Below are 115,343 nucleotides of genomic sequence, written 5' to 3'. Positions count from 1 at the left end.
TTGAATGGTAAGATGTTGGCATTCCCTCGAATGGTTTATGCTATGTCACATGATGGTGTGTTGCCTAAGTTCTTGGGAACGTTGAACAAGGCGCAAGCACCAGTTGGCGCACTTTGGACGACGGCTGTCTTGGCCGGTGCGTTGATGTTCACGTCAAAGGCTGACTGGTTGTCAGACATGGCTGTGTTTGTTATCTGGTTGTTCTACACGGCAACGTTCTTTGGTATTTTCATCTTGCGTGCCCGTAATAAGAAGGCTGGCTTGGAAAAGGATCCGGAAGTGTTTAGCGTACCGCTATTCCCATTCATCCCATTGGTTGCCATCTTGGGAGCGTTGTTCATTTTGGTAAACACGTTGATTTCAAGCTTTACGATGGTGTTGATTTCATTCATCTTCGTGGGTATTGGTGTGCCGGTTTACCTGTACTACAAGAATAAGAAATAATGTGTAAAAAAATAGCGTCGCTACGAAATTTCGTAGCGACGCTATTTTAGTTATTCAGCAATTTGCTTGTGCTTGTTCGTAGCAAAGAAGAAAATTGATAGCAAAATCAAGAATCCAGCACCAATCATAACTGAGATACGCGTCTCAGGATTGATGAACATGAAGACAACGATTAGCAACAAGGCGAAGATGGCAAAGTAATTTGATAGTGGATAAAGCGGCATTTTGAATGGGTGATCCTTCAAAAGTTCTTTATTTGAACGGCGGAATGACAATTCTGACCACAAAATAACGAACCAAGGCACCATACCAGGCAACACACTTGAGCTATAAACCAGCACGAAGATGTTAGCCGTAGACTTGCTGTAGATTGAAAGAACCGTGTTCAAAATCAAACCAAGCAAGATACCACCTGAAATTCCCAAGATTGAAACGTAAGGAACTTGGTGTGAAGACAACTTTTGGAAGATGCCTGACGTTTCCTTGTCACGAGACAACTTGTACAACATACGACTTGAACTGTAGATACCAGAGTTGGCACCTGACATAGCGGCCGTCAAAACAACAAAGTTAATGATTCCAGCGGCACCGGCGATACCAACCTTTGAGAACGTCTCAACGAATGGTGAACCAACGGCAGCTAATTGGTTCCAAGGGTAAATCGTCACGATAACGAAGATAGCCCCGATGTAGAAAATCAAGATACGCCAAACAACTGACTTAACTGACTTAACGATGGCGTTACGTGGATCAGCTGCTTCACCAGCAGTGATACCAAGTACTTCGATTCCTTGATATGAACCAACGATAATTGAAAGTGAGAAGATGAATCCCTTTACACCGCCGGTAAAGAAACCGCCGTGTGACCAAAGGTTTGAAAGGCCGATTGCGTGCCAGTGATTACCTAGACCGAGGAAGATAACCATCACTCCGATGACAATCATCAAAATAATCGTCACAACCTTAATCATCGCGAAGTAGAACTCCATCGTACCGTAAGCTTTAGCGGAAGCAAGATTGGCTAGCGTCAAAGTTGCGATAACCACCACGCCGGAAATCCAACCGGGTAGGTTAGGCCACCAGTAATTCAAATACGTACTAACGGCAATAACTTCACTAATACCAACCACGATATATTGGAAGACGTTACTCCACTTTGTTAGGTAACCGGCCAAGGGGTGAATGTAATTCGTTGCATAATCGGCAAATGAACCGGTCGTTGGGTTGATGAAAATCATCTCACCCAAGGCACGCATCACAAGGTAAAGAAGCAACCCCACGAAAGCGTATGCTAGCAAAACTGAAGGCCCGGTCCACTTAATGGTAGAAGTTGATCCCATAAAGAGTCCAACTCCGATCGTGCCACCGAGGGCAATCATCTGCATTTGATTTGACGTCAGGGAGCGCTTAAGCTGCACTTCCTCTGGTTTTTTATCTGCCATATTCCTATTCTCCTCTATGTATACAAAAAGACCGTCCAACCGAACGCGCACCGCAATGGGGTGTCGAACTGGTTGGACGGTCTGTTAATATCGTTTGTTAACAGCACATTAAATATCCCAACCAGCAAAAATGGTGGTTGAGGTGGTGGTTGTCATACCAACAAGTTGATTTGCATTAATGAAATCGTTCATCATGATGACGACCGCCCTTTCTGTACTTAATGATTAGAATTTTATCATTATTACTTTTAGTGCGCAAGTTAAAAAGGTACATAAAATTCCTCAGACGGTTAAACGTTTTTATGAAAAATATTTAATAAAAAGTCGGAAATATCCGAGAATTAGGCGTTTCTGGTGCCTAATTATGTTGACAGTAAACGGTTTTAAATGTAGAATAATCACATCATTTTTTAATTATTTAGAGTGCAATAATAGTGTTTTAGGTTATTAGTTTTAGTAGTGAAACGAGGAGTTTTTATGGAACAAAAGAGTTTGTTCTCGCGCATGGCGCGAAAGGAAGACCCGCAAAATTACGCTGACAAGGATGGTCATTTGAAGCCAGTCCTTGGCATGCGTGAGATGATTGCCATGGGTGTTGGAACTGTTGTTGGAGCTGGTATCTTTACGATGCCTGGAATCGTGGCCGCTGATTATGCGGGTCCTGCGGTTGTCTTGTCATTCGTAATTGCCGCCATTATCGCTGGTTTGTCAGCGTTGGCATATTCAGAATTTGCTTCTGCAATGCCATTTGCCGGATCAATCTACTCATGGGCAAATGTTATTTACGGTGAGTTCATTGGTTGGTTGTCAGGATGGGCTGTTTTGGCTGAGTACTTGATTGCCTTGGCGCTGATTTCAGCATCATGGTCATCATACTTCCAAGGATTCTTATCAGGATTCGGAATTGCGCTTCCTAAGGCACTAACGGCATCATTTAACGCAGGTAACGGTACTTGGTTCGACTTGTTCGGTGCTTTGTCATTGTTGGTTGTCGGTCACTTGGTATCACGTGGTGTTAAGGGTGCAGCCAAGATTGAAAACTGGTTGGTTATCGGTAAGATTGCGGTTATCGTCTTGTTCATCGTTGTTGGTGCCACGGCAATTCAATTGCAAAACTGGTTGCCATTCGTACCTAAGCACGTGCCTGGTACGAACTTCGGTGGTGTCCACGGTATCTTCATGGGTGCAGCACAAGTCTTCTTCGCTTACATCGGATTTGACACAATCGCTGCTAACTCAGCTGAAGTTAAGGATGCACAACGCACGATGCCACGTGCCATCATCGGTACGTTGTTGATTGCGACGGTTTTGTTCGTTGGTGTTGCTGGTGTCTTGACTGGTATGTACAAGTACACGAAGTACGCAAACAACGCTGAGCCTGCTGCTTGGGCATTGCGTGAGTCAGGTCACTTGTTCACGGCTAACTTGCTTTCAGTTGTGGCTTTGGTTGGAATGTTCTCAGGTTTGATTGCCTTGATGATCGGTGGATCACGTTTGGTTTACTCATTCGGTCGAGATGGTTTGATGCCACAAGCATTCGCAAAGTTGGATTCACGTGGTTTGCCATTTAACGCGACGGTTGTTTTGACGGTCTTGGGTGTTATCTTGGGCGCTGTCTTCCCGGTTGGTATGTTGGCTAACTTGGTTTCAGCTGGTACGTTGATTGCCTTTATCGTTGCTTCAGTTGGTATTTTGAAGTTGCGTAAGCGTGAAGATATTGATCACTCAGGCTACAAGATGCCTTGGTATCCAGTATTGCCAATCATCTCAGCACTTGCTTCATTGGGATTGTTCTTCTCATTGAACAAGGATGCGTTGATTTTGGCGCTTGGATGGGTTGTCATCGGAGCGATTGTTTACGTCTTGTACGGTGCTAAGCACAGTAACAAGGGTTAATATAAGTTAAATAAAAGGGCGAGTTGCATTGGTTGCGACTCGCCCTTTTTGCATGGCGCTGATGTGAAAATAAATTGGGCGGACAGGATAACCTGTGCGATAATGAGTGAATGAATAAGTGAAGTAGGGGAGGGTAGGTCAATGAAAGACGTCCTTGTATTAACAACTGGTGGCACAATTGCGTCGACCAAAACAGAAAACGGTTTGGCACCTGGTCTTGATGCTGAAACGTTGATTGGCTATTTTGAACGACGCCCAGGTGTTAATCTATCGGTTGAAAGTGTCATGAGTAAGGACTCAACCAACATGCAACCAGAAGATTGGTTGGATTTGGCGACACGCATTCAACAGCATCATGATAACTATGATGCCTTTATTATTACCCACGGTACAGATACGATGGGATATACGGCAGCAGGCCTCTCATACCTCCTCTATGGGTTTGATAAGCCAGTTGTGTTAACTGGGTCGCAAGTACCGCTGGGGATGGTTGAGACGGACGCTGTGCGCAATTTGCACGATGCGCTGACCTTTGCCAGCCAAACGGACCTGCAGGGTGTCTATCTAGTCTTCAATGGCTTAGTGATGGCCGGTACGCGTGCGGTAAAGACCAAGTCAAAGAGTTATGATGCCTTTGAAAGTATCAACTACCCATATATTGCCAGTGTGTCTGAGGGTAACATGGTGCCGTTGTATCAACCGGAACCAGAAGAACCGGTATTAACGCCAAGTATTTCATTGGATCCAAATGTGTTTGTGTTGAAGGCTTTTCCTGGATTGACGGTTGATATCTTTGATTATTTGGCTGCTCATGTTCATGGTGTCATCATCGAGAGCTTTGGAAATGGTGGGTTGCCATTTGAACGACGCAACTTAATTCCGGGGATTGAGAAGTTAATTGCAGCGGACATTCCGGTGATTATCACGACGCAAATTTTGGAAGAGGGTCAGGATATTTACCTCTATGAAGTTGGTAAGAAAGTGGCTGATGCTGGTGGTATTACGGCCGGTGATATGAATACGGAAGCGATTGTGGCGAAGCTGATGTGGGTACTGGCTCAGACGCGTGAGCTTGAGACGGTTAAAACACTTATGCAAACGCCAATCGCGCACGACTTGGATTTTGTATAATACAATTAACGTTACAAAAACTGCCTGTTACAGGCGTTACAAGCAAAAGTGAGGGTAAAATGGCTGATTTGAAGTATGATGTCCTAGAAAAATTTGGCGTTCTCTCAACGAGTAAAAGTGGTTGGGAAATGCAGTTGAATTTTGTGCAGTGGGGTGACAATACGCCTAAGTTTGACTTGCGTACTTGGTCGCCAGACGGTAGCAAAATGGGTAAAGGTTTGACGTTGACCCACGATGAAATCGTGAAGTTGTATGAGGTGCTTGGCGACGTACTTGCAGTTGAAAATGGTGCTCAAGCATCTGTTAAAACTGAGGCGCCGGCGCCGGCTGAAGATTATTTGGCCGAAATGTACTACGCTGACCAAGATGAAGAAGCTGCGGAGGAAGCTGCCGAAGATGCAGATCGTCCAAAGTGGGGTCGCCTAAGCGATTTATAAAGTAGACTGGGAATGTCGGAGGTTTTTAGACCTACGACGTGACCAAGTCGCCCTTATCAGGTGCGTCTTTGGTCTTGCGCCTGACTGAAGTCAGGTGTTTTAGACCAACAGCTGCTGTGATAAAGCAGACTGGGAATGTCGGAAGTTTTAGACCGACAGCTGCTGTGTTAATTAATTAACGGTATTAATAGTTAGGTATACAATTAATCGCACGTGGAATGATTTTCCGCGTGCGATTTTTGTTAGCCCTATTAATTAAGACGTTTTTGATGACAAAATCGCATAAAAGACGCGTCTTAAATGCCTTGATACCGGCGTTTTTCTCCTCTAAACTGGCCGTAACGGATCAAGGGGGATTTGAGATGCGATTATTAGTTGTAGATTTGGGGGAGTTACGTCAGGGACACGTGGATTGGCAGTTGTTTGTTGAAAATCTGCTAGATGCTGGTGTTGAGACAGTGGTGTTATTGAATGCGGTGCAACATGCTTCGGCTGGTGCGCCGGTTTTCTTTGGAAATGGTGTCTTGCCTCGTGATGGTGTCACACATGTGTGGGCAGATAACCCGGTTTTGCTGGTTGATGAAGCGTTGCGTCGACAGGAGGAATACTGGCATTGGGCGTGGTCGAAGGTTGGTCGTCGGAACGGTGCAGAATATGGGGTCGCAATTATCCAAATGGGATGGATTCGTCGCGTTTGGTGTCGTCCGTTTTCAAGCGGGAATGGGATTCATGTGTTCGATGTTGGTCGTCATGTTATTGTAGTGCCAACTGTGAGTGGGCGAGGGGAGGGGCGACCAGTTGAATTGATCGAAAGTACGCATGATTATTTACATGGTCAATTGAAACCGATGTTTATGTTGCCACCAGAACAATGGTTATATCGATTGCGTGATTATGATTGGGTGCGTTGTGATGACTTAGCCCAACAACGTGTGCAATCGATAGGAGATGAAATACCGGTTGTAGTAGATTATGATGCGGCGATTGTGTCGATTGAACCGTGGCAACCGCTGCTTGATACACCGCTTAAAACAAGTTTGATAAATTCACTTGATTAAAGCTTTTTGTATAATGCAAATGATGTATCATCTGACTTTGTATAACGTTGATATTGGATTGGACTGTGGTCTGCCTATGAATAGTTGTATAATGTAAGGAACAACTACGATTGAGGGTAATGACATGAACAAAGCGCCACAACGCGTGCAAGGAATCTTTGATGGTCTTGCACAAGATTACGACAAGATGAACGACATTATTAGTTTGGGAACGCACCGTAGCTGGCGTACAAAGACGATGGCTGCAATTGATGTGCCAAAAAACGGCCAAATCCTTGATGTGGCAGCTGGGACTGGTGATTGGACGATTGCTCTGGCTAAGGAGCTTGGTGAAAAAGGCCATGTAACTGGTTTTGACTTGAGTTCGGAAATGTTGGCGGTCGCCCGTGAAAAGGTTGTGGCAGCTGGTGTTAGTTACTGGGTGACGTTGACGCAAGGTAACGCGATGGAGTTGCCTTATGAAGACGACACGTTTGACTTGGTGACGATTGGATTCGGTCTACGTAACTTGCCTGATACAGCTAAGGGTCTGCAAGAGTTGTACCGCGTGTTGAAGCCGGGTGGTGAATTGGTTGTTTTGGAAACGTCACAACCGGACAATCCAGTGATCAAGCCTTTCTGGAAGATGTATTTCAAGGGTGTTATGCCGATGATGGGTAAGGTGTTTGCTCACGATAAGGATTCATACGATTACCTAGAAAAGACGACAGAAGAATTTATGTCATTTAAGGCGTTGGCTGATTTGATGACCGATACTGGTTTCAAGACAGTCACATACCAACGATTTAATTTTGGTGCCGCTGCAGCGCACTACGGCATTAAGTAAAAACTCTTTTCTTCTATATAGAAGGGGAGGGGAGAGCAAAATAAAGACACGTTCCAAACGGAACGTGTCTTTATTAGTTGTTAGTCCAAATTGTAATCGATGTCCGGTGTAACCGTGGCACCTAACACATTTTTAAAATGCCAAAGTGCCCAGCGGTGCCCAGTTGGTGTGAAACTTGCAACGCCATCTGCGTGAACGGTGATGTTGTAGTTCAAGTTGTACGCATCAACCGCTGTATGCAAAATGCAAATGTCGGTATCGACACCAGTTAGATGAATGTCCTTGATGTCGCGTGAACGAAGGTAGTTATCCAAATCGGTATTGGCGAAACTGCTGTAACGATTTTTTGGATAAATCCAAACGTGATCATCATCCTTGTGTTCAGCAACCCAATCCGCTAAGACACCGTAGTATTCACGACCAGGTGTGTTGGCGACGTTGTGTGCTGGATAAAGTTTTGTTTCCGGGTGATAAGGGTCATTCGGTACGTGCAAATCAGTTGGCAAAATGACGGCATCGCCATTAGCCAAAAATTCATCTGCCAATTCTACCAGGCGAGGTGCAAGTGCTTGCGCTGACTCGCCAGCGGTTAGTGGTCCTTCTGGTGCAACGAAATCGTTTGTGTAATCAATAATCAACAAAGCCTTCATGACAAATCTCCTTGGGTTTGACCGATAGTGACAATGCATTCTCTTTCTTTGTTGGTTATTATACGTCTTTTACTACGGAAAGCCTACTTGCGAACTGGAATGATCATCGCAGTGAATGTTGATGATGAGGTTAGCTTATTTGTTTCCATGACGTAAGTGTCGATGCGCCAAGTTTGAATTTGGCGGCCGGCGTGGATTGGTGTCGCGATGGCGCGCAACGTACCTTCAGTTGCCTGGGCGACGTGGTGTGTGTGGATGTCTAATCCGACAGGTACTTGCTTTGTGTTATCGAGTCCGACGTTAGCGCCGAAGCTGCCGGCTGTTTCGGCGAGCAAGGCGTTCATGCCACCGTGCACGATGCCGTATGGTTGCTTGATTTCGTCGCGAATTGGCATGGTTAGAATGACTTCTTCGGCTGACATCTTTTCAACGGAAATGTTTAAATATTCAATCGCATTCATTTTTCTTTGAAACTCCTATATATGGATGTATTTATTTTGTATATGATTATAACTTTAACTAGGGCGAACAAGAAATCGTATAAATTGTTAAAGTGTTAAATATAAGTTTAACGGGTCTTTGGCCAAATTAGTAGAAAAAAGCTATAATTTAAAAAGCACATATTTGAGATAGAGAATATCGAAACCAGAAAGTGAGACTTAACATGACTGTAGAATGGACAGCGATTAAGGAATACTCAGAAATTTTGTTTGAGCGTTCAGATGCTGTAGCGAAGGTTACAATGAACAACCCGGCTCGTCACAACGCGTTTACGCCAGTGATGGTACAAGAGATGATTGATGCCTTCTCAATCGCCCGTGATGATGCTTCAATCGGCGTAATCATTTTGACGGGTGCTGGTGACAAGGCCTTTTCATCTGGTGGTGATCAATCAGTTCGTGGTAACGGTGGTTATGTTGGCCCTGACCACATTGCCCGTTTGAACGTGTTGGACTTGCAACACTTGATTCGTATTATTCCAAAGCCAGTTATTGCGATGGTTAAGGGATGGGCCGTTGGTGGTGGAAACATCTTGCAATTGGTCGCTGACTTGACGATTGCAGCTGATAACGCCATGTTTGGTCAAACTGGTCCTAAGGTTGGTTCATTCGATGCCGGTTATGGTTCAGGGTACTTGGCTCGTGTTATTGGACACAAGCGTGCTAAGGAAGTGTGGTTCTTGACGAAGTTCTACACGGCTGAAGAAGCTTACAGCATGAACTGGATTAACCGCGTTGTACCTTTGGCTGAAGTCGAAGATGCCACAATGGAGTGGGCTAACGAAATTTTGAAGAAGTCACCAACTGCTATTCGTTTCATCAAGGCAGCAATGAATGCTGACACTGATGGTTTGGCTGGTTTGCAACAATTCGCTGGTGACGCCACGATGTTGTACTACACGACGGATGAAGGTAAGGAAGGAAAGAACGCGTTCCTAGAAAAGCGCGAACCAGACTTCTCACAATTCCCTAAGTTCCCATAAAGAAAAACGAGCCCCGCATCGCTAAAAGACTGATGTGGGGCTTTGTGTTGAAAGGACATGGCAATGGAAAATTGGCTAACAAAGCGCGCTATGCTGACGCCAGATCGGATGGCAGTGCGCTTTGAAGATACAACGCTAACTTTTGCTGAAATGCGTCAACGCGTTTTGACAATTGCTGGCCAAATCACGCAACACATTGATACTAATGAACGCATCGCTTTGATTACGCCTAATAATCTAACGGGTTATTTGATGATTTTGGCGGTGCAACAACTTGATAAGACGGTTGTCTTGTTAAATCGCCGGCTGTCACCGCGCGAGATGGCGTTTCAACTAGACGATGCTGCCATTACGACGGTTATTCAAGATGATCGTTTTAATGGTGAGTTGCCATCGGTCAAGCAAGTTACGTTTGCTGAAGTTTTGGCAACAACTGCGGAGGCTATTGCCCCAGTTGCGGATTTCGACTTAGATAAAGTGACGTCAATTATGTATACGTCAGGTACTACGGGTAACCCAAAGGGCGTTATGCAGACGTTTGGTAACCACTTCTATTCAGCAGTTGGTTCTGCCTTGAATCTCGGGTTAACGCCGGATGATGTTTGGCTAGCAGCGGTGCCAATTTTCCACATCAGTGGGCTTTCAATTATGATGCGTTCATTGATTTACGGCATGGGTGTCAGTTTGTATGAACGATTTGATGTTGAAAAAATCAACGCCGAATTGATGGCTGGTCAAGTAACGACGATTTCGGTGGTGCCAGTTATGCTGAAGCAATTGTTGGCGCAACTACCTGAGGGTGCGAAGTATCATGAACGTTTCCGCACGATGCTGCTTGGCGGTGGCCCAACGGATTTGACGACGCTTGAAAAGGCGACGGCGGCTGGCATTGAAATTGTTCAATCATACGGTATGACGGAGACGGCTTCACAAGTGATTGCATTAGATGCAGCCAGCGCAACGAAGAAACTGGGTTCAGCTGGCAAACCTCTATTCCCAGTTGAAGTTCGAATTCAAAAGTCGAATGATGCTGATCAAGTTGGCCGTATTCAAATTAAGTCACCAACTTTGGCGGTTGGGTATTTGAATCGCCCTGATAAGTACGCCGAGTCATTTGTTGATGGCTGGTTCGATACCGGTGACATGGGTTGGTTGGATGACGATGGCTTTTTGTACGTTGAGGGTCGCGAGGGCGATATGATTTCATCAGGTGGCGAAAATGTCTTCCCAGATGAAATTGAATCTGTCTATGGCGAAGCGACGGCAATTGATCAAATTTCAGTTGTCGGCATCCCAGATGAACGTTGGGGTGCTGTACCTGTGGCGTTTTTGTCATTTAAGTCTGGTGAAACCATGGATTTTGCCAGTCTACGCACGTTTGGTCGTGAGCGTTTGGCGCACTATAAGGTGCCAGCGCGATTCTTTGTGACTGATAACTTCCCCCGCACGGCGAGCGGTAAGATTCAGCGTCATAAATTGCGTGACCAATTGGACGAGGCGCAAGAAATTAAATAGGAAATAAGTGAGTTGGTGTGACATTGGTATACACCAACTCATTTTTTAGTATATGGCTTTTTTTCGACTTACGTATAATAAGTGGGATGGTTTTAATCCACAATACAGGAAATATGAGAAGGGGATTTATTTATGTTGGGGGATAATGTTGGGCCGTATAAACGCCCAGTTTTTGGTCTGAAAAAGCGCTTGTTGGTATCTGGTGCGACTTTGGTAATGTTGGGGATGGCACCAGATGTGCGAGCAGATGATGCCGAAAATGGAACGTCGATGGTCGTGGGAGACACCGGCGTAATGAGCAATGAAAATGGTGACCGCGGTCCTGAAGATTGGGATTGGTCTACTGATGCGAGTGTTGCACAAACCGTTATGACAACGGTGAATGGTGCAGTTAATGCTGACGGTAAAGTGCTGCCAGCAGGAAGCAGTTTTGTGCAGTTGGTTGATGCGCGAATTGTGAACGGGTATGCGATTGGGCTGAAAATTGATAATGCCAATGGGCAATATCAATCAGGTGATACGTTGTCGATTCCACTGTGCGGTGAGATGGCATCGGCAACTGATCAGCATAAGCAAACGTTTAATTTGGTTCAGGCGACGGGTGTTCTGCAAAATGACGGTGCAACATTTGCACGCTATGAGGTAACAGGGCGCACGTTGAAGATTACCTTCACCACAACACCAATCGGTGAGGTGTCTTCACATCTGGCGATTACAGGTTCAACGTCATCGCCACTGCCGGAAGCCAAGATTTGGGCTGAAAAAACCGGTACGGCAAAGATTGTTTTTGGGGATGCAACGGTTCAAGGGACGTTTGAATTTAAATCGCGTTTCCAAGTTGATGCCCCAGGTGTTGCGACCCAGCAACTGTTCACGAAGAGCGATCAGGTGAGTGTGGGAAGCTATTATCAGGATGATGGCTACATGAATGCTTTGTTGCGCGGGGATGCGGATATAACCGCTAAAATTCGTGAAACGGGCACCTTTGCAACGGAAGATTTGATTCAATTGCAACATGTTCAAATTGAACACGGAACTGTGTTGTCTGCATCGTCATCGGCTGGCTATTCAACGTATTATGTTGTCGACAAAAATACAGCCGGCAAATATCAAGCTACCGTGATTTCGGCGACGGTCACTCAGATGAATACGGAGTCGATTGAGGCGCAAAACTTCATCGAATTTACTGAAGGCACGTCTGATGAAGATATTGTACGTGAGTTAGCATCGGTAGGGCGTGGTGCGTATACGATTCATTTGAATGCCGATGGGACGTATACAATGGCTTATAACATGGGGAATCCTTATGCGGACTGGGGTGTTGATAATTTCGGTGATGAAACATTTGGTGAATTCTGGTTAAGTCGTGACGCCGACGGGACATTGACGGCGGCTGATTTGAAGACTTTGGATGACAATATTGCCCGCGCTGGTGGGGCTAATCCATCTGAAGGAACGGGGTCGCACGGGCATCAGTTCTATATTCATTTCGCCGACAATACAGCCGTTAATGCGGTGACGAGTGTGTTGAAAACCTACAATGCAACTGGCGAATTATTGAATACGACCAAAATTGCCCGCGCAGCCACAACACCGGATGTCGTTGATATTAAGGGACAAGCGCGTTTGCGAGTGTTCCATATTGACGAAGGTGGGCATGAGCTGGCAACGACCGAAGTTAAGATTGCAAATCCAGGTACGCCGTATGAAACGTCGGCCAAGGAAATAGAGGATTACCACCTATTGCGTGTGACGGATAACGCAAGTGGCGCGTATGGTAAAGCGAACGAGACAACATCGGTCGTTTATGTGTATGTGGCATCGCCGGTTGATGATCCAGATTATATTTTCGAAGAAGATGTTGAAGAACCAGAAGATCCTGCTGTACCGTTGGATGATGAGCCTGAAGTGCCAGGCGAGCCAACTGTAGAGGAACCGAATGTGCCGGTACAACCAAGAGTCGCAGCCCCAGAAGACCCAATGGTTGATGTGCCAACGCCAGAAGTGGATACACCACAAACGGAAACACCGGATCAAGATGTTATCACGCCGATTGAAAATCCAACGCCATCAACAGTTACACCACAAATTGATACGCCAACACAAACGCCAGAACCAGAATTACCTGTGAAGGACCGTGTGTTAGTTCCGACAGAGACGCCTAAGTCAGTCGTAAATGGCAAGGTGGCGCCAATTGTTACGGCACCAACGCCCGCTGTTGAACCGGTGACCTTGAAGAAGACGGCTGGAATTGCATCGCCAACTTTGGTTGAAAAGGTCGCGGTTGAATTGCCAAAAACAGCGGCTGAACAGTCTGGTAACGCTTGGCTAAAGTGGGCCGGATTAAGTGGTATGGCCTTCTTTGGAATGCTAATTATTCGTCGAAAAAAGTAATCACCTTTTGCGCTTGAATTTCTAAAATGAGGGTCTATAATAATAGTCAATCTAGGAAAGGGGTGATACGTTTTGTCAGATTATAGCAATCAAACGATTCGTATCGCCCTTGTATAGGAAACAAGGGCGATACGTAATTGTATTTAGCCCGGTAGGCAACTACCGGACGGCCATGCAGATTGCAATTTGAGATGTATGGTCGGAAGACACTAGGCGGCGAACCTGGTGTCTTTTTTTTGCGCATTTTTTATTCGACACACACCACAAACGTAATTTTCTAAGCTAGTCAAACAAAGTGCACAAATTTGGAGTAAGATAGAGAATATCTCGTAACAAGAAAGAAGATTCACCTATGGAAGTTAGTTTATGGATCTGGGTGGCGTTTTTTGCATTTGTGATTGTGATGCTAGCGCTTGATCTGGGTATTTTTAATAAAGAAAATACGGTACCGACATTCGAAAAGTCATTGATGATGACGGGTATGTGGGTAGCCTTGGCATTTATTTTTGCGGGTGGTATCTGGTATTTTGCCGGTAGTGACCACGCGTTGGATTTTGTAACGGGCTACCTGCTTGAAGAATCATTAAGTGTAGATAATCTCTTTATCTTTATTCTGGTCTTTAGCTTCTTTGGTATTGAGGCCAAGTACCAACACCGCGTTTTGTTCTGGGGGGTGTTTGGGGCGTTGGTGATGCGTGTGCTCTTCATTTTGGGTGGCGCTGCGTTGCTACAACGTTTCGACTGGTTAATGTATATTTTCGGAGCTTTCTTGGTGTATACCGGATTGAAAATGCTCTTTGAAAAAGAAGCCAACCAGAACTTGGATGATAGTCGTTTGATTAAGACGCTACGTAAAATTTTGCCAATTAAGGATGACTATACGGAGCCACACTTCATTATCAAAGAAGATGGTCGTCATTATGTGACGAAATTCTTGGTTGCCCTAATTTTCATCGAAGCCTCTGATTTGCTATTCGCGGTGGATTCAATTCCGGCCGTGTTGGCGGTGACACAAGATACGTTCATTGTTGTCACGTCAAATATCTTTGCGATTTTGGGATTGCGTTCATTGTATTTTGCCTTATCAAAGCTATTGCCAATGTTCCGTTATATCAAGTACGCATTGGCGATTATCTTGGCGTTCATTGGTGCCAAGATGTTGATTAATGAGGGTGGTAAGATGTTTGGCTGGGAGTTTGAAATCTCAAACGCCGTCTCATTGATTGTGATTGTCGGTCTGCTTGCGTTGGCGATTGTGTCATCAATTATCGTTGCCCGCGTGCAAGCACGTCGTGAATTTAAGTAAACATTAGCGCCATATTTTTCATATGGCGCTTTTTTGCGCGGCAAAAGATGAGTCCATATTCCGCGGAACGGTTATAATGGACCTGAACCTTAAATATTTAAGGTTCAGACAAGGCTACGCTATGTCGATTTTAAGGTTCGCTGACTATTATTTAAAACAACAAAGATTTATAAGAGATATGAATGAAACCCATTTGGGGATATGTGAGGTTACTGAGATGGCAGGGAATACAATTAAGTTGTTAGTAGTGGAAGATGATTTTGCATTGAATGACACTGTCCGTGAAACGATTTCTGAATTAGGCGAAGTAACGCAAGTGCACGATGGGGATGAAGGCTGGTTTGAAATCGAATCAGGTGTTTATGACGCCGTTGTGCTGGATGTGATGTTGCCAGGTCAAGATGGTTTTACGATTTTGAAGAAGGCAAAGGATATGTTTCCTAACTTGCCAATTCTAATGTTGACGGCCAAGGGTGAACTATCAGATAAGATGCAAGGCTTCAACTTGGGTGCGGATGAATACATCACCAAGCCATTCTATAAGGAAGAATTGTTGGCGCGTTTGAAGACGTTGTTGCGCCACACGGGTGTGCTTGGTCAAGACGGTGCCCTTGAAGTAGGGAACGTACAAGTCTTTATTGATCAACACCGTGTTTTGGTTAACGACCAAGAAGTGAACTTGCAAGGTCGTGAGTTTGGTTTGTTAGTTTATTTGATGCAACACGTGGGTCAAATTGTCACGAAGGATCAAATTTTTGATCGCCTATGGGGCTTTGATTCTGATACGTCTTTGACAGTTGTCGAAGTGTACATGTCAAACCTTCGTAAGAACTTGCGTAATGCGGATGCGCAAGTCACGATTAAGACGTTGCGTAATGTTGGCTATACGCTAAACGTAACGCTAACGGAAGACTGATTTTATGGTAGAAAAGAACAAACAACGCTGGGACGAACGGTTTGAAGCACGTGTCCGGGCGTTTTTTGGCAAAATTAAACTGCCAAAGTGGCTTCAGAGAATCCGCGCCTCGTTGTCACAACAGGTTAAGATGACGATCTTGATGGTCGTTGGTTTTACGATGGTGTTTTCACTGATTGGGACGTTTACAATCGGCCAATTTAGGAATGTGATGTACGGCACGGCCCAGAGTCGCGTAGCACATGCGTTTGATTCACGTTCAAATCGCTACGATCAACCAACAATCCAAAATTCTCAAATTACTGATTACGTCGATACTTTTAAAGATTCGCTGAATATCAAACATGAGGATAAGGTCTACCTTAAGTCATATCGTGGTAGTTGGTATTTCTTTAATCGTCAGGGTGATCAATTGGCATTCGTTGATGTCACGACAGAGCACGAGATTGTTGAGTCATTCCAGAATCGTTTGGTTTGGATTTTCGCGTTGTCTGAAATTGCCTTGTTGTTGATGGCGGTTGCGTTGACGCGCGCCAACATGCGTCCGATTATGCGTGCGTGGTCGCAGCAACGAACGTTCGTGGCCGACGCGGCCCACGAATTCAAGACGCCGATGACCGTTATTCAAAATAATTTGGAGCGAATGTTGGAGCGACCAAATGATACGGTGATGGACCAAGTCGAAAACGTCGCTAATGCGTTGACTGAAGTGCGTCACTTGAATAATTTGACCGGTGATTTGTTGACGCTATCGCAGGCCGACGCCGATGTGCCATTGTTTGCGTTTGCTGACATGGACTTGGCGAAAGTGGCTCGCGAAGTTGGTGATATTTTCGAATTCACGGCCGAAGAAAAGGGCCAAACGCTACGAGTTGATGTGCCTGAGACATTGCCAATTGTCGGGGATGCCCAACGTTTGCGCCAATTACTCGTGATTTTGACGGATAATGCCCAGAAGTACGCTGGTGAAGGGGCTGACGTGACGATTTCTGCGACTCAGACAAACAGTAGTATTAAGTTGCAGGTTTCTGACACTGGTAAGGGTGTGCCGGACGCCGATAAGCAACGTTTATTTGATCGCTTTTATCGTGTTGATAAGGCGCGTTCTCGTTCGACGGGTGGTCACGGATTGGGACTTGCGATTGCCAAGTGGGTGGTCCAAGGACACCGTGGCACCATTGAAGTGTTGGACAATCAACCGCACGGAACCATCTTCAGCATGACGTTGCCGAAGAACCAAAAAATTAAATAATGCCATGCGATGCTGCCTAGGTGAGGGTGGCATCGCTTTTTTTGCGGTTTATGAAAGCGCTTTCTTTTCTTGTTTAAGCCACATTTAGGTCATAAACGAACCATATACTCAGCTTTGGTAATTAAGAAAACGGAGAAATAAAAAATGAGTAAGTTTACTGACTTTGGTTATACACAAGCGCAAATCGATGAAAAGTTCCAACAAGTATTGGATACGATTTTTACAAATGAAGAGACAAAGTTCTACTATGACAACGGTGATGGTACGGCATACTTTACTGATACTGGTAACGATGATGTGCGTACTGAGGGAATGTCATACGGGATGATGATTGCTTTGCAACTTGATGACCAAGCCATGTTCAACAAGTTCTGGGCATGGGTGAACAAGTACATGTTGATCACAGACGGCCCAATGCACGGCTTCTTCAAGTGGTCAGCCCAACGTTCAGGTGTTTCTAACGCTGAAGGTTCTGCCCCAGACGGTGAAGAATTCTTTGCGGCTGCTTTGTTGATGGCTGCTAACCGTTGGGGTGACGGCGAAGGCATCTTTAACTACACAGCTGAGGCGAAGTCATTGTTGCACGAGATGGTGCACAAGGATGAAGAAGAAGGCGGCCGTGGCATGTTCGATCCTGAGACGACTTACATTCGTTTCGTCGCAGAAATGGACATTTCAGATCCGTCATATCACTTGCCTCACTTCTACGAGGTTTACGCGCAATACGGTAATGAAGAAGATCGTGCGTTCTTTGAGCGCGCAGCTGATGCGTCACGTGAATATTTGAAGAAGGCGATGAACCCAGAAACGGGGATGTCAGCGGAATATGCGAACTACGATGGTACGCCAAATGACTTCCGTGGCCACGGTTCATTCTTCTCAGATGCATACCGCACGGCAGCGAACGTTGGTTTGGATGCTGCGTGGACAGGCAAGGTTGATGCTGAATTGACTGACCGTGTCGTTAAGTTGCAAGAATTCTACAAGGGTCAAATTGAACAAGAAAACATCCCGGTTTACTGGATTGACGGCACGGTTGTCGGCGACAAGGAGACTGAAGATGGTCAAAGCTTGTTGTACGTGAAGCACCCGGTTGCCTTGAAGGCTGGTATGGCGCAATCAACACTAGCAACGCCAAACAATGAGTTGTCAAAGTACTACGTGGATCTATTCTGGAACATGCCAATGCGTGACGGTGTTTACCGTTACTACGATAACTTGTTGTACCTATTTGCCTTCATGTCTTTGGCGGGTATGTATAACAAGTATGACAAGCAGGCCTCTGCAGATCGCGTACTAGTAACAAATTAATCGTGGTGATAGTCAACCTGCAATGGGTTGACTATTTTTTTGTAAATGTCAAACAATTGCACTTGCAAATTAGGTGGCGATTTTGACTTTTTGACCGGATAAATACGACCTCTGGGCAAAGAGACCTTGTAGACTGAATTTAATCCCTGTATTCTCAAACACGTGGTAATGAAACCGTTTACAGAAAGCGTTTGCATTACAAAAATTCTTAAGGTAGTCACCATGAACAACGGAGGGTATTAGTCATGGAACAAAAGATGCCGAATCAAGTGGGGTGGGGCGAACGTGTCTCATACGCCATGTCGGACTTTGGGTGTAACACAATTTTTCAAATCGTAGGAACGTACTTCTTGGTTTTCTGTACTGACACATTGGGTGTTGCTGCAGCAGCCGTTACGGGACTTTTCGCGATTACAGCAATTATTGATTCAATCGATGGGGTAATTTGGGGACAATTCATCGACCGTACACATACGAAGTGGGGAAAGTCACGTCCTTACTGGTTGTGGTTTGCAATTCCATTTGCCATCTTCTGTGTGATGGCCTTTACGGCGCCACCACTATCAGAAACTGGTAAGGTCGTTTGGATTTACATTGCCTACATCGGCGCTAAGATTTTGTACTCAGGAATCAACATTCCGGTTACATCAATCTTGCCAGCGTTGACTTCAAATCCACAAGAGCGTGTGACGTTGTCAACAATTCGTCAATTCTTCGGAAACATGGGCGCAGCCATTTTCTTGCCATTGACGTTGCCAGCAGTTGGAATTATCGCTGGTATTTTTGATAAGGGTGCTAAGGATCCATCAACATCAGCAACGGGTTGGTTCATCTGGGCCGTTATCTTGGGTGTTATCACGGCAGCCTGCTTGTTGGTTGCCTTCGCCGGAACTCGTGAGCGAGTGGTCACGAAGGACTCTAACCGTTCAATTCCAATGCGCGAATCAGTGAAGGCCTTGAAGGGTAACTATCCATGGGTCATCATCATCTTCATCAACTTTATCTACTGGGGTGGATTTGCCGTTCGTTCAAGTTCATTGCCTTACTACTTCAAGTACGTTTTGCACAACGAAGCGTTGGGAAGTTTGGTCTTGGCCGGAACGGTTATCACGTTGGCCTCAACGGCGATGGTGCCATTCGTTGCCCGTCGTTTGGGTAAGCGAAACACGATGTTGCTTGGAATGGTCGGAACGGCTTTGTCACAATTGGTACTTTACCTTGCGGACATCATGAACGGAAACGTTGCCATTATCTTGACTGGTATTGTCTTGTACTTCATCAGCTACGGTTTGACGGGTGCCTTGATCGCCGTTATGTTGTCAGACGCCGTTGATTTCGGTGAGTGGAAGAACGGTGTGCGTGCCGAAGGGTTCGTAACATCATTTAGTTCATTCTCAGCCAAGTTGGGTATGGGAATCGGTGGTATGGTCTTGGCCGCCGTTTTGGCAGCTGGTGGTTATGCTGCTTCAGCTGACGGTACGCAGACCGCATCAGCATTGGACGCTATCCGCATGGGATTCATCTGGATTCCATTTATCGGTTACGCTGCCTCAGCAATCGCCTTGTTGTTCAACAACATCGACAAGCTTGAGCCACAAATGGTCGCAGATTTGACGGCTAAGCACGAACGTGAAGCTGCTGCAGTTGCAGAAGCTGAAGCCTAAGCAGATAGGCATTTCAAACATAATTAAACGGGGAATAAAAACATGAAGTTTACTAATGGATACTGGCTAAACCGTGATGAGTACATTGTTAACTCACCATTGGAAGCCTTTGACGCAATGGTCGTAGAGAAGGATGATGACAACTACGCAAGTGATGCCTTGCGTGTTTACTCAGCCTACCACCGTATCAACTCTCGCGGTGACATGTTGGATGTCGGTGCAACGACGATGACGGTGTTCTCACCAGCTGAAGATGTTATCGGTGTTGAATTGAAGCACTTCGATCGCGATGACAAGAATCCACTATACGAGTTGCAAAACAACAACGTGACGCCAGCGATTGAAATTGCAGATTCTGTTGCAACGTTGACGAGTGGTGATTTGCAATTGGCTGTCTCAATGCACGACAAGTTCAACATTGATTTCAACTACAAGGGTAAGCGCATTACGGGTTCTGAATACAAGGCGCAAGCGTCAATCGATGATTTGTCAGGTAAGCAATTGGGCCAAGTAATGCACGCCAACACGGTTACTGGTGCGCAAAACTTGGGCCCACAAGGATCAGTTACAGCAACTGACCACTTTATGCGTGAGCAATTGAGCCTATTGCCAGGTACGAATGTTTACGGATTCGGTGAGCGTTTTGGTGCCTTCGTCAAGAACGGCCAAAGCATCGACACTATCAACATGGACGGTGGTACTGGTTCAGAACAAAGCTACAAGTCAATTCCGTTTTACATGACGGGTAAGGCTGGCGTTTACTACGGTGTCTTTGTTAACGAAAGCCAACCAACGAGTTTTGAAGTCGGCAGCGAAGTGGTTGATCGTGTCAGCTTCTCAACACGTGGCGAGTCATTGGAATACTACGTGATTGCAGGTGACTCACCAAAGTCAGTGATTTCAAAGTACAACAAGTTGACGGGTGGTTCTGTTTTGCCACCAGAATGGACGTTCGGCTTGTGGCTATCAACGTCATTTACGACGGACTACTCAGAAGAGACGGTTATGAGTTTCATCGACGGTATGTTCGAGCGTGATATTCCGGTTTCAGTATTCCACTTTGATTGCTTCTGGATGAAGGGCTTCGAGTGGTCAAACATGGAATGGGATAAGGAACAATTCCCAGATCCAGTTGGTTTGTTGAAGCGTTTGCACGACAAGGGCTTGAAGGTCTGCGTTTGGATTAACCCATACATCTCACAAAAGTCACCACTCTTCAAGATTGGTAAGGAAAAGGGTTACTTCATCAAGCACACTGACGGCAGTGTTTGGCAATGGGATTTGTGGCAACCAGGTAACGCCGTGGTTGACTTCACGAACCCAGAAGCCCGTGCTTGGTACCAAGGTTTGTTGAAGAACTTGTTGGACATGGGTGTTGACTGCTTCAAGACGGACTTCGGTGAGCGAATTCCAATGCACGACGCCGTATTCTTTAACGGCGGCAACCCTGAAGGTGAGCACAACTACTACACGCACCGTTACAACGACGCTGTGTTTGAGTTGTTGCAACAAGAAAAGGGTGAAGACGAAGCGGTTGTCTTTGCTCGCTCTGGTACGGTCGGTGGTCAACAATACCCAGTTCACTGGGGTGGTGACAACTTGAGCCAATTCCACTCAATGGCTGACAGTCTGCGTGGTGGTTTGAGCTTGATGTCATCAGGTTACACATTCTGGAGTCACGATATTGGTGGTTTCGAAGAGAATGCGAGCCCATCAATCTACAAGCGTTGGACGCAATTCGGTTTGCTTTCAAGTCACTCACGTTACCACGGTAACATCGAGTACCGTGTGCCTTGGTTGTTTGACGAAGAAGCTGTTGACGTAACGCGTAAGTTCACGCAATTGAAGTTGGAGATGATGCCATACATCTACGGACAAGCGAAGGAATCAGTTGAAGCTGGTATCCCATTGATGCGTCCAATGTACTTGGAGTTCCCTGAAGATCAAAATACGGCAACGTTGGATCGCCAATACATGCTTGGTAGCGACGTTTTGGTGGCACCTGTTATGACGGAAGAAGGGGATGTTGATTACTACTTGCCAGCTGGTAAGTGGGAGCACATCTTGGATGGCCGCGTCGTTGAAGTGACTGAAAACGGTCGCTGGATGACTGAAAACTACGACTTCATGAGCTTGCCATTGTGGAAGAAGATTGGTTAAAACTGACGGAAAGTCAGAACCCCAGGCGGATTAAGAATGTGATAGACTGAGCTTATAGATTTCGCAGAGCCGATGGGGGTCGGTGCGTAAACTTTGAGGGGTTCAGTGATGGAAAAGGCAGCGCAACAGCACGAAATAGTTGCAGACAATTCAGATGTTGGGGTTCGCGTCTTTTTATCCGATGAACCGCTTGGATTTAAGCCACTGCATTGGCACACGCATATTGAAATTGTGCTCGTCCTAACCGGCGAAGTAACGTTTCGATATGAGCAACACGATGTCACGTTACATGAAAATGAGTTCATTGTGATTGGATCGGGGATTCTCCACTCGACCACCAATTTGGCAAATCAAGCACTCGTGTTGCAAATTCCTGTGTATTATCTCAACCAGTATTGGTCGAATAGTGAATTGCTACGATTTGATTTGTGGACGAACCATAGTTTGCATGATGAAACGTATGACAAGATTGTCAGCATGCTTCAGCAAATGACCCAAATCTATTTGCGAAAAGAAGCAGGCTACCGGTTGCGATTTAGCAGCATCTTGATGCAAGTCTTGTATGACTTGATTACAAATTATGCTGTGACGTTAACACCGGGTGACTTAACGGAAGATGATCGTTTGAAGGACGTGATTATGTATATTCACGAACAGTATCAAACGAAAATCTCGTTGAGTGAGGTCGCGGAAAAGTTCCATTACAACCCTGATTATCTCAGCCGCATTTTCAAGCGACGGGTCGGGGTGACATTTGTGAACTATGTTTATCAGGTTCGTTTGGAGGCCATCTATCAAGATGTGCTCGCGACGAATCAGGTTATCAAAACGATTTTTATCCGCCACGGCGCTAGCAACACCAAGTTAGCGATGAAAATGTTTAAAGAATTATACGGTCAAACGCCAAATCAGTTACGACAACTGAACAAGGGCGAATGACAGGGAAGACGGTATCGCAGTGATGTGATACCGTTTTTTTGTTGGTACTTTCTACTTGTGTTATTCAACAGCTGATATTATACTTTAAATAGTATAAGAGGTTATGTACTATACGGATAATGATTGAGATATTTTAAGAGGTGGAAATCATGAAGAAGATTATCGGTTTGATTGCAGCAGTATTGGTCGTATTCGGCCTATACAAGGGATATGAATACTACAACGTCACATACAAGACAACGACGGCTTACGCGCAAGTGCCTGCCCAAGTGCCACCATTGAAGGATACGGTTTCTGATTCTGGGGAAAAGATTGCCGGATCAAAGTCATACTCATACAATTTGACGTTCATCACGACTAATGGGGAACGTCGTGTCTTGAACTACAGCATTGAAGATGCTGATCCATTGACGCCAAACGCATATGTAAAGGCTGATATTAGCCAAAAGCGTGTGGTAAAGGGACCTGAAGGGGTACAAAAGTCAGACGTGCCAACGTCAGTACTTGAAAAGTTGAAGTAAGCAAAAAGCGTAGCAACCGCCGTGGTTGCTACGCTTTTTTAATTACAATTCGTCATCTGATGAATCGTTGAAGTCTTCTTTAAAAACAAGTTTTTGATCTTTTGGACGACCGATAAAGCCAGTGCCAGTTAGCGTATCGCTTGGCAAAACGGAAAGAATGAAGCCAATTAGGCTGAAAATACCACCAATCATGAGGACAATCTTAAATGAACCATCGCTGTAAATACGTTCGCTGCCTGAGAACAAAGAAAGTGCCCAGACGACCCAAGCAACCCAAGTTACCGTACCGGCATCGCGGTAACGACGAATCGTTAGCGCAATGTTTGGCAAAATCATGGCCAAAGCCAACAAGACACCAATCATCACAATAATGATTGTGAATGGGGCTGAAAAGAGTGACCCGATAAATGACAAAGCGCTGTCAGCGTCAAACTTGCCTGTGATGCTGTCGAGCTTGTTAACAACGCTTGCGTCAGATACCAAGGCGATAACGAATAGAATAAGCCAAACAAAGAAGATGATGATTGACCAAAGTCGCATCCACCAGAATTCGGCACGTGTTGAACGACCCGTGAAGTTCACGTAGCCCTTCCAAAAGTTAATAAATGCTTGCCACATAGTTACCATAACAAAAACCTCCCAAGGTCATTGTGTCATAGTTGATATTCAAAACAAATAAAAAAGCCTCACATTAGCGAGGCTTTTGCATTTTCTTTAAATCAAAGGCTGTGGGTGAGCATCAAAAATCTCAACGCCGTTGTCGCGACCGACAACAACCTTATCAACGATGTTCAAGAATAGTCCGTGTTCCACAACACCAACCATGCTAGTCAATTCACGACCAAGCGTGAATGGATCCGTAATGTCAGTTGGGTGCAAATCAATCAAGAAGTTTGCTGAGTCAGTACGAACAGGATTACCGTTTTGATCAAGACGCCATGAAGGCTTGTAGCCCTTGGCTTCTAAACGCTTGAAAAGTTGGTCAGATCCGTAAGGGATGACTTCAACTGGCAAGTAATGCGTTAGCTTTGGCGCAAGCTTACCTTCATCAACAACCCAGATGTTGCGTGATGAGTTAATGGCAACGATTTTTTCCCAAAGCAAAGCGGCCCCGCCACCCTTAATGGCAGCAAATTCAGGGTCAATTTCGTCAGCTCCGTCAATCGTTAGGTCAATGTGGTCAACGTCATCAACGTTGTACATTGGAATGCCGAGCTTAGCTGCCGTACGACGCGTCTTGTCTGACGTTGGGACACCAACAATGTTAAGTCCTTCTTCCGCCACGCGCTTGCCAAGGGCTTCAATAACGTACGCGATGGTAGAACCAGAACCGATACCGACAACCATGCCGTCTTCGACAAATTCAGCTGCGCGATAACCGGCAATTTTCTTGAGTTCGTTTGTATCAGTCATGTGGCCAACTTCCATTTCATAGATTTGTTACTTCCATTATCGCTTATAAACACTGATTTAAGCAAATGCAAAAAACGCGGGTGCTGAATTGTAAGTGAAATCTGCTAAACTGGACTCAATATGAAAAAAGAAATTGAGGACGAGTCATGATTGACATGTGGGACGAAGAAAAGATTCGTGAGTTCCGTGCGACACTGCTTGATTGGTATGACGAAGCAGGTCGAGCTGACTTGCCATGGCGTGAAAACCAAGATCCATATCGTGTCTGGGTATCAGAAATTATGTTGCAACAAACGCAGGTGCAAACCGTCATTCCGTATTTCAATCGGTTCATGACCATGTTTCCAACGCTGAATGATTTGGCAGCAGCGCCGGAACAAGATTTATTGAAGGCGTGGGAGGGTCTCGGCTATTATTCGCGTGTGCGCAACATGCAAAAAGCAGCGATTCAAGTGCGTGATGATTACAACGGTGTTTGGCCGGATACAATGGCTGAACTTGAAAATCTAACGGGTATCGGACCATATACAGCCGCCGCTATCGCTAGCATTTCCTTTAAGGAACCAGTGCCAGCTATCGATGGGAATGCCTTCCGCGTGTTTGCCCGTCTTTTTAAGATTGATGCCGATATTGCACAGCCGAAGACACGCAAGGTGTTTTTTGACTTAGGCCTGCAATTGATTGACCCAGAGCGTCCAGGTGATTTTAATCAAGCCATTATGGACTTGGGATCATCTTATATGAGTGCCAAGAATTATGATTCTGAACACTCACCGGTCAAGCAATTTAACGCTGCTTATGCAGATGGCACTGAAGATTTTTATCCAGTGAAGTCAAAGGCGCCTAAGCCCAAGCCGATCACCTACTTTGCGGTGGCTGTGCATTCGCCAGCTGGCTATCTTTGGGAACAACGGCCAACGACGGGTTTGCTGGCCAATTTTTGGACAATGCCACTCTATGCGCTAACCGATTTCGTTACGGACCCAGATGCTGAGTGGTCGGAAGATGAAATGATTGCAGCTACCGAGAAACGTTTGTTGGCTGATTATGGGGTCACGGCTAAGTTGGCTAAAATGGGTGGCCGCCCAGTGACGCACGTGTACACTCACCAGAAGTGGACGGTGACTGTGTTGACGGCCGAAGTTGATGCAACGACGCTTCAACGCGGGACGTGGCGTGAACTTGATGCATTAATGCGTGATCCACAACCAAAAATCCAAGAGAAAATTTGGAAACGATTGAATTAATATGCAATATTATGCAGTCGTGATGTATGGTATTATCTAATACACAGACTCACAAATGGAACACGGGGAATATAGACATGACACACAAAATCTTGCTGGATATGGATCCAGGAATTGACGACGCAGCGGCGATCTCAATTGCTTTGACCGATGACCAATTCGATGTAAAACTTTTGACGACGGTTGCTGGTAATGTCAGCGCTGATAAGACGACACTTAATGCCTTGAAGCTAGTGGAGTTTTTCGGTGTCCAAGATAAGGTGCCAGTTGCAACGGGGGCGCAAATGCCTTTGTTGAAGCACTATCAAGACGCATCTCACGTACACGGTGCGTCAGGAATGCCTGGCTGGGATTTTGCGCCGGTTACGACAAAGCCATTGGCACAACATGCTGTTGAAGCGATGCGCAACGTACTGATGGCTAGTGAAGAAAAGCTCACTGTTGTTGCAACGGGGGCGTTTACTAACTTGGCGCTCATGTTCCGTATGTATCCTGAGACAAAGACCAAGATTGACCGTTTAGTTGTCATGGGTGGTTCTTTGTCAGGTGGTAACATGTCTAGTGTGGCTGAATTTAATATTTATACAGATCCACACGCTGCAAAAATCGTGTTTGAAGCTGGATTGCCAATCGTGATGATTGGTCTTGATGTGACGATGAAGGCGTTGCTTTCACACGAAAATATCCAAAAGCTACGTACACTCAACGAAGCTGGTGCGATGTTACAAGCGTTGTTGGGTAATTATGCAGATGATGAAACTGAAGGGAAGCCAATGCACGATGTGAACACATTGTTCTATTTGGCACACCCAGAGTTCTTTGAATTGACTGACTATTGGGTTGATGTTGTAACTGAAGGTCCCGCAATGGGTGGGACAATTGCTGACATTTTGCGCACGTCACACGACGGTCAAACAAATGTTTCAGTGGCCACAGACATTGATGTAGCAGCGTTTAACGAATGGTTCATGTCAGAAATCGCTCGAATTAAGTAATGAAACAAGGTGTTGTGTTCCACGTGAAACATAACACCTTGTTTTGTTTTCTTGAACTCCTTGGAACTATTGATTAGACGGGCATTTTGCGGTATTCTTTTATTATTGGAATCAGTTTGGAGAATGGTGATGAATCCTGAAGAATTTGCGGCGGCATTACGCGAGCATAATGTTGAATTGAATGCACAACAACTAGCGCAATATCAGCAATACTACGAGCGTTTAGTTGCGGTGAATGAACACATGAACCTAACGGCAATTACTGAACGTGATGAAGTGTACTTGAAGCACTTCTACGACTCTTTGACGTTGGCCTGGGCATATCCAGAATTACAGACAGAAGAGTTGCACATGATTGACGTTGGCGCCGGGGCAGGGTTCCCATCATTGCCATTGAAGATCGCATTCCCACAATTGCAAATCACGATTATTGATGCTTTGAACAAGCGCATCAACTTCTTGCGTGATTTGGTTAAGGAATTGGGTTTGGAAGGTGTGACTGTTGAACACGCCCGCGCCGAAGAGTTCGGTAACAAGACGGCACCAGCTCGTGAGCAATATGATGTTGCGACGGCCCGTGCCTTGGCTCGTTTGAACGTCTTGGGGGAGTTGACGTTGCCATTCGTTAAGGTTGGTGGCGTGTTGTTGGCCATGAAGGGTAGTGCAGCCGATGAAGAATTGGCAGAAGCTAAGAAGGCCATCACAACTTTGGGGGCTGAGATTGGCGACCAAATTGACGTGAGCCTACCAAATGGTGACCCACGTTCAGTTATTGTGATCAAGAAAGTAAAGAACACACCAAAAAAGTATCCGCGCAAGCCTGGAGATCCAGTGCGCAAGCCGTTGTAGAAAGGGGAGAACAATGGGACACATTATTGCATTAGCTAACCAAAAGGGTGGTGTTGGTAAGACGACCACGACGGTTAACTTGGGCGCATCCCTAGCATCCCTAGGTAAGAAAGTGTTGTTGATCGACACTGATGCACAAGGAAACGCCACATCAGGTTCAGGCGTGCAAAAGTCAAGCATCGAACGTGATGTGTATGACGTATTGGTTCACGATGTGCCGTTGGCTGACGTGATTATGCCAACGTCACACGAAGGTATGGACATTGTGCCAGCTACGATTCGCTTGGCCGGTGCTGAACTAGAATTGGCACCAGCAATGGCGCGTGAGTTGCGTTTGAAGAATGCCTTGGAAGGTGTTCGTGAGAAGTACGACTACATCCTAATCGACAATCCACCTTCACTTGGATTGGTAACGATTAACACGTTCTCAGCAGCGGACTCAATTTTGATTCCGGTGCAAGCTGAATACTATGCCCTTGAAGGTTTGGGACAGTTGATGAACAACATGAAGTTGGTGAAGCAACACTTCAATCCCGACTTGGAAGTTGAGGGTGTGTTGATGACCATGGTTGATCCACGTACTAACTTGTCATCAGATGTTATTCAAAACGTGCGTGAGTACTTCGGTAGCGATGTTTACGACACGGTCATTCCACGTAACGTGCGCTTGTCAGAAGCGCCATCACGTGGCTTGGCGATCATTGACTATGATTCAAAGTCAAAGGGAGCCGAAGTTTATATGGACTTGGCAAAGGAGGTCTTGGCAGCTCATGGCGAACACTAAGAAGTCAGGTTTGGGTGGCCTTGGTGGCAACGGCGGCGGTCTAGGCGCTTTGTTTGCTGAGCAAGGTCTTGATACAGAAATTGCAACAACTAATACGGTTCGTGATATTGCAATCGAGAAGATTGTGGCGAACCCATTCCAACCACGTCATGTCTTTGATCAAGATGCTTTGCAAGATTTAGCAGCATCAATCAAGGAAAACGGCGTGTTGCAACCAGTGATTGTGCGTCACAACCCTAAGGACAACACGCAATACGAGTTGTTGGCCGGTGAGCGTCGTTGGCGTGCGTCACAATTGGCTGGCAAGAAGGATGTGCCGGCGATTGTTCGTAAGTTAGACGACGAGCAAATGATGCAAGCCGCTATCTTGGAAAACTTGCAACGTGAAGACTTGACGCCTCTTGAAGAGGCTCAAGCTTACCGCGACATGATGGATGCGTTGAAGTTGACGCAAGAACAAGTGGCTAAGCGTTTGGGTAAGGCCCGTTCAGCCGTGGCTAACTTCCTTCGTTTGCTTAATTTGCCTGACGAAGTGAAGGATATGTTGCAAGCTGGTCAACTATCAATGGGACAAGCGCGTACGTTGCTTGGATTGCGCAATAAGCGTCGCATTGTGCCGGTTGCCAAGCGTGCAATTGCAGAAAGCATGACGGTTCGTCAACTTGAACAATTGGTTAACAAGTTGAACGAACAAGCTGACACTACTGGTAAGGGTAATGATGAGCCATCTGCTTATTTGAAGGCAACGACAGCTGCTTTGGAAGATAAGTTTGGAACGAAGGTCAACGTCACCCGTAATCGTAAGGGTGCTGGTAAAATTGAAATTGCATACTTGTCTGATGATGATTTGAACCGCATCTTTGATGTATTGGGCATTTCATTTGACGAGGAATAATCTGGAGGTTGGTAATGTACAACTTGCATGATGTAGTTGAGATGAAGAAGCCACACGCGTGTGGTGCGAATGAATGGGAAATCAACCGTATTGGTGCGGACATTAAGTTGACGTGCCAAGGTTGTGGTCACCAAGTAATGATGACGCGTCATGATTTCGATAAGCGTTTGAAGCGCATTTTGCGTTCAGCGTCAGAACAAGATTAATAGAGAGATAGGTATTTAAAAATGGCTCTTACAGCAGGAATCGTTGGTTTGCCAAACGTTGGTAAGTCAACTTTGTTTAACGCAATTACTAAGGCGGGTGCCGAAATGGCTAACTACCCATTTGCCACGATTGAACCAAACGTGGGAATGGTTGAAGTGCCAGATGATCGTTTGGCCCGTATTCAAGAATTGGTGCCAGCTGACAAGATCGTGCCAACGACCTTCGAATTTACTGACATTGCCGGTATCGTTAAGGGTGCCTCAAAGGGTGAAGGATTGGGAAACAAGTTCCTTGAAAACATCCGTCAAGTAAACGCCATCGTGCACGTGGTTCGTGCCTTTGACGATGATGACATCACTCACGTTAACGGTAAGGTTGACCCAATTGATGACATCAACACAATCAACTTGGAGTTGGTTTTGGCCGACTTGGAAGCCGTTGAAAAGCGTTATGCAACAACGGAAAAGAAGGCTAAGCAAGCTAAGGATAAGGATGCAGCTGCAGAATTTGAAGTACTTGCTAAGTTGAAGCCAGTTTTGGAAGAAGGAAAGCCTGCTCGTTCAATTGATTGGAACGAAGATGAGCAAAAGATCGTTCGTGGCTTCTTCTTGTTGACGTCAAAGCCAGTTTTGTACGTGGCTAACGTTGCGGAAGATGACATGGCTGATCCAGAAGCATCAAAGTACTTCCAACAAATCAAGGAATACGCTGCAGCCGAAAACGCTGATGTTATCGGAATTTCAGCCCGTGCCGAAGAAGAATTGGCCGGTATGGATGATGAAGACAAGGCTGAATTGATGGAATTGCAAGGTATCACGGAACCAGGTTTGAACCGTTTGATTCGTTCAGCCTACCACTTGTTGGACTTGCGTACGTTCTTTACCGCTGGTGGTAAGGAAACGCGTGCTTGGACGTTCCGTGCAGGTATGAAGGCACCACAAGTTGCCGGTGTTATCCACTCAGACTTTGAGCGTGGATTTATCCGTGCCGAAACGGTTGCCTTTGCTGATTTGGACGAATACGGTTCAATGAAGGCAGTTAAGGAAGCTGGACGTCGTCGTTCAGAAGGTAAGGAGTATGTTGTTCAAGACGGTGATATCATCGAATTCTTGTTCAACGTTTAATCGGGGGAACTCATGACAGAATCACAAGAACAAACGGTAACGCCTACGCTACCATCACGTGCCGACTTGGCCACGTCTGGTTTGACGAAGCGTAATCAAGATTTTATTTGGCAAATGGTACAACTTGTTGAAGGAGACGAAAGCAAGGCGACCTTGATTGCTGAAGTTGGCGCAAAGTTGTTGGATGGTCAAAAGACTGGTACAACAGCACGTCAATTGTTTAACACACCTGCTGAAGCGTTGGGGCGCAAGGCAAACGCAACCGAAGCAACGCCAGCACCTGGCTATGCAACATACGGCTTCTGGCCATTGTTGGTTGATAACGCGATTGCCTTCTTCATGATGTTCAGCTTTATGTTTGGATTGACGTTGCTATTTAGCAAGGCATCACAAACTGGTAGCGCCGGTGCAGCCGGAATTACCTCATTGATTTTGACATCATTGTTGGGTGGATTCTTCTTCGCCGTTGTCACGATGACGTTGGCACCAAAGAAGGATGGCTCAAAGACACCAGTGCTTTTGAAGATTTTGGTTTCAGTCGGTGCCTTCGTTTTGTGGTTCTTGGCATACTTGGCCTTCAGCTACTTGCCAGCTGTTATCAACCCATTGTTGCCAGGTTGGTTGTACCTAGTGTTCGCCGTACTTGCCTTTATCGGCTTCCGCTTCTGGCGTGTTAAGACTGGTATCCAAGGTGGATTCCTTGGTGGTAGCACACGTCGTCCACAAACCAAGTAAGCAACTAGAATCAGTGAGGATGAATCGATGAAAATTTTGATTGTTGATGATGATCACGAAATTGCTGAATTGCTTGAAATCTACGTGAAGAACGAAGGTTACGAGCCAGTTATTGCCAGCGATGGTAAGGAAGCAATGACGAAGATCCGTACGAACCCAGACATCGGTTTGGTAATTTTGGACATCATGATGCCTGAAATGAACGGTACGGAAGTGTTGAAGGAAGTTCGTAAGGACAATCCTGTGCCAATTTTGTTGTTGTCAGCCAAGTCTGGTGCAATGGACAAGATTCAAGGGTTGATTACGGGTGCTGACGACTACGTGACGAAGCCATTTAACCCATTGGAAGTAATGGCACGTGTGCGTGCTTTGCTACGCCGTGCGCAAAACGGTATGGCCCAAGCAACGCCAGAAGTGCTTGATATCGGTCCTTTGACGATTAACAAGGACAGCCACGAAGTTAAGACGGCCGACGGTGTTGAAGTTAATTTGACGGCGTTGGAGTTTGGTATCTTGTATTTGTTGGCCTCACACCCAAACCGTGTGTTTAGTGCTGACGATATCTTCGAACGCGTTTGGCAACAAGAATCAGTTGTGTCTGCTAAGACGGTTATGGTGCACGTTTCACACTTGCGCGATAAGTTGGAAGCAGCAACTGGTGGCAACCAAGTTGTGCAAACTGTTTGGGGTGTTGGTTATAAGATTGAAGTGCTATAAGCACCGCGTTCTATAGAAAGAGGAAGTAGGGATGAAACTTAGTGTACTGGATTGGCTGTTGTTAGTGGTCAAGGCAGTCGTTTCGGCCCTGCTTTTTGTGTTTACTGGCATTGGTATCCTATTAGCAATGCGCGCAACTTGGCACACAGAGAATTGGTTACTTGAAATTCAAGCCATCTGGCGCCAAGACGCGACATTGGCAGTTGTAGTTGCCGTTGCGGTGATTGCACTCTGGGGTGTGGTGGTTCATTTCTTTTATGAACAGATTGTTTTGACGCACCTAATTGATAGTGTTAGTGAGTTGGCGCCACGTGTGCGTGATGCTAACGCGACTGGATTGCCTGAGACGCGCATGAGCCGTCGCTTGCGTCCACTCGCTACGAATGTGAATGGCGTGTTTGATGCCGCACAAAAAGCAATGGCCGAGGAACGTGAAATTGAGCGTTCTAAGGATGAAATGATTACGAATGTGTCGCACGATTTGCGTACGCCGTTGACGTCAATCCTGGGTTATTTGGGATTGATTGTGAATGACGAACAGGGCAATTTGTCACGTGCTGACATGACGAAATACGCCAAGACGGCTTTTGATAAAGCTGGGCAAATGAAGTCATTGGTTGAAGATTTGTTTGATTATACGCAGGTTCGCCAAGTTGACTTTAAGTTGCGCTGGGCACCGCTTGATTTGGCGGCCATGTTGCAACAATTGGCGGTTAACTATGAGTTGGAAGCCAAGAATAAAGATGTGGTTGTTTCAGCGGTTACGAATCCGAAAAGCATTGAGATGGTTGGGGATCCGGATCGTTTGGCGCGTGTCTTTATGAATTTGATTAGCAACGCCTTGAAGTATGGGGATGGCGCAACGTTTGTGCGTTTGTCAGCCAAGACAATTCCAGCTGAGAACGTTGCTGAGATTCGCGTGACGAACAACGGTGAGAAGATTCCAGAAGAATCAATTAAGCGTTTGTTTGATCGCTTTTACCGCGTTGAAAGCTCACGTAACACCAAGACTGGTGGGACTGGCCTTGGCCTAGCAATCGTGAACGGCGTGATTGAAGCGCACGGTGGTACGGTGCGAGTTGAATCGAATGATGATTTGACAAGTTTTATTATTCGACTACCATTACAACCAGAGGGACTTGAAGGCGAAGGAGCGTAATGTGATGATGAGAAAATGGTTAACAGGTTTGTTAATGACGGTGGTGTTGGCATTTGGTGTGGCAACGCCAAGCTATGCCGCGATCGTAACACCAACAGTTGATGCGCAAGCGGCGGCTGTTGTGGATGTGCAAACCGGCCAGGTTCTCGCGGATAAAAACGGCAAAAAGCGCATTCCGATTGCATCAATTTCTAAGTTGTTGACGGCTTATTTGGTCGAGCGTTCGATAGAAGCAGGTAAGTTGACGATGGACACGCCGATTTCAGTACCAGCGTCGATTGTGGAGATTAGTACGGAACCGGGGTTGGCCAATGTGCCATTGAGTACCGAACGCACGTATACGGTCCGTGAATTGATGGAAATGGCTTTAATCAAATCAGCCAATGCAGCTGCGTTGGCGCTTGGTTATGCCGTTTCAGGTACGCCAACTGGGGTTAATCAGGAAATTCAAGACTTGTTGACGAGTTGGGGTATCAACGACACAACGATTGTCAGCGGTGCTGGTTTGACCAACGGCGATATGGGTTCATTGAAGAATCAAAACTTGGGTGATGATGTCGAAAATGAATTGTCGGCGCGCGAATTAGCGATTGTCGGTCGTCATTTGGTTGAAGATTATCCAAGCATCACGGAAATTACGAGTATGACGTCAGCGGTTGTGCCTAGCGGGGCAGCTGGGACTGAAACCATCAAGAATTCAAATGCGTTGCTAACTGATGGCCACGGTTACGACTTCAAAGGCTTGAAGACGGGTTATGCCTTGTCAGTTCACAGTACGTTTATTGGTTTGACGAAGTTGGATAACCGCGATGTGATTACGGTTGTGCTCGGTAGCGACCACACGTTTACACAAACGGCTGCGATGTTGGACCAAGTCAAGGCTGCCACGCAGGTTGTCACCCTTAAGAAGGGGACACAAATGCAACGTGTGCCGGTTGAGGAAGCTAAGGATGGTCATCGTCGTTATCCATTGGTAACGAACAAGACGGTGACACTATTTGCACCAAAGACGTGGAATAACGCTAAGGTGAACATGACGATTCGTTCAAATCATGACATGATTGCACCGATTTCAAAGGGTCACATTGTCGACCACAACGAAAATTTGTTTGTTGATGGTGGGACGAAGACTGAAGTTCGTGCAGCCAATGACTTTGTCGACGGCTTTCCACAGGTGAATTTGATCATGAATGAGGATGTTGAACAAGCGTCACAACTTGTGCAGTGGTACCGTGACGCCAAGCGTGTCATTTCAAATTTATTTGATTAAACAAAAATGACCTGATGCCGTTTGGCATCAGGTCATTTTTTGTTACTCAGCGTCCGTGTTTGCTTCTTCTTCAGCGACGGCAGCTTCGTATTGCAACAAACGTTCTGAGACGTCCATTACAACGTTATCTTCATCTCGGATCTCAACAATCAATCCCTTACCCAACCATGAGTGGTCACCAGAATATGGCATTTCCATTTCTTGTTGGAAATCACCGTCGTGTTGACGGAACAACACACCAACCGCTTCATCCGTGTAGTCATCCGCAAACCAAATCTCAACAACTGGCGCAACGATGGCCTTGTAGGTCATCATCGTATCAAAGATACCCCAGACTGCAGTTTGCGCTTCCTCAGGCATGCGCTTGGCAAGTTCTTCAGTAACAACGCGTGACTTAGTAGATTCAAACATTATATTTAGTTCCTCACTCTAGATGTGGTAAAATTAATTCATCTAATAGTATACCACGGAAGGACAATGAGCTAACATGAACGAATATATGACATGGCGTGAAGGCCTAAAGGATGTTGAATTCCCGCACTGGGAGGATTTGCCAGCGTTTGATCTTTACATGGATCAAGTCGTTGAATACGTGAATAACGTTTTGGCACCACTTAACATGCCAATGGTGACGTCAACGATGATTAACAACTACGTTAAGCAAAAGGTCATCATGTCACCAATCAAGAAGAAGTACCAAGCAATGCAAATTGCGGATATCTTGATTATTTCTTTGATGAAGCCTGTCTTTTCACTAGATGAAATCCGTGCGGCTATCGATCAAGTGACGGTTGGCGATTATCCAAAGAAGGCTTACAATGCCTTCGTGGATGCGTTGGCAGCTCGTTTGCAGGGCCCTGTGCCAGTTGAATTTGACCCCGACCACCTGGACTTGCAACTTATGCGCGATGCGGCAAACGTTGTCTTCCACAAGATGGAGGCTGAAAAGTTGCTTGAGTTGATGCGCAAGCGCAACCCAATCAAGGAAGTCCCTACAACTAAGTAGTAAAATGAAACACGCTTAACGGCGTGTTTTTTATTTTGAAACTATTTCCCCAGTTCGTGCGTCTAATTAGTGTAAGCAGATAGGAGGACGCGACATGCGTGAAGAATTAATTGCAACGCTACAAGAGAATAAAGTCGCGTTGTACCGTGTGGCGCTGAGTTATGTGCACACAGAGGCTGAAGCGCTAGATATTGTGCAAACGACAGCTGAAAAGGCCTTGCGCCAAGTGAATCAAGTACAGGAGTCACGCTATTTGAAGACGTGGTTATTCCGTATCTTGATTAACACGGCGATTGATGTCCAACGCAAGCAAGCGCGCCGGCATGAAGTGGGTGATGAATCACTTGAATTTATGCCAGCGTTAACGACGATTGCGCCTGAAATGCGATTGGCACTTAATGAAGCGGTTGCGGATTTAACTGCCAAAGAACAAGCGATTATTCGCTTGCATTTCTTTGAGAATCAAACGTTTGCTGACATTGCGCTAACGCTTGAATTATCAGAAAACACGGTTAAAACGACCTATTATCGTAGCTTGAAAAAATTAGAAGCGACTTTGAACGGGGGAATGTAAGATGACATTAGAAGATGTAAAGACGGCCTATGATGCCCAAGATGTGCCAATGGATAAGTTGTCAGCCGTAATCGATCAAGCTGTTGTGAAGACGGCACCTAAGCGTAAGCGCTTGAATTGGTGGCAAACGACACTAATTGGTGTTGGGGCAGTAGCTGCGACGTTCACACTTGTGCTGAATACGTCATACTCTTTTGCTAGCGCGGCTGAGCGTGTACCAGTTGTCCGCGATGCGGTTAAGGTTTTGTTGTTCCGTGAATACAAGCATGTTGATAAGACGTCATATGCGGATATTAAAGTGCCACTACTGACGAACTTGGGAAATACTGAGTTGGCCGACAAGCTAAACGCCTCATATGCCAGTGAAGGACGCGCGTTGTATGATGCCTTTATGAATAAGACGTCAGAGACGCCTAAGTCACTAACGCAAACGTATCAAGAAAAGGTGAATAACGACCAATTGTTAGTGCTTGAACGTCGTCAAGAAATGTCGTTGGCCGATACAGCAACCAAGTTGAGTTATACAACCATTGATAAGCAACGTGGTTTGGTGTTGACGTTGCCAATGTTGTTCAAGTCAAATGAGTACCAAACAATTTTGCGCGACTATGTGAACAAGCAAATTGCGGCGTCAGATCAGTACGACACGCCAGTTAACGCCATTTCAAAGACCCAAACGTTCTATATTAATAGTCGTGGCCAGTTGGTTTTGGTCTTCCAACGTGGGGACATTGCCGCAATGTATGTTGGTCCAGTTGAGATGACAATTCCAACCAATCTAATTGATAGCCAATTAGTATCGCATGAGTATGTGAAGTAATGGAATCTAATTGAAATCTAATAAAACCGCTGTTTTGGGTATAAACAGCGGTTTCTTTGTGTTATGCTAGTGAGATTAGTTTAGATAGTGAAGGGGGTCAACGAGATGCAGGACTTCATGGCGTTAGATCGCAATCTTAAGTTGCGGTCATTAACGGTTTTCCTAACTGTGCTTTTGGGAAGTTCAATTGGGCCAAACGTGACCGTGTATTATGTGGAATATTTTGGAGCGTTTATCACGGGGTTCCTATTGATTGCGGTATCGGTCGCTGGGTTTATTGCCGGCTTGTATGGCGGCCACTTGGCGGATGTACTTGGTCGTAAGAAGACGATGCTAATTGGTTCCGCGATGATTATCGGTGGCTATGCCTTGGCAATGTTGATGAATTCGCCATGGTACACCAATCCGTATGTGACGTTCGTCGGCTTTTTGACGGCGTCAGTCGGGGCATCATTTGCTGACCCTGCTGAACAGGCAATGATGATTGACTCATCGACTCTGAAGAATCGTAAATTTGTCTTCGCGTTGATTTACTGGATTATTAATATTGGGGTGATGATTGGGGCGGCTATTGGTGGTTGGTTCTTCCGTGATTACTTGTTTGAGTTGTTGATGGGATCGATGGTTGTCGGGATTATCAATGCTTCAATTATTAATTGGGGGATGGCAGAAACCCTTGATATGGACAATGTTAAGGCAAATTCATCCGTTTGGAGCGCCGTTAAGTCATACGCGCACGTGTTGACTGACAAGCGTTACTTGTTGTTCATGTTTGGAACGATTTTTGCCGTCGTGATTTACTCGCAACCTGATTTCTACTTGGCAGCGCACTTGGCGGAATCATTCCGTGACTACACGTTGTTCGGCGTTCATTTTTACGGCCAACGTATGCTGTCATTTATGTTGGTGATTAACACGGTTGTGATTGTGTTGACGATGTCAGCCTTTAATCACATGACGAACCGTTGGCCATTGATTCGTGGCTATGCAATTGGGACGTTCATGCAAGGACTCGGCTTTGCGATGGCGTTCTTGCTCCGCGATTTCTGGCCATTGGCGTTCGCAGCGGTTGTTTTCACAGTTGGTGAAATGATTAATGTGCCATCAAGTCAGACACTACGTGCCGATATGATGAACCCAGAAAAGTTGGGTGCCTACTCAGGGGCCTTCGCGGCGACGCGTCCGTTGGGAAACATTCTGGCCGGGGTGATGGTGTCAGCCTCACACTTCGTTGGTAATGTTGGGGCAGCTGTCATGTTGATGATTGGCGTGCTTATCGCGATTTACTCAGTTGCCACGGCAGCAAAAATGAAAGCATCATTTTAAAACGAAAAACTCCGAAGGTTAATCGCCTTCGGAGTTTTTTGAGCTTTCGTTCTTATTGTCTTTGTTATCTTTATTCTTCTCGTCAACCTTGGATGTCTTGGTATCGGATTTAGTAGATTGGCTAGAAGATGATTTGGCCGCACTGCTGTTAGCAGCTGAGATGGCGCGTTTAGCGGAATCCTGGGCGGCTTTGACAGAATCGCTGGCAGCAGATTGGACTTGCGCCAATTCTGACGCCTTTTTATCCAATGCCTGTTGCAATGATGATGCCGTGGCGGAATTTTCATCAGCTGACTTTAGCGCTTTGACGTATGTTTCGCCACTCTTGGCTGCCTTGTTTAGCAGATCAACCCCGTCGTTAGTTTCTAAAACGCGTTGGTAGAGGTTGAGGGCAGAAGGCCAGTTGTTGGCTTTGATTTCTTTATCAGCATGCTCAAGGTACTTCAGTTGTTCAAGTGCGGTACGATTCTCGATTGAAACACGCACCTTGCGAGCAGCGGTGTAGTAAATCGCCGCGTCAGACCACTCATGAGCAGCAACTGCTTCACGAGCAGATTGCATATTGCGCTGGTAGGTTTTGTTGTCGTTGAATGCATCAAAGCCCCAGTAGCTAACGGCTGCGACAGCAGTTAGCGATAGTAGGGTAATGATGGCCCACTTAATTTTCATATAGCCTCCTTTGCAGAACGCTTATCATTGTACAGGAAAATGAGTTCGAAAAACAGGACTTATATGAAATTTGTGGCATTTAATTGGATCTGAAGACAACAAAAAAGCCGACAAGCGTAATCGCTCATCGACTTCGTTTAGCTGGGATAGCTGGATTCGAACCAGCGATACACGGTACCAAAAACCGATGCCTTACCACTTGGCCATATCCCAATAATAAATGGGGGCTATAGGATTCGAACCTATGAACCCGAAGGAATGGATTTACAGTCCACCGCGTTTGACCAGACTTCGCTAAACCCCCATCATATAAACGCCTTAGCGATTTATCACCGCCTCAACGAATATATACTATACAGAACATTTATATAGATGTCAACACTATTTGTTGAACTTTATTTTTCCATGCGTCCAAGTAGTTATCCGCCGTCCATTCTTGCAGGCGACGACGTTTATAACCAACGCTGGTATTGTAGTACGTCACACCGTTTCGCTCGCGTGGTGGAACCGTCACGTGAATGTGACCATAGAAAACGTGCTTTACATTGTCATACGATTCCAATAATTCACCGGTACGTGGTGAACCAAGGACGCCGTTGACCATACGCCAACGACGATCGCCATCTGGATAAATCAATTCATCACCGATTGGGGCGAAGTGGGTCATGAAGATGACTTGCTTATTAGCCGCTTTCGCATCATCTAATAGAACCTTCATTTGTGCCAAGCCCAAGTCCATACGTTCTGGATCGGACATGGGTTGCTCAATGATACGGTCATAGTAGAAGCCACGACGGAACGTTGCGACTTCCTCAGGGTCGATGCCTTCAGCGAATAAATAATCGTACCAGCCATTGTGACCAATAATGCGCCAATCTGTTCCGGGGATATCAATGTACTTATTATGTAGGTAATGTTCATTAACCGGTGACTCGAGTTCTTCAAAGGACGTGCCACGGCCCATGTCGTGGTTACCAGCGATGAACAAAACTTTGGTTGCCCCGACGTTTTGTTGTAAATCGCTCACATATGCCATTGTTTTCTTAAAATCGTTAAATAAATCGCCAGTAATTAAGTAATAATCTGGGTTAATATGATTAATATATTGTGATTGTTGTGCAAGGATTTCTTGATAATCCTGCTTATTGATGTCGAAGTGATTATCACTTGTGACTGCTATCTTGACCATGATAATGCCTTTCTGACGCCGTTATGACAGTAATTGTACCAAATTCGCAACGCATATTGTTGGAAAAAGTAAATTGTAATTCTTTGAACTTCTTGTGATAATGAAGAAATTCCGGTAAACTTAATAAGTATTTTCTAATGAATAAGTTATTTTTAGTACTCTAAAAACCAAATATATAATTTGTAAGGAGCTTTTCTCAATGGAATCAGAAAAGAAATTCCTGGGACAACCACGCGGTCTACAAACTTTGTTTATGACCGAAATGTGGGAGCGTTTCAGTTACTATGGTATGAAGGCCATCTTGCTTTACTACATGTGGCATTTGATTGCCACTGGCGACCTTAACGTTACCAAGGCAACTGCCGCATCAATCATGGCCATCTACGCCTCAATGGTTTACTTGTCAGGTGTTGTTGGTGGATTTATCGCTGACCGTTTGATGGGTCAACGTCGCACCGTCTTCTGGGGTGGTGTGTTGATCATGTTCGGACACATCGCATTGGCTTTGCCATTTGGCGCGCCAGCGATGTTCGCCTCAATGGTCTTGATCGTGATGGGAACTGGTTTGTTGAAGCCAAACGTTTCATCATTGGTTGGATCACTTTATAAGGACGGCGATTCAGCACGAGATGCTGGGTTCTCAATCTTCGTCTTCGGTATCAACTTGGGTTCATTTATTGCCCCATTGTTGGTTGGTTGGACGCAAGAGCAAGCCGGCTTCCACTTGGCATTCTCATTGGCTGCCATCGGAATGTTCTTCGGTTTGATCCAATTCCACTTTGGCGGTAAGCACTTGTCAAAGGATTCATTGTACGCACCAGATCCATTGCAACCAGAGGAAGTTAAGCCTTTGGTAACGAAGATCGTCTTGGGTGTTGTCGCCTTTGCTTTGGTTATCGTATTGATGGTCTTGATGGGCTGGACGCAATTGCAAAACTTCGTTAACTTGTTGACGATTGTCGCAATCTTGTTGCCAATCGGATACTTCACGTTGATGATTACGTCAGCTAAGGTTAACAAGGAAGAGCGTTCACGCGTTATCTCATACATTCCATTGTTCTTGGCTGCTGTATTGTTCTGGGCTATCGAAGAGCAAGGATCAATCGTTTTGGCAACGTTCGCCGCAGAGCGTGTTGATACGTCATGGTTCCCAGCTTCATGGTTCCAATCATTGAACCCATTGTTCATCATGCTTTACACGCCATTCTTCGCTTGGTTGTGGGTTAAGTGGACAAAGAACCAACCTTCATCACCAATGAAGTTCGCAATTGGTTTGATGTTCGCTGGAGCATCATTCTTGTTGATGGCTTTGCCTGGAACGTTGTTTGGAACGGCCGGTAAGGTTTCACCACTTTGGTTGGTTGGCTCATGGGCCTTGGTTATCGTTGGTGAAATGTTGATTTCTCCAGTTGGATTGTCAGTTACGACTAAGTTGGCACCGAAGGCATTTATGTCACAAATGATGTCAATGTGGTTCTTGGCTTCATCAGCTGGTTCAGCATTGAACGCCCAATTGGTAACGTTGTACAACCCTAAGAACGAAGTTGCTTACTTTGCTTGGTTCGGAATCGCTTCAGTTGTTCTTGGTATTGTCTTGGTATTCTTAGTACCACGTATCAAGAGCCTGATGGCGGGTGTTAAATAGTTAATTAGAAGACGTCTAACTCATTTGAGTTAGACGTCTTTTTGCATTGGAAAAGTAAGCAAATGAGTCTATAATCAATTCTTGTCGAAAAAATAGGAACGGTGAATAAAATGACAGAAGAAAAGTCATACAAGAAGTGGCTCGCCTTGGCAGCTATGTCTTTGGGTGTCTTCATGGCACTTTTGGATGTGACGGTTGTGAACGTGGCGTTGCCAACGATGGCGATTGATTTCAAGACGACATTCAATAACTTGCAATGGGTATTGAATGCTTACACGATTGTGTTTGCGGTCATGTTGTTGATTGTCTCAAAGTTAGGTGACATGTTTGGACGTAAGAAGATTTTCATTGCCAGCATGTTTGTTTTCGTAATTGCGTCAGCGATTAACGGAATGGCCTCATCATTGTTGGTGTTGGATATCGGTCGTGGTGTCCAAGCCATTGGAGGATCTGGTTTGATGTCATTGGCGATGGCCTTGGTTGCATCGAACTTTGAGGGACGTGAACGTGGTACAGCCTTGGGAATTCTAGGGTCTGTTATCGGGCTTTCAACGGCTTCTGGACCACTTGTTGGTGGTTGGCTAGTTGAAGCGTTTGGATGGCCTTCAATCTTCTATATCAACGTCCCAGTGGGGATCGTGGCAGTTATTATGACTTGGATCAACGTTAAGGAGACGCCAAGTTACGGTAAGGGTCAATCAATCGACTTCTTGGGTATGTTGTTGTCTGCTGCAGCTTTGTTCTCAGCGGTTTACGGTTTGATTCAAAAGGAAACCAACGTCCACTGGGCTTGGACTGATATGCGCATCGCCGGCTGGTTGATTGCAGGGTTCGTGTTAGCGGTTATCTTTTCCTTGGTTGAGTTGAAGGTTAAGACACCAATGATGAACTTGAAGATGTTCAAGAGCATTAACTTTGTGGGAGCTGTTATCGTGGCCTTCACATTGGGAGCTGGTGTTATATGCTATCAACGCTTACTTGACGGGCTTGATGCAAAATTACATGGGCTACACAGCCTTCCAAACTGGTTTGCGCCAATTGGTGATTTCAATTTGGTCACTTGTTTTGGGACCAGTGACTGGTATTTTGGGTAACAAGTACTCAAAGAAGTGGATGATGTCAGGTGCATTGTTGCTTGGTGGAATTGGTTTCTTGTTGTTGGCAAATGCCATGACAACGAAGCTTGCATTCATCGACTTGGTACCAGCCATGATTTTGATGGGTATTACGAATGCCATCGTTAACCCAATGTTGAATACAGCTGGTCTTGAAGGTGTCGCACCGCAAGAAATGGGAATGGCAGCTGGCTTGTTGAATGTCTTCCGTCAATTCGGTGTCTCATTTGGTGTCGTTATGCTTGGTTTGACGCAAACGAACCACTACGAAAAGTACTTGAATGCGCACTTGGATTCAGTGAAGATGCCTGAAGCAGCTGCAACTGGTTTGCACAAGGCCTTGGTTGAAGCTGGTCCGTTCTCAGGTCACGCCGTGGCATTTAGCGACCGTCTATCACACGCCCCATTTGCACACGCTTTCCAACAAGTTGTGTTGAACGCGTATGATAAGGGAATGGCAGCTGTCGGTGTGACGGCTGCGATTACGGTCTTTATCGGTGCAATCGGTGCAGCTGTGTTCATGCGTGAACGTAAGCAACAATAATAAGTTTTAAGGCACGCCTATCGCGTGTCTTTTTATTTGGATGAAAAATCCCACCAGAAAACTATTGTCATCAGGCCTAACATTGAAAGTGTAGAACTCATACAACGCAATGAAAGGAGCATTTGATATGACAAAGACATTTAAGACATTGGATGATTTTTTGGGTACCCACTTTATTTACACTTATGACAATGGGTGGGAATACGAATGGTACGCTAAGAATGATCACACGGTTGATTACCGCATCCACGGTGGCATGGTTGCCGGACGTTGGGTGAAGGATCAAGAAGCTGATATCGTGATGCTCACTGAAGGCGTATACAAGATTACATGGACGGAACCAACTGGGACAGATGTTGCATTGGATTTCATGCCAAACGAAAACAAGTTGCACGGAACGATTTTCTTCCCAAAGTGGGTTGAAGAGCACCCTGAAATTACGGTAACCTTCCAAAATGAACACATTGACGTGATGGAAGAGGCCCGCGAGAAGTACGACACTTATCCAAAGTTGGTTGTACCTGAATTTGCATCAATTACCTACGTTGGGGATGCAGGATTGAACAACGAAGATGTCATCTCGCAAGCACCATATAATGGTATGCCTGAGGATATCCGTGAGGGTCGATACTTCGACGAAAATTATCAACGAAAGAACCGATAAAAACGGTCTTAATTTGAGTTGCGACAACTAAAAATCAATTAATTTCAAAAAAGGGGTTGCCAAGGTTTGAAATAATTGGTATTATATAAAAGTTGTTGCGGGGGTTTAGCGAAGTCTGGTCAAACGCGGTGGACTGTAAATCCATTCCTTCGGGTTCATAGGTTCGAATCCTATAGCCCCCATCGCATCATTGGGATATGGCCAAGTGGTAAGGCATCGGTTTTTGGTACCGTGTATCGCTGGTTCGAATCCAGCTATCCCAGCTGATGGAAGTCGGTGAGCGAATACGCTTGCCGGCTTTTTTTGTGCATAATTGCTTGTTTTAAGATCGGCTGCGATAAGTCAAAATAATTCCGCACGCTTGCAGCGTACAGAGATTATTTCGTCTTATCTCCGGGTAGCCGATTTTCTCGCTTTGCGAGAAAAACATTTCTCTATGCTCTGTTTAAACGCCTGACGAAACTTTGGTCGCCACTGCGATAAGCCTAAAAAATTCCGCACGCTTACAGCGTACAGAGATTTTTCTGTCTTATCTCCGGGCAACCAATTTTCTTGTTCTGCAAGAAAACCGTTTCTTTATGCTCTAATGCTTGACACTTTTTGTAAGCGGTTGTATTATATTTTCTGTTGAAAAATCATTGGGATATGGCCAAGTGGTAAGGCATCGGTTTTTGGTACCGTGTATCGCTGGTTCGAATCCAGCTATCCCAGCTAATGAAGGCGATGGGCGTTTGCTTATCGTCTTTTTTGTTGCGCTGAGAAGTGGTAAGCCGGAATATGGTACACTATACATTGTGAAAAACGATTATATATGAGGAAAAGGGTTATGCTAACTAATTATGATCTGAAGGCACGTGCTCGTAATCGGGTAAAAGGGCCGGCCTTCAATGTTTCAATTAAATTGTCAATGTTCTTAATCATTTGGCAGATTCTATCATCAGTATGGGATGGGAACCAAGCGCCAGTGGTGTCATTTGCACAAACGACGATGACGTTTGGTGAATCACTACAATTTTTGTTCCGCCTATTCACAACTAACATGGTTGGTGAAATTGCTTTCGGTGTCTTTGGTTTGGGCGCTATGTGGGCATTCGTTGAATGGGGTCGTAACAAGGAAGTGCCTGAGCAACCATTTGCCGATGGACTAAAGTTCTGGGGTCGCAGCACGATTGTCGACGTTGTGGTATTGCTAGGGCTACGTTTCCTATTTACATTCTTGTGGACGTTGGTATTGATTATCCCAGGAATCGTCAAGTCATTTAGCTATTCACAAGCACCGTTGATCTATGCGGAAGACCACAAGCAAGGCGTTGAAATTACGAACTTGTCTGAATACTTGCTACGCTCACAAGAATTGATGGCAGGATACAAGTTGCGCTTGTTCTGGCTACAATTGAGCTTTATCGGTTGGTGGATTTTGGTTGCTTTGACGTTTGGTTTGGCCGCTATTTATGTTGTGCCATACTATAACGCCACGATGGCAGAATTCTACATTGAATTGACGCGCGAACGTCGCTACGGAGCCCGTGCAACGTACACCGCATCAACATCAGATGAAGATGATGAACTATAATAGATAGTAAGTAAAAAGGTTAGAGTCTAAACTCTAGCCTTTTATTATTGGAAAAAGTGAGATTTAAGAGATGAAGACGCTGGATATTCGTGGGTTGTATCAACAACTTTATAATCAAATGGGACCACAACGCTGGTAGCCGGCTGAACGCTGGATGGAAACGATTGTTGGGAGTATTTTGATTCAAAATGCTTCTGCTAAGACGGTTGATCCGGTTATTGAAAAGGTTGGGCGCGAAACGAATTTCGATCCAGCGACTTTGACGGCCATGTCTCAGGAAGAGTTGGAGCAACTGATTTTTGAGGCTGGTTTGTACCGTAGCAAGGCCAAGTACTTGCGTGCGTCGTTGCAATTCTTTGCGGAATACGACTTTGATTTGAGCGAACTACAAAAGCTCGACACACCAACACTACGTAAGCGTATCCGTGCTGTGTCAGGAATCGGTAATGAGACGGCTGATGTGTGGCTGGTCTATATTTTTGGTCGGGCCCAATTTATCGCGGATTCCTATTCACGTCGCCTGATGAATTTCTTGGGTGGCCCTGAAAAGCTGACGTATGAAAAAGTGCAAAAGGTTGTAATGATGAATTCTGATTTCACGCCGGATGAAGCTCGTGAATTCCACGCCTTAATTGATGAGTTTGGTAAGTTGTATTTGCGTAATCGCGAGCAATTTTTGACGAGCTGGCTCAAGGATGCCAATCTAACTGATAAGCTATTAGAACAATTTTAGGAGGATGCTATGGCGAAGAAAGTCGCAAGTTATAAGAAAATACGGCCACCACGCGTGAAACTTGGGCGTAACCAAGATGCAGGGTTTGCGATTCGTGTCGCTGTGACGGATACACGTGCGGATATCTATCAGCCATATCAGCACCCGAAGGCGGACCAGAAGGTGACGATTAGCTTCTTGGATCACGAAGAAGTGGCGAGCCGGCGTATTTGGCAACAATTCATTCAGCAAAACGCTGCCCGCGTTACTGAACCGGACGTTGATTTGGTGAGCGTGCAATCAGCACGTCATTCAGCCAGTGTGTACGTGAGCTTTGTGGCGCACGAGAAGCCGGCCTTTCAAGTGTTGCGTGTTGCACAACGTTTAGGTGGCAATTGGCAAAAGATGCCGGTGCTCCAAACGCAATTTTTGGAACAAGCTTCCGAAGTTGGTGATTGGGTACGCAAAATTGTCGCCGGTGAATCCTTCCAGCCCTTTACGTTCCAAATGTATACGTGGTTGCGTTGGTGGTCACAACCAGGGCTAAAGCAGCAACTTGAAAAGCGCGGTAAGCATTGGCTAGTTAGCGCAGGCGAGCATCATGATGGCCTTTCAGACGAGCATGTGGCCGTTGCCCAAGCATTGTTGAAGAGTGGTTTGCTAGCTGTCCGCCAGACGCAAGTTGTTGTCAGTGACACCGGCATTGCGTTGATGAATTACTTTGCCCGTTATTATGAGACGCAGTTTGCGCAAAGCTACGGTGATGCGAGCGTTTGGCAAGTGGACGAATTGTTGACGGACGCGAGCGCGGATACGCTAGGTCAATTTACAACGAAGAACACAAAACGTCGCCAAGCCTTGAAGTTGCCGACGAAAGTACCAAAAAATTATCGAGGGGACCGGTGGCGATGACCGATTCGGAACTACAAGCATTGGTCGAACAAGTATCATTGGCTGATTTTGGGCGACCATTTGTGCATAAAGCGACGTTCAACCGCCGTTTGCGAACGACTGGTGGACGCTATGTGCTCCAAACGCATAATTTGGAAATCAATCCGTTGATGATTGAAGAGTTTGATGAGCAAAACTTGATAGGTGTCATTAAGCACGAATTGGTGCACTATCATAATCACATTCAAGGCTTGCCATACCAACATAAGGATCGTTATTTTCAGACGGAATTGCAGCGCATTGCTGGTTTGCGTTATGCACCAGCAACCTCTAAGGCGAAAGTCCGCAAACAACCCAAGCATTATTGGATCTATACTTGTAAGAATGGCCATGAAATTTATCGCCAGCGTCGCCTTAATGAGCTACGTTATGCCTGCGGAAAGTGTGGTGCACCAATCCGTCTCACCGGAGAATTAAAAATTGGTGACTAAGGTTGGTTGCTTTGTTATACTAATCACATATTCTAAATTAGAGGTGAGTATTCATGGAGAACTTCCGTTTCTTCGTGCCAACTGACATTCGTTTCGGTCGTGACCGTTTGAGCGAATTGCCAGAGGCACTTGCAAAGTTTGGTAAGCGCGTTTTGGTTGTCTACGGGGGTGGATCAATCAAGCGTTCAGGTTTGTACGAGCGTGTGATGAACCAATTGAGTGACTTTGAAGTGACTGAATTGGCTGGCGTTGAGCCAAACCCACGTATTGATTCAGTACGTGAAGGTGTTAAGTTGGCCCGCGACAACAAGATTGATGTTATCTTGGCTGTTGGTGGTGGATCAGTTGTGGACGCTTCTAAGGTTATCGCAGCTAGTGTTCCTTATGATGGGGATGCATGGGACCTTGTTAAGAACCCATCATTGATCGATATGGCCTTGCCATTGGTCGACATTTTGACGTTGTCAGCAACGGGTACAGAAATGAACCGTAACGCTGTTATCTCAAACATGGAGACGAACGAAAAGTTGGGAACGACGGGTATGAACTTGATTCCACAAGTATCATTCTTGGACCCATCAGAGACGCAAACGGTGTCAAAGTGGCAAACGGCTGCTGGTTCATCAGACATCTTGAGCCACTTGTTTGAGCAATACTTTGCCCGTACGGCGAACGTTGACTTGCAAGACTTCTTGGCTGAGGCTTTGATGAAGGTTGTTATCAAGCACGGACCAATCGCGTTCAACGAGCCTGATAACTACGAGTCACGTGCCGAATTGATGTGGGCTTCATCATTGGCTTTGAACGGTTTGGAAAACGCCGGGAAGCCAGTTGGTTGGACTGTTCACCCAATCGAGCACGAATTGTCAGCCTTCTACGACATCACACACGGTGTTGGTTTGGCTATTTTGACGCCACGTTGGATGGAATACGCATTGGACGAGAAGACGGCGCCTAAGTTTGCCCAATACGGCCGTAACGTTTGGGGCTTGCAAGGGGATGATGACATGGCTGTTGCCAAGGATGCCATCCGCAAGACGATTGCTTGGTACCAATCAATGGATATTCCAATGACGTTGCCAGAAGTTGGCATTGACGAGTCAAAGCTAGACGTGATGGCTGCAGCTGCAGTTGAGCACGGTGGCTTGACGCAAGGTGTTTACACACCAATGCAACCAGCTGACGTTGAAGCTATTTTCCGCGCTTCAATGACGGCACCAGTGGTTGATTAATTTAAATATTAAATTATGACGTACATGGTTAATAACTGTGTGCGTTTTTCTTTACACATAGCCATCTTCACTTGAAACGCACTGCCATATAACGGTATGATAGAAATTAGTCTTGTTAATGGTAGTTGAACTTTAGGAAGAGAATAAAAATGGGGCAAAATAGTAGTAAGAAGCCACGGTATATTACGGGTTTTGACGGTTTGCGAGCGATTGCGGTAATCGGCGTCATTGTCTTTCACCTGTGGCCGGAGCATCTAGTCGGTGGTTGGCTAGGTGTGCCGTTGTTTTTTGTGTTATCGGGGTACTTGATAACAGACCTATTAATCCAAGAATTTGATCGTAATGGGCGCATTGATCTGCTTGGGTTTTACCGCCGCCGTATCAAGCGTTTGTATCCGGCGTTGGTTGTGATGCTGTTTGCGACAGCAACGATGATTGGGTTATTCGCACGTGATTTGTTGTATAACTTGCGTGCGATTATCCTGACGAATATGACGTATGTCTACAATATTTGGGCGACGAAGCATGGTGATTCATATTTTGATTCGTGGGGTGGCGCTTCACCGTTTACGCACTTGTGGTCATTGTCGATTGAAGGTCAGTTTTATCTGATTTGGCCGATTGTGGTCTTTGCGGTGTTGGCCTTGAAGATTAAGCGCAGTTCAATCGCTGCGTCACTATTGGGCTTGGCGGTTATCTCCGCTATCCTGATGGGGATTTTCTATGACCCAACTAATATCAACCGTACTTATTACGGTTCTGATACGCGTATGTTTGCGGTATTGTTGGGAACTGCATTGGCCTTTGCTTGGCCATCAAATCACATGAAATTAACGTTGAAGCCAAAAGCGAAGCGTAATTTGAATGTGTTGGGTGCAGTATCATTAGCCTTTACGTTGGTTGGCCTGTTTTGGTTAAACGGTCAGTGGGAAGCAACGTACATGGGCTTGATGTTTGTGTTCACGTTGATGGTGACGGGCTTGATTGCCATCACGGCGCACCCAGCTTCATTTTTGAGTAAGGTATTGGATAATAAGCCGTTGAACTATCTTGGAACACGCTCATACAGTATTTACTTGTACCAATTGCCGGTATTCGTGTTCTTCGATAAGTTCACAGGTCACAACGATTCTTTCTTGATGAATATCATTAAGATTGCCGTTGTACTTGGTATCGCCGAAGTGAGTTATCGTTACGTGGAAAATGTTTTCCGTCGTTTCAAGAAGCCTGAGTTGGCTCCTGGTGAACCAAAGATGGCGCATTTCTTCCAAAGCCGAGCAGCCAAGATTATGGCTGGGATTGCGGCGGTATTTATGTTGGGGACTGTTAACGCAGTTTCAGCGAAGGAAGCAGGGCGTGCTCGCCCCAAGACAGACCTGCAAAAGCGGTTGAATACCAACAAGAATAAGATTGCGGATGCGAACAAAAAGGCGCTTGAAGCTGCTAAGAAGGATAATGCGAAGCCTGCTAAGAAGTCAGATAAGCACAGTTCTTCAAGCAGTGAAGCAACGACCGGTTCTGATCCATTGGCACAAAAGTACGGCCTAACCGACAAGGAGTACGCAGCCATTAAGGACCAATCGGTTACGGCAATCGGTGATTCAGTCATGGTTGACGTAGCGCCTGATTTGCAAGAGTTGATGCCGAATACTGTGGCTGATGCGGCAGTTGGTCGCCAACCATACGTTGTCCCAACGGTCTTGCAATCATACGTAAACAAGGGTGTTTTGGCACCAGCGGTTGTGATTTCAATTGGTACGAACGGTGCGATTGGTCAAAACGTCTTTGATCAGATTATGCAAATCATTGGTAACCGTACCGTGTACTGGGTAAATGGTTATGCAGACCGCGCATGGGTTCATGCAAATAACCAATTCTTAGAGCAACAAAAAGCAAAGTATCATAACTTGCACATCGTTGATTGGGCCGACTTGGTCAAGGACCACGGCGATTGGCTTGGCGGTGACCACGTTCACCCTAATCCAACAGGTTCTGTTCAATATGCAGCTTTGATTGCAAAGGATATGGCAAAAAATCAATAATAACGCGAAGCGCTGACGTAAAAGTCAGCGCTTTTTTAGATTTCAGCTTGCTAATTTTTTGTCACGTGTGGTATCCTTTACTGGTTAATTAACCGGTAAAGGATAAAGGTGACGGTATGGCGACTGAAGAGTATGCAGAACAATTGGATCATTTTTTAAATGACGTGCGCTTGCTTGCTGAAAATCAACGCGAGATTTTGTTGGGGGATGCAAATTCACCCATTACAACGACCCAAGGCCACGTGTTGATGTTGTTGGCTCAAAACGGCCCACAAACAAATACAGAACTTGCGCATGCCTTGCATGTGTCAGCCGCCGCGATTACCAAGGCGATGAAGGGTCTCAATACGGTTGATGATCCGATGGTCAATGTGGTGCCAGATCCTGATGATGGTCGTGTGTCACGTTGGTCATTGACGACGTTGGGGATTTCAATGGCGACGGCCCACGCGCAACGCCATCGTGAAACGTTAGCGGAGTATCAAAGCGTCTTTGCTGTCTTTACGGAACAAGACCAAACGACCATTAGTCACTTTTTGACGTTGGTTGCCGATCGACTAAATGGAGGAAATCATGAACAATAAGAAGCATCCATGGCTGTTGGCTATTCCAGCAGTTGCCGTTGTTGTGATGATTGGCATGGTTATTTTCACAAGCATTAATCGAACACAAACGGCGAATCAAACCGGTAAGATTAAGGTCGTCTCAAGTTTGGATAGCTACGGTGAAATTGCAAAGGCTGTCTTAGGGAACCAAGGTTCAGTCACGAATATTATGGACAAGCCGGATATGGATCCGCATGAATTTGAGCCAACGTCAGCTGATGCTAAGATTTATCAAAAGGCTAATGTCATCATTTCAAATGGTGGTGGTTTTGATAACTGGAGTGTGAATTTCGCTAAGCAAAATAGTGATGCACAGGCTATTAACCTAGCTAAGCTGTACGATTTTGAAGGCGAGCATGACCATGATGAAGCTGAAGCGCATGATCACGATCATGAAGAAGAATCAGACGGTAATGAGCATTTTTGGTATAAGACGGACGTGACGGCACGCTTGTCAAAGCAACTTGTTAAGACTTATAGTAAGTTAGAACCAAGTAAGCACGCTTATTTCCAAAAGAATGCGGATAAATATATGGCAACCATGACTGATTTAACCGCTATGCAACGACAGGTTAAGCAAGACTTGCAAGGGAAGAACGTCATGGCGACGGAGCCTGTCTTTGATAACACGTTGATTGATTTAGGCGCTAATGTCTTGAATCAATCGTTCTCGAAGGCAGTCAATGAGCACCAAGACCCAACGCCTGAAGATATTCGCAATTGGAATGCAGCAATCGATGCTGGTGAGGTATCCGTTGTAATCTACAACCCACAGTCGACGGGTAAGTTGGCGAAGCAAGCCATGACTTATGCAAAGAAACATGATGTACTGGTTGTCCAGGCGACAGAAACGAAGCCGGCCGGTAAGACGTACGCCGAATGGCAATATGAACAATTGGCGGCATTAGACGAGGCATTGAACGAATGACATTATTAATTGGCTCAAACATCGGGATGCAATTTGGCGACCGATGGCTGTACAAAAACGTTGATTTTAAACTAGAAAATGGGCACGTATTAGCACTGATTGGTGATAATGGTGTTGGAAAAACAACGTTACTTCGTGCGCTGTTAGGCCAGTTACCATTATCTGCCGGACAATTTGACTGGCAAACCAGCGAAGCGGACCGTGCGATTAGTTATGTGCCCCAATATCGCCCAGATATGCAGGCATTTCCGCTCCGCATCTCAGATTTTGTTGCCTTGAGTTTCGACCGTGGGATGCGTCCATGGCTAACGGCAGCTGAAAAAGAGAAACTAAACCACGTTTTGGCCGATACGCATTTAACAAATCTGGCTAAAAGTCGCATTGATACCGCCTCTGGTGGTGAACGTCAACGCGCATATTTGGCCCAAGCATTGGTGCAAGACCCAAATGTCTTAATTCTTGATGAAGCGACGGCTAATTTGGATAATGTGGCGAAGTTTGAATTGATGGATGTTATTCGTGACTATCAAGCACACCATGACATTACGGTGATTATGGTTAGTCACGATTTGGAGATTATCCAACGTTATGCGGATGATTATTTGCTCCTAACACCACAAGGTAGTGAGTTTGGTGAAATTGCTAATCTCGACATTTCAAAGTTGAAGGTAGGTAATCAAGATCATGCTTAGTTATCCATTTATGCAAAATGCTTTAGTGGCTGGGACATTGATTGCCATTGTGAGTGCGGTGGTCGGCACGTTCGTTGTGGCGCGTCGCATGTCGTTTTTGACCCACACGTTGAGTGAAATCGGCTTTGCGGGGGCGTCATTTGCGCTCTTTATGAGCTGGTCACCGTTGGTGGGAATGCTACTGTTCTCAGTAGTTGCCTCGATGACCGTCGGTGAGTTAGGTATCAAAGAAAAGCGTTCTGAATCATTGATTTCGGCCGTCAGTGCGGTGGCAATTGGTTTGGGAATTGCATTCTTGTCACTTTCAAATAAAAATGCGACAGCCGCAACCGGTATTTTATTCGGTTCGATCTTCAGCATTAGTCGCACTGACGTCATTGAAGTGGTAATTTTGGCATTGCTTGTATTACTAGCTAGCCTATTGATGTTCCGTCAATTGCGTCACTATGCATTCGATTATGACACGGCAGTCTTCAGTTTGAAGAACATCCAACTTATCGAAGTGGCGTTTTTAGGCTTGATGGCGACGACGGTGGCGGTTTCTGCTCAAATCGTAGGATCATTGTTGATTTTCATCTTGATGATTCTGCCAGCCAGTGCTGCAATGCGCTGGGGACGTACCGTTTGGCAGATTATCGGCCTGGCAGTACTGTTCTCAGTAGCGGGTGTCTGGTCAGCGTTGGTACTATCTTACGTACTAAACCTACCAGTCTCGTTTTTCATCGCGATTATCGAAGCAGCAATTTATTTTGCTTCACTATACAAGCGCAATTAAATATCAGACGGCAACGAGGTGACTTGTTGCCGTTTTTTAAAACCAATACCCAAAAATGTTCATAATTTCGGTATAATAGGAAATGACATTAAAAACGAGAAAAGGAAACGTAAACAAATATGCTAACTGTTTCAAACGTATCAGTATCATTTACTGGTAAGAAGCTATACGATGACGTTAACTTGAAGTTCACGCCTGGTAACACATACGGTGTTATCGGTGCCAACGGAGCTGGAAAGTCAACGTTCTTGAAGGTCTTGGAAGGCAAGCTCCAACCAACGACTGGAACGGTCTCAATGGAGGCTAACGAGCGTATGTCATCATTGGTACAAGACCACTTTGCTTTCGACGAGTTCACGGTCTTGGACACTGTTATGCAAGGACACAAGGAATTGTATGACGTTAAGAACCAAATGGATGAAATTTACACGCACGACCCATTCACTGACGAAGATGGTATCAAGGTTGGTGAGTTGTCAGCGCGTTTCGAAGAGTTGAACGGTTGGTCAGCTGAAACTGAAGCTGCACAATTGTTGCAAAGCTTGGGAATTTCTGAAGACCAACACTACACGATGATGGCCGACCTTCCCGAAGTAACGAAGGTTAAGGTTTTGTTGGCGCAAGCATTGTTTGGTAACCCAGACATCTTGATCCTCGACGAGCCTACCAACGGTTTGGACACGAAGACGATTGCTTGGTTGGAAGACTTCTTGGCTGACTACCAAAACATCGTTATTGTTGTTTCCCACGACCGTCACTTCTTGAACGCCGTTTCAACGATGATTTTGGACGTTGACTTCGGTAAGATCAAGTTGTTCGTTGGTAACTACGACTTCTGGAAGGAATCTTCAGAATTGGCACAACGTTTGCAATCACAAGCAAATGCCAAGAAGGAAGAGCAAATCAAGGAATTGCAAGACTTTATCGCCCGTTTCTCAGCAAACGCTTCAAAGTCAAAGCAAGCTACTTCACGTAAGAAGCAATTGGAAAAGATCACGCTTGATGACATCCAACCTTCAACGCGTAAGTACCCATACATCAACTTTGAAATCCAACGCGAAATCGGAAACGATATGTTGCGCGTTGAGAACGTTTCAAAGACGGTTGATGGTGTTAAGTTGTTGGACAACATCTCATTCACGGTTCGCCCTAATGAGAAGGCCCTAGTTATGGCTGAAAACGACGTTGCCGCTACGGCATTGTTGGACATCATTGCTGGAAACGACACGCCAGATTCTGGTGAAGTAACTTGGGGTGTTACGACGTCTCACGATTACTTGGCTAAGGACATGAACGTGAACTTCCCTAAGCCTGAGATGCCAATCTTGGACTACTTGCGTGACTTTGCTTCTAAGGAAGAAAGCGACAACACGTTCTTGCGTGGTTTGTTGGGACGTATGTTGTTCAAGGGTGAAGATGCGGAAAAGACTTTGGACGTTTTGTCTGGAGGAGAAAAGGTCCGCGTTATGTTGTCTAAGTTGATGTTGACGAAGCCAAACGTTTTGGTTTTGGACGACCCAACTAACCACTTGGACTTGGAGTCAATCACGTCATTGAACGATGGTTTGATTAACTTCAAGGGTGGTATCATCTTCACGTCTCACGACCACACGTTTGCCCAAACGATTGCGGATCACATTATCGTGGTTTCAGATCAAGGTGCAATCGACCGTGCCGAGACGACTTACGACGAGTTCATGGCGCACCCAGAAGTGCAAAAGCAACTTGCCGAGAAGAACATTACTTTGTAATCAAAAACATGAGCGCTTGCCTATTGGCAGGCGCTTTTTGTTTATCGTGTCGCGAAATGACTAAAACTATTACAAAAAGTTACAACATCGGTCTATTTTCGTTAAAGTTCACATTTTAAACAAATCTACTCTATACTATGAATTAATAAGGTTTAAAGTTAGCGGGGGAGTAGTTTAAAAATGAATGATTTAACGAAGGGCAGTCCACTTAAGTTGATTGTCATGTTCACTATTCCATTGGTGATCGGATACTTAGTACAACAGATGTACAACATTTCCGATACGTTGGTTGTTGGACAAACCTTGGGTGTGACGTCATTGGCGGCCGTTGGAGCGACTGGTGCGATTCAATTCTTGGTAATGGGTTTCGTACAAGGGTTTAGCTCGGGTATGTCAATCATCACGGCACAGCGTTTTGGGGCTGGTGATATGAAGGGTGTGCGTCAATCGTATGCTACGAGTATCGTTGCCGGTATTATCATGTCAATTATCTTGACGATTATTAGCTTAGTGTTCATTGATCCATTGCTACGATTGATGCAAACGCCAGCGGATATTTTCGCAGAAGCGCGGGTGTTTATTGTCATCATCTTGGCAGGAACAATTGCAACGATGGGGTATAACATCATTTCTAACGCCATGCGTGCGGTTGGTGACAGTAAAGCGCCACTGTACTACTTGGTGGTCGGCATGATTTTCAACATCTCACTAGAATTGATTTTGATTTTGAAGTTCGGTTGGGGTGTTGAAGGTGCGGCCTTTGCGACAGTTTTGGCACAGTTCGTGTCAATCGCAGCGTCACACTGGCACATCAGTCGTTATACGGATACGTTGCACTTAACGGGTTCTGACTTCAAGTTGCCTAAGGGTGAATTGCATCAGCACATGCTAGCTGGGGTGCCAATGGGATTCCAGCAATCAATCATTGCGATTGGTTCAGTGACGTTGGCCGCAGCCGTTAACACGCTTGGTACGGATGCGGTTGCTGCGAATACGGCAGCGTCAAAGGTCGACCAAATCATCATTATGGTGGTGATGTCATTTGGTGTGACAATGGCAACGTATTCGGCGCAAAACTTCGGTGCGCGCAAGTACGCCCGTATCTTGGTTGGTGTGAAGATTGCTTTAATTTTGGGGATGAGCGTGGGAACACTGCTTGGTATTCTTGAAATCGCATTTGGCCGTAGCCTAGTCACGCTGTTCGTCGGTGCCGGACAACACACGGTTATGGATTTGGCACAATTGTACTTCTGGGCAAATGGTCCATTGTACGCCATCCTAGCAACGTTGTTCGTGCTTCGTTACACGTTGCAAGGTTTGGGTGACGTTAAGACACCAACGCTTGCCGGTGTTGGTGAAATGGTGGTTCGTTCAGTGGCCGCCTTCTCATTGGTTGTTTGGTTTGGTTTCTTCGGAGCCAGCTTGGCGAACCCATTGGCTTGGATTGGATCATTGGTCTTCTTGGTGCCAGCCTGGGTTAAGGTTGTACGCCGTTTGAAGGCAGAAATTGCTAACGGTGACAAAGAACCGGCACCTGCATTTTCTGCAATGAATCTGGATTAAAAATTAATTGGTTATTGAAACCCGTTGTTTTTGGCTGTGGTGGCTGAAGACAACGGGTTTTTAACTGTAATAAATTCGCAAAATAGAAGTATTTGGCGCCATTCGTGACGAAAGTGTGCTCCTAAATTTCGGATTTATGATAATCGACGGTGCTCGTTTCTCATGTGTTTCAAATAATAAACTCATTTTCAGATTATGATAATTATATTGAATTTACGAGAAATGGGACGGTGATGATTATGTATACCAAAATCATGGAAGATTTGCGTGAAACAGCGGTAATGTTTGCACTTGTATCAGTTGTATTCGGCCTCTTGACGCTTTCAATGCGCTATTTGTATGGTATGGATTTTTTCAATCATCGTACCTATGGTTGGCCGCGTGTATGTGAGCTTTTTTGTCGGCATGATGATTTTTAACGCTTACGATTGGATTCGTTTTGCACGTCGCCGCCAAAAGATGGCCGTCCGCGTGAACTAAAGCAGATTGTTTGAAACATAAACGTAACAATAGGATAATGATGGTACAAATCGCTTCGGAGTTTTATATGGGGAGGCAATTATGTACTATGTCGTTAATCAGCAAAAGGATACGTTAACGTTTTATTTTCCAGATGGCACGTCTGATTTTTTAATTGAAAAATTAGTACGTCTATCACGGCCTAACTTAACAAAACTGATTGCGCCATTCAGTATCGGGGATCACATTGAGGACGCGATGGCTTTTAAACAAGAATTTTCGGCATATGAAGCGGGAGATTTACAGATTGTTTCTAAACCTGAGTTGATGGAGATGTTGCAGACCGGTGCCTGTGAGGTAGCGCAAGAACGTGACCGCCGGGAAGATACTTTGACGATGACCCTGGGGCTTGTCTTAGCAGGACCACTATTGTTCTTCTTAGACATGGTTATCTTTGAAAGTATCGGTTTGAATGCGGTTGTCTCAGAAATTGGGGCAGCAGCCGTGGTGATTTTCTTGTTCGTTGCATGGGTTGCAGTGGCTTGGACTGCCTGGGGCATGAAGTTAGAAGAAAAATTTGAAGATGCCTTGTCGCATCTGCATAAGTAGAGAGACGTCACAATTGTTTGTGGAGTCTTTTTCGTTTTGTGCGACATTTTAACCCCTCGGATTCGTTAGTATAAGTGTCAGCAAATAACAGCTGATAAGTCGAGTAAGTGGCCACGTACTCATTGCTGAATTCAAGGAGGATGACAGATGGATAAGATGGAAAAGAAGGTCGATAACCGTATGACCGTGCGTATTTTGGGGCTTGATCGTGAAGACAAGCCAATCAACCGCCGTTTCAAGGTAGCGAAGGGAACATCAACGGCGCAGCTACATCGTTTGGCAACCGTGATGATGCTACTCGGGTTGGAAACGAGCATCGAAACGATTGTAACGTCTGAACGCAAAGACGTGCCAGTAGCATTCTAGGAGGTGTCCCATGAAGGAATTGAAGATGGTGTTTGAATCAACTAACCCAGAGAAGCCAAATCAAAAGGCAATTTTGAAGATGGCAGATGTCGATGAGACGTTAACGGGTGCGCAGGTGGCGGCAGAAATGCAAAAGTTGGCCAGTTTTACTTTTGTGGTCAATGCCCACGGAGAGCCGCGTTTCGGGGCGCCAAAGGCTGCCAGTTTCGTTACAACGGAGAAGCGTCCGGTATTCTAGTACTTCAAGCAACGAGTGTCCAGTAATGGGCACTCGTTTTTGCCTGTTTTGTGAAGTTTTTAACTTTTGTGAGAAAATACTTGCAAACGCTTTCAAAAGTTGTATTATTTAGGGTGTTGAGAGTTAGTTTTATGGGCAAACTAACTTATTGCTTTATGTTTACGTTAGGGAGAATAAGCATGCAGACGGAAAAGAAGTCGCTATCGACTAATTTAATTTATTTCTTTGGGGCCCTTGGGGGATTGCTTTTCGGATATGACACAGGTGTTATTTCTGGAGCTATTTTATTTATTGAAAAGCAATTGAACCTGGGTGAATGGCAACAAGGTTGGGTTGTTTCAGCCGTGTTGCTTGGTGCCATTATCGGTGCCGCAATTATTGGACCATCTTCAGATAAGTATGGTCGTCGTAAGTTGTTGATGGTTTCATCAATCATCTTCATCATCGGAGCTTTGGGATCATCAGTTGCTCACAACTTTGAGCTATTGGTTGCTTCACGTATTGTGTTGGGTATCGCCGTTGGTGGTGCGTCAGCCTTGATTCCAACTTACTTGTCAGAATTGGCACCCGCCGATAAGCGTGGTGGAATCGGAACCATGTTCCAATTGATGATCATGACAGGTATCTTGTTGGCCTACATCTCAAACTACGCTTTGTCTGGCTTTGATCTAGGATGGCGTTGGATGTTGGGATTGGCTGCTGTGCCTTCAATCATCATGTTCTTCGGTGGAATTGCCTTGCCGGAATCACCTCGTTACTTGGTTCGTAAGGGTCAAGACGACGAAGCTTTGGCAGTTTTGACGCAATTGCAAGATAACTCAGAATCTGCACAAGCTGAATTGGCTGACATTAAGTTGCAAGCTTCAATGGCTAACGGTGGATTCAAGGAATTGTTCGGTATCATGGCTCGCCCAGTGTTGATTATGGCAATGGGATTGGCTATCTTCCAACAAGTCATGGGATGTAACACAGTTTTGTACTATGCCCCAACAATCTTTACTGATGTTGGTTTCGGTGTTAGTGCTGCCTTGATTGCCCACATCGGAATCGGTGTCTTCAACGTTATCGTTACTTGGGTAGCCATGAAGATGATGGACAAGGTTGACCGTAAGAAGATGTTGATCTGGGGTGCCTGGGGAATGGGTATTTCATTGTTCATCATGTCATTCTCAATGCACTTCTCAGGTCAATCACAAGCTGCCTCATACATCTGTGCTGTTGCGTTGACGATTTACATCGCCTTCTTCTCAGCAACTTGGGGACCAGTTATGTGGGTTATGATCGGTGAGTCATTCCCATTGAACATCCGTGGTTTGGGTAACTCATTTGGAGCCGTTGTTAACTGGGCTGCAAATGCCATCGTTTCATTGACGTTCCCACCATTGTTGAACTTCTTCGGAACTGGTTCATTGTTCATCGGATACGCCGTTTTGTGTATCGCAGCTATTGCGTTCGTTAAGTACTTCACAATCGAAACGCGTAACCAATCACTTGAGCAAATCGAAGCAGACCTTCGTTCACGTGCCCACGCTAAGGGTTGGCATGAAGACGAAGCTTCAATTTCACAAAACATTGCCCAATAATAATTAAACTCTCTCACAGGGGATAAAAACGCTATTGCAGTTGCTGCAGTAGCGTTTTTTGCATGTTTCGAGTGATATTTATGCAGAAATAAATAAAGTTATTGCATAAATTTTCGTTACCTGTTAATATTTATCCATCGAATATGAAACGGGGAAAAACGTTATGGCGATTTTAACGATTAAAAACTTCCACAAAGAATACGGTGACAAGGTCATCTTGAAAGATATCAATGCATCTGTTGAAGAGGGTGACGTGATTGCATTGCTTGGACCTTCAGGAACTGGAAAGTCAACATTGTTGCGTGGCTTGAATGTGTTGGATCGACCAACGTCAGGTGAGGTTATCTTTGATGGTCAAGATATCTCAAAGGCAACTGAAACTGAATTGGATAAGATTCGCCAAGATATGGGGATGGTATTCCAAAGCTTCAACTTGTTCCCAAACATGTCAGTTATCGACAACGTTAAGATTGCGTTGTTGAAGGTGAAGGGGATGGCTGATGATGAAGCAACGCAAATTGCTGAAAAGTTCCTAGCAAAGGTTGGCTTGGCTGAAAAGGCACAAGCATATCCAGCTTCATTGTCAGGTGGACAACAACAACGTGTGGCGATTGCGCGTGCCTTGGCAATGAACCCTAAGATTATGTTGTTTGACGAGCCAACGTCAGCGCTTGACCCTGAAATGGTCGGTGAAGTTTTGAAGACGATGCGTGAGTTGGCCCAAGAAGGTATGACGATGTTGGTTGTCACGCACGAAATGGGCTTTGCCCGTGAAGTAGCGTCAAAGATTTGGTTTATGGCTGATGGTGATATGACGCAATATGATAATCCAGAAGCATTTTTCGAAAATCCAGATTCAGAGCGTGCGCAAAGTTTCTTGGCAAAGATGTTGTAAGACAAAGGGAGAATGAGTTATATGCATAAGTGGGTATTAAAAGTCATGACGGCTGTCATGGCGACATTATTAATGATTGGTTCCTTTGCCGGTTTGACGTCTGTCCAAGCTGCTGAAACGGATCCAGTTCTTTCAAAAATCGAAAAGAGCGGTAAGTTGATTGTTGGAACGTCAGCGGATTACGCGCCATACGAGTTCCACACAACGGTGAACGGTAAGGACAAGATTGTTGGGTTTGACATCTCAGTTGCCAATGAAATTGCTAAGCGCTTGGGTGTGAAGTTGGTCGTCCAAGAAATGAGTTTTGACGCATTGCTTGGCGCTGTTAAGACGGGTAAGGTCGACATGGTTGTGGCCGGTATGACCGCGACGCCTGAGCGTGAACAAGAAGTGGCCTTCTCAGAACCATACTTCGTTGATAAGAACGTGGTCATGACGCTTAAGAAGAACGCGAATAAGTTGGCTAACTTGAACGACTTGAAGAAGGCCACGTTGGCTGCCCAAATTTCGTCAATTCAAGAAGATGCGGCCAAGCAAGTTGATGCCAAGAAGGTTGTGTCATTGAAGAAGGTAAACGATGCCGTGACGCAATTGACGCAAGGTAAGGTTGATGGTGTGGTTGTGCCGGATACGACGGCTGACAGCTACATGGACCAAAGTAACCAATTTGCGGTTGCGAAGGCTACGTTGCCAGGTGAAACGAACGGTTCTTCAGTTGTGATGGCTAAGAACGCAACGGTTTTGCAAAGCAAGGTTGATAACATCTTGGAAAAGCACGTTATCGGTGATCCACTAGAAAAGTGGAAGAACGACGCGATTGCGTTGATGAACCACAAGGAGTCATTCTTCGAAAAGTACGCGCCTTACTTTGCTAAGGGAACGCTTTACACTGTCGGCTTGGCGGTCATCGGTGTGTTCTTCGGTATTATTCTTGGTGTGCTATTGGCCTTGATGAAGCTTTCAAGCGTGAAGCCATTGAAGTGGTTGGCCGTTGCCTATATTGAGGCAGTCCGTGGTGTGCCACTTTTGATTCAAGTGTTCATTGTGTACTTTGGAACGCAGGTTATCGGGTTGGATGTTTCAAGCTTCATGGCTGGTGCGATTGCCATGTTCTTGAACTCAGCTGCGTATGTTGCTGAAATTATTCGTTCAGGAATTCAAGCTGTGCCAGCTGGTCAAACCGAAGCTGCGCGTTCACTTGGTTTCACGAAGATGCAAACGATGCGCTTTATGGTGTTGCCACAAGCCATTAAAAACATCTTGCCGGCTTTGGGTAACGAGTTTGTGACGGTTATCAAGGAAGGTTCAGTTGTCTCAGTTATTGGTGTTGGTGAATTGACGTTCCAAACGTCAGTGGTGCAAGGTGCCTCATTTAAGCCATTTATTCCATTGATGATTACAGCTGCAATCTACTTCATTTTGACGTTCGGTATCAGCCGTGTGTTGGGCCGTTTCGAGAAGAAGTTGCAACAATCAGATCGTAAGATGATTTAAGTTAAATAGCACCGGCACTTTAGATTGAAAGTGCCGGCGCTATGTTGTAGACTAATATTGTAGCGAAGCATCGCAAGAGCTTCTTTATTTTGAATAGAAAAAGCTAGTCACGATTTTCACCGTCCAAAGTAGATATCGTGACTTTTAGCCCCAGTTCCCTTTTCACGGAAATTGGGGCTTTTTTGCGCTTACAATAGCAGTAACGAAATGGAGGTGTGTGACATGACAAAGGTGGCAGTATTATCTGACGTCCACGGTAACGTAACGGCGTTGGCAGCAACGATTGCGGACGCTAAAGCGCAAGGTGCTGATGAATTCTGGTTCTTGGGCGATTTATTTATGCCAGGACCTGGCGCACATGATGTGGTTGAAATGTTGCGCGAGCTAAACGTGACGGTTTGGCTACGCGGTAACTGGGATGACTTCATGTTCGCAGCGTTGGAGCGAACGGTGGACTACAACAAGCCAACGCGTGTTTACACGGCACGTTTGTCAGCCTTTGTCATGCAACACATGCCAAAAGCAGATTACGACTTTATCATGGCATTGCCAGTATCTGATACACGTAACGTTGAAGATTTAACCTTCACGTTGTCGCACAATATGCCAAACAAGAATGCGGGTCATGAATTGTTGCCGATGAGTGATCAGTATTATTTTGATGCGCTATTCTTGGGGCGTGATGCGGATGTTGCTATCTATGGTCACACACACCAAATGATTTATCGCACGGCTTCGGATGGTCGAGCCATTTTGAACCCTGGTTCAGTCGGCAGCCCATTTTCATTGAAGCGTAAGATGCGTCGAAACCGCGAAGCTCGTTACTTGATGTTGGACATCGAAGGGACGCGTTTCGCGACAGATTTCCGCACGGTCGCATACGACCAAGCAGCTGAAATGGCCCTTGCTGAAGAACGTGGTTTGCCATACTTGGACTTGTACCGCAATTTGGTCTACGAAGGCTTGGGTTACGTGCACGATGCGCCAACCGTAGCCAAGGAAAATGAGCGATACGGCTATGATGTGGAGACGAAAGATATGCTCCGTGAGTTAAGGCAAGCTTACAAGTAGCCTTGTGGGGTATAATTAAAGTACTGAACTTTGAGATAGGAGGGCGCACCGAAATGGATGTGAAGCGCTATACACAATTTGAACAATTGGTGCGTTCGTTGAATGAAGCCAATATCACACCAATCGTATCAGGCGGATTTGCATTGGAAATCTTGTCAGGATATGACTTGGATAGTAAGTTGGCACCGTTGATTTTGAATGATGATGTTATCGACAATGAATTGATGATTGAATCCGTGATGCGCACGGTCGGTTTTGAACGTTTGGACATGCCGGAGTTGGTGTTCTCAAACACTGATGACACGTTGTCAGTTGCCTTTATGCCACAAAGTGCGGTCGAGCCATTAATTGGGCATAAGTTGCCAGGTCAATTCATCTTCACGCACACTGAACCTGAGTTCCATGTGCTCACGACGTACGATTTGTACAACTTGTTTGGTCACTTGATTGGCGACCCAGATCGTAGTGAGAAGTTGCGTCATGGGGATGCGCAAAAGTTGCGCTTCATGAAGCAATTGGGCTACATCTTTGACCGCTTCCCAATGCGCCAAATGAATGAAACGCATCCATTATTGGATGTGACGTTTGAATTCTTGGGCGATAAGGATTTCGACCAAGTCGACAAGATTATTCGCAGTGCGTTTGACGATGCCAACTACAGCACTGGTGAAGAAGAACAATTGGTGCGCCGTTTGCGCGCGGGCAACCCATTTGGTCGCAAGCCAATTGAAATCGTAGCCAAGCGTGGTGACGAAATTTTGGGTTACGTCATCGTATCAGCTGCGACGGTTTCAGATAACCGCACCGGCACAGCAGTCGGTGTTGTTGGACCAGTAGTGGTTGACCCACTTCACCGTGGCCGTGGCCTAGGCTGGCGCTTGGTTGAAGAAGCTGAAATTGTGGCCCGTTTCGCTGGGTACGGTGTTTTGGCAGCCATCGGTTGGCCGGGTTACTGGAACCAATTTGGCTACATTCGTTCAACAGAGTTTGGCGTTAAGCCAGCCTTTGAAATCACGCCTGAATTCTTCATGGTGAAGGAGTTGTACCCATCAGCGCTCTTGCGTACGAATGGCACATTCCGCTTCCCAGATGAATGGCAATATGATCAAGAATAGAAATTTACGCTGGTCTTTTACGAAAAAGGCCAGCGTTTTTCGTATTTTCATATCAATTACCCAACATTTATTAGGTACGATAGTCTTAATAGAAGTAGTGGGTAGAGATACCAAATAATTGAGGTGAAAATTATGCAAGGACTTGGAGAACTAACAGATTTAGAGCTTGAAAAGAAGATCAACGCCGAACCTAAGGACACAATCAGTAAGAAGTTTGGTTGGGACTGCGACATCATGCACCCTGAAGCCATGGTTGAGGCAACAGAGTCAGTTTTGGCCCGCATGGACAAGTTGGCTGAAGTGATTGATGTGCGTGAAAATGAGTTGTACGAAGCAGATCGTACGCGCATTTTGAACATGGCGAAGGACCTTAAGGAAGGCGACACGGTTGCTGATTTGTCAGCGCGTTTGACGGAGTTCCGTACGCGTTTGATGTTCGCACCGTTGCGTTTCTACGAAGGTAACCGCGAAATGTTGAAGAAGGTTGCCGCTAACATCGTTGATTCATATGCAGTTGCTGGGGAAGATCCAGTGATCGAAATGGCGTTGAAGGGGATGCGTGAGCGTACCGAAGATGATTTGACGGCTGCTGACTACGAGACGGTCATTAAGTCATTTATCCGCTTTGTGCCGGCTTTCCGTGAGTCAAACATTCGTATGTTGGGTCAATTGATTCAATCAATGCACCGTGAAGCGGAAGTGTTTGGTTTCGCAAACGACCCTGAAATCATCACGTTCTTCCAACAATTGGATATCGTGGTGGCAGGTGCCATCCGTCCTGATGAGTTTATGGCCATCACGGATATGTTGAATGACTTCGAGCCAACTATCACGAACCGTGTTGTTGAATTGGCACCAATCGAAGTGTTGCACCAATTTACGATGAACGTGATTAGCGGTGTGAACACGGCCCGCGAGCAAGGTTTGTCATTCGGTGCTGATGCCGATAAGCGTCTTGAACATGCGGTAACTGAGCTAAATCGTGGTATGCTAGAGCGTGAGGATTACGGTAATATTCTACGAGGCATTCGTTCATTACACGTTGAATCATAATTACGACAAAGCAGGTCTTTACCATGATCAGAAATATCTTAAGTTTGGTGGGGCTATTTATCGCCACCTCTTTGATTGTTGTGGGTAAGGACATTCGACGACCAATTATCACGATCGCCGGTGTCCTGCTGGCAATCGCGACAGTGCTATATTGGTTTCAATAATTGAATTTTTAAAATGACTCGTATCCTTGAGGATGCGGGTCATTTTTTATTTTTCCCGAATAAAGAACAAATTTAATCCTGTTTTCTTATGAAAGCGCTTGCATACGTCCGAAAAGTAAGTTATATTTAGCCGGTGAGATATTTTAATTACAAATTGTGAGGGAACGCATTATGAAGATTAACGTTTGGTTTATTTTCTTCTTTGGGGCATTGGGAGGCTTGCTCTTTGGATTTGATACAGGAATTATTTCAGGAGCCTCTCCATTGATTGAAAGCAATTTTAAGTTGACGGTTGCTGAAACTGGTTTCGTAACGTCAGCCGTGTTGATTGGATCTGCGGCTGGTGCGCTTGGGGTTGGGCCTTTGGCTGACCGTTTTGGTCGTAAGAAGTTGTTGATTTTGGCTTCTTTGTTCTTTATCGCCGGTTCATTGATGACGGCGTTTGCCACTGGCTTCGGTACGATGGCCATCGCCCGTATCGTGTTGGGATTGGCCGTTGGGTCAGCCTCAGCGTTGACGCCAGCTTACTTGGCTGAATTGGCACCTGCTAAGCACCGTGGTTCATTGGGGTCAATGTTCCAATTGATGATTACGGCCGGAATTTTGTTGGCCTACGTGTCTAACCTTGGTTTCTTGGGCCACGACTTCATGGGTATCCGTGACTGGCGCTGGATGCTTGGATCAGCTTTGATTCCAGCCGTATTGTTGTTCGTAGGTGGCTTGTTGCTACCAGAATCACCACGTTTCTTGTTTGCGAAGGGTGATAAGGAAAATGCAGAGCGCGTGTTGACTCACTTGCGCGCCAAGTCAGGTGAATCAGTTGAAGCCGAATTGGCTGCCATGGCTGAAGTTGATAAGCAACCAAAGGGTGGGTTGAAGGACTTGTTCACAATCGCCCGTCCAGCCGTGATTGTTGCTGTTGGAATTATGTTCTTGCAACAATTGGTTGGTATCAACTCAGTGATTTACTTCTTGCCACAAGTGTTTATCAAGGGATTCGGCTTTAACGAAGCCAACGCCATCTGGATTTCAGTTGGAATCGGTGTAGTTAACTTCGTAGTGACGATTTTGGCAACGATGATTATGGATAACTTCAACCGTAAGACGTTGTTGACGTTTGGTTCAATCGTTATGACGGTCGCTTTGGCTATCTTGACGGTCTTGAACTACACGGTATCAGTTGAAACGGCTGCTATTCCAACGATGTTGTTGATTGCAACGTACATCTTCGGATTCGCCATTTCATGGGGACCAATCGCTTGGTTGTTGATTGGTGAAATCTTCCCAATGTCAGTGCGTGGCATCGGTTCATCAATCGGTTCAGCTGCCAACTGGATTGGAAACTTCTTGGTGTCACAATTTTTCTTGGTATTGTTGGCTGTCTTCCACAACAACGTGGGTGGACCATTCGGAGTCTTCGCAGTCTTTGCCTTCATCTCAATCTTCTTCGTTCGTTACCTCGTGCCAGAGACGCGCGGTAAGTCACTTGAAGAAATCGAAATGGAATTGCGCAAGTAATCAATAGAAAATAAAAAGGGCCCGTACGTCGCAAAACGTACGGGCCTTTCTTCATGTACCTGGCTAAAAGCCGAGAAATACGTCTCAAAAGTACATGAAGGGTTAGTCGGACTTTTAGTGTACACCATTTAAGCGTATATTAATAGGTACTAGATTTAGTGAGAAGTGTTCTGAAGAATGGAGAGATAATCATGGCTAAGAAAGAGCGTATTAAGAAGATCCTTGTCGAGCAAATTCTTGATAAGGCTAAGATTCCATATGAAAGCATTGTGTTTGCTGGCGGTATGAACCGTGACCAAGCCGAATTGGATAATTATGGCCTAACTGACCATGATATCTACAAGACATTGGCTTTGATTGGAAATGTCACTGGCCCAGTTATCGGTATTGTGCCAATGGATGCCCACTTGGATGAAAAGAAGTTGGCAGCTGTTTCAGGTAACAAGAAGGTCAACATGATTCCAACGAAGGATTTGCAAAAGACGACTGGTTACATTCATGGTGCGAATAACCCAGTTGGTATCTGGCAAACGAAGAAGTTCCCAATTTACTTTGATAACAGTGCCAAGGAAGCCGGTACAATCACGTTGTCAGCTGGTGAAGTGGGCCGTTCAATTCGTTTGGATGCCGAGCAATTGGCTGAATTCGTCCACGCGAAGTTTGCGGACATTCGCACGGCTGACTAACCATGAGTTGGACGATTATTTGGCAAACTTGGGTATTCGTCATTGGCATTTTCTTCGTGTTGCCACTCATTGGTAGTGCGTTGATTTCAGTAGTGACAACCCGAACGAACCAACATTTGATGCGCGCATTTGGCATGAATGCACCGCTCATTTTTGGCTGGTTTGGCGTGATGATTCATGAAATTTCGCATGCAGTGATGTCGATCATCTTTGGTCACCATGTCGATAAAATTAAGTTGCTGCAAAATCCGTTTAAGGAAGGCAACGAGAACCGCATGGGGTATGTGTCACACGCTTGGAATCCGAAGAATAAATACCAACAACTGGGGAATTTTTTCATCGGGATGGCGCCCATTTTCGGGATTGCCTTAACCAGTTGGGGGTTAACGAAGCTATTGTGGCCACAACTGCTAATTGGGTTTCACGACGGTAGTAGCGTTTGGCTGAATACCGACTGGTGGCAAGTGGCACTATGGATTTATGCCATTTTGAACTTGAGTTTAGCCTTGAATCTGAGTGATGCCGATTGGCAAAACACGAAGAGCGGGGCGTTGTATTACTTTATCTTTTTGACCATCGTTGCCTTGGGCCTTGGCCTATGGATTAACGATGCGTTTATTATTTGGGAAACCGTTGGCCGACCAATCGCCTACTTCTTTGGCGGTGTGTTGGCAGCGACATTTATCATGTACATGTTGACTGCAATTATCGGTCGACGCTAATAAAAATTTGGGGAATAATGATGACAAAAACAGAAGAACAACAATTGGTTGCTATTACTGCTTTTATGCAAAAGGTGCTTGGTGGGGATGAATCAGGGCATGATACGACCCACATTGATCGTGTTGTGGCACTGACTAATCACATTTTGACGACGGAACCAACTGCGGATGAGTTTATCGCGGTGGCTGCGGCGACGTTGCATGATACGTATGACGATAAGTTATTTAAAAATGTCACAAGCGCCAAACAAGCAGTTGTGGATATGTTGACGGATAATGGTATTGATGAGGCTAAACAGGCTGAGATTTTCCAAATTATCGATAACATGTCATGGAGCAAGCAACGTTTCGGCAACCCAGAGCCACTCACATTGGCTGGTCAAATCGTGCAAGATGCTGATCGCCTTGAAGCGATTGGTGCGATTGCCGTGGCCCGTGTCATTCAATATGGTGTCCAAAAGCACCACATTTTGTATGACCCAACGATGCCGCCACGTGATTTGAAGACGAAGGCCGATTATCGTGATGCGACGGGCGAAACGATGATTAACCATTTCTATGAAAAGCTATTTTTGCTCAAGGATTACCTCAATACTGACGAAGGAAAGCGAATTGGTGCGAAGCGCGATGCGATTATGCATGAATTCGTGGCGCAGTTTGAAGCGGAGTGGGCAGGAACTGATTATCTAAATTAAAAATATAAGGAGGCTATATGGACGGAATTAGCAAGAAAGAGCGAGGTGTCTTGATCATCTTGATTGCGGGAGTCTTTTTGGGATTCTTGAATCAAACGTTGATGAACACAGCCTTGCCACAAGTCATGGCAGACTTTCACATCTCAACAGCCCTTGGTCAATGGATGACGAATGGGTACATGTTGGTGAATGGTGTGATGGTGCCGTTAACAGCCTTCTTAATTCAACGCCTTAAGACGCGAACGTTGTACTTAAGTGCGGTATTTGTATTTGCAGTGGGAACCTTGGTTGCAGGGTTCGCACCGTCATACCCCATTTTGATTATGGGACGTATGATTCAAGCGGCCGGCGCAGGTGTGTTCGGACCGTTGATGAACGTGGTCGTGATGAACCTGTTCGCCGCTGACCGACGTGGTCAAGCGATGGGAATTATCGGGTTGGCGTTGAACTTTGCGCCAACCATCGGACCAACGCTATCTGGATTTGTGGTGTCGAACCACTCGTGGCGCTGGTTGTTCTTGGGAATTGCACCACTAATCATTATTGATTTGATTTTGGCCTTTATTTTCTTGAAGAACATCGGGCAACAAAAGTTCTTGAAGTTCAATTTCTTGGGGATGGTCCTTTCGAGTATCGGATTGGGAAGCTTGCTATACGGGTTCTCAAACGCCGGTACGGGTAACTGGCTAAGTCCTGACGTTTGGGCATTTTTGTTAATCGGTATTGTCGTAACGGCGTTGTTCGTCTATCAACAAACCCACTCAAAAATGCCATTGTTGAATTTTGATGTCTTCAAGTACCACAACTTTACGATGGCGACATTGATTAACGTGGTCTTGATGGCTGCATTGTATGGTGGTGCCTTGATGTTGCCACTTTACATGCAAACTGTTCGTGGACAATCAGCCTTTATTTCTGGATTGGTTTTGCTACCGGGTGCCTTGATTACGGCGTTCCTATCGCCAACATCAGGTAAATGGTACGACCAGTTTGGTGTAAAGCGCTTGGCCCCAATCGGATTGGTGTTTGTGGTTATCGGAACAATTGTCTTGGCCACGTTGCAACTGGATTCGCCAATCTGGTTGCCAGCGGTTGGACAATTCATCCGTCAACTTGGTTTGGTTATGGTCACGATGCCAATTCAAACCGATGCCTTTAACTCATTGCCACTTGAGATGGTGCCCGATGGATCAGCGATGTACACGACGATTCGTCAGGTTGCTGCCTCATTTGGAACCGCTGCTTTGATTACGGTTTACAGTCTAGTTTCATTGGGCGCACCGGCAAAAATGGCGCAAGCGCGTGCCGATTTGGCTGGTATTCACGCCGCCTTTTGGATTGCGACCGGTTTGGTCGTCTTAGCACTAGGGTTAACCCAACTCTTTAAGCAACGATCTAACGCATAAATTTAAAAAGTGGTCCAACCAAAACTTTTGGTTGGACCACTTTTGTGTTACGATAAAACCGACTTAAAAACGGGAGGGCATAGACAAATGCCGACTGAAGTACTGTACATGAAAGTACTTGGGGATTTGAAGGAGCGCATCTACAAGCGCGAATTCCCAAACTTGAAATTGCCAGATGAACGCTCATTGGCCTTGTCTTATGACGTGTCACGTAGCTCAATCAAGCGTGCGTTGAACGTTTTGGCCCAGCAAGGAATTATCTTTAAGAAGCGTGGTTCAGGAACTTTCGTGAATCCGCTTTACCTCAAAAATCAATCAATGTTCCATGCGATTGGTAACAACTTGGGTGTTTCTGACTCGTTCCGCTTTAACGGTGAAGCACCTGCCATCCAACTGTTGTCATTTGAGACAGAAGAGGCCAACGAAGAAACGCGTTTGGCGCTGTTCTTGGAACCTGGTGAGCAGGTTTATCGCATCAAGCGTTTGCGTAAGTTGCAAGACCAAGCGTTCATGATTGAGAATGCCTTGGTGCCGGTTAAGCTGCTACCAGATTTGACTAGCGAAGACTTGGGCCACTCAATGTTCCACTATGCTGAGGCAACGACGAAGAAGGCTGTTACGAAGTCATTTATGACGGTGACGGTTGAACCATCTGACGAAGATGATCGCAGCCACTTGCAACTGAGTGAAGTCGAACCTGTCGGCGTGATGGCCGGAATTTACTTCCTTGATGACGGGACGCCATTTGAAGTTGGAACGATGCGTGTGCACTACAAGTACATGCGTTATAACAGTTTCGTCAGTTTGGATGGCGAATGATTCAAAATTCATAAATTGTTCACATTTGGCCGAAAAAGCGATTATATCAGGCTTTACGGGTGAAAAATAAGCAAAGCACAAAATTGGACCGCACCAATTTTGTGCTTTTTATTGTACCAATTTTTGAAATCTGTTATTATAGTATTTGTAATCCAGAAGATAACTTCTGCGATTGAACCTTTTCTCAAAATTATAAGGAGATTTAATCAAAATGGCAGTAGATTTTGATTCAAAGGAATACCTTGCTAAGGTTGATGCTTGGTGGCGTGCTACCAACTACCTTTCAGCAGGTATGATCTTTTTGAAGAGCAACCCATTGTTCTCAGTTACGAACACACCAATTACGGTGGAAGACGTTAAGGTTAAGCCTATCGGTCACTGGGGTACTATCTCAGGACAAACTTTCCTTTACGCACACGCAAACCGTTTGATCAACAAGTACGATCTAGACATGTTCTACATCGGTGGACCTGGTCACGGTGGACAAGTTATGGTTACGAACTCATACTTGGACGGTTCATACACTGAAAACTACCCTGAAATCACTCAAGATGTTGAGGGTATGTCACGTTTGTTCAAGCGTTTCTCATTCCCTGGTGGAATCGGATCACACATGACTGCACAAACGCCAGGTTCATTGCACGAAGGTGGAGAACTTGGATACTCATTGTCACACGCAACTGGTGCCGTTTTGGATAACCCAAACCAAATCGCATTTACTGTTATCGGTGACGGTGAAGTTGAAACTGGTCCTTCAATGACTGCTTGGCACTCAATCAAGTTCTTGAACCCTAAGAACGACGGTGCAGTTTTGCCAATCTTGGACTTGAACGGATTTAAGATTTCAAACCCAACGATCTTCTCACGTATGAGCGATGAAGAGATCACTAAGTTCTTCGAAGGTTTGGGATGGTCACCACGTTTCATCGAAAACGATGACATCCACGACTACATGGCATACCACGAAAAGGCAGCTAATGTCTTGGACAAGGCCATCGAGGACATCCAAGCAATCCAAAAGGACGCCCGTGAGAACGGTCGTTACGAAGACGGTGAAATTGCAGCATGGCCTGTAATCATCGCTCGTTTGCCAAAGGGTTGGGGTGGTCCTACTCACGACCAATCAGGAATGCCAATCGAAGATTCATTCCGTGCCCACCAAGTTCCACTTCCTTTGTCATCAAAGAAGATGGAAACGTTGCCACAATTCGAAGAGTGGATGAACTCATACAAGCCAGCTGAATTGTTCAACGAAGATGGTTCATTGAAGTCAGAATTGGCTGAAATGGCACCTAAGGGTGACAAGCGTATGGCTTCAAACCCAATCGCTAACGGTGGACGTCGTCGCGGTGAAGAAGCTCAAGATTTGGCTTTGCCAGATTGGAAGCAATTCGCTAACGACATCAACGAGTCAAACCGTGGAACTGAATTGGCTGACTCAAAGCGCAACATGGACATGAACGTGTTGTCAGGATTCTTCGCTGAAATCTCAAAGATGAACCCAACGTCATTCCGTATCTTCGGACCTGACGAGACGATGTCAAACCGTCTATGGGACATGTTCGAAGTAACGAACCGTCAATGGATGGAAGAAGTTAAGGAGCCAAACGACCAATACGAAGCCCACGAGGGACGTATCTTGGACGCTCAATTGTCAGAGCACCAAGCTGAAGGTTGGTTGGAAGCTTACACGTTGACTGGTCGTGTTGGTGTATTTGCATCATACGAATCATTCCTACGTGTAGTTGACTCAATGATTACTCAACACTTCAAGTGGTTGCGTCACGCCTCAGAGCAATCATGGCGTAACGATTACCCATCATTGAACTTGATCTCAACTTCAACTGTATTCCAACAAGACCACAACGGTTACACTCACCAAGATCCAGGTATCTTGACGCACTTGGCTGAAAAGAAGTCAGACTTCGTTCGTCAATACTTGCCAGCTGATGGTAACACTTTGTTGGCTGTCTTTGGTCGCGCATTTACTGAGCGTCACAAGGTTAACCACATCGTTGCTTCAAAGCAACCACGTCAACAATGGTTCTCAGTTGAAGAAGCTCAAGAATTGGCAACTGAAGGTTTGAAGGCTATTGACTGGGCTTCAACTGTTGCTGAAGGTGAGCAAGCTGACATCGTCTTCGCATCTGCTGGTGTTGAGCCAACGATCGAAACTTTGGCTGCTTTGAACTTGGTTAACGATGCATTCCCAGCCGTTAAGATGCGTTATGTAAACGTTGTTGAATTGCACCGTTTGCAAAACAAGAACGGTGAGATGAACCACGAGCGCGCTTTGTCAGATGACAAGTTCAACGCTTTGTTCGGTGAGTCAGGAACGCCTGTTGTCTTCGGATTCCACGGATACGAAGACTTGATCGAGTCAATCTTCTACGAGCGTCAACACTTGGGATTGCACGTACACGGATACCGTGAAGATGGTGACATCACTACGACTTACGACATGCGTGTATACTCAAAGTTGGACCGCTTCAACCAAGCTAAGGACGCTGTTGCTGTCTTGGCTGCTAACGGAGTTGTTTCAGCTGACGAGGCTGCTGCATTCGACAAGAAGATGGATGACATCTTGGCAAAGCACTTCGAAGTTACTCGTAACGAAGGTCGCGACATCGAAGAGTTCACTGACTGGAAGTGGACTGCTTTGAAGAAGTAATCTACTGCCGTACGATTAATTTCTAAGCGAAATAAAAATTGACCTGAGGCTGGCTTCGGCCGGTTAAAGGGTAACTTAAAGACCATTACTATTTCTTTCGGGATTTAGTAATGGTCTTTTTGTCGTTCCTGGCACTGAAAATTTCATAGAACTCCCACATTTATCAGGCATAGTAGAAGATAGCTTTAAAATCGGGGAAGATACTATGGTTAATAAATTTGGAGAATGGATACATAAGCGTATCTTGTGGCGATGGACGATTCGACCACAATTAAAACAACAACTTTTAAATCTTGATATGAACTTGCCTACGGTTTTCTACATTGGTATGCCAGAACACGGGGACTTAGGTGATCACGCAGTTTCGTATGCCACGGAATTGTTTTTGCGAACGAATTTGCCGGAACACCAAATTGTGAAGGTGCCAGCTGAGGCGACAACTGAAGCGTTGCCGCTAATTCATCGCATTATCCAACCGGACAACTTGGTTTTGCTCCATGGTGGTGGCATCATTGGTGATCGTGAATTGGTTGAAGAGAATTTGCGCCGTTCAGTCGTGGCTTGGTTGAAAGATCAACCGATGATTCAATTACCGCAATCAATGTTTTTCAACAGCGTACGCGAACGTGAAATTTCAAAGCAAGTGTATAACACAGCTGAGCGCATGGTTATGTTAGCGCGTGATGAAAAAGCGCTACAAGATTTAACGCAATTATTGCTGTGCCCAGCAATGTTAATTCCAGATATGATTTTGCACTTGAGTGGGCGTTTGGCAGCAAGTCGTAAGCCTAGAAATGGCGCTATGTTGATGTTGCATGCGTCTGGTAATGATTTCCGCCGGGCAACGCAAGAACAGGTCAGAGAGATGGTTAGCGACCTCTTTGGCCGTGTGACGGAAGAAGACTACTTGAATACCAAGCATTTGCATCTGAGTGGTCATAAGCGCGATACAACGCTGCGTGAATGCTGGCGTGCGATGTCTGGTTACGAGGTATTGATCACAGATGAAATACATGGACTACTGTTCGGTTTGATTACGCAAACGCCAACGGTCGCCATTGCAGAAGAGTCTGGCCTAATGGGCGCTATGTTTGAAGCGTGGTGTACGGCAGTGCCGTGGATTACCCTTTGGTCGCCAAATGATGGACCGCTGGATGTGGCGATTGTAGACGTGCTTCGTGCCGATGTTTCACCGGTTGATTACGCGCCACAATTTGCGCCATTGCAGTATTATCTGTCTAATTTCCGCCCTATCCAAAATTAAATATTTTAATTCACATTTACTCCTGAATTCAGTATCAATTAATCTTATTTTCAACAAGAAGGTCACGTAGTATAGACCATTGGAAAGATAGATATTAAAGGGAGATGGAAATGTTGAAACGTGTATTGCTGATTATGCTTGCCTTGGTGAGCATGAGTTGCGTATCAACGATCGCTCACTCTGACAATCGGTCGGAGTTGAGTCAATCAACGTTGTATGAAACACCAGAATTAATTTTGGACGAAAAAGTTTTAGACACGCCAAGCTTGGACACCCGCATTCGTGCGCGCGACATCATCAATGGGGAAGATATGACGATGGTGAAGAAGACGGCGTTTCCGTTCATGATTACCTTGCTTTGCGTGTGGGCTTTGATAATTTATGCCCATGCCTTGCGCACAAAGGACAAAAAGTAGGCCGACTTTGATATACTAGTTATATTAAGAGCCGGAGGAAGATAGCATGATTTTGTTGTTGGTATTAGGAATCGTTATTGTGGTTGTTGGCATTTTGCGTTCAGTTAAGCATGATTCGATTCGATGGGTACCGATTATTATCGGTACAGTGTTGGCCGTTTTGATGGGCGTTGGTTTGTATACGGCGCATCACTCAAACTTTTTGTTGACGAAGGTGCCACTAGATAAGACCCAAGAAATTAAGCCAGCATCAGAATTGTTGGACTTCAAGTTTATTACCACTGAAAAGGGTAGCAACGGTGAAAACCGCTACACTTACAAGGTCGGTAACAAGGCTTACCAAACGTTGACGCAAAACGCTGAAACGACCGTTAAGACGGGTGATAAGGCCACGTTGGAAACGATTGTGACGACGTACCAAGCCAAGTCATTGTTCAGCCGCTTCATGCTCTTTGGCGAAACCAAGTTGAAGACTGGTAAGACGAATTATGTGTTGACGGTGCCAAAGAACTGGGATGTGCTCACATCAACGCAGGTCAAGGAATTGCAAAAGATGGTCAAGGATAGCAACAACGGGATTACCGATGAAGTTGCGAACCAAGTCAAAAAGCAATTTGCTGATCGTGCCAAGGATGATGAGAACTTCCTAAAGGATAAGGACGCTCAACAAAAGCTCCAAACTGAAATTGTGAACAAGGTAAAGTCAGAGCGCCAAGCTAATCTTGAGAAGGCTTTGAACGAAAAAATTCAAAGTTGGCAATAAAGGGCACAATTATTTAACAGTTGCGACAGAAACGTCAAAAATACCGGACGATAAACACTAATTAAACATACAAACTCAAAAATACTCAAACGTGCACATTGCAGTTTGGGTGTTTTTTTTTGCGAAACTGATAGGCGTAAGAGAATATCGAAATTATTAAATGATATAAATGCTTAAGGAGATAGCGATATGGCGAAGTGGAAAAATATTGCTTTAATTAGTACGATTGTGGCGCCGATTGCGTTTGGTGTGGGTGACGCCTTTGCGCAAGCAGATCGACCAGGTACTGAAGGTACAACGGTGGTTTTGCACAAGAAGATGCAACAGGGTAACGGTACAACAAACGGCGATTCAGAAGCCGTGTACTGGGGAAATGGTAAGGCAACAAACTGGTTTGATGAGAATAAGTGGGTTGGAGAAGCTGATGTTAAGTTTACGGCGTTCAGCATTCCTAAGTCAGTTATCTCATTGAAGGATGGTGAGCCGGTTATTACCGGGGATAAGATTCCTGGGACTGAGGTAGCTTGGAATTCAGTTTTGAAGGTAACTCCTGGAGCTGACATTACGGCTTATAAGGAAGGTTCATCTAACAAGTTGGATTATGCCATCGAGTTCACTGCAACTGCTAACATGAATGAAGATCAATTGCGTGCCGCAATGGAAGATGCAAAGTACGCAACAGTTCCTTTTGGAAAGACCAATGCAGATGGTGAAACAACAAACGATTTGACGAATGGTAACTGGATTATCTTGGAAGATACTAAGAAGCCAGATGTAGAAACGCGTGCCGCACCAATGGTCTTGAGCTTACCAATGTTGGATGAGGAAGGCTGGTTCGGTACATCAACGCCATTGAACTTGTATCCAAAGAATTACACGGATACGGCTGACCTAACTGTTGTTAAGGAAGACGGAGACACAAAGAAGGCTGGTGTTGCCGGTGCTTTGATTGGTTTGTTTGATTTGACAGATCAAGGAAAGACTGACTTGGAAGCAGCAATTAAGGCTGGTTTGTTGAGCAAGTCAAGCGATGACATCTTGGCATGGATCAAGGCGCATGAAGCAACTGGTGTAGACTTGTTGTATTCAGGTGTGACGACTGACAAGGGTTACAAGTTCACGAACTTGAAGCCAGGTGCCCAATACTTTGTGCTTGAGTTGCAAGCGCCAAAGGGATACTTGGTCAACGGTAAGCTACAAGAGGTTAACATTGATCCAGCCAGCGATGGTTATGATAAGGATGATTTGACGGTTGGAACAGATGCGAACGACACGTCAGTTTACCGTCACGGTGGTGTCTACAAGTTCGCCAACTATGACGAACCTGACCTAGACAAGGACATCAATGTCTTGAAGCCGGCAGCCGTAACTGATTTGATTGTTAACGGTTACGACAAGGAAGGTAACCCAATCTACGACAACAAGAATGCCGATTATAGTCAAACATTCGTTGATAACGATACGGATTTTGGAGTTTCTCGTGGTAAGGCCTACAACTACACGGTTGACCTTGAAACGAACGCCGATTTGGGCACATACACAAAGTTTGGTATCACGGATAACATTCCATACCAAGTGAACATCAACAGTTGGACAATGTACGGTCGCTTCGGTGAAGGTGGCGTTGTTGATTTGGGTAGCGAAGAAGAAGGACTTGTGCCATTGATTCAAGCCGTCGACCCTGACGGTGACACACCTGACCACTCAACGACAGACGGATTGCACCAACCATCAACGCCTTATGATACTGATAAGGGAACGGGTGTTTCATTTAAGTTCTACAACCAAGACGCAGCTGATGCCTTTAACTATCCAGGAACTGTTTATGCTGAAGGGGATCCTGAATACAAGCAATCATTGAAGGATCAAACAGCTTGGATTTCAGCTAACTTGATTCACATGTACGGGTTCAACGGTCAATACTCATTTGATGCCAAGAACCAAGCTGTTCAATTTGATGCCAAGGGTGACACAACAAAGTTGAAGAACGGTGAGATGAACATCGACTTCAGTGAGAAGTTCTTGCAAGATTATTCTCACTTGACGAAGTTCGGCGCATTGACGGAGCAAGGTGTTTCATCAAGTATCGTATTTAAGATGAACGCGCAAACGAACTCAGCTGCACAAGCAAACGTTGGTGGCACAAACAAGAATGTTACTGAAGGTGTAACGCCTCAAACGAACATGATTAACAACTTCGTTACGTTCAAGTATGATAACGGGTTCGTATCAGGTTCAATGTACGACCAATCACAAACGAACGCGGTTGGTTGGGAATTCCAAAAGACTGACTCGAAGGGTAACCCAGTCAGTGGTGCCGGATTTGACTTGGGCCGTTTGGTAACGAAGGAAAACGTTGAAAATGTTATCTCTCAATTGATTGGTAACAAGAACAACGGAAACGTCGTATCTGATGAGACCAAGATTCACATGGCCGACAAGATGGGATTCACTGGTAACAACGCTGCTAAGATTACCCAAGTAACGAATTACTTGGATGGTCAAGCGGATGTCCTTCGTAAGGCGGTTGCCGATGGATCAGAAACATTTGTTTGGTTCATTCACTTGACGGCAGCAGCTGATGCAAGTGGCAACAAGCAACCAATCGTTGATGCCATGGATTCACACATGGAAATGGGTGATATCTACTGGGTAACGGATAAGCGTTGGGCAACGACCCACTTGTCTGGTGTTGATCGTGGTTACTTCCAATACTGTGGAGTTGCCGATGGTAACTACGTCTTGCACGAAGAAATCACACCTAAGGGTTACAAGCAAATGGATGACTTGAAGTTCACAATTGGTGCTAACGATTCATTCTATGTGAATGCTGATGGTACTGCTAAGAACAAGGAGTACCCAACGGTAACGTCTGCTGGTGATAACCAACAAATGCCATTTGATAACCAAATCACTGGCCGCGTTGGTGAAGATGCAACGGCTGAAGATAACTGGGCTTCAATCAAGAACTACAAGAAGTCAGTATTGCCAGTTGTTGGTGGAGTTGGTGCGTTGAGCTTGTTCTTCATCGGAGCAATTGCAATGATCGCCTCATACATCAAGCGTAAGACGGATATGCGCGAAAACTAAGTCGCTAAAAAAATCCACAATTTCAGAGTTTTTTCAAAAACAGCTGTAACAAACCTGTAATAAAACACATAAGATGTAAAATACCTAAACGTGCATATAGCAGTTTGGGTATTTTTTTTCGGCACAATTATAGAGTAAAGAAAAAACAAACAAATCGAGCCACGAGTGGGTAGATTGTATTTTTAAGGAGATATGCTATATGGCTAAATGGAAGAATGCTTTGTTGATTTCAACAATCGTTGCACCTATTGCTTTTGGGGCTGGACCTATTGGGAATGCTCTTGCTGATGCTGTTAACGATCAAGGGAAGACATCAACGATGTTGACTGATGTTACTGTACACAAGTACTTGAATGCAACTGACAAGGGGAATGACTACTACTGGGGAAATGGTGAAGTTACTGGTAACCCATTTGATGTATCACCAAATACTGAAGGTTGGGAAAAGGCTAAGGATGGTTACGTATTTACGGCGTATGCTTTGCCTGGTGATGTGATCTCAGGATTTAGTCTAGGCGATGAACCAACAATTTCAACGACAAAGATTCTTGATGCGTTGTCTGGTGACCAAAAGGCACGGTTGAGTGCAGATGTTATCACAGCCCTAACGAACGTTACATGGGCAGATGTGCTTGACACTGTAAATAACGCTGAAGATGCACCCCAAAAGTCAAATATCACAACGCCTTTGAAAGATACTGTTAGTTCATGGTCAATTGTGTTTGACATGAACAAGAGTAGTTTGATTGATGATGTGCAAGCAGCTCTCGCAGCAGCTGCCACTAAGGCGGATGGTACACTTGATTCTGCGAAAACACAGACACAAACAACGGATGAGCATGGCGATGCGACGTTCGATAATCTTGGTTCAAATGAGTGGATTATTTTTGAAACGGATCACCCTGGAACTGATACGTCATTGACGAGCGCTGTTCCTATGGTATTGAACTTGCCAATGATGAAGGAGAGCGGTGGATGGTTTGGTAATTCGTCAGCAACGGCGGTTAACTTGTATCCAAAGGACTACGCCGAAACAGGTGATTTGACTGTTGAAAAGGTGGACGGTGAAACGAACAAGCCTGTTGAAGATGCTGAATTTATTATGTTCGAGCTTCCAACTGGCGTGACGTCTGATCAAGTTCAAGCCTTTGTTAAGGATGAAGCACGCATTAAGCTGAACACAGCTGATTTGATTGCGGCATTGAAGGCTCAGTTCTCAGGTATCACTACTGTCCAAGAAGCAACGACTGGTGAGGATGGAAAGGCTAAGTTTAGCAACGTTGAGGCGAACAAGACTTACATCGTAATGGAATCAGATGTAACAAATGCATTCTCAGATGATGTAGAGGCGGGTGGCTATTCAGAAGATGCCACAGTTCACGTTGTTGAGACGCAAATGACTGATCCAACTGATACGAATGCAAATGACAAGACGGTATACTTTGTTAACGGTGTTTTGAATGTAGATAACTGGGATAAGCCAGGAATTGACAAGGAAATCAACGTTCAAAATCCAGTTGATGTAAATGGTGCTGCGCCTGATTTCACAGTCTTTGATGACAATGATTTCAAGGTTGGTCTTTCACGTGGTGAGGCCTTCCAATACTCAGTTGATACTGAAGTAAACGGAAATTTGGCTGCCGCTGGTGGATACTCACAATACTCAGTAACAGATACATTTGATCACCAAATCGATATCACTGACTTTACGTTGGGTGCATGGAATGGAACGACATTCACTCCATTAGCTAAGGTAACGTTGCAAGTTTGGGATACGAAGGCGAATGGCGGTGCCGGCGACTGGGTAAGTCAAGACACTGACGGTGGATTTAGTGGATCGTACGACGCGTCTAAGGGATATCACCCAGTGATTGAAGCTGCTTCAGGTTGGGATGCTTCATGGGGTGATGTTGATGACTTCTTCACAGTTTCTGGTGAGCCTTCAACATACACGATGCCAGCTGGCGGTGGAGCTGTTGTAGACCCTGAATCAGGTGAGTTTACTATTACATTGACACCAAATGCAACAACTGGTGATTTGTCAGGAAACAAGCTTGCTGAGGCTCTTGTATCTGGTAGTCTAGCAAACGATAAGTCTACTGAGGATTCAGCAATGCGTGTTGTTATGAATGCACAATTGAATTCATCAGCAACCGTTGGTACTATCAACAACGACGCGCAATTGACATCAAAGCCAGTGAACGGAACTCCTGACAAGCCAGAAGACTCATCAAAGACATTTGATGCTGGTTGGGAATTCGTAAAGACTGATGGGGATGATCAACCATTGGCGGGCGCAGGATTTGACCTTTCTCGTGTATTGACGGATGCTGATATTAAGGGTGATAGCACACAATACGATCGTTTCTTGAACCAATACAGCGGAATTGCGCACATGCTAGCTAGTGGTGCACAAACTGACGCTGTGATTACTTCAGCATCAGATCTTGACCCAGCTGCAATTCCAGTTTTGGCACAAATGGCGGAAGACTTGAAGGCATATGGTGAGGCTAACGGAACTTGGCAAGTAACTAACAATGACCAAGAGGCCGCTTTGGCTACTTTGTTGGCTGATTCTAACCCATCACAAAATGATTTGGCAGTTGCAATGTACAACGTCCTACAAAAGCAAACGGATGGACTACACTCTGGTCAAACAGTATACTTCGCTCACCTTGATGAGAACGGTTTGCCAGTAGACGAGATGGATAAGACAACGGAAATGGGAGACGTTCTTTGGACGGTATACCCTGCTCTTGCAACGACTCACGTAACGGACGATAAGGGTTACTTCCAATACTGCGGTTTGGCAACGGGACCTTACACTTTGACTGAAACGAAGACTCCTGAGGGGTACCAAACTGTCGACCAAATTAAGTTCTACTTGATGAACCCAGCATACGATTACATCACATCACTTGGTTCTATCGGTGACGATGCTATTGTTGCTGATCTTGAGTCAAAGTATGAGTTAAAGAATTCAGAGGCGAAGCAATTGCTTGCCGACTACAAGGCAGATATGGCTGCATACGAAGGCGTTAAGGATGAGTACAAGTTGTTGAATGGTCAAGTATCTGACGATGCGATTACTGGAAATGCAGATTCTGCTGGACACATTGGTGTTGGTAACGTCCAAATCAAGAACTACGAGAAGTCAATCTTCCCACTTGTTGGTGGAATCGGTACGTTGTTCGCAGTGATTGCTGGATTGTTGGCAATGGGACTTGCATTGTTGAAGCGTAAGAAGGATATGAAGAACGAAGCTTAATTTGTAAGCTAGAATAAGGTTATACATTCCAGAAAACGTGACAAGACATATAAGAAAGACGAGATTGATCCCGCCTTTGCGATGATATCTTTCTTACGATATGTTGAAAAACACGAAAACGGTGATCAAATCCAATGGGGTTTGATTACCGTTTTTGGGTTATCTGTGTTGAAATGTCACTCTTCACAAAATGCCCACGAATAACAAAATTCAGGCACAAATTAAATAGAAAAGTGAAACACAAAAACGGCGGAAACGCCTTTTTTTTTGTGAGAATTTTACTGTGAAGAAAAACTCATACATGGTCAAGTATGAGCTAAAAATAAGGATATGATTTTTGAGGAGATACGCGGATGAAAAAGCATCGTTCATTACTATTAATGGGGACGTTGATTGCACCGATTTTGCTAACGACTGGGGATGCGTTGGCACAATCAGGCATCAACAATGAGCCAAAGAACACAAGCGTTGTGATTCACGCTATTACAGATGTGAGTGATACTGATCCAGGCAATGCACCAGAGTTGTGGGGTTCAGGTGAAGAAAAGGATATGAAGACGTTGCAAGATGCCGATCCTGATACGACTTGGGAGACGACAACTGGCGCAACGTTTACGGCTTACGAGCTGCCTGCTGGGGTTGTGACATACCCACAAACTGACGGTATTCCAAAGATTGCTACGACTAAGATTAAGGGCATTGACTGGTCAAAGTTGTTGAAGGTTGTTGATGTACCATCAGGTGTCGCAACGACTAACTTGGGTAACAAGAACGTGTTGGACAAGACCGTCGAAGTGGTTGATCGCGATCAATTCGTGAAGGCCGTGAAGGACGCTGGCTTGGCAACTAAGACAACTAAGGCAACTGACGGCGAAGGTGAAACGACGGTAACATTGCCAAACGGACAATGGGTTATCACGCAAGACTCTGATGCCACTGGTACAGATGAAGCGATGCCAATCTTCTTGGATTTGCCAGTGGGTAAGTCAAACGCAACCAAGACTGATTACTGGTATGACACACAATCACCTTTGCACGTTTACACAAAGCAATACAAGACGGCTTCCGTAACGATTAAGAAGACTGATGCAGAAACGAAGAAAGTATTGGGCGGTGCGCAAATTTTGCTTGCACCAGCTTCAGTACAAGACAAGTTGAATGAAGTGTTGCCACAATTGATTAAGGATATTGAAAAGACACCAACGAAGGCTGACGCACTGGTTGCTGCTGCATTGGGCTTGACGTCAGATCAATTCTCAATTGAAGCAACTGATAAGAATGGACAAGTTGTCTTTGACGCGAACAAGGGTATCGCGATTTCAAAGGGACAACAATATGTGATTGCCGAATTGATGGCCCCTAAGGGTTACTTGACGGATCCACAAGTGACGGTCGTAACGGCTGAACAAGATAGCGAGAACGCTGCGAAGTTGGTCAACTACGATGAGTTGCAAGTCGACAAGGCGATTACGGTTGATAACCAAACATTCGGTGCCAATGAAAAGGGCACTGGTGATGACAAGGAAGGTATCGCTCGTGGACAAAAGTTTACTTGGGATATCACGTCTGAATTGAACAAGAACATTGCCGACTACACGAGCTACAAGCTGACTGATGAAATGCCATATCAAGTGAACTGGATGTCAATGGATTTGGCATTGACGTACACGCAAAATGGCGAGCAGAAGTCAGTGCCATTGTCACAAGTGGTCAACGGTTTGTACCCAGTGAACCACGCAACTGACAAGTCATTGATTGACGAAGGTGTGACGGGACAAGGTCTTGGCTTCACGACTGATCAAAACGGTTCAACGTTGAACGGTAAGACGATTGCTTACGATGCTGCAACGGCACCAAAGGTAACTGGCTTGGCCGATGGCTTTGATTCATCAGCATTCAACTTGTTCGGACATGAGAGTACGTACACATTCGTTGGACAAGGTGATTCAGCTAACCCAGCCCGTGTCGTTGACTGGACGAAGCCAGTTGAAAATGGTGAAATCGTGTTGGATATGACGGCTTCAGGTCGTCAAGCGATGGGCGCTTTGATCGAAAAGTTGTTGGCCGAAGGTGCTGATGACGGTTCATGGAACTTGAGCTGGAAGATTAACTCAGCTGGTAACACGGCGTTGCAAGCCGATCACTTGGTCAACAAGATTGATTTGGATTACAACACGAAGTACGACGGCGGATCAGACGACGATAAGACGCACACGTTCATGGCTGGATGGGAAATCATCAAGACTGATGGCGACGTCAAGACTGACGCCAATGGTAACATTACCAACGGTTTGGCCGGCGCCGGCTTCGATTTGGGTGTTAAGGTGACATCAAATAACATTGATGAAATCATCGCTGAAATGTATACGGCGAAGCGTTTCCCTAACATGAAGCGTACGGCCTCAGAACAAGATGTCCAACAACTGCGTGATGATGTGAAGGCCGGCAAGACACGCTGGGTATACTTCATGCACGAAGATGTGAAGACTGGTGAGCCGATGGCTTCAATGCACTCAAACGCATCTGATCCGATGGGAGACATCTTGTGGACGGTTCGTGAAGACAACGCTACGACTCACTATTCAGGTCCTGACGGATACTTGCAATACTGTGGTTTGGCCGGCGGTGATTACCAATTGATTGAGCGTGAAGCACCATCAGGCTACAAGTTGATGACGGAGCCACACTACTTCACGTTGTCAAACACACAATCGGGTAAGATCAACGGTGCTGCAACGGCTGATGATATCACGGTGGCTAACTACCGCGAGCAACCAGCTCAACCAGTAACGCCACAAATCAATGATACGCCAACGCACGCTGGTGGAATCTTGCCATACACGGCAACGGCCCTTGGTGGTTTGTTGACGTTGCTTGGATTAGCAGGTTTGATTGCTTTGATTAAGAAGCGTCGTGCACAAAACAATGACTAATTTGATTAGTTTGCTCGCCGGGTGATCGGCGGGGTACATATTTAGCTATTAACTCGGGGGAGAAAAGAATGGCAAAGAAGAAAAAGAAGTTTATGGCCGGGGCCAGTTGGTCTACCTGGATTCTATTTATTGTGGGATTGAGCATCTTCTCATACCCGATTGTGACGCAAGCGTATGAAGCGACTCACCAATCAGGTGTTGTTAACAACTATCGCTCAACAGCTGCGCAAATGAACGCCAATGAAAAGGCGAAGTTGCAAGCTGAAGCTGACAAGCGTAACGAAGAGATTAAGAAGAAGGCGCAAAGCACAAATGGCAATACGGATCCGGATGTGGTGAAGGCGATGATTGAGCTGAACCAAAAGAAGGATTTGGAGACGGGAAAGAACTCTTCTTTGACGAAGATTGCTGGTAAGCCATTGGGCGTCTTGTCGATTCCTGAAATCGGTGGACTGCGTTTGCCAATCTACAATTCCGTGAAGGAAAAGGTGTTGCGTACGGGTGCTGGTATTGTGCCAGGTACGTCTTTGCCACAAGCCAACAAGGAAGGCTTGCACACGGCCATCATGGCGCACTCAGGTTTGCCAACCTCAAAGTTGTTCACGGACTTGGGTAAGATGAAGAAGGGCGACAAGTTCTACATCGAAGCACTGGGTAGTAAGACGATGACGTATAAGGTTGTCGAGATTCGTGTGATGAAGCCCGACAAGATGCAAAATGCCTTTAAGTTGAACCCGAAGGAAAATTTGGTGACGTTGGTCAGTTGTACGCCAGTTGGTGTTAACTCACACCGTTTGTTGGTGACTGGTAAGCAAGTACCAGGTGATACGTTGCCATCAGGAACGTTACGTTCAGAGTTCTTGTGGTTCGCTGGTTTGATGGTCGTTGTGGCCACGATTATCGGTGTCTTGATTCGTAAGATCATCCGCATCAAGCAAGCCAAGATGGCCTTGGCTGGCAAGTAGTTTCATTGCTACTAAAAATTAGATATGTTATTCTGAAATTACTGATTGGAGTACCGCAGCTGCGGTGCTCCTTTTGTCGTTTAGGGGAGAAATGTGACAGTGTTTACTGTTCCGGGAGGTAACTATGGATCAATATGTGACGAAGCAGGAGTTTGAGCGATTGGAACGTGAGGTAATCAGGTTAAATAAGGATGCTGAACTTGCTGAGTTAAAAAAGAATATTGGCGAAATGATCAGCAAACATATTGATAGGCTATTAATAAAGATATGGATTATGTTGGCGGTTGAAATGATTGTTATAACAATCATCCCGGTGCTCGTTCAAATGTATTTCGCACGATAACATCCGCATATCCTTCGGGCTTATTTCATGGTTCAGTGTTAGAATAGTGAGAAATAATAAGAACGAGGTAATGCACATGGCAACACGAGTACAAGATGATTTCTATGATGCAATCAACGAGGAATGGGAAGCGCAAGCTGTGATTCCTGCGGATAAGTCACGTACGGGTGGCTTCAGCGATTTGGCTGACGAAATTGAAGAGATGATGTTGGAAACGACTGATGCTTGGATGGAAGGCAAGGATGCGCCAACTGACGACATCTTGACTAACTTCATTAAGTTCCACCGTTTGACGTCAGATTGGGAGACTCGTGATGCGCTGGGCACGGAGCCGGTTAAGCCATTGATTGCGCGCTACCAAGCGTTTGAATCATTTGCGGACTTTAAGAACCACATCGTTGAGTTGGAAAAGGAAGGTTTGCCAAATGCCTTCCCAGTTGGCATTGCACCTGACTTCAAGGATGCGCGTACGAATGTCTTGTGGGCCGATGCGTTGGGCACGATTTTGCCAGATACGACGTACTATGCCGAAGATCACGAACAAGGTAAGGAATTGTTGGCAAAGTGGCGTGCTGCGCAAGAAGACTTGTTGCCAAAGTTTGGTTTCTCAGCTGATGAAATCAAAGATTTGTTGGATAAGTACATTGCCTATGACGCCCGTATTGCCAAGGTTGTCTTGAGCCAAGAAGAGTCTGCTGAGTACGCTAAGTTGTACCACCCATACAAGTGGGCCGACTTCACGGCGTTGACGCAATTGCCAATGGACGATGTGCTACAAGCGATGACTGGTCAGACGCCAGATATGATTGTTGTGCCAGAAGAGCGTTTCTGGGCTGCATCAGATCAATTCTTCTCTGAAGAAGCTTGGCCATTGTTGCAAGCAACGTTGATTGTTGGTATCGCGAACGCCTTTACAAGCTACCTATCAGACGAGATTCGTGTCTTGGGTGGTGCTTACGGCCGTGCGTTGTCAGGAACACCCGAAGCGTTGAACAAGCAAAAGGCAGCCTACTACTTGGCTGCTGGGCCATACACGCAAGCGCTTGGTTTGTGGTATGCCGGTGAGAAGTTCTCTGAAGCTGCTAAGCAAGACGTTGAGCAAAAGGTTGCGACGATGATTGATGTCTACAAGCAACGTTTGCAATCAGCTGACTGGCTACAACAAGCTACGCGCGATAAGGCTGTGGTGAAGTTGGATGCGATTGTGCCACACATCGGTTATCCAGAAAAGTTGCCTGACCGATACAAGGACAAGATTGTGGACGATGGGGCTGATTTGTTTGAAACGGCTGAAAAGTTCCGTGCCCAAGCGGTGGCTTATCAATGGTCAAAGTGGAATCAACCGGTTGACCGTGGGGAGTGGCACATGCCGGCTCACATGGTGAATGCATACTACGATCCACAACAAAACCAAATTGTATTCCCAGCGGCTATTTTGCAAGCGCCATTCTACAGCTTGGACCAATCTTCATCAGCGAACTACGGTGGTATTGGTGCAGTTATCGCGCACGAAATTTCACACGCCTTTGACACGAACGGTGCGTCATTCGATGAAAATGGTAGCTTGAACGACTGGTGGACGGAAGAAGACTACGAAGCCTTCAAGGAGCGTACGCAAAAGGTTGTTGATGAGTTCGACGGCTTGGATTCATACGGTGCCAAGGTTAATGGTAAGTTGACGGTTTCTGAAAACGTCGCTGACTTGGGTGGTGTGGCTGCTGCTTTGGCTGCCGCAAAGCGCGATGATGATTTCTCGGCGAAGGACTTCTTCGAGAGCTGGGCAACTATCTGGCGTCAAAAGGCTCGCCCAGAAATCATGCAATTGTTGGCTGCCTCAGACGTCCACGGACCGGCTAAGTTCCGTGTTAACGTGACGGTTTCTAACTTCGATGACTTCTACACGACATTTGATGTGCAACCATCTGATAAGATGTACCGCGCACCAGAAGACCGCGTGATGATCTGGTAATGATATGAAAAAACCGAATTCGACTTTGCCAGATTGGCAGGTCGAATTCGGTTTTTAATTTATTGTGATTAGGTATAATAACCGTATGGAGGTGGAATTATGACACCAAATGAAAAAGCAAAAAACATTATTCACTCAGCATCAGGCGCAGCCGGTGCGGTGGCCTTGTCACCAATTCCGTTCACGGACGCGACGTTGCTTGTACCGATTCAAGTCACGATGATTACGTCTTTATTCAAGGCATATAATCAAAAGGTGATGGAAGGTGCCGTACGCGGTGCCGTCTGGGCAGTCGCCGCGACATCATTCGGCCGTGGTGTCGTGGGGAATGCATTGAAGTTTATCCCTGGTATTGGGACGACAACCGGTGCAGCAATCTCAATGGCGACCGCGGTTGGATTGACCGAAGCAATCGGCTGGGCCATTGTGAATGAACTAGAGTCAGGTGAAAAGGTTACACCGGGTGATATCACGGGTATCATCATGAAGGCGGCGAAGACATTCAAGTTGCCGAAGAAACAATAGATATAAACAGAAAACAGCCCTCGCGTCGGCAATGCCGATACGAGGGCTGTTTGTGCAGTGAAAAACCACGGAAACTTTCGCCGGTAGCCGTGGTCTAATCTTTATCATCAATAAAGTGTGACTTTGCGGTGCTCCGCCACGATTTCAGTATATAACAAACCGAATTCATTTGCCACATGGCAGGTTGAATTCGGTTTTTAATTTGCCCAAAAGCCCAACCTAGGCGGGCTTTGTTAAGGAGATTTTAAAAACGGCAAAAAATCCGTCGAAAGATTTAGGTAATTTGTAAGCGGTTTCAATATAATGAAATTGTCGAGTGATGACTAACTATAAGTACGGGGGATTAAATGATGTTTGGATTTGGGAAGAAGAAAACAGCAGTGTTGGATCAACGACTATACAACCCGGTTATGGGTCAAGTAATTGAGTTAGAAGATGTTTCTGATCCAGTTTTTGCTGGTGGCATGATGGGCGATGGCTTTGCGGTCGAACCGACTGGAAATGAAATCGTTGCACCGGTCAGTGGGGAAGTGACAATGGTGCAAGGACACGCGGTTGGGTTTAAGCGTGCTGACGGGTTAGAGATTTTATTGCATATGGGAATTGATACGGTTTCGCTAGATGGGGCGCCGTTCAAGATTACGGTGTCGGTTGGTGATATTGTGGAGGCCGGCGATGTCATTGCTACGGCCGATTGGGCGCAGGTTGATGAGGCCGGGTTGCCAAAGACGACGATGATCCTGATTACAAATACGGCTGATAAGTTGTCATCGATGACGATGATTTTTCAGGAAGATGCTGCAACAAATGCTGGTGAAGAAATCGCTACGGCAAAGGCTAAGTAGGGGGACGAGGTTATGGCGAAAGATTATCGACCGTTAGCGAATGATATTGTGACAGCTGTTGGTGGGCCGGAAAACGTCAACAAGGTGATTCATTGTATTACGCGTTTGCGTTTTTACCTGAAGGACGAAACCAAAGCGGACTCAGAAGCGATTCGTGAGATGCCAGGCGTGGCTGGAGCGGTTTACAACGAACAACTCGGCCAATATCAAGTAGTTATTGGGCAAGAGGTCGCTGATGTCTACGATGAAGTGACCAAAATTTTGGGTCAAACGGACGTGGAAGAAACAACGACAACACAAGCACCGAAGCCAACGACAATGCTGGGTTGGGTGTCACATGGCTTTAAGTTGCTGATTGCGACGATTACTGGGTCAATGATGCCGGTGATTGGCTTGTTGGCAGCGTCAGGAATTCTGAAAGGGTTCCTAACGTTGTTCACGTTTAACTTCCATTTGATTGATACGGATTCAGCGACATACACCATCATCAACGCGATGGGTGATGCGGCGTTCTACTTCTTGCCAATCTTGGTTGGATTCTCAGCTGCAAAACAATTGAAGTCGGATCCAATCACAGTGGCAGCGATTGCGGGTGTATTGGTTCACCCAACGATTGCTGAATTGTGGAGCGCACCAACGAAGGGGATGAACGAATTGTTCGGGGTACCTTTGAATGCCGATTTCTTCGGACTGCCAATTCACATTCCACAATATACGTATTCAATTTTCCCAATCATTTTTGGGGCATGGCTCGCACGACCAGTCGGCAACTGGTTTAAGAAGGTATTACCAGTGTCGTTGCGTTCAATTTTCCAGCCATTGTTCACGGTATTCATTGTCACGGCCGTTATCCTGTGTGTGATGGGACCGGTGATTTCATTGATTTCAGCCGGAATGGCTTGGTTGATTCACTTGTTGGTGACAGCAAACGAAGCGGTTGCAGGTTTGATTATCGGCGGGTTGTACCAGTGCTTGGTAATCTTCGGCTTACACTGGATGGTCATTCCGCTACTTTCAAACGATTTGGCGACGACGGGACACTCGGTATTGAACGGGTTGATTAACTTCTCAATGATTGCGCAAGCAGCTGGTGCATTAGCAGTATTCGTTAAGTCAAAGCAAGCTAACATAAAGGGTCTTGGTTTGGCCGGCGCCTTGTCTGGTTTCGCTGGTGTTACCGAGCCAGCTGTGTACGGTATTAATTTGAAGTACGGTCGCGTCTTTTGGATGGCCAATATCGGTGGTGCCGTGGGTGGCTTCATTGCTGGCTTGATGAAGATTGATATGTGGGGATTCACTGGATCTTTGATTGGGTTCCCATCATTTATCAATCCGAAGACGGGAATCGATATGAGTTTCTGGGCCTTTTGGGCTGGTAGTGCAGCGACAATCGCGGTGTCATTCTTGTGTGTTTACTTCTGGGGCTTCAAGGATAGTGATACCGAAGTTGCCAAGACTACTGAAAAGAAGAATGTCTTTAAGACAGCGCAGGGGGCATAGTGATGAGTTTTCACGATAAAGTGGTGTATCAAATTTATCCCAAGTCATTCAATGATTCGAATGGCGATGGCGTTGGTGATTTGCCCGGCATTATTGAAAAGGTGCCCTATCTAGCTGATTTGGGGGTTGATGTCATTTGGTTGAATCCGTTCTATCCTTCACCGCAGCGTGATAATGGTTATGATATTTCTGACTATACGGCGGTTGATCCACGGTTTGGAACGATGGCTGACTTTGAGCAACTGGTTGCGGTCGCCCGAGAATATGACATGGGATTAATGTTAGATATGGTTCTTAACCACGTGTCGACCGAACACGAGTGGTTCCAAAAGGCATTGGCCGGTGACGAAACCTATCAAGATTATTTCATTCTGCGTGATACGCCGAATAATTGGCCGTCTAAATTCGGTGGCAGTGCTTGGGCACCGTTCGGAGACACCGGCAAGTACTACTTGCATCTATATGATGAAACGCAAGCTGATTTGAATTGGCGCAATCCAGCCGTACGTCGTGAACTGCAAGATGTGGTGAATTTCTGGTTGGATAAAGGTGCGGTTGGCTTACGCTTTGATGTGATTAATGTGATTGGTAAAGATGAGTTGTTGCGTGATAACGACGTGAATGAGGGGAAGGCTGAGTACACTGATACGCCGGTGGTGCATGATTACTTGCAAGAGCTAAATGCTGCAACCTTTGGAAAACGTGATGGCATCATGACAGTTGGTGAGATGAGTTCAACGACTGTCGAAAACTGCATTATGTACACGCGACCTGATCGCCATGAATTATCGATGACGTTTAACTTCCAGCATTTGAAGGTGGATTATGAAGCAGGGCAAAAGTGGACGGATGCACCAGCCGACTTCAAGCAGTTGCGTGATTTGTTGCATGAATGGAATGCGGGGATGTCGCAAGGTGGTGGTTGGAATGCGTGGTTCTGGAATAATCACGATCAACCGTGGGCATTGAACCGTTTCATTGATGGGGATGCCTACCGCGAAGTCGGTGCCAAGATGTTGGCGGCCAGCATTCATTTGAATCGTGGCACACCTTATATCTATATGGGTGAAGAAATCGGTATGGTGGACCCGGATTTCGATAGCATGAATGATTATGTCGATGTTGAAAGCTGGCATGCATATGAAATGTTGCAAGCACAAGGTAAGTCGACCCAAGAAGCATTTGCGATAGTTGCTAAGAAGTCACGTGATAATTCACGTACCCCAATGCAATGGGATGACAGCGACAACGCCGGCTTTACGACGGGGACACCGTGGCTAAAAGTCGGCACGCATTATAAAGACATCAACGTCGCCGATGAAATGTTGAACGGTGGTATTCGTTCCTTCTATCAGCAGCTCATCACGTTGCGTAAGACGGAACCCGTGATTGCAGAAGGGGATTATGAACCTTGGATACCAGAACATAATCAGGTGTACGCCTACATTCGGCATCTTGATGGCATGCAATTGCTAGTGCTGAACAACTTTAGTAATGAAGTAACTAAGATTTCGATCCCAGAATGTTTTGTGACGGGGGATGTCCTGATTTCGAACTATGACGATGTCGCGGTTGCTGGTGTACAACGATTAGAACCTTATCAAACACTCGCAATAATTAGTCGAAAAGCTTAAAAGTTTCGTTCATAAACGCTTGGTAATCTATTTCTAGCGTTGGATGAGCATTAATAATCGAGAAAGAGAAGTTTACTCCGGTAAATTTCTCTTTATTAGTATATATTGGTACAAATCCGTTAGTTACGCGGTTCACAAACCTTTCGTTAGCTTACTTAAAAATAGGAAAACGCATACATTTTCAGCTTTAAATCACTTATTTTCATGAAAATAAAACAAATGGTTGCACGATATTAGCCTTATGTGATATTATTCACTTGTAGAAAAAAGAGACGCGAAAGGTTGGTATGACGCATATGTTTGGTAAAAATAATCGATTTTGGCAAATGGTGTTGACAACATTTTGTGAAATGATATACTAAGTATGTTAATAAATGAGCAAACGAATTTTTTGAAAGATATTTGAGAGGTTATAATCATGGCTGATGCACCTAAGAAGAAGGTACTAACGGAAGAAGAAAAGGCAGCACGTTTCGAAGCTGCTAAGAAGATGACTTCAGAATTGGTTGACAAGTCTGAAGTTGCGTTGAAGGAATTCTCAACGTACACGCAAGAACAAGTTGATAAGATCGTTGCTGCGATGGCATTGGCTGGATCAGAAAACTCATTGTTGTTGGCCCACGAAGCTCACGATGAAACTGGTCGTGGTGTTGTTGAAGATAAGGATACGAAGAACCGCTTCGCATCAGAATCTGTTTACAACGCTATCAAGAACGACAAGACGGTTGGCGTTATCTCAGAAGATCGCGTAACTGGTAAGGTTGAATTGGCAGCCCCACTTGGAATCTTGGCTGGTATCGTGCCTACGACTAACCCAACTTCAACGACTATTTTCAAGTCAATGTTGGCTGCTAAGACGCGTAACACGATTGTCTTCGCCTTCCACCCACAAGCTCAAAAGTCATCAGCACACGCTGCTAAGATCGTTTACGATGCAGCCGTTGCCGCTGGTGCTCCTAAGAACTTCATCCAATGGATCGAGAAGCCATCACTAGATGGAACGACGACTTTGATTCAAAACCCAAAGATTGCTTCAATCTTGGCTACTGGTGGACCTTCAATGGTTAACGCCGCTTTGAAGTCAGGAAACCCATCAATGGGTGTTGGAGCTGGTAACGGTGCCGTATTCGTTGATGCAACTGCTAACATCGACCGCGCTGTTGAAGACTTGCTTTTGTCAAAGCGTTTTGACAACGGTATGATCTGTGCCACTGAAAACTCATTGGTTATCGAAGCTCCTGTATACGATGAAGTTATGCGCAAGTTGCAAGAACAAGGTGCATACTTGACGCCAAAGAAGGACTACGAGAAGGTTGCTAACTTCGTCTTCAAGCCAAACGCAGAAGGCTTCGGTGTTAACGGACCAGTTGCCGGAATGTCAGGTAAGTGGATTGCCGAGCAAGCAGGTTTGAAGTTGCCAGAAGACAAGGATGTTTTGTTGTTCGAATTGGACAAGAAGAACATCGGTGAAGCTTTGTCATCAGAAAAGTTGAGCCCATTGTTGTCAGTTTACAAGGCTGCTGACCGCGAAGACGCTATCGAAATCGTACGCGCTTTGTTGAACTACCAAGGTGCAGGACACAACGCTGCTATCCAAATCGGTGCACAAGACGATCCATTCGTTAAGGAATACGCCGACAAGATTGAAGCATCACGTATCTTGGTTAACCAACCAGACTCAATCGGTGGTGTTGGAGATATCTACACTGACGCAATGCGCCCATCATTGACGCTTGGAACTGGATCATGGGGGAAGAATTCATTGTCACACAACTTGTCAACTTACGATTTGCTTAACATCAAGACGGTTGCACGTCGTCGTAACCGCCCACAATGGGTACGTTTGCCAAAGGACATCTACTACGAGTCAAACGCAATCACGTACTTGCAAGAATTGCCAAACATTGATCGCGCCTTCATCGTTGCCGACCCAGGAATGGTTAAGTTCGGCTTCGTAGACAAGATTTTGGACCAATTTGCTTTGCGCCAAGACCAAGTGAAGACGTCAATCTACGGTTCAGTACAACCTGACCCAACGATCGGTCAAGCTATCGAAATTGCCCGTCAAATGTCAGAATTCCAACCAGACACTGTTGTCTTGATTGGTGGTGGTTCAGCTCTTGACGCTGGTAAGATTGCTCGCTTCTTGTACGAGTACTCTGCAGAAGAGGGTCACGAAGGAATCTTGAACGACGATGCTGCCTTGAAGGAATTGTTCGGCGAGTTGGCACAAAAGTTCATGGATATCCGTAAGCGTATCGTGAAGTTCGATCACCAACACTTGACGCAAATGGTTGCTATCCCAACGACGTCAGGAACTGGTTCAGAAGTAACGCCATTCGCCGTTATTACTGACGATGAGACGCACGTTAAGTACCCATTGGCTGACTACGAGTTGACGCCACAAGTTGCCATCGTGGACCCAGAGTTCGTTATGACGGTGCCAAAGCGCACGGTTGCCTTCTCAGGTTTGGACGCTTTGTCACACGCCTTGGAGTCATATGTTTCAGTTATGGCCTCAGAATTCACTCGTCCATGGGCTTTGCAAGCTATCAAGTTGATCTTCGATAACTTGGAGACGTCATACAAGTACGACCCAGCTAACCCAACTAAGGAAGGTCAAGAAGCACGTTCAAAGATGCACTACGCTTCAACTTTGGCAGGTATGTCATTTGCCAACGCCTTCTTGGGAATTAACCACGCCTTGGCTCACAAGACTGGTGGTGCCTTCGGCTTGCCTCACGGATTGGCTATCTCAATCGCCATGAAGCACGTTATCAAGTTCAACGCGGTTACTGGAAACGTAAAGCGTACGCCATTCCCACGTTACGAGACTTACACGGCACAAAAGGATTACGCTGATATCGCTCGCTACCTTGGTTTGCAAGGAAAGAACGATGCCGAATTGGTTGAAGCATTGTTGGCTAAGATTGACCAATTGTTCGCTGGTGTAGAAGTTGTTCCAACTTTGTCAGCAAACGGTGTATCAAAGGCTGACTTTGACAAGGCTTTGGAGACTTTGCCTGACTTGGTATACAACGACCAAACGACGCCAGGTAACCCACGTCAACCACGTTTGGAAGAGATCCGCACTTTGTTGTCAGACCAATTCTAATCTAGGTTAACGCCTCACAACTCAATATCTATAGCACCCACAAACTACAGCCATGGTTTGTGGGTGCTTTTATTTAGATGGTTCCAACAAACAATCAACAACAGTATTTGATAAAATAGAGATGTCGAAAAGGAGGGGCTTGGCGATGCAACATGAAGAAAGAATTGCGGTCACGCAAACAAAGAAGTCTTTGGGGAAAGATGTGCCAGAGAAGCCTTTTAAGGGCTATGAAGAAACTTGCTTTGGACCATATTCTGATTTAATTACCGACTTCGGTAGTTACGGTTGGCGATAGTAAACAATGCCTCGGACGAAAATTCCGGGGCATTTTTGTTGCAGGGGCTTAACGCGAATCTGTATACTTTGCGTTAACGAAAAACAGTGGCAAACCCACACCCGAGAGAGTATAGGTGAAGGATTTGAAAAAGTGGCAAGTGGCCGGATTGGTCGGACTATCATTGGCGTTGGGGGGACTCGCTGTTGATGGAAAAGACGGAATCGTTAGTGGCTTTACAAGCGGCATCAATCAAAGTGGTGTCGTGATCAAGTATGTCGATGTGCGTACTGGGAAAGAAATTGCACCGCAGGGTAATGCAAGTATTCGTCCTGGTGAGCAGCAAACCTTGGTGCCGATTGATATTCCGGGTTATACAACACCCGCATCAGTTACGCAGACCATCAAGAGTCATACGTTAATTACATTTAAATATGTCCCTGAAACATATTCGGTCACGTTGCGCTATGTAGACGCAGATAACAATGATGTCGTGGCAACGAAAACTTATGATGCAACCTATGGGGCAAAGTTGATTATTCCGTCATTTTCACAAGACGGCTATCGCATGTCGCGTGGCGATACATTGACGGTTAAGAAGTCACAAACTATTACGTACAAGTTGGATCGCGCACCGGGGTCATCTTCGGTTCATAGCGAGCAATCTGATTTGGCGGGTAACCAACCAGGACAAGTATTGTCAGACCGGACGTTGGATTCACTACAAGACTATGCGCTGGATGCATTGAATAGCTATCGTGCGCATTATGATGTGAGTCAGGTATCGGCATCTTCAGTGGCGCTGAATTTGGCAAAGCAAGAAAGTCGTTGGGCGTTGGAGAATCCGAGTGATTTTGCGACTGACCCACACGGCAATTTCAATAATTTGTTCCAGACGTTACCAACGTTTAAGATGACGGATGGCAAGTTGAAGTACTACAACCAAGGTTCTGAGGAAACGAATGGTGATGGGTCAACGATTCAGCACATTACGGACGTTGATTACGGTGCCGATGTTGATCAGAAGGATAATTTGACCTTTGGCAACGTGCCGGGCTCTTCAAGTAACGTTTGGACGCTAGCTGATTTGACGAGCGAAAAGCAGTTGAAGTTGTTGGCGGCTGATTTGGTGAAGCAATTTGGTGATGATGGCCAACCGGCAGGGTACGACAATACGACTGCTGCGCAACAAGGCGCCTCACACAAGATTGGCTTGATGACGGAGCAAACGCATAATTCGGCGGGGCCAATTGAAGTTGGTTTTTCGGTTTATGCTAATCCGGATGGTACGTTGCGCGGTTATGTAGAAGTTCTAACGCCAACATTGATTGATAATGAGTAAAAAATACCGCACCTGAAAATAAATTCAGGTGCGGTATTTGCTTATAGTTCAAAATCGTCGGTCATTTCCAACTTGATTGGGGCGTGGTCTTGGCGCGCACCGGTGTCGATGACGCTGAAGTTAGCCAATTGCTCGTTCAAACGAGTTGATGTGAGGTAGTAATCAATACGCCAACCAGAATTGTTGATCTTTGACGTCTTCGAAATCTGAGCCCACCACGTGTAAACGCCGGCGAGGTCAGGGTTTAAGTGACGGAAGACATCAGTGAAGCCGGCATCCAACAAGGCGCTGAACTTCGACCGTTCTTCATCAGTAAAGCCGGCACTCTTGTGGTTCGTCTTATGGTTCTTCAAGTCGATTTCTTGGTGGGCGACGTTGAAGTCACCAGAGAAGATAACCGGCTTCTTGGCGTCCAAAGCTGAAACGTATGCACGGTAGGCATCATCCCAAGCTTGGCGTTCATCAAGACGGGCCAACTCACTACCTGAATTTGGCGTATAAACCGTTGATACGTATACGTTAGGGAACTCGAGGGTGATAATACGTCCTTCGATGTCCATGTCGCCAGGAGCGCCAATTTCAGGCATCTCAACGGCAATTGGCTCCGACTTTGAAAGCATCATCGTTCCAGAATAACCTGAGCGACCTGTGCTCATACGTAGGTAGCGGTGGTAGCCTGGGAAAAGTTCATCCAACGCAGCCGCCTGCTTCTTTGTTAAACCAGTTGGCTTCAACTTTGTTTCTTGGATTGCAAGTACGTCCGGTTGCTCAGCGGCGATATCTTGCAACACTTGCCAAGTCATTTCGCCACGCGCTGATTTGTGTTCAACGGCCGCGTTAACGCTATCAATATTCCATGAGATGAACTTCATTTCAGGCACCTATCCTTCTTTTCTGTTTAATTCCATTGTATCGAAAATTGGGGTGCCTGTCAGATTACAATCTTGACCAGAATATGACAATTCCTTTGCAAGGCATTTGAGTCAGTTGTATGATTAATAACTGTGGATAGGAGGAGATGCAACATGGAAACGCCGATTTTGCAGGTTTCGAATATTAATAAGTCGTTCGGCCGTGTGCGGGCGTTGCGTGATGTATCTTTTGCTGTAACGCGTGGCACAATCATTGGTTTGGTTGGTCCGAATGGCGCTGGTAAGTCAACGACAATGAAGGTGGTTACTGGCGTAACGGCGCCGGATGTTGGCGAAGTGCAGGTGGCTGGTGAAACGGTCACGATGCAACAACGACAGGCGCTGGTTAAGGTTGGCGCATTGATTGAGAATCCTGGTCTTTATTCATACATGACAGGTTGGGATAACTTGAAGTTGTATGCGGACGTCGCGGGGACACCTGACGACAAAATTAGTGAGATTGTGACGCAGCTTGGTTTAGCTGAGTTTATTAATAAAAAAGTGAAGACCTATGCGTGGGGGATGAAGCAACGCGTTGGGGTGGCGTTAGCGATGGTTAATGATCCAGACCTCTTGTTGCTTGATGAACCGTTGAATGGGATGGATCCGGTTAGCGTTGCCGAAGTTAAGTCTGTTTTGCGTGAGTGGCGTGATGCTGGCAAAACGATTTTGGTTTCATCGCACACCGTCCGTGATTTAGAAGGTTTGGTTGACGATTATATCTTTATTGATCGTGGTGAAGTCATTTCGCGTGATGAAATTTTGACGGCCGCTGACGGTAAGGTGGATCCAGACTTAGAAGAGATGTTTGCGGATGTGATTGCGCGCCGTAAGCAACAAGGGGTTGCTGATGTTGATTAAGTTGGAATTGCAGAAGTTTTTCAAAAAGACATCGACCTGGGTGATGCCGCTGACAATATTCGGACTTGGTTTATTGTTGGCCCTCGCGAATGCGTTGGATCATTCTGAAACGGTCAAATTGCTCGTGAATCAAGAATTCACAGGGACGTTGGCGTTGGTGACTGATTTGATGTTACTTGGGGTCGCGGGTCGCGTGATTACGTCTGAGTTTACGTTTGGCACGATGAAAATGTTGTTTGCGCAACGCTTTACGCGCCAGCAAATCTTCATGGCGAAGTTAGTGACGGTAGCGGTAGCGTTTGTGCTATTGCAAGCGGCGCTGTTTATCACGATGGTGATGATATCATTGTTGTTCGGACACGCCTGGTTGGTTGACCTAAGTAGCTTTGCTGGCTACTTATTCGGTAGCGTCATCAGTTCAATTTTGTTTGTGAGCGTGATGTTTGTAGTCGCCAACCTTATTCGCAATGATTTGTTAGTGGTGGTCATTGGTATTCTGATGATTTTGCTACTCCAAGTAATTGGGGCAGTGGTTGTTGGGCATGGTATTTTGCCACTTGATTATTCGCCACTAGGTGCTTTTTACGTGAGTGCGATGGCGGGGTTGCCGGGTGTGATGGCTGAGTATCAGATGAATGGGTTCTTAGTTGGGCTGGTAACGATTATTTATAGTGGTGTCCTGTACGGCGTCGCGTTGATGCTGTTTAAGCATCGCGAAGTTTAAGATAGACAATGAAAAAGCAGCGATCAGTTATCTGGTCGCTGCTTTATTTGGTATGAAAGAATAAAAAAACACGGAAGTCATACGACTTCCGTGCCTTAAGTGATAGCCCAACAGGGAATCGAACCCTGGATTCCGCGCTGAGAACGCGACGTCTTAACCACTTGACCATTGGGCCATGATGATAAATTTAGCAAGCCTGAGCTTAATAGCCCAACAGGGAATCGAACCCTGGATTCCGCGCTGAGAACGCGACGTCTTAACCACTTGACCATTGGGCCAAAATTATCATCTGTTGTCTTAACAACAATACATAACTATACAGATAACCCACACTAAAGTCAACACTTTTTCGTAAAGTAATTTCAAATAATTAGTATTTCCTTGATGCCTGCGGTCAGTGTAACAAAAATGGTACAATAGTAACAATTAGAAGGCTGTCGATGCCTGATTATCGAGGACAAGCACAACCAGAAAGAGGTTAACAATGTCATTTAATTTGTATCTAGTACGTCACGGGGAAACTTACTTCAATAAATATCAACGTATGCAAGGGTGGGGAAACGCACCTTTGACGGATAAGGGTATTTCAGACGGGTTTGCGGCCGGCGAGCGTTTGAGCAATGTGCGCTTTGATGCGGCTTACTCATCTGACTTGCAACGTGCTATTCATACAGCTGAATTTATTTTGGGACGTAACACGCAAAGTGGTGATTTGAAGACGCCTGAGCAATTGCAACAATTCCGTGAGCAATTCTTCGGTTTCTTCGAAGGACTCCCTAGTGCATCAAGTGCCGAGCAAATTGCTGGTATTATTGGCTTGGAAAACATCACGTCATACGGCGACTTGATGGCGCAATTGACGCAAGACGAAGTAATGGACGCGTTCAAGGAAGCTGATCCAACGCACGACGCTGAAGATGCGGCCACGTTCTGGGCCCGCGCTGAAAACGGGTTGGACATTTTGCGTCAAAACACACGCGATGGGCAAAACGTTTTGTTGGTGGCCCACGGGACAATGATTCGAAACTTGGTTTATAAGTACGACTCACATGAGACGGCTAAGGAAAAGCCATTGAATGGTTCAATTTCAGTTTGGGAAGTCTCAGATGACGACATGAAGTTGAAGGCGTACAACGATACGACAACTAATTGGTAGGAAAGATAATTTATGATAGAAAATGATTTGCATCCAATCCGCAAGGTCGTTCTTGCGGGACTAGATAAGCAAAATGCCGAATTCGATTACGAGATGATTGAGTTGGCCAACTTGGCTGAAGCAAACTATATGGAAGTGGTTGGGACGGTGACCCAAAAGTTGGAACGTCCAAACGCTGCCACGTACTTTGGTAAGGGTAAGGTTGAAGAACTTAAGGAAGCCGTTGAATACTACGAAGCTGACATGGTTGTGACGAACGATGAGTTGTCACCATCACAAATCCGTAACTTGGAATCAGGTACGGGTGCCGGCATTATGGATCGTACGGCGTTGATTTTGGACATTTTCGCATCACGTGCTAAGACGCGTGTGGCGAAGTTGCAAGTTGCCATTGCGCAATTGCAATACCAACTCCCACGTTTGCGTACGTCAATGAACGTGCGTCTTGACCAGCAAACTGGTGGTGGCGGTGGTAGCTTTACTAGCCGTGGTGCTGGTGAAACGAAGTTGGAAATGAACCGTCGTCACATCGAGCACCAAATTTCATTGTTGCGTGCTGAATTGAAGGACGTTGAAGCTGACGATCAAACGCGTCGTGCCCGTCGTGATAAGCAAAGTATCAAGAATGTGGCCTTGGTTGGTTATACCAACGCTGGTAAGTCAACATTCATGAACGGTTTGGTACGTCAATTTGGTGAGAACCAAGAAAAGACAGTTTTCCAAGCCGACATGTTGTTTGCGACTTTGGAGACATCAGTGCGCAAGTTGAACTTGCCTGATAACCAAAGTTTCTTGTTGTCTGATACGGTTGGATTCGTTTCAAAGTTGCCCCACGGTTTGGTGGCAGCCTTCCGTGCGACGCTGGCCGAAGCTGCGCAAGCGGACTTGTTGCTACAAGTGGTCGACTACGCGGATGAAAACTACAAGGAAATGATGTCAACGACGGCTCGTACGTTGAAGGAAATCGGCGTTGGTGATATTCCAATGATTACGATTTACAACAAGGCCGACAAGATTGAAGGTCTATCATTCCCTGACCGTGAAGGTGATACGTTGACGTTGTCAGCGCAAGACGATGCGTCATTGGATCTGTTGGTGAACGTTATTCGCGAACACATCTTTGCGGATCACCAAGAGGTAAAGGTTTTGATTCCGTTCGACCAAGGACAATTGGTGAATGAATTGAATGAAGAAGCATCTGTACACAGCATCGACTATGTGGAAGCTGGTACGATGATGGATGTGACGTTGACGCCAGTGCAAGCTGCGCGTTTTGCAAAATATATTGTTGATTAAGGAGCCCACGAATGGTCCCACTTACATTACTTTCAGTTTTAATTACCGTACTCGCCGGTTACATGATTTGGCGAAACGTTGAAAATGAGCCACGTTCAATGTGGCTTGGAACTTGGACACTGGTGTTCTTGTTCTTCTTGTTGATTTCAATTATGTTGTTGGCCAGCTTCGTCGGTAGTCCGAGCCTACTTGTGATGGCTGGGGTTGTCTTGATGATTATTGCCATCTTTGTGATTGCCTCAATCGTCATTGACCTAGGGGTTGTTTACTACTCATGGCAAATCTGGCGTAAGGAATCACACACGTTGGCTAACTTGTTGTTGCCATTGTTGTTCTTGGCTATGGCTGTCTTCAACATTGTTGACGGCATCATGAACAATGCACCAGCTTGGCTGGATACGTTGTTCACCGCAGCTCGTGTCATGACACTTTACTTCATGGTCGTCTTCTTGATTTTCTTCGTGTCATCAATCGTTTATGGTTGGGCCATGAAGAAGCGTGAGAGTGACTACTATGTTGTCTTGGGTGCTGGCTTGATTGATGGCCACAAGGTTGGTAAGTTGTTGGCTAACCGTATTCAAGCCGCAACCGATGCGGGTAAGCGTCGTTTCGAAAAGGACGGCAAGTACCCAGTCATCGTGTTCTCAGGTGGGCAAGGTGGCGACGAAAAGGTTTCCGAAGCGCAAGCCATGCGTGATTACGCGGTTGAAACGTTTGGTTATCCAGCCGAACAAACACGTTTGGAAGATCAAAGTCGTACTACACGTGAAAACATGCGTTTCTCACGTGATTTGATTAGTAAGGAAACGGGGGTGGTTGAACCATCATTCGAATTCTTTACGAGTGAATACCACGTCTTCCGTGCTGGTTTGCAAGCGCGTGAATTTGGCATTGAAGCGCAAGGTCGTGGTGGTAAGACGCCATTCTACTACCGCATTCCAGCCTTTATTCGTGAATACATTGCTGTCTTGAACATGCACCGTCGTTTGCACATTGCGATTTCAGCACTTGTGATTGGTGTGTCAGTCATTTTGGCGATTGTCACATTATTCGCTAAGTAATATTTCTAGAACCACATCCGGACTATTCGGGTGTGGTTCTTTTGTTAATTCTTTGTAAACTTAATTTACAAAAGGGGTTGCAAGTCTGCTAAAATAGCCTATTGACGAATAGAAATAAATAAGAAATTTGGAGGGAAAATTATGCGATTGTTGAAGCCCTACTTTAAGGGTTACAAACTCGATTTGACGATTGCCGTTTTGACGGTGACCATCATGGCGATTTCAATGTTGCTACAACCAACGTTGCTAACCAACATCGTTCAAGCTATCTCAGACGATAACATGGACAAGGTTAACCAAATTGGGTTGAAGCTATTGGTGATTGCCGGTATCGGGTTGATTGCTGGAATTATTAACACGATTTTTGCGGCCCGTGCCTCACAAGGGATTGCCTCAGATGTTCGTGAAGCGGCTTACCGCAAGATTCAAACGTTCTCATTTGGAAACATCGAGCAATACTCAGTTGGTAACTTGGTGGTTCGTTTGACGAACGACATTACGCAAATTCAAAGTATTTTGATGATGGGTCTACAACCATTGTTGCGTATGCCAATTTTGTTTGTCGGTGGTTTCATTTTGGCCGTACACTCAATTCCCGCTTTGTGGTGGATTATCGTCGTGATGGTCATCTTGGTTGGTGCTGTGTCAGCGGTTGTCATGGGAAACATGGGTAAGCGCTTCGGTATGATTCAAGGTTTGATCGACCGCGTTAACGCCAAGGCTAAGGAAAACTTGCAAGGTGTCCGTGTGGTTAAGTCATTTAACCAAGAAGACAATGAGCAAAAGCGTTTCAATGAAGTTTCTGACGAATTGAACGGTGTTAACTTGCAAATTGGTTACTTGTTCTCAATTATCGTGCCTGCGTTCATGTTTATTGGCCAAGGTTTGATGGTTGTGGCCATCTACTTCGTTGGAAACATGGTTGGTTCTGAGCCAAAGATGTTGGCTCAAATCACTGGATTTACGAATTACTTGATGATCATCATGCAATCTATCATTATCGGTGGAATGATGATGACCTTTGCAGCCCGTGGATTTGTTTCGATGGGTCGTATTCAAGAAATTATGAATACGGAACCTGATTTGCAATACAAGGATGTACCAGAACAAGACTTGTCTGGTGCGGTTGAGTTTGACGATGTGTCATTCACGTACCCTGGGGATGATAAGCCAACGTTGAAGCACATCTCATTTGCGGTGCAACCTGGTGAAATGATTGGTATCGTCGGGGCGACTGGTTCAGGTAAGTCAACGATGGCGCAATTGATTCCACGTTTGTTTGACCCAACCGAAGGAACAGTTAAGGTTGGCGGTGTTGATTTGAAGGATGCCAACGAATCATCATTGCGTAAGACGGTGTCATTCGTTTTGCAACGTGCAACGTTGTTCTCAGGAAAGATTTCTGACAACTTGCGTCAAGGTAAGGCGGATGCTGAAGAGGCTGATATGAAGCGTGCGGCGCAAATCGCGCAAGCTGCTGAATTCGTTGAGCGTTATGAAGACACGTACGAACACGTGGTTGAAGAGCGTTCATCAAACTTCTCTGGTGGTCAAAAGCAACGTTTGTCAATTGCCCGTGGTGTGATTGGCGACCCTAAGATTTTGATTTTGGATGATTCAACGTCTGCATTGGACGCGAAGTCAGAAAAGTTGGTTAAGGAAGCCCTTGATCATGATTTGCAAGATACGACGACCTTTATCATTGCGGAAAAGATTTCTTCAGTGATTAACGCCGACCGTATTTTGGTTTTGGAAGATGGTGAATTGGTTGCGGAAGGTGCCCACAAGGACCTTGTTGAGACATCACCTATCTACCAAGAGATTTACAAGACACAAAAGGCGCAGGAGGCATAAAAGATGAAGAATATTACTGAATCAATTCGTTTCTTTGCGCACTACTTCAAGCGTTACTGGATGGGGATGATTGCCATCCTCGTGTTCACGATTTTCGCAACGTGGGCGCAAGTTAAGGCGCCGGTTTACATGGGACGTTCAATTACGGAATTGTCAAAGTACTTGATGGTGAAGTTGAACCCAATGACGGCTAGCCAAGCAAGTTTGCATGACTTCCACCATGCCTTGCTATTGTTCTTCGGTTTTGTGTTGTTGATGCTAACTGGTTTGTTCATCAATGCCTTCATTCAAGCTATCGTGTCATCTAACTCAGTTAATGACATGCGTAAGGGCTTGTTTGGCAAGATGCAACGTATGACGGTACGTTACTTTGATTCTCACCAAGACGGTGAAATTTTGTCACGTTTCACGTCTGACTTGGATAACATCTTTAATGCAATGAACCAAGCCATTTTCCAATTGTTCTCACAAATTGCGATGTTGATTGGTGTGGTTTGGATGATGTTTAACGAAAGCCCTAAGATGGCGTGGGTGACGATTGCCTCAACACCCGTTGCGGTTATCTTGGCTGCGTTGATCATTGTGCAAGCCAAGAAGTACGTGGATGCTCAACAAGCTGAAGTGGGACACTTGAACGGATACATCAACGAGCAAATCAACGGTGAAAAGGTGATTATCACCAACGGATTGCAAGAAGAGTCGATCCGTGGCTTCATCGAGCACAACAACAAGGTGCGTAAGGCAACGACGCTTGGTCAAGCTTGGTCTGGTGTGTTGTTCCCATTGATGCAAGGAATGGGCTTGTTCAACTTGGCTATCGTAATCTTCTACGGTGCCACGCAAGCTTTGAACGGTGACTTGGCTTCACGCGCGGCTGGTTTGGGATTGATTGTGACGTTCGTTTCGTTCTCACAACAGTACTACCAACCAATCACGCAAATCACGTCAACGTACAACATGTTGCAATTGGCCATGACTGGTGCGCACCGTTTGAACGAAGTGTTCGCGCAAGACGATGAAATCAACCCTAAGGACGGCGTGAAGTTCACGGGCGTTAAGGACAAGATTTTGTTGGATGACGTGCACTTTGGTTACAACTCTGAGCGCGAGATTTTGCACGGTATCAACATTGAAGTGGATAAGGGACAAATGGTGGCCTTGGTTGGACCAACTGGTTCAGGTAAGACGACGGTTATGAACTTGTTGAACCGCTTCTATGACGTGACGGATGGTGCGGTTAAGTTTGACGGCGTTGACGTACGCGACATGGACTTGAAGTCTTTGCGTGATAACGTTGGTATCGTATTGCAAGACTCTGTTTTGTTCACGGGTACGATTCGTGACAACATCACGTTCGGTAAGCCTGATGCAACGGATGAAGAGATGATTGATGCGGCTAAGCAAGCTAACATTCACGACTTCATCATGACGTTGGAAGATGGCTATGATACCCAAGTGTCTGATGAAAACTCAGTCTTCTCAACGGGTCAAAAGCAATTGTTGTCAATCGCACGTACGATTTTGACGGCGCCTGACTTGTTGATCTTGGACGAGGCAACGTCAAACGTTGATACGGTGACGGAAGCTAAGATTCAAAAGGCGATGGATAACGTGATTGCGGGACGTACAAGTTTCGTGATTGCCCACCGTTTGAAGACGATTTTGAATGCCGATAAGATTGTCGTGTTGCGTGACGGAAACGTTATCGAACACGGTAGCCACGCGGAATTGTTGGCGCAAGGCGGCTTCTACGCTGAGTTGTACAACAACCAAATGGTATTTGAATAAGCAATAGAACAAAAGACGTCGACTAGCAATTATGCCGGTCGACGTCTTTTGTGTATTCTCTAGGTGAGAAGTTGCGTTAGCCCCTCTTACATTTATTCATTATAAAAAGTAAATGAGGGTCAAAACGTGCAAGAAAAATGAATAATTTGTGAATTGACGTCATTCTGTAATGGAAAATTCAAACTTCAAGGCAAGTGGCAAAGTTTCTTCATAACGTTTCTAAAAGTCGTTACGGCTCCTACAAACTGTTGCACCATTTTGTCGGTATTCTAAGAGAGTCCAACAGAAGGTGGGATGGACCACACTGTTTATGAGAGAAAAAATACAGATTTAGGGAGTACGTCTATGACAAAAAGTGGAGGCTTTTCAATTAAGAAGCGTCACCGCAAGTTAGGCGCTTTGATTGGTTTGGCAGCTCTGGCTGTGCCGTTTGCCGCCAATCTGGGTACCTTGGGAGACGCGATTCATGCGGTCACTGGACCGCAGAACGTGTATGAGAGCAAGTTGCTGAATGTCAAACTAGAGACATCACAGGACAAAGCAAAGACCACGTGGGATTTGGAGTTTGATCGATCAGATATGTCTGTCAGTGAGCAGACAGTTAAGTTCAAACTTGATTTGGAAAAGGCTGGGTTAACCGATGCCGAGATTGCTGTTAAGGATGGCGACAAGTTGGGCGAGCCGCTAGACATGCGCGAAGGAATCGTGGATGCCATTCTGAAGACACAATCAACGCATTTGATTTTGACAGCTATCAGTTCTAATGAAGATAAGCACGACATTACGTTGCAGGTTACTGAATTGGGATTGTATAACGAAGAAAACGGTGAGAACTTGTTGCCAGCCGATAATCGTTCAGTCGATTTGACGATGGCGTTTGAGCAAGTTGCTGAAATTGCTAAGGAATCATCATCTGAGACAGTGACTGAAGCGGTTGCTAAGGAAGAGAAGAAGTCTGAAAAGACAGCAGAAGTTAAGGAAGAAAAGACAGCCGGTAAGGAAGTTAAGGTTGCACCGATTCCCAATTCACCTAACGGATTGGTAACGGGAACTGATCCAGCGGTAACTTTGAATAACAGTTTGCAAAATTCTGTTGTTCCAGATACGGACATTCAATCTGTGTACATTGACACAGCGGCACGAACAACTGCTGGTACAGATGGAAATACAAATCCGAATAACTTCCAAATTTGGTCAAACCGTACTATTGCGAATGATGCATATCACACAAACGGAGAGACATATTTTAATAATAACTACGGTGTAAATATTTATGCCAAGTTCAACGAGACGGCAGGAAAGATTGACGCGGGAAATCCTAACCCGGATCCAACGTATGTGCGTTCTCACTACCACTCACAATACGAAATGGTAGCTGGAGGTGGCAGTGCAAACGAATCATCATATATGATTGAATTCCGCGATACTGCTGCAATGTCTGGTGCGGCGTTTACAATCGTGTATGACAATGTCGGTGAGTATATTAATGCGAATGGTGATCGTGTGACGATGGGTGCAACGATGTCTATTGGAAACATTGTGCCAGTTACACAACAACACAATCAAATTGGACAACAAAGATTTATTGATATTCCAAATAACTTGTATTCAGGCTTGTTATATCAAGGAATCGACTCACTTGATATCCAATTACAATTCTATGAAGTGACGACATCAGCGTCTGGTAGCACGTTTACGCGTTTGATTGACGTAGATAGTGCAGTTGGGGCGTCGATGACATTTGACTCATTGAACAACTTCGGAGATGGTTCAGGAGGATTCCTTTGGACTGAAACTGGAAGCACCCAAATTAATTCATCAACGTATGCTGAGTCTGTTGATAAGCTTAGCTCAATTGGTGCAAATCCAACTAGGACAGATCGTGACACTGCCGTAGCTGGAAAGGACTCACAAGGTCGCACAGTTATGAAGCAAGATAGCAACGGCAAGTGGTTCTCACAAGGTCACGGTAATTATACGAATGATAATTACAGTTTTCCTAACTGGCGTGACAAGATTGGTGACACAACGTTCCCTTTTGGAGCGTTGAGTTACCCAATTACTGGAAAGCAATTCACGTTCCGTTTGTATACTGGAACGGGTAACACTTGGCAAACAATGACTTTGGCATCTATTAACCCATTGCAATTGGAAGCACCTCGTAAGATGGTTACAGACGATCAATTGGAGACGACTGATCCAAATGCCATGAATTACAATAATGCGGTTGGTCAATTGAATTCTGCCAATGGCAATGCAGATGTCCAAGCGGCAATTACGGAGGCTCGAGCATCATTCCCAGCATACGACCCTAATTCAGGAGAGTATAAGTCATACGCTGATTATGTTGCCGCTCGTGAGACGGCTGTGAACGCTGCAATTACGAAGGTTACTGAAGAAAAGAACATTCAGTACGGTAATATGTTCGGAAACAACTTGGCAACGAAGAATACGCAAACGATTGGTGATGTCATTTACTTCAATTATGATTATTGGGTAATGCAACCAACTTACCGTATTGGAACGGATTCAATTGCTAAGCCAACTGAATTGGTCATGACGGATACGTTGGATGCAGGTGTTACATTGCGTCATAATGATGCAAGTAATATGACAACGTTTACGCCCAGTGATATTGTGGTGTACAACACTAATGGTTCAGCATTTACGTATGGAACGGATTACACGGTAAAGCTAGAGTCTGTGAAGGGTTCTGACGATAAGCAGCATCAAAAGATTACGGTCGAATTTACAACGACTGGGCGAGATCGCATGGACTTCGATGGTAATAACTTGGCTTGGAATTTGAATGTTCACGTACCAGCTACTGAAGTTCTTGAAAACAAGCAAGAAAAGATTTGGTACAACACTGCGAAAGTTATGACAGGTATCAATGACCCTGAGGGAATTGATACTAACCGTGTCAACGTACATTTGCTACCACTTCATGACAATGACTTGGTGTTGCACAAGATTGATGATCTTGGTAACCAAGTTAACCGAGCAACTTTTGAATTGAAGCAAACGTACAAGATGACGGGATGGGCTAATGATGAGCCTGTCTTTGAAAAGCTTGATACGCCAGTTGAGGTAACAGGGACGTCATCATCAAATGGTTCTACTTGGACATTTAATGATCTTCAAATCGGAAAGTATGAATTGACTGAAACGGGAGTTCCAGGTGGTTATACGAATGATAACGGTGTCATTCACTTTACGGTGACGGAGCACTTGCAAGGCGATGGTAAGACGTATATTCACACGATGAGTGGCGATTCTGATGCCGACAAGGCTGCTTTGATTGGTTTGCAACAAGCAGACGGTGATCAGTGGACTGCGTCAATCAAGAATCCGCGTGTACCAACGCAATTCAAGTTGAACAAGGTTGATAGCGATAACGATCCTTTGGCTGGTGCTAAGTTTGAATACGCATTGCAAACAGATGCTGTGGCGTATGCAGAAAACCCATCATTGCCAAATCCTTGGGTTGAGATGACTGAGGGTGCTAATGGCGTTCATACGATTGCGGCAGATGCAAAGTTGGAGTTCAATAAGACGTATGTTGTTCGTGAGACAAAGTCTCCAGATGGATATGCAATGAAGGATGATTTCTATTTCATTGTCGTACCACAAAATACGTACACGGATCCAGCTTTTGACTATGCAGATATCTTGAACAACTTGAATGGTACTTCTGCAAATACGAATGCACCAGTTAACTTCTTGCAAGTTAATGAAGGCGGTTCATACTTGAAGTGGTTGCCAGCAGCGGAGGATACTTCAACTAATCCTCACACTTGGGTCGGAGACTTCGTTGTTGCTAACGATGCTAAGCCAATCTTCCCTCGTGTTGGAGGAACGGGAATTCAAGCATACATTGGTGCTGGTTTGATCGTTATGTTGATCGCCGGTGGGGCGGCTTGGTACATCAAGCGCCGTCAAAACCAATAATTTTGATACACATATTTTGAAATAGACGTGCTTGATAGCCGGTTGTGAACAGAAATGTTCGCAGCCGGCTTTTCTGTTGCGTTTTTGGACATAAACCCGTCGATAAATTCCAAGAGTCTTTAATTGACAGCCACATAGATTTTGTATCTTGTCCGTAATATAGGATAAGTAGAAAATGGAAGGATACGGCAGTGATGACAAGACGCATGCGAAAATTTAATACCCGATTTAGTGTGCTGATTTTGTTGGTTCCGTTATTACTAAATCTCGTTATCTTTAGCAAGGCTGTATACGCGGAGGCAAAGAATACGTTGATCAGTGAGCTACCAGTGAAGATTGATAACGGGCTGCTAGATGCGATTGAAGATACTGGTAAAGTGTCGTTGCCGGATGTCGTAGGTGCGGGTGAGGATAATCCGACGTTAACTGGTGAAGGTGAGTTGGAGCCAACAACGCCAATGAAGCCGGCCGTGCTGAAGAGTGTCGCTGGAACGATTTATGATTACTTCGACTACGAAGGTGTGCCATTTGTGATTAAAGTTTCGCAACGTCGTGCCTTTATGGATTACGAGATTACGTTCGACAAAGTAGAAGATAACTTTCAAAAGTTTGGTACTGATAAGGAAGCTGGGGTATTCCCGGTTGAATTTGGCGTTGATGGTGATCGTGTTGGAAGTGTAGAAAGCATTACGCTTAATGACAAGCTAATTGAGTTGGATGATAAGAATCGTTATCGGGTTGATGCGCGAACTGAAAAGCAAGTCTTCAAGTTTACGCTACGACCACCTGCTAACAAGAAATATGGTTTGATGATTGTGTCGCCGGTACGTGAGGAAACCTATTCAGATGGACACGAAAACGTGTATATTCCACGTGAAATCCACATGGGTGTGCTTTTTTATCCATTTGCGAGTGATTGGGAGCACGATGATCAAAAGATGACGGTGTACGACGAGCAAGATGAGCGTGCGACGTTGGCGCGACCAGACGATTTGATTCCGACTGAAACGTTGAAGGGTTACAGCGCGACGATTAAGGCTGATGCGTATTCTGACCCAAGCAAGATGAAAGTTTATCTGAACCAAGATGCGATTGATGATGATTATTTGGTCATTGAGGAACGTTTGAACTCAGACAAGCGTAGTAACTTGGCAAACATGTGGGGTGAAACATGGTGGAACTCAGAAGAAAATGACCACGGGTTGTACTACTACGAGAAGTTTAACGAGCAGTCGCCGGGTAAGAATTACTCAGTGATGATTTCCGTGATTGAGATGGTTGCGAGTCGTGCAAAACGTGGTGAAATTACGATTTACTACCCATACGTCGGCACGTACAAAACCAAGCACGTGGATGATAATGGCGATGTGAAATGGACAACGCATTTGATGGGTGCCTACGTGACGTTGTCAGACTTCATTCCGGGCTTCATTGGCGGTCATACTGGCGGAACGGGTGATTCGGCCGATCCGTATTTGAACCTATCGAATAATTTGTATTCGGGGTTGTTGTACAACAAACTCTCGGATTTCCAAGTTGAATTCCAGTATGTTGATTTTGAAAACAAGCATTTGATTGACGTGCAAAAGACGGATAAGAAGATATCATATCTGACGTTTGCGTCATTGAATGCTAACCGGAAGACGAACCCGTGGGGACCTGATGCAGCCATCGAAAAGCGTTATGACTATGCGGAAGGTGTCGGCTGGGCAGGTGCAAGCGAAAACAAGGGTGTGACCGTTGAAGGTGCGACCATCACTTACCACAAAGACAAGTACATCGGGACGACTGACGCGGCTAGCCAATGGGAGACCGGTAATGACATCTGGCAGGATTATTTGAACGGTGAAAATTTTGAACGTTCGGCTGTGTCATTTGTCCTCGAGGGTACATCGGCGAAAGTGCGCATGGGTTCGTTGACCAACGGTGTTTGGGGCGCGTTCTTGAGTTCAAGTATCTCCGTACCGAATGACGAGGAATTCTCATTCGATATTGATACCACTGTTGGGACGCGTGATAAGCCATCGGTGAATAAATTCGTCCACAAGGATACGAATGATTTGAATGGCAAAACGCTTGAAGATGCGACGAAGCCATTCTGGTATTGGACATACCCAACGACTTATGCGAACGGTGAAGATTACTTGCTATCACCAAGTGCGGTTGAAGCAACGGTTAATTTGCCGAAGGTCGGTGGTGATGCGGTGATTTTGGCCGGTGCCTTAAAGAATAGCGTGAAGGTCTACAATACGGCGGGAACGAGTGACGACACGACAACCGGTACCCGTGCTGAAATGGTATACGGCACCGACTATGAGGTGACGGTGAACGATCGTAAGGTTAAGGTGACGTTGACCAAGGAAGGCGTACGTAAGTTGATGTTT

The 115,343-nt window shown here is 45.5% G+C and carries 97 protein-coding genes, 7 tRNA genes and 1 pseudogene (2 of these 105 running past the window's edge); 92 read left to right on the top strand and 13 right to left on the bottom strand.

All coding sequences use genetic code 11. The annotated features are described in order from the left end of the window. Positions 1-444, top strand: the 3' portion of a protein-coding gene (locus ACAW68_10675; GenBank protein XGA15897.1) for an APC family permease. It extends 882 nt beyond the left edge of the window; 444 of the gene's 1,326 nt are visible here — the last part of the coding sequence; the start codon falls outside the window, past its left edge; its stop codon occupies positions 442-444. Between the two features lie 50 nt (positions 445-494). Here ACAW68_10675 and ACAW68_10670 read toward each other — a convergent pair whose 3' ends face one another. Beyond that, complete coding sequence (locus ACAW68_10670) at positions 495-1,886, bottom strand: amino acid permease (protein ID XGA15896.1); 1,392 nt, start codon at positions 1,884-1,886, stop codon at positions 495-497. Between the two features lie 477 nt (positions 1,887-2,363). Here ACAW68_10670 and ACAW68_10665 point away from each other — a divergent pair, with 477 nt between their 5' ends. The 5 genes from ACAW68_10665 to ACAW68_10645 all read left to right on the top strand — a co-directional run bounded on the left by ACAW68_10665 (position 2,364) and on the right by ACAW68_10645 (position 7,234). Beyond that, on the top strand, positions 2,364-3,782 hold the full coding sequence (locus ACAW68_10665) for an APC family permease (protein ID XGA15895.1): 1,419 nt from the start codon (positions 2,364-2,366) through the stop codon (positions 3,780-3,782). A 141-nt stretch (positions 3,783-3,923) separates the two neighbouring features. Beyond that, complete coding sequence (locus ACAW68_10660) at positions 3,924-4,913, top strand: asparaginase (GenBank protein XGA15894.1); 990 nt, start codon at positions 3,924-3,926, stop codon at positions 4,911-4,913. A gap of 59 nt (positions 4,914-4,972) precedes the next feature. Then, positions 4,973-5,350, top strand: a complete 378-nt coding sequence (locus ACAW68_10655; protein XGA15893.1) for a YdbC family protein — start codon at positions 4,973-4,975, stop codon at positions 5,348-5,350. Positions 5,351-5,712: 362 nt separating this feature from the next. Next, the gene (locus ACAW68_10650) at positions 5,713-6,408 is read left to right on the top strand and encodes a hypothetical protein (protein XGA15892.1); all 696 of its coding nucleotides are present in this window, start codon (positions 5,713-5,715) and stop codon (positions 6,406-6,408) included. Positions 6,409-6,532: 124 nt separating this feature from the next. Beyond that, positions 6,533-7,234 (top strand): demethylmenaquinone methyltransferase, encoded by a 702-nt coding sequence (locus tag ACAW68_10645; protein ID XGA15891.1) that lies wholly within the window; start codon positions 6,533-6,535, stop codon positions 7,232-7,234. An 80-nt stretch (positions 7,235-7,314) separates the two neighbouring features. On the opposite strand, the gene ACAW68_10640 is transcribed toward ACAW68_10645, so the two are convergent. After that, entirely contained in the window at positions 7,315-7,884 is a 570-nt protein-coding gene (locus ACAW68_10640; protein XGA15890.1) for a cysteine hydrolase family protein, read from the bottom strand. Positions 7,885-7,967: 83 nt separating this feature from the next. Next, a complete protein-coding gene (locus ACAW68_10635; protein ID XGA15889.1) occupies positions 7,968-8,345 on the bottom strand; it encodes a PaaI family thioesterase in 378 nt (125 codons plus the stop codon). 203 nt (positions 8,346-8,548) lie between these two features. Between ACAW68_10635 and menB the strand changes: the two genes are divergently transcribed. The 11 genes from menB to ACAW68_10580 all read left to right on the top strand — a co-directional run bounded on the left by menB (position 8,549) and on the right by ACAW68_10580 (position 23,345). Next, on the top strand, positions 8,549-9,367 hold the full coding sequence (gene menB, locus ACAW68_10630) for a 1,4-dihydroxy-2-naphthoyl-CoA synthase (GenBank protein ID XGA15888.1): 819 nt from the start codon (positions 8,549-8,551) through the stop codon (positions 9,365-9,367). A 63-nt stretch (positions 9,368-9,430) separates the two neighbouring features. Continuing rightward, positions 9,431-10,882: an o-succinylbenzoate--CoA ligase gene (locus ACAW68_10625; GenBank protein ID XGA15887.1), complete on the top strand. Its 1,452-nt coding sequence runs from the start codon at positions 9,431-9,433 to the stop codon at positions 10,880-10,882. A 132-nt stretch (positions 10,883-11,014) separates the two neighbouring features. Continuing rightward, complete coding sequence (locus ACAW68_10620) at positions 11,015-13,276, top strand: MucBP domain-containing protein (GenBank protein ID XGA15886.1); 2,262 nt, start codon at positions 11,015-11,017, stop codon at positions 13,274-13,276. A 352-nt stretch (positions 13,277-13,628) separates the two neighbouring features. After that, positions 13,629-14,582: a TerC family protein gene (locus tag ACAW68_10615; GenBank protein XGA15885.1), complete on the top strand. Its 954-nt coding sequence runs from the start codon at positions 13,629-13,631 to the stop codon at positions 14,580-14,582. Positions 14,583-14,799: 217 nt separating this feature from the next. After that, the gene (locus ACAW68_10610) at positions 14,800-15,498 is read left to right on the top strand and encodes a response regulator transcription factor (protein ID XGA15884.1); all 699 of its coding nucleotides are present in this window, start codon (positions 14,800-14,802) and stop codon (positions 15,496-15,498) included. A 4-nt stretch (positions 15,499-15,502) separates the two neighbouring features. Then, positions 15,503-16,750 carry a sensor histidine kinase gene (locus ACAW68_10605; protein ID XGA15883.1) on the top strand — a complete coding sequence of 416 codons (1,248 nt, stop codon included), beginning with the start codon at positions 15,503-15,505 and terminating at the stop codon, positions 16,748-16,750. Positions 16,751-16,894: 144 nt separating this feature from the next. Continuing rightward, positions 16,895-18,061, top strand: a complete 1,167-nt coding sequence (locus ACAW68_10600) for a glycosyl hydrolase family 8 (protein XGA15882.1) — start codon at positions 16,895-16,897, stop codon at positions 18,059-18,061. A 245-nt stretch (positions 18,062-18,306) separates the two neighbouring features. Beyond that, on the top strand, positions 18,307-19,725 hold the full coding sequence (locus ACAW68_10595) for a glycoside-pentoside-hexuronide (GPH):cation symporter (GenBank protein ID XGA15881.1): 1,419 nt from the start codon (positions 18,307-18,309) through the stop codon (positions 19,723-19,725). A gap of 42 nt (positions 19,726-19,767) precedes the next feature. Beyond that, positions 19,768-21,885, top strand: a complete 2,118-nt coding sequence (yicI, locus tag ACAW68_10590) for an alpha-xylosidase (GenBank protein ID XGA15880.1) — start codon at positions 19,768-19,770, stop codon at positions 21,883-21,885. A gap of 108 nt (positions 21,886-21,993) precedes the next feature. Then, positions 21,994-22,824, top strand: a complete 831-nt coding sequence (locus ACAW68_10585; GenBank protein XGA15879.1) for an AraC family transcriptional regulator — start codon at positions 21,994-21,996, stop codon at positions 22,822-22,824. Between the two features lie 149 nt (positions 22,825-22,973). Continuing rightward, a complete protein-coding gene (locus ACAW68_10580) occupies positions 22,974-23,345 on the top strand; it encodes a YxeA family protein (GenBank protein ID XGA15878.1) in 372 nt (123 codons plus the stop codon). A 42-nt stretch (positions 23,346-23,387) separates the two neighbouring features. Here ACAW68_10580 and ACAW68_10575 read toward each other — a convergent pair whose 3' ends face one another. Together ACAW68_10575 and rpiA are read right to left on the bottom strand one after the other, a co-directional pair. Beyond that, positions 23,388-23,972: a DUF805 domain-containing protein gene (locus tag ACAW68_10575; protein XGA15877.1), complete on the bottom strand. Its 585-nt coding sequence runs from the start codon at positions 23,970-23,972 to the stop codon at positions 23,388-23,390. 87 nt (positions 23,973-24,059) lie between these two features. After that, positions 24,060-24,758, bottom strand: coding sequence for a ribose-5-phosphate isomerase RpiA (gene rpiA, locus ACAW68_10570; protein XGA15876.1), 699 nt, complete (start codon positions 24,756-24,758; stop codon positions 24,060-24,062). Between the two features lie 146 nt (positions 24,759-24,904). Between rpiA and mutY the strand changes: the two genes are divergently transcribed. The 11 genes from mutY (at position 24,905) to ACAW68_10515 (ending at position 34,740) form a co-directional block, all read left to right on the top strand. Further along, positions 24,905-26,005 carry an A/G-specific adenine glycosylase gene (gene mutY, locus ACAW68_10565; GenBank protein ID XGA15875.1) on the top strand — a complete coding sequence of 367 codons (1,101 nt, stop codon included), beginning with the start codon at positions 24,905-24,907 and terminating at the stop codon, positions 26,003-26,005. Between the two features lie 77 nt (positions 26,006-26,082). Beyond that, positions 26,083-27,000, top strand: coding sequence for a ribonucleoside hydrolase RihC (gene rihC, locus ACAW68_10560; protein ID XGA15874.1), 918 nt, complete (start codon positions 26,083-26,085; stop codon positions 26,998-27,000). A gap of 129 nt (positions 27,001-27,129) precedes the next feature. Next, entirely contained in the window at positions 27,130-27,849 is a 720-nt protein-coding gene (rsmG, locus tag ACAW68_10555) for a 16S rRNA (guanine(527)-N(7))-methyltransferase RsmG (GenBank protein ID XGA15873.1), read from the top strand. Between the two features lie 13 nt (positions 27,850-27,862). Further along, complete coding sequence (locus tag ACAW68_10550) at positions 27,863-28,633, top strand: ParA family protein (GenBank protein ID XGA15872.1); 771 nt, start codon at positions 27,863-27,865, stop codon at positions 28,631-28,633. Next, a complete protein-coding gene (locus tag ACAW68_10545; GenBank protein ID XGA15871.1) occupies positions 28,620-29,528 on the top strand; it encodes a ParB/RepB/Spo0J family partition protein in 909 nt (302 codons plus the stop codon). Before ACAW68_10550 ends, ACAW68_10545 begins: the two co-directional genes overlap by 14 nt. Before the next feature lie 14 nt (positions 29,529-29,542). Continuing rightward, positions 29,543-29,734 carry a DUF951 domain-containing protein gene (locus ACAW68_10540; protein ID XGA15870.1) on the top strand — a complete coding sequence of 64 codons (192 nt, stop codon included), beginning with the start codon at positions 29,543-29,545 and terminating at the stop codon, positions 29,732-29,734. Between the two features lie 21 nt (positions 29,735-29,755). After that, positions 29,756-30,859 (top strand): redox-regulated ATPase YchF, encoded by a 1,104-nt coding sequence (gene ychF, locus ACAW68_10535; protein XGA15869.1) that lies wholly within the window; start codon positions 29,756-29,758, stop codon positions 30,857-30,859. A gap of 12 nt (positions 30,860-30,871) precedes the next feature. Further along, positions 30,872-31,594: a DUF1129 family protein gene (locus tag ACAW68_10530; protein ID XGA15868.1), complete on the top strand. Its 723-nt coding sequence runs from the start codon at positions 30,872-30,874 to the stop codon at positions 31,592-31,594. A gap of 27 nt (positions 31,595-31,621) precedes the next feature. Further along, complete coding sequence (locus tag ACAW68_10525; GenBank protein ID XGA15867.1) at positions 31,622-32,311, top strand: response regulator; 690 nt, start codon at positions 31,622-31,624, stop codon at positions 32,309-32,311. A gap of 31 nt (positions 32,312-32,342) precedes the next feature. Then, the gene (locus ACAW68_10520; protein XGA15866.1) at positions 32,343-33,470 is read left to right on the top strand and encodes a sensor histidine kinase; all 1,128 of its coding nucleotides are present in this window, start codon (positions 32,343-32,345) and stop codon (positions 33,468-33,470) included. Positions 33,471-33,474: 4 nt separating this feature from the next. Then, entirely contained in the window at positions 33,475-34,740 is a 1,266-nt protein-coding gene (locus ACAW68_10515) for a D-alanyl-D-alanine carboxypeptidase family protein (protein XGA15865.1), read from the top strand. A gap of 42 nt (positions 34,741-34,782) precedes the next feature. On the opposite strand, the gene ACAW68_10510 is transcribed toward ACAW68_10515, so the two are convergent. Then, positions 34,783-35,151, bottom strand: a complete 369-nt coding sequence (locus tag ACAW68_10510) for a hypothetical protein (protein ID XGA15864.1) — start codon at positions 35,149-35,151, stop codon at positions 34,783-34,785. A gap of 76 nt (positions 35,152-35,227) precedes the next feature. Here ACAW68_10510 and ACAW68_10505 point away from each other — a divergent pair, with 76 nt between their 5' ends. From ACAW68_10505 to ACAW68_10490, 4 genes are all read left to right on the top strand, one after another. After that, complete coding sequence (locus tag ACAW68_10505; protein XGA15863.1) at positions 35,228-35,746, top strand: DUF1836 domain-containing protein; 519 nt, start codon at positions 35,228-35,230, stop codon at positions 35,744-35,746. A 94-nt stretch (positions 35,747-35,840) separates the two neighbouring features. Further along, the gene (locus tag ACAW68_10500) at positions 35,841-36,320 is read left to right on the top strand and encodes an RNA polymerase sigma factor (protein XGA15862.1); all 480 of its coding nucleotides are present in this window, start codon (positions 35,841-35,843) and stop codon (positions 36,318-36,320) included. Position 36,321: 1 nt separating this feature from the next. Beyond that, positions 36,322-37,140: an RsiV family protein gene (locus ACAW68_10495; GenBank protein XGA15861.1), complete on the top strand. Its 819-nt coding sequence runs from the start codon at positions 36,322-36,324 to the stop codon at positions 37,138-37,140. A 105-nt stretch (positions 37,141-37,245) separates the two neighbouring features. Next, complete coding sequence (locus ACAW68_10490) at positions 37,246-38,466, top strand: MFS transporter (protein XGA15860.1); 1,221 nt, start codon at positions 37,246-37,248, stop codon at positions 38,464-38,466. An 18-nt stretch (positions 38,467-38,484) separates the two neighbouring features. Here ACAW68_10490 and ACAW68_10485 read toward each other — a convergent pair whose 3' ends face one another. The 4 genes from ACAW68_10485 to ACAW68_10470 all read right to left on the bottom strand — a co-directional run bounded on the left by ACAW68_10485 (position 38,485) and on the right by ACAW68_10470 (position 40,324). After that, complete coding sequence (locus ACAW68_10485; GenBank protein ID XGA15859.1) at positions 38,485-39,135, bottom strand: hypothetical protein; 651 nt, start codon at positions 39,133-39,135, stop codon at positions 38,485-38,487. Positions 39,136-39,276: 141 nt separating this feature from the next. Beyond that, positions 39,277-39,348 (bottom strand) — tRNA-Gln (locus ACAW68_10480). An 8-nt stretch (positions 39,349-39,356) separates the two neighbouring features. Then, a tRNA-Tyr gene (locus ACAW68_10475) sits at positions 39,357-39,439 on the bottom strand. 60 nt (positions 39,440-39,499) lie between these two features. Continuing rightward, positions 39,500-40,324, bottom strand: a complete 825-nt coding sequence (locus ACAW68_10470; GenBank protein ID XGA15858.1) for a metallophosphoesterase — start codon at positions 40,322-40,324, stop codon at positions 39,500-39,502. Positions 40,325-40,523: 199 nt separating this feature from the next. Between ACAW68_10470 and ACAW68_10465 the strand changes: the two genes are divergently transcribed. The 51 genes and pseudogenes from ACAW68_10465 (at position 40,524) to ACAW68_10215 (ending at position 99,357) form a co-directional block, all read left to right on the top strand. Continuing rightward, positions 40,524-41,969 carry a peptide MFS transporter gene (locus tag ACAW68_10465; GenBank protein XGA15857.1) on the top strand — a complete coding sequence of 482 codons (1,446 nt, stop codon included), beginning with the start codon at positions 40,524-40,526 and terminating at the stop codon, positions 41,967-41,969. Positions 41,970-42,079: 110 nt separating this feature from the next. Further along, a pseudogene (locus ACAW68_10460) lies at positions 42,080-43,628 on the top strand (MFS transporter). Positions 43,629-43,755: 127 nt separating this feature from the next. Then, positions 43,756-44,292 (top strand): phenolic acid decarboxylase, encoded by a 537-nt coding sequence (locus tag ACAW68_10455; protein XGA15856.1) that lies wholly within the window; start codon positions 43,756-43,758, stop codon positions 44,290-44,292. 99 nt (positions 44,293-44,391) lie between these two features. Further along, a tRNA-Tyr gene (locus tag ACAW68_10450) sits at positions 44,392-44,474 on the top strand. 9 nt (positions 44,475-44,483) lie between these two features. Further along, positions 44,484-44,555: transfer RNA gene (locus ACAW68_10445), tRNA-Gln, on the top strand. A gap of 376 nt (positions 44,556-44,931) precedes the next feature. Continuing rightward, a tRNA-Gln gene (locus ACAW68_10440) sits at positions 44,932-45,003 on the top strand. Positions 45,004-45,118: 115 nt separating this feature from the next. Continuing rightward, positions 45,119-45,865 carry a DUF975 family protein gene (locus ACAW68_10435; GenBank protein XGA15855.1) on the top strand — a complete coding sequence of 249 codons (747 nt, stop codon included), beginning with the start codon at positions 45,119-45,121 and terminating at the stop codon, positions 45,863-45,865. 154 nt (positions 45,866-46,019) lie between these two features. Further along, entirely contained in the window at positions 46,020-46,598 is a 579-nt protein-coding gene (locus ACAW68_10430; protein ID XGA15854.1) for an endonuclease III domain-containing protein, read from the top strand. A 9-nt stretch (positions 46,599-46,607) separates the two neighbouring features. After that, on the top strand, positions 46,608-47,489 hold the full coding sequence (locus ACAW68_10425) for a hypothetical protein (protein XGA15853.1): 882 nt from the start codon (positions 46,608-46,610) through the stop codon (positions 47,487-47,489). Further along, the gene (locus ACAW68_10420) at positions 47,486-47,959 is read left to right on the top strand and encodes a SprT family protein (GenBank protein XGA15852.1); all 474 of its coding nucleotides are present in this window, start codon (positions 47,486-47,488) and stop codon (positions 47,957-47,959) included. The genes ACAW68_10425 and ACAW68_10420 overlap by 4 nt, the downstream gene beginning before the upstream one ends. 53 nt (positions 47,960-48,012) lie before the next feature. Further along, positions 48,013-49,191 (top strand): iron-containing alcohol dehydrogenase, encoded by a 1,179-nt coding sequence (locus ACAW68_10415; GenBank protein XGA15851.1) that lies wholly within the window; start codon positions 48,013-48,015, stop codon positions 49,189-49,191. A gap of 149 nt (positions 49,192-49,340) precedes the next feature. Beyond that, positions 49,341-51,233 carry an acyltransferase family protein gene (locus tag ACAW68_10410; protein ID XGA15850.1) on the top strand — a complete coding sequence of 631 codons (1,893 nt, stop codon included), beginning with the start codon at positions 49,341-49,343 and terminating at the stop codon, positions 51,231-51,233. A gap of 116 nt (positions 51,234-51,349) precedes the next feature. Continuing rightward, on the top strand, positions 51,350-51,817 hold the full coding sequence (locus ACAW68_10405; protein XGA15849.1) for a MarR family transcriptional regulator: 468 nt from the start codon (positions 51,350-51,352) through the stop codon (positions 51,815-51,817). After that, the gene (locus ACAW68_10400) at positions 51,807-52,766 is read left to right on the top strand and encodes a metal ABC transporter solute-binding protein, Zn/Mn family (GenBank protein ID XGA15848.1); all 960 of its coding nucleotides are present in this window, start codon (positions 51,807-51,809) and stop codon (positions 52,764-52,766) included. Before ACAW68_10405 ends, ACAW68_10400 begins: the two co-directional genes overlap by 11 nt. After that, positions 52,763-53,458, top strand: a complete 696-nt coding sequence (locus ACAW68_10395; protein XGA15847.1) for a metal ABC transporter ATP-binding protein — start codon at positions 52,763-52,765, stop codon at positions 53,456-53,458. Before ACAW68_10400 ends, ACAW68_10395 begins: the two co-directional genes overlap by 4 nt. Then, a complete protein-coding gene (locus ACAW68_10390) occupies positions 53,451-54,233 on the top strand; it encodes a metal ABC transporter permease (protein XGA15846.1) in 783 nt (260 codons plus the stop codon). Before ACAW68_10395 ends, ACAW68_10390 begins: the two co-directional genes overlap by 8 nt. A gap of 119 nt (positions 54,234-54,352) precedes the next feature. Further along, entirely contained in the window at positions 54,353-55,984 is a 1,632-nt protein-coding gene (locus tag ACAW68_10385) for an ABC-F family ATP-binding cassette domain-containing protein (GenBank protein ID XGA15845.1), read from the top strand. A 180-nt stretch (positions 55,985-56,164) separates the two neighbouring features. Further along, on the top strand, positions 56,165-57,547 hold the full coding sequence (locus tag ACAW68_10380) for an MATE family efflux transporter (protein ID XGA15844.1): 1,383 nt from the start codon (positions 56,165-56,167) through the stop codon (positions 57,545-57,547). Positions 57,548-57,886: 339 nt separating this feature from the next. Then, positions 57,887-58,027, top strand: coding sequence for a hypothetical protein (locus ACAW68_10375; GenBank protein XGA15843.1), 141 nt, complete (start codon positions 57,887-57,889; stop codon positions 58,025-58,027). Between the two features lie 81 nt (positions 58,028-58,108). Further along, entirely contained in the window at positions 58,109-58,615 is a 507-nt protein-coding gene (locus tag ACAW68_10370; protein ID XGA15842.1) for a hypothetical protein, read from the top strand. Positions 58,616-58,762: 147 nt separating this feature from the next. After that, positions 58,763-58,981: a hypothetical protein gene (locus ACAW68_10365; protein ID XGA15841.1), complete on the top strand. Its 219-nt coding sequence runs from the start codon at positions 58,763-58,765 to the stop codon at positions 58,979-58,981. A gap of 10 nt (positions 58,982-58,991) precedes the next feature. Beyond that, positions 58,992-59,219, top strand: coding sequence for a hypothetical protein (locus tag ACAW68_10360; protein XGA15840.1), 228 nt, complete (start codon positions 58,992-58,994; stop codon positions 59,217-59,219). A 179-nt stretch (positions 59,220-59,398) separates the two neighbouring features. After that, positions 59,399-60,802: a sugar porter family MFS transporter gene (locus tag ACAW68_10355; GenBank protein XGA15839.1), complete on the top strand. Its 1,404-nt coding sequence runs from the start codon at positions 59,399-59,401 to the stop codon at positions 60,800-60,802. A gap of 163 nt (positions 60,803-60,965) precedes the next feature. Next, the gene (locus ACAW68_10350; GenBank protein XGA15838.1) at positions 60,966-61,697 is read left to right on the top strand and encodes an amino acid ABC transporter ATP-binding protein; all 732 of its coding nucleotides are present in this window, start codon (positions 60,966-60,968) and stop codon (positions 61,695-61,697) included. A gap of 21 nt (positions 61,698-61,718) precedes the next feature. Beyond that, on the top strand, positions 61,719-63,191 hold the full coding sequence (locus ACAW68_10345) for an ABC transporter substrate-binding protein/permease (GenBank protein XGA15837.1): 1,473 nt from the start codon (positions 61,719-61,721) through the stop codon (positions 63,189-63,191). A 222-nt stretch (positions 63,192-63,413) separates the two neighbouring features. Beyond that, positions 63,414-64,262 carry a metallophosphoesterase gene (locus tag ACAW68_10340; GenBank protein XGA15836.1) on the top strand — a complete coding sequence of 283 codons (849 nt, stop codon included), beginning with the start codon at positions 63,414-63,416 and terminating at the stop codon, positions 64,260-64,262. A gap of 53 nt (positions 64,263-64,315) precedes the next feature. Further along, complete coding sequence (locus ACAW68_10335; protein XGA15835.1) at positions 64,316-65,377, top strand: GNAT family N-acetyltransferase; 1,062 nt, start codon at positions 64,316-64,318, stop codon at positions 65,375-65,377. A 132-nt stretch (positions 65,378-65,509) separates the two neighbouring features. Then, the gene (locus ACAW68_10330) at positions 65,510-66,430 is read left to right on the top strand and encodes a hypothetical protein (protein XGA15834.1); all 921 of its coding nucleotides are present in this window, start codon (positions 65,510-65,512) and stop codon (positions 66,428-66,430) included. Positions 66,431-66,765: 335 nt separating this feature from the next. Next, positions 66,766-68,112 carry a sugar porter family MFS transporter gene (locus tag ACAW68_10325; GenBank protein ID XGA15833.1) on the top strand — a complete coding sequence of 449 codons (1,347 nt, stop codon included), beginning with the start codon at positions 66,766-66,768 and terminating at the stop codon, positions 68,110-68,112. Between the two features lie 191 nt (positions 68,113-68,303). After that, positions 68,304-68,798, top strand: coding sequence for an aminoacyl-tRNA deacylase (locus ACAW68_10320; GenBank protein ID XGA15832.1), 495 nt, complete (start codon positions 68,304-68,306; stop codon positions 68,796-68,798). A gap of 2 nt (positions 68,799-68,800) precedes the next feature. Next, positions 68,801-69,520, top strand: coding sequence for a hypothetical protein (locus ACAW68_10315; protein ID XGA15831.1), 720 nt, complete (start codon positions 68,801-68,803; stop codon positions 69,518-69,520). A gap of 20 nt (positions 69,521-69,540) precedes the next feature. Next, positions 69,541-70,215 carry an HD domain-containing protein gene (locus ACAW68_10310; GenBank protein XGA17033.1) on the top strand — a complete coding sequence of 225 codons (675 nt, stop codon included), beginning with the start codon at positions 69,541-69,543 and terminating at the stop codon, positions 70,213-70,215. A 17-nt stretch (positions 70,216-70,232) separates the two neighbouring features. After that, a complete protein-coding gene (locus tag ACAW68_10305; protein ID XGA15830.1) occupies positions 70,233-71,621 on the top strand; it encodes a DHA2 family efflux MFS transporter permease subunit in 1,389 nt (462 codons plus the stop codon). Positions 71,622-71,708: 87 nt separating this feature from the next. Beyond that, on the top strand, positions 71,709-72,440 hold the full coding sequence (locus ACAW68_10300) for a GntR family transcriptional regulator (protein XGA15829.1): 732 nt from the start codon (positions 71,709-71,711) through the stop codon (positions 72,438-72,440). A 211-nt stretch (positions 72,441-72,651) separates the two neighbouring features. Next, positions 72,652-75,111, top strand: a complete 2,460-nt coding sequence (locus ACAW68_10295; GenBank protein ID XGA15828.1) for a phosphoketolase — start codon at positions 72,652-72,654, stop codon at positions 75,109-75,111. Between the two features lie 205 nt (positions 75,112-75,316). Further along, a complete protein-coding gene (locus ACAW68_10290; GenBank protein ID XGA15827.1) occupies positions 75,317-76,375 on the top strand; it encodes a polysaccharide pyruvyl transferase family protein in 1,059 nt (352 codons plus the stop codon). Between the two features lie 110 nt (positions 76,376-76,485). Then, positions 76,486-76,791, top strand: coding sequence for a hypothetical protein (locus ACAW68_10285; GenBank protein XGA15826.1), 306 nt, complete (start codon positions 76,486-76,488; stop codon positions 76,789-76,791). Between the two features lie 46 nt (positions 76,792-76,837). Further along, positions 76,838-77,554 (top strand): DUF4811 domain-containing protein, encoded by a 717-nt coding sequence (locus ACAW68_10280; GenBank protein ID XGA15825.1) that lies wholly within the window; start codon positions 76,838-76,840, stop codon positions 77,552-77,554. Positions 77,555-77,743: 189 nt separating this feature from the next. Further along, complete coding sequence (locus tag ACAW68_10275; protein ID XGA15824.1) at positions 77,744-80,644, top strand: SpaA isopeptide-forming pilin-related protein; 2,901 nt, start codon at positions 77,744-77,746, stop codon at positions 80,642-80,644. Between the two features lie 199 nt (positions 80,645-80,843). Beyond that, positions 80,844-83,912, top strand: coding sequence for a SpaA isopeptide-forming pilin-related protein (locus ACAW68_10270; GenBank protein XGA15823.1), 3,069 nt, complete (start codon positions 80,844-80,846; stop codon positions 83,910-83,912). Between the two features lie 353 nt (positions 83,913-84,265). After that, on the top strand, positions 84,266-86,845 hold the full coding sequence (locus tag ACAW68_10265; GenBank protein ID XGA15822.1) for a SpaA isopeptide-forming pilin-related protein: 2,580 nt from the start codon (positions 84,266-84,268) through the stop codon (positions 86,843-86,845). A gap of 68 nt (positions 86,846-86,913) precedes the next feature. After that, positions 86,914-87,810 (top strand): class C sortase, encoded by an 897-nt coding sequence (locus ACAW68_10260; GenBank protein XGA15821.1) that lies wholly within the window; start codon positions 86,914-86,916, stop codon positions 87,808-87,810. A 124-nt stretch (positions 87,811-87,934) separates the two neighbouring features. Then, the gene (locus ACAW68_10255; GenBank protein ID XGA15820.1) at positions 87,935-88,153 is read left to right on the top strand and encodes a hypothetical protein; all 219 of its coding nucleotides are present in this window, start codon (positions 87,935-87,937) and stop codon (positions 88,151-88,153) included. A gap of 76 nt (positions 88,154-88,229) precedes the next feature. Then, a complete protein-coding gene (locus ACAW68_10250; protein XGA15819.1) occupies positions 88,230-90,122 on the top strand; it encodes a M13 family metallopeptidase in 1,893 nt (630 codons plus the stop codon). 99 nt (positions 90,123-90,221) lie between these two features. Further along, positions 90,222-90,647, top strand: coding sequence for a DUF697 domain-containing protein (locus ACAW68_10245; protein XGA15818.1), 426 nt, complete (start codon positions 90,222-90,224; stop codon positions 90,645-90,647). Positions 90,648-90,997: 350 nt separating this feature from the next. Beyond that, on the top strand, positions 90,998-91,492 hold the full coding sequence (locus tag ACAW68_10240) for a PTS glucose transporter subunit IIA (GenBank protein XGA17032.1): 495 nt from the start codon (positions 90,998-91,000) through the stop codon (positions 91,490-91,492). A 12-nt stretch (positions 91,493-91,504) separates the two neighbouring features. Next, on the top strand, positions 91,505-92,992 hold the full coding sequence (locus ACAW68_10235) for a PTS transporter subunit EIIC (GenBank protein XGA15817.1): 1,488 nt from the start codon (positions 91,505-91,507) through the stop codon (positions 92,990-92,992). 2 nt (positions 92,993-92,994) lie between these two features. Continuing rightward, complete coding sequence (treC, locus tag ACAW68_10230; protein XGA15816.1) at positions 92,995-94,626, top strand: alpha,alpha-phosphotrehalase; 1,632 nt, start codon at positions 92,995-92,997, stop codon at positions 94,624-94,626. Positions 94,627-95,044: 418 nt separating this feature from the next. After that, on the top strand, positions 95,045-97,741 hold the full coding sequence (gene adhE, locus ACAW68_10225; protein ID XGA15815.1) for a bifunctional acetaldehyde-CoA/alcohol dehydrogenase: 2,697 nt from the start codon (positions 95,045-95,047) through the stop codon (positions 97,739-97,741). A gap of 145 nt (positions 97,742-97,886) precedes the next feature. Next, positions 97,887-98,036: a hypothetical protein gene (locus ACAW68_10220; protein XGA15814.1), complete on the top strand. Its 150-nt coding sequence runs from the start codon at positions 97,887-97,889 to the stop codon at positions 98,034-98,036. Positions 98,037-98,151: 115 nt separating this feature from the next. Continuing rightward, on the top strand, positions 98,152-99,357 hold the full coding sequence (locus tag ACAW68_10215) for a MucBP domain-containing protein (protein XGA15813.1): 1,206 nt from the start codon (positions 98,152-98,154) through the stop codon (positions 99,355-99,357). Between the two features lie 41 nt (positions 99,358-99,398). Here the strand turns inward: ACAW68_10215 and ACAW68_10210 are convergent, their stop codons facing one another. Next, complete coding sequence (locus ACAW68_10210) at positions 99,399-100,229, bottom strand: exodeoxyribonuclease III (GenBank protein XGA17031.1); 831 nt, start codon at positions 100,227-100,229, stop codon at positions 99,399-99,401. A 153-nt stretch (positions 100,230-100,382) separates the two neighbouring features. Here ACAW68_10210 and ACAW68_10205 point away from each other — a divergent pair, with 153 nt between their 5' ends. Together ACAW68_10205 and ACAW68_10200 are read left to right on the top strand one after the other, a co-directional pair. After that, complete coding sequence (locus ACAW68_10205) at positions 100,383-101,129, top strand: ABC transporter ATP-binding protein (protein XGA15812.1); 747 nt, start codon at positions 100,383-100,385, stop codon at positions 101,127-101,129. Further along, a complete protein-coding gene (locus ACAW68_10200) occupies positions 101,119-101,853 on the top strand; it encodes an ABC transporter permease (GenBank protein ID XGA15811.1) in 735 nt (244 codons plus the stop codon). Before ACAW68_10205 ends, ACAW68_10200 begins: the two co-directional genes overlap by 11 nt. Before the next feature lie 103 nt (positions 101,854-101,956). On the opposite strand, the gene ACAW68_10195 is transcribed toward ACAW68_10200, so the two are convergent. Both ACAW68_10195 and ACAW68_10190 read right to left on the bottom strand, forming a co-directional pair. Beyond that, positions 101,957-102,028: transfer RNA gene (locus ACAW68_10195), tRNA-Glu, on the bottom strand. 31 nt (positions 102,029-102,059) lie between these two features. Next, positions 102,060-102,131 (bottom strand) — tRNA-Glu (locus ACAW68_10190). A gap of 206 nt (positions 102,132-102,337) precedes the next feature. Between ACAW68_10190 and ACAW68_10185 the strand changes: the two genes are divergently transcribed. The 7 genes from ACAW68_10185 to ACAW68_10155 form a co-directional block, all read left to right on the top strand. Continuing rightward, on the top strand, positions 102,338-103,009 hold the full coding sequence (locus ACAW68_10185; protein ID XGA15810.1) for a histidine phosphatase family protein: 672 nt from the start codon (positions 102,338-102,340) through the stop codon (positions 103,007-103,009). Between the two features lie 12 nt (positions 103,010-103,021). Next, positions 103,022-104,305 carry a GTPase HflX gene (hflX, locus tag ACAW68_10180; protein ID XGA15809.1) on the top strand — a complete coding sequence of 428 codons (1,284 nt, stop codon included), beginning with the start codon at positions 103,022-103,024 and terminating at the stop codon, positions 104,303-104,305. Between the two features lie 11 nt (positions 104,306-104,316). Beyond that, positions 104,317-105,366 carry a YdcF family protein gene (locus tag ACAW68_10175; protein ID XGA15808.1) on the top strand — a complete coding sequence of 350 codons (1,050 nt, stop codon included), beginning with the start codon at positions 104,317-104,319 and terminating at the stop codon, positions 105,364-105,366. Positions 105,367-105,507: 141 nt separating this feature from the next. Next, positions 105,508-107,220: an ABC transporter ATP-binding protein gene (locus ACAW68_10170; protein XGA15807.1), complete on the top strand. Its 1,713-nt coding sequence runs from the start codon at positions 105,508-105,510 to the stop codon at positions 107,218-107,220. A gap of 3 nt (positions 107,221-107,223) precedes the next feature. After that, positions 107,224-109,008: an ABC transporter ATP-binding protein gene (locus tag ACAW68_10165; protein ID XGA15806.1), complete on the top strand. Its 1,785-nt coding sequence runs from the start codon at positions 107,224-107,226 to the stop codon at positions 109,006-109,008. A 345-nt stretch (positions 109,009-109,353) separates the two neighbouring features. Beyond that, positions 109,354-112,959 (top strand): SpaA isopeptide-forming pilin-related protein, encoded by a 3,606-nt coding sequence (locus ACAW68_10160; GenBank protein ID XGA15805.1) that lies wholly within the window; start codon positions 109,354-109,356, stop codon positions 112,957-112,959. Positions 112,960-113,153: 194 nt separating this feature from the next. Next, positions 113,154-115,343: the 5' portion of a SpaA isopeptide-forming pilin-related protein gene (locus tag ACAW68_10155; GenBank protein XGA15804.1), read on the top strand. Its footprint extends 960 nt past the window's final position; the window shows 2,190 of its 3,150 coding nt (coding positions 1-2,190); its start codon is at positions 113,154-113,156; its stop codon lies beyond the right edge, outside the window.

The sequence above is a fragment of the Weissella confusa genome (assembly GCA_041871065.1).
GTDB classification, from domain to species: Bacteria; Bacillota; Bacilli; order Lactobacillales; family Lactobacillaceae; genus Weissella; species Weissella confusa_A.
Note: the sequence above shows the minus strand (reverse complement) of the source record. Positions and strands in the feature narration are given on the sequence as shown.

Coding starts and splice junctions, on each gene's coding strand:
- ACAW68_10210 (XGA17031.1), bottom strand. CDS start 100,229: ATGAAGTTCATCTCATGGAATATTGATAGCGTTAACGCGGCCGTTGAA.
- ACAW68_10545 (XGA15871.1), top strand. CDS start 28,620: ATGGCGAACACTAAGAAGTCAGGTTTGGGTGGCCTTGGTGGCAACGGC.
- ACAW68_10205 (XGA15812.1), top strand. CDS start 100,383: ATGGAAACGCCGATTTTGCAGGTTTCGAATATTAATAAGTCGTTCGGC.
- ACAW68_10575 (XGA15877.1), bottom strand. CDS start 23,972: ATGGTAACTATGTGGCAAGCATTTATTAACTTTTGGAAGGGCTACGTG.
- ACAW68_10260 (XGA15821.1), top strand. CDS start 86,914: ATGGCAAAGAAGAAAAAGAAGTTTATGGCCGGGGCCAGTTGGTCTACC.
- ACAW68_10395 (XGA15847.1), top strand. CDS start 52,763: ATGACATTATTAATTGGCTCAAACATCGGGATGCAATTTGGCGACCGA.
- ACAW68_10280 (XGA15825.1), top strand. CDS start 76,838: ATGATTTTGTTGTTGGTATTAGGAATCGTTATTGTGGTTGTTGGCATT.
- ACAW68_10340 (XGA15836.1), top strand. CDS start 63,414: ATGACAAAGGTGGCAGTATTATCTGACGTCCACGGTAACGTAACGGCG.
- ACAW68_10165 (XGA15806.1), top strand. CDS start 107,224: ATGAAGAATATTACTGAATCAATTCGTTTCTTTGCGCACTACTTCAAG.
- ACAW68_10515 (XGA15865.1), top strand. CDS start 33,475: ATGATGAGAAAATGGTTAACAGGTTTGTTAATGACGGTGGTGTTGGCA.
- ACAW68_10490 (XGA15860.1), top strand. CDS start 37,246: ATGCAGGACTTCATGGCGTTAGATCGCAATCTTAAGTTGCGGTCATTA.
- ACAW68_10510 (XGA15864.1), bottom strand. CDS start 35,151: ATGTTTGAATCTACTAAGTCACGCGTTGTTACTGAAGAACTTGCCAAG.
- ACAW68_10585 (XGA15879.1), top strand. CDS start 21,994: ATGGAAAAGGCAGCGCAACAGCACGAAATAGTTGCAGACAATTCAGAT.
- ychF (XGA15869.1), top strand. CDS start 29,756: ATGGCTCTTACAGCAGGAATCGTTGGTTTGCCAAACGTTGGTAAGTCA.
- ACAW68_10270 (XGA15823.1), top strand. CDS start 80,844: ATGGCTAAATGGAAGAATGCTTTGTTGATTTCAACAATCGTTGCACCT.
- rsmG (XGA15873.1), top strand. CDS start 27,130: ATGAATCCTGAAGAATTTGCGGCGGCATTACGCGAGCATAATGTTGAA.
- ACAW68_10530 (XGA15868.1), top strand. CDS start 30,872: ATGACAGAATCACAAGAACAAACGGTAACGCCTACGCTACCATCACGT.
- ACAW68_10170 (XGA15807.1), top strand. CDS start 105,508: ATGCGATTGTTGAAGCCCTACTTTAAGGGTTACAAACTCGATTTGACG.
- ACAW68_10435 (XGA15855.1), top strand. CDS start 45,119: ATGCTAACTAATTATGATCTGAAGGCACGTGCTCGTAATCGGGTAAAA.
- ACAW68_10290 (XGA15827.1), top strand. CDS start 75,317: ATGGTTAATAAATTTGGAGAATGGATACATAAGCGTATCTTGTGGCGA.
- ACAW68_10330 (XGA15834.1), top strand. CDS start 65,510: ATGCAAGGACTTGGAGAACTAACAGATTTAGAGCTTGAAAAGAAGATC.
- ACAW68_10275 (XGA15824.1), top strand. CDS start 77,744: ATGGCGAAGTGGAAAAATATTGCTTTAATTAGTACGATTGTGGCGCCG.
- ACAW68_10390 (XGA15846.1), top strand. CDS start 53,451: ATGCTTAGTTATCCATTTATGCAAAATGCTTTAGTGGCTGGGACATTG.
- ACAW68_10505 (XGA15863.1), top strand. CDS start 35,228: ATGAACGAATATATGACATGGCGTGAAGGCCTAAAGGATGTTGAATTC.
- ACAW68_10665 (XGA15895.1), top strand. CDS start 2,364: ATGGAACAAAAGAGTTTGTTCTCGCGCATGGCGCGAAAGGAAGACCCG.
- ACAW68_10660 (XGA15894.1), top strand. CDS start 3,924: ATGAAAGACGTCCTTGTATTAACAACTGGTGGCACAATTGCGTCGACC.
- hflX (XGA15809.1), top strand. CDS start 103,022: ATGATAGAAAATGATTTGCATCCAATCCGCAAGGTCGTTCTTGCGGGA.
- ACAW68_10315 (XGA15831.1), top strand. CDS start 68,801: ATGAGTTGGACGATTATTTGGCAAACTTGGGTATTCGTCATTGGCATT.
- ACAW68_10325 (XGA15833.1), top strand. CDS start 66,766: ATGAAGATTAACGTTTGGTTTATTTTCTTCTTTGGGGCATTGGGAGGC.
- ACAW68_10465 (XGA15857.1), top strand. CDS start 40,524: ATGGAATCAGAAAAGAAATTCCTGGGACAACCACGCGGTCTACAAACT.
- ACAW68_10200 (XGA15811.1), top strand. CDS start 101,119: ATGTTGATTAAGTTGGAATTGCAGAAGTTTTTCAAAAAGACATCGACC.
- ACAW68_10250 (XGA15819.1), top strand. CDS start 88,230: ATGGCAACACGAGTACAAGATGATTTCTATGATGCAATCAACGAGGAA.
- ACAW68_10650 (XGA15892.1), top strand. CDS start 5,713: ATGCGATTATTAGTTGTAGATTTGGGGGAGTTACGTCAGGGACACGTG.
- ACAW68_10400 (XGA15848.1), top strand. CDS start 51,807: ATGAACAATAAGAAGCATCCATGGCTGTTGGCTATTCCAGCAGTTGCC.
- menB (XGA15888.1), top strand. CDS start 8,549: ATGACTGTAGAATGGACAGCGATTAAGGAATACTCAGAAATTTTGTTT.
- ACAW68_10335 (XGA15835.1), top strand. CDS start 64,316: ATGGATGTGAAGCGCTATACACAATTTGAACAATTGGTGCGTTCGTTG.
- ACAW68_10160 (XGA15805.1), top strand. CDS start 109,354: ATGACAAAAAGTGGAGGCTTTTCAATTAAGAAGCGTCACCGCAAGTTA.
- ACAW68_10645 (XGA15891.1), top strand. CDS start 6,533: ATGAACAAAGCGCCACAACGCGTGCAAGGAATCTTTGATGGTCTTGCA.
- ACAW68_10455 (XGA15856.1), top strand. CDS start 43,756: ATGACAAAGACATTTAAGACATTGGATGATTTTTTGGGTACCCACTTT.
- ACAW68_10380 (XGA15844.1), top strand. CDS start 56,165: ATGAATGATTTAACGAAGGGCAGTCCACTTAAGTTGATTGTCATGTTC.
- ACAW68_10550 (XGA15872.1), top strand. CDS start 27,863: ATGGGACACATTATTGCATTAGCTAACCAAAAGGGTGGTGTTGGTAAG.
- ACAW68_10670 (XGA15896.1), bottom strand. CDS start 1,886: ATGGCAGATAAAAAACCAGAGGAAGTGCAGCTTAAGCGCTCCCTGACG.
- ACAW68_10520 (XGA15866.1), top strand. CDS start 32,343: ATGAAACTTAGTGTACTGGATTGGCTGTTGTTAGTGGTCAAGGCAGTC.
- ACAW68_10375 (XGA15843.1), top strand. CDS start 57,887: ATGGTATGGATTTTTTCAATCATCGTACCTATGGTTGGCCGCGTGTAT.
- ACAW68_10385 (XGA15845.1), top strand. CDS start 54,353: ATGCTAACTGTTTCAAACGTATCAGTATCATTTACTGGTAAGAAGCTA.
- ACAW68_10240 (XGA17032.1), top strand. CDS start 90,998: ATGTTTGGATTTGGGAAGAAGAAAACAGCAGTGTTGGATCAACGACTA.
- ACAW68_10495 (XGA15861.1), top strand. CDS start 36,322: ATGACATTAGAAGATGTAAAGACGGCCTATGATGCCCAAGATGTGCCA.
- ACAW68_10295 (XGA15828.1), top strand. CDS start 72,652: ATGGCAGTAGATTTTGATTCAAAGGAATACCTTGCTAAGGTTGATGCT.
- ACAW68_10220 (XGA15814.1), top strand. CDS start 97,887: ATGCAACATGAAGAAAGAATTGCGGTCACGCAAACAAAGAAGTCTTTG.
- adhE (XGA15815.1), top strand. CDS start 95,045: ATGGCTGATGCACCTAAGAAGAAGGTACTAACGGAAGAAGAAAAGGCA.
- ACAW68_10365 (XGA15841.1), top strand. CDS start 58,763: ATGGATAAGATGGAAAAGAAGGTCGATAACCGTATGACCGTGCGTATT.
- ACAW68_10640 (XGA15890.1), bottom strand. CDS start 7,884: ATGAAGGCTTTGTTGATTATTGATTACACAAACGATTTCGTTGCACCA.
- ACAW68_10305 (XGA15830.1), top strand. CDS start 70,233: ATGGACGGAATTAGCAAGAAAGAGCGAGGTGTCTTGATCATCTTGATT.
- ACAW68_10300 (XGA15829.1), top strand. CDS start 71,709: ATGCCGACTGAAGTACTGTACATGAAAGTACTTGGGGATTTGAAGGAG.
- ACAW68_10310 (XGA17033.1), top strand. CDS start 69,541: ATGACAAAAACAGAAGAACAACAATTGGTTGCTATTACTGCTTTTATG.
- rpiA (XGA15876.1), bottom strand. CDS start 24,758: ATGACTGATACAAACGAACTCAAGAAAATTGCCGGTTATCGCGCAGCT.
- ACAW68_10285 (XGA15826.1), top strand. CDS start 76,486: ATGTTGAAACGTGTATTGCTGATTATGCTTGCCTTGGTGAGCATGAGT.
- ACAW68_10265 (XGA15822.1), top strand. CDS start 84,266: ATGAAAAAGCATCGTTCATTACTATTAATGGGGACGTTGATTGCACCG.
- ACAW68_10610 (XGA15884.1), top strand. CDS start 14,800: ATGGCAGGGAATACAATTAAGTTGTTAGTAGTGGAAGATGATTTTGCA.
- ACAW68_10355 (XGA15839.1), top strand. CDS start 59,399: ATGCAGACGGAAAAGAAGTCGCTATCGACTAATTTAATTTATTTCTTT.
- ACAW68_10370 (XGA15842.1), top strand. CDS start 58,109: ATGTACTATGTCGTTAATCAGCAAAAGGATACGTTAACGTTTTATTTT.
- ACAW68_10410 (XGA15850.1), top strand. CDS start 49,341: ATGGGGCAAAATAGTAGTAAGAAGCCACGGTATATTACGGGTTTTGAC.
- yicI (XGA15880.1), top strand. CDS start 19,768: ATGAAGTTTACTAATGGATACTGGCTAAACCGTGATGAGTACATTGTT.
- ACAW68_10320 (XGA15832.1), top strand. CDS start 68,304: ATGGCTAAGAAAGAGCGTATTAAGAAGATCCTTGTCGAGCAAATTCTT.
- ACAW68_10485 (XGA15859.1), bottom strand. CDS start 39,135: ATGAAAATTAAGTGGGCCATCATTACCCTACTATCGCTAACTGCTGTC.
- rihC (XGA15874.1), top strand. CDS start 26,083: ATGACACACAAAATCTTGCTGGATATGGATCCAGGAATTGACGACGCA.
- ACAW68_10625 (XGA15887.1), top strand. CDS start 9,431: ATGGAAAATTGGCTAACAAAGCGCGCTATGCTGACGCCAGATCGGATG.
- ACAW68_10235 (XGA15817.1), top strand. CDS start 91,505: ATGGCGAAAGATTATCGACCGTTAGCGAATGATATTGTGACAGCTGTT.
- ACAW68_10175 (XGA15808.1), top strand. CDS start 104,317: ATGGTCCCACTTACATTACTTTCAGTTTTAATTACCGTACTCGCCGGT.
- ACAW68_10635 (XGA15889.1), bottom strand. CDS start 8,345: ATGAATGCGATTGAATATTTAAACATTTCCGTTGAAAAGATGTCAGCC.
- ACAW68_10360 (XGA15840.1), top strand. CDS start 58,992: ATGAAGGAATTGAAGATGGTGTTTGAATCAACTAACCCAGAGAAGCCA.
- ACAW68_10415 (XGA15851.1), top strand. CDS start 48,013: ATGGAGAACTTCCGTTTCTTCGTGCCAACTGACATTCGTTTCGGTCGT.
- ACAW68_10420 (XGA15852.1), top strand. CDS start 47,486: ATGACCGATTCGGAACTACAAGCATTGGTCGAACAAGTATCATTGGCT.
- ACAW68_10405 (XGA15849.1), top strand. CDS start 51,350: ATGGCGACTGAAGAGTATGCAGAACAATTGGATCATTTTTTAAATGAC.
- ACAW68_10500 (XGA15862.1), top strand. CDS start 35,841: ATGCGTGAAGAATTAATTGCAACGCTACAAGAGAATAAAGTCGCGTTG.
- ACAW68_10540 (XGA15870.1), top strand. CDS start 29,543: ATGTACAACTTGCATGATGTAGTTGAGATGAAGAAGCCACACGCGTGT.
- ACAW68_10345 (XGA15837.1), top strand. CDS start 61,719: ATGCATAAGTGGGTATTAAAAGTCATGACGGCTGTCATGGCGACATTA.
- ACAW68_10605 (XGA15883.1), top strand. CDS start 15,503: ATGGTAGAAAAGAACAAACAACGCTGGGACGAACGGTTTGAAGCACGT.
- ACAW68_10185 (XGA15810.1), top strand. CDS start 102,338: ATGTCATTTAATTTGTATCTAGTACGTCACGGGGAAACTTACTTCAAT.
- ACAW68_10655 (XGA15893.1), top strand. CDS start 4,973: ATGGCTGATTTGAAGTATGATGTCCTAGAAAAATTTGGCGTTCTCTCA.
- ACAW68_10525 (XGA15867.1), top strand. CDS start 31,622: ATGAAAATTTTGATTGTTGATGATGATCACGAAATTGCTGAATTGCTT.
- ACAW68_10595 (XGA15881.1), top strand. CDS start 18,307: ATGGAACAAAAGATGCCGAATCAAGTGGGGTGGGGCGAACGTGTCTCA.
- ACAW68_10470 (XGA15858.1), bottom strand. CDS start 40,324: ATGGTCAAGATAGCAGTCACAAGTGATAATCACTTCGACATCAATAAG.
- ACAW68_10350 (XGA15838.1), top strand. CDS start 60,966: ATGGCGATTTTAACGATTAAAAACTTCCACAAAGAATACGGTGACAAG.
- ACAW68_10580 (XGA15878.1), top strand. CDS start 22,974: ATGAAGAAGATTATCGGTTTGATTGCAGCAGTATTGGTCGTATTCGGC.
- ACAW68_10430 (XGA15854.1), top strand. CDS start 46,020: ATGGAAACGATTGTTGGGAGTATTTTGATTCAAAATGCTTCTGCTAAG.
- ACAW68_10600 (XGA15882.1), top strand. CDS start 16,895: ATGAGTAAGTTTACTGACTTTGGTTATACACAAGCGCAAATCGATGAA.
- mutY (XGA15875.1), top strand. CDS start 24,905: ATGATTGACATGTGGGACGAAGAAAAGATTCGTGAGTTCCGTGCGACA.
- ACAW68_10615 (XGA15885.1), top strand. CDS start 13,629: ATGGAAGTTAGTTTATGGATCTGGGTGGCGTTTTTTGCATTTGTGATT.
- ACAW68_10620 (XGA15886.1), top strand. CDS start 11,015: ATGTTGGGGGATAATGTTGGGCCGTATAAACGCCCAGTTTTTGGTCTG.
- treC (XGA15816.1), top strand. CDS start 92,995: ATGAGTTTTCACGATAAAGTGGTGTATCAAATTTATCCCAAGTCATTC.
- ACAW68_10245 (XGA15818.1), top strand. CDS start 90,222: ATGACACCAAATGAAAAAGCAAAAAACATTATTCACTCAGCATCAGGC.
- ACAW68_10425 (XGA15853.1), top strand. CDS start 46,608: ATGGCGAAGAAAGTCGCAAGTTATAAGAAAATACGGCCACCACGCGTG.
- ACAW68_10255 (XGA15820.1), top strand. CDS start 87,935: ATGGATCAATATGTGACGAAGCAGGAGTTTGAGCGATTGGAACGTGAG.